The following is a 113,603-nucleotide window of genomic DNA, read 5'->3' as shown; positions in this document are numbered from 1 at the left end:
CGAGATGTAGTCGTACAGGCGCTGCGCGTGCTCCTGGTCGTCCGCATAGGCATCGGCCACGCGGGCGAAGAGGTCCTGATACTTCTCGCCGGGAAGCAGGTAGCGGTCGTCGAGCGTTTCCTTGCCGAAGTCGGTCAGGAGCGCATCGCGCGACGCATCGGTGACGATGGTGAAGCGGCGATCGTGGATCGTCTTGGAATCGACGGCCTTCTTCTTCGTCTTCGGCGCCTCGACCACCAGATCGGCGGCCAAAGTATCGGTCTTGTCCATGGCCACGGCCGAGGCTTCCTTTTTCATCGCCGCTTCGGAGACATGCCCGGCAAGGAGCGACTCCATATCGACTTGCGCGGGATCCGCGTAGCTCACATCCGAATCAGACACGTGTCCGTCGCTTCCATTCCTGAAGTCCACTGGTGCGCCCCCAATGTATCGTCAAAACCTGTCATCGAACCGCCACGGGGGCGATCCAAACTGCTTTCGGCGGCCAAGCGGGCCGGCACCGAGTCGAAGGGCGCTCAAGAACGTCCCATCTATCAGAACCAGCACAAAAAGAGAACGACATTCCCTGCCAGACCACCGGCGCGCCAGTTCGAGAAGTCTGGTCCCAAGTTCCCTGAAGGGCTCCGCACGGGCCTTTCGGCTTATGCGCTGTATCCCTAGGTATTGAGGCCTCTCGATCGGCGCGACACAACCTATAGTGCCCTTTCCAGCGAGAGGTTCAAGAGGGGGGCTGCAAACGGCATCGGTCCGCGCATTCGTCACAGGGCCGTCACCTCCCTGCCGCGACGCGCCGAATTTCCGTTGTCTTCCAGAAGCGCAACCCTTTGAATCGCCCCTCGCCTCCTAAATTTTTCCACATAAATCACCGGTGAGACGAATCGGGCGTGCGACGAACCGAGGCGGTCAAGATCCGGCGCGACGCTTTTCCCCGGCAGACCCATCGGCTTTCGTCGAGATGCGTGCGCCGCTTGACGAGGACCTGCAACCACTGGCCTCCTCGCCGCTTATCAGCGTGAATGCGAAAGCGCTGCGGCGCGAAGGGGAGTCATACAGTACATGTTCAACATCATCGGCGCCATCATCAGCGGCCTCGTCATTGGCGCGCTGGCCCGGTTCTTCTATCCGGGTGCAGTGCCCATGGGTTGGATCGCGACGATCCTGCTGGGCGTCGGCGGCTCGCTGCTGGCGGGGCTGGTGACGAGCCGCGGGCGCGGCGATTTCAGCCGCGCCGGATGCCTGGCCTCGGTGATCGGCGCGATCGTGCTGATCTTCCTCGGGCGGGTGCTGCATATCGGGTAAAGGTACGGCCCACCCCGTCCGGCTAGGCAGCAAGCTGCCAAGCCTACCGGCCCTCCCGCAAGCGGGAGGGCTATTACCTTACCTTGCTCCCCTCCCGCTTGCGGGAGGGGCCGGGGGTGGAACTTTCTTCCTTCTTTACGGAACCAGCACGGTATCCAGCGGCTGCGCATCCGCCGCCGGATAATCCAGCGTGTAGTGCAGCCCCCGGCTCTCGTGTCGCTTGAGAGCGGATTCGACGATCAGTTCCGCACTCTGCAGCAGGTTGCGCAATTCGATCAGGTCGGTCGAGACGCGGAAGTGGCGGTAGTATTCCTCGGTCTCGCCATTGAGCATCTGGATGCGGTGCATGGCGCGCTCCAGCCGCTTGGTGGTGCGCACGATGCCGACGTAGTTCCACATGAAGCGGCGGATCTCGGTCCAGTTCTGCTTGATGACGACTTCCTCGTCGGAATCGGTCACGCGGCTTTCGTCCCAGGCGCGCACTTGCGGCGGCGCCTCGAAGCTGTCCCACTTCGCGAGGATGTCGGCAGCCGCCGCCTCGCCGAAGACGAAGCATTCGAGCAGCGAGTTGGACGCAAGCCGGTTCGCTCCATGCAGCCCGCTCTCGGTGCACTCGCCGGCCGCATAGAGCCCCGGCAGGTCAGTGCGGCCGTCGAGGTCCACGAGGATGCCGCCGCAGGTATAGTGCTGTGCGGGCACGACCGGGATCGGCTCCTTCGTCATGTCGATGCCGAGGCCCATCAGCTTCTCGTAGATGTTCGGGAAGTGCGCCTTCACGAAGTCTTCGGGCTGGTGGCTGATGTCGAGGTGGACGTAATCCAGGCCGAAGCGCTTGATCTCGGAGTCGATGGCGCGCGCCACGACGTCGCGCGGGGCCAGTTCCAGCCGTTCAGGATCGTAGAAGGTCATGAAGCGCTTGCCGGTGCGCGGATTGATCAGGTGCCCGCCCTCGCCGCGCACCGCCTCGGTGATGAGGAAGTTCTTGACCTCAAGATTGTAGAGGCAGGTCGGGTGGAACTGCATCATCTCCATGTTGGAGACGCGCGCGCCCGCGCGCCAGGCCATGGCGATGCCGTCTCCGGTGGCGCCTCGCGGGGCGGTGCTGAACTGGTAGACACGGCCCGCGCCGCCCGTCGCCAGAACCGTGGCACGGGCGGTGAAGGCCTCGACCCGGCCGCTCGCCTCGTTCAGCGCATAGACGCCCCAGACGCGGCCCGAACCGGAATAGCGCTGCTCGTGGCGCCCGGTGATCAGGTCGATGCACGAATAGCCGGGGAGCAGGGTGATGTTGGGGTGCGCCTCGGCGGCCTGCAGCAGCGCCTGCTGCACCGCCCAACCGGTGGCGTCGGCAACGTGGACGATGCGGCGGTGCGAATGGCCGCCCTCACGCGTGAGGTGAAGCGCCTCCCCGTCCGTGTTGAACGGCACGCCCAGTTCGACCAGCCGCTCGATCGCATGGGGTGCCCGCTCAATGACGAACTCCACCGTCTCGCGCCGGTTGAGGCCAGCGCCTGCGACCATGGTGTCGCGGACATGCTCCTCGAAAGTATCGCCGGCATCGAGCACGGCGGCGATGCCGCCCTGCGCCCAGGCCGTCGAACCGCCGGTCAGCGTGCCCTTGGCCAATACCGCGACCTTGACCTTGTCGGCTACCGCTAACGCAGCCGTAAGTCCGGCCGCACCGGAACCGATCACAAGGACGTCGAATGCGCCGGCGGCGCTGGATGGCGTTTCCATGACGCCGCTCCTAGCGCCCGTTGCACGGGGATCGCAATAGTTTGCGCGCGCCGCCACTTGCATGTTGCGGTGCGGTATCGTTCTTATATAAGATAGACCAAGTCATTACAAACACGGTTAACTTACGGCGATTTTGCTTCTTGCCAAGCACGTTGATTAGTCTAGTCAGCTTTCGCTTCTCATTGAGGAACCTATCTCGTGGCGATCTCGATTCCGCTTTGCTTTGCCAATAGGCATGAACCGGTGCGCAACGATGTGAAATGGGATGGCCTCAATTATACCGGCACCTGTAAAAATTGCGGAAAGACTATTCGCCGACAGAAGCACAAGGTCTGGAAACTTGACGACAGCGAAGCAGCCGACAAGTAAGTAAGAATCCTTAGCTTTACGAAATGCCCCTCATCCTCCTGAATATTATTAAGGAAAAAAGGGGATACAGGCCTTTGCTTGGCCCCGGCCGCCTCAATGTAAAATTTTGTTAATCGCGCACGTAAAGGCGCCCCCGGGCGAGGCCCGGGAAATATGAGACAGCTGCATCATATTTGAAAACGGCGACGAGTCGTTTCGCTCGTGCGCCGAGTCGCCGGTTATACTCAGGCTGCCGAACGCACCGCGCTGGTCAGGCTGACGAACACGTCTTCGAGGTCCGCTTCGCGAGTCGTCACGTCGACGATCGCGAAACCTTGCGCCTGCAAGGCCGACATGATCTCGCCCGCATTGGCGCGATCCTTGTCGTACGTGATCTCCAGAACCCGCTCGCCGGTCTTCACGCACTTGATGAAGCCGGGGTGGCTGGGCAGTTCGGTAACGTCGCGGTCCAGCGTCAGGACGATGATCTTCTCACGCGCCATGCCGACCAGTTCGCGGGTCGGCTTGTTGGTGATCAGTTCGCCGTGGTTGATGATCGCGATGCGGTCGCACAGTTCCTCGGCTTCCTCGAGGTAGTGCGTGGTCAGCACGATCGTCGCGCCTTCCTTGTTGAGTTCGCCCACCAGTTCCCAGAGCTGGCGGCGCAGCTCGACATCGACGCCCGCCGTCGGCTCGTCGAGCACCAGCACGGGCGGGCGATGGACCAGCGCCTTGGCGATCAGCAGGCGGCGTTTCATGCCGCCCGACAGCGTGCGGGCATAGGCATCGCGCTTGTCGGCAAGGTGGACCGCGCGCAGCAAGTCTTCCGAGCGGCGCAGCGCTTTGGTGATGCCATAGAGCCCGGCCTGGATCTCCAGCACCTCGAACGGCGTGAAGAACGGGTCGAAGACGATCTCCTGCGGGACGATGCCAATCGCGCGCTTGGCGTTGCGCTGGTCGCGGTCGATGTCGAAGCCCCAGATGTCCACCGAGCCCGAGGTCTTCATGACCATGCCCGCCAGGATGTTGATCAACGTCGACTTGCCCGCACCGTTGGGGCCGAGGAGGCCGAAGATGCCGCCCTCCGGCACATCGAACGAGACCCCCTTCAATGCCAGCTTGCCCTCGCCGCCTCCGGCCGGGGCATAGCGCTTGACGAGGTCACGGATGGCGATTGCGGGCGTGGAAGTGCTCATGGCCGTGCATGTGGGCCATGATCGCCACGACGTAAAGACTGCAGGTGCCGCGTTGACGCTTCCTTGGCGCACGATATGATCCACAATATATCACTACGAGTCGCTAATCGAGCGACCGATACTGGAGAGCGCCCATGGCAACCGAAGCAGCCCCTATCGAGAAGGATTACTTCACCGATCATTCGGTGCTGCTCGATCCCTACGACTACTTCGAGACCATCCGCGCCCACGGCCCCGTCTACCAAATGCAGAGCCGCGACGTGATCGTGGTGACCGGCTTTGCCGAGGCGCTGGAAGTGCTGCTCAACAAGCGCGATTTTTCATCATGGCTGAACCCCGATCCGTTGGTACCGCTGCCTTTCACGGTAGAGGCCGACGACATCTCCGCTCTGCTGGCCGCCACGCCGAGCGGTGAAATGGAACTGATGGTGTCCTACGACGGCGACAAGCACATCGCCGCCCGCTCGCTGCTCAACCCGCTGTTCGTGCCCTCGCGCCTCAAGGCCAACGAGGCGTTCATGCGCGCCTATGCCGACGACATGGTGCGCGAGGCCGTCGCGGCGGGCGGGTGCGAACTGGTGGGCTCCATCGCCACGCCCTTCGTCACCATGGTCATCGCCGACCTGCTGGGCGTCCCCGCGCAGGACCGCGAGGCATTCCGCAAGATCATCGACGATGCCCCCCCGCCCGGCAACATGGATACGCCCGACGCGCAGAGCATCCATCCGCTGATGGTCATGGCCGGCTATTTCGCGCGCTACATCGCCGAACGCCGCGCCCGGCCGCAGGACGACGTCATGACCGAGATGGCCCTGGCAACATACCCGGACGGATCGACGCCCGATGCGATGGAGGTGGTGAAATCGACGATGTTCCTCTTCGCTGCCGGGCAGGACACGAGCGCCAAGCTGATCGGCAATGCCCTGCGCCGCCTGTGCGAGGACCCGCCGATGCAGCAGGCCCTGCGCGATGACCGCACATTGATCGGCCCGTTCCTGGAAGAAGTGCTGCGTCTTGAAGGCTCGACCAAGGCCACTTTCCGCATCGCCGCGCGGGCCACGAAGATCGGCGACATGGACATCCCCGCAGGCAAGCGCGTGGTCGTCTCGCTGTCCGCCGCCAACCGCGACCCGCGCCGCTGGGAAGAACCTGCCGCGTTTCGCCTCGGCCGCCCGAGGATCAAGGAGCACCTCGCCTTCGGCCGCGGGGCGCATACCTGCGCCGGGGCTCCGCTGGCGCGGGCCGAGGTGGCGGTACTGCTCGACCGATTCCTCGAACACACCGCCGCCATCACGCTTGACGAGGCACAGCACGGACCCGCCGGTGCGCGGCGGATGGAATACGAGCCGAGCTACATCATCCGGGGACTCGCCAACCTGCATCTGCGCTTCGAGGCAGCGTAGATGCCCTGCCCCCTGCATCGCGGCGACTTTACCTCGAAACGACGAACAAGGGTCCAATCCGATGCCACCGCAAGCTAGCGCGGCCGTCTCGGCACGGGTGGGCGGTGATAGCTCACGTCGGTACGGTCGCGGCTGGCCTGGCAGGGCTCCTCCGGGGTGTAGGCACTGCCCGGGGGCGGCGCCAGCGCGGCCTTGGGGACGTCGTCTCGCAGAACGCCTCGTCGCCCTGCAGGTCGCAGACGTGATTGAGAATGGCGTGCTGCGTCGTCTCGAACAGCAGCGTGGTGCGGTCCGCCCAGGGGACGAAGTCGCCGGGCGTGCCGACGAAATGGCCGTGATCCTCGATCGCGTCGTCCCAGTAGCAGCCGCGGACAAGCGCATTGTCCAGCCGGTCGAGCCCGCGCGCATAGCGCAGCAGGACCTGATGGATGGCGTGGCGGTCGATCAGTTCCGCAAGGTCCAAGGTGTCAGCTCCCGAACCAGTCGAGCAGCATCGGGGCGAGAAGCGGCCAGCGCTCGAAGCGGCCCCGGCGTCCGGCGATGTCTTCCGGGAAAGTCGAGACGTAGTTCCATTCCTGGTCGCCCCATGGCGGCTTCACGAGACTCGAATCGGGAAGCAGGCGATGGACCCATTCGGACGTCTCGCGGGTGTGGGCCATGTCGCTCCTGCCGGAACGGAAGGTCAGCACGGGCATCGTCAGGGTCGAAAAATCGGCCTCGCTCATGCCCGGCACCGGCGAGGTGTCGGAATAGGCGAAAGCCTTGCCCCAGCGCTGCATCGCGGCGATGTAGGCATCGGCGTCCTGCGCCAGCAGTATGGTGCGCAGCTTCGGGTTTCGGGCAATCTGGTCGGCCCAGCTGGGAAGCTCGACCACCGCCTTCATGCCGCCCTTGCTGGCGGCCGCGATCTGGTCTCCGCAATAGTACCAGGCGAGGCCCGCCAGCCCTACCGGCCCGCCGCTGATCCACCAGATCGCGATCCGGCGCACGTTGGCCGCCATGCGCGCCGCCGCCATCAGGGTGATGCGCGAGCCCGCCGAGCCGCCCGCCAGCGTCACGTCCTCCAGCCCCAGCGCCCCGACCAGCCCGACCAGCGCCTCGGCGTTCATCACCGATTCGCTGGAGGCGGTGAAGGCGATGTCGGACGCGCCGCAGCCGGGCCGGTCCCACAGCAGCACGCGGTAGCCGCCTTGCGCCAGCTTCGCGCCCAGTTCCGGCACGCCCGCCGCGTCGCGCGCGTAGCGGCCGCCCGGCGTCAGTACCAACGGCGGCGCGTCCTCGTCGCCGATCAGCTCGTAATCGAGGGTCAGGCCGTTAACGTCGATCTTCATGCTCTCTCCCGTCGTCGCGGTCTTGCCACCGAAGGATCACGCCATCGCATCCGCGCCCACCGTCGACTGCGGCGCCGTCTCCCAGCGTCCGAGGCCGTAGTCCCCGGCGATCGTGGTACGGTACATCAGCCGCTCCTCCGCGGGATCGTTGCCCGAGACGCAGTGCAGCATCCTGAGGTTGTCCCAGATCACCATGTCGTCCGGCCCCCACTTGTGCTGGTAGGAAAACCGCGTGCCGAGGCGGTTGATCTCCTGGCAGACGTCCTCCAGCAGCGCACCGCCCCCGGACGTCTCGTCACCGACGATGCCCTGCGCCATGTAGGCAGAGACGTGGAGCACCTTCTCGCCCGTGGCGCGGGTCCAGACGGCGGGGTGGATGGCGCGCGGCATCGCGGCGACCTGCTCGGCGAAACCTGCGGGCATCGGCTTGGGCTCGATCATGCGATAGCGGGCGGGACGGCCGAACCGCAGTTCGTCGAACTGGGTTTCCAGGCGATAGGCGATTTCCCGGCCCTCGATCCGCGCCCGCAGGTCCTCGGGGAACGCCGCGTAGAGCGCCACCCCGTCGAGGAAGCCGGTGATGCCGCCCTCCTCCACCCGCTCGACCGAGCGCAGCACGCCCGCGCGGTTGAGTTCGTCGTTATAGCAATGGTCGAAGTGCCAGGGCAGCCAGTGCGAGACCTGCCGTCCGTCCACCTCCACGATGCCCTTGCCGCGCCGGCTGCGGATTTCGATCACGCCGGGCAACCGGTCCGAATCGACGCGCGACACGCCCTTGACCGGGTGCTCCTTGAGCGGGCCGAAACAGCTGGAGATCGCCAGCTGCATCTCGTCGCTCTGCTCCACCGCCTCGAACACGATCATGCCGTGCCGGAAGAACAGCGCGTCGATCTCGTCGCGGACGGCCTTGTCCTGCAGCGCGGCGAGGGTCAGGGCGTCGACGCGGATGCCGAACGGCAGCCCCTCCTGCAGCGGACTGGTAGTGAACGACACGGCCTCTCTCCCGATCTGTTGTCGGGAGGAAGGCTAAATCCTGCGCCCGGTCAGGGCAAAGCGCTCAGACGGTTTTTGCCGCCACGGCCGATGCGCACTTCTCGGTGGTCTGCTTCGAACCGCCGCCAAGGAACGATACGGCAAGGAAACCGGCGATGATCAGTACCACGAAGCCCACCGTCACCTTGCCCAGGTGCTTGTCGATCACCGCCTTGATCGGCGCACCGAACAGGCGGAACAGCACGCCCACGATCATGAAGCTGATCGAGCGCGATATGATCGAGGCGCCCACGAACACCAGCAGGTTCATGCCGATGAATCCCGCCGTGATCGTCAGCAGCTTGAACGGGATCGGCGTCGCGCCCTTCACGATGATGATCTCGGCGCCGTAATCGCGCAAGTAGCACGCTGCCTTGGGGAAGCTCTCCGACAAGTGCAGCGCCCGCAGCAGCGCCTCGCCGAAGGCGGCATAAGCGAAGTGCCCGATCGCATAGCCGAGCAGGCCGCCCACCACCGAGGCGAGCGTGGCGATGGCGGCGAAGCGAATCGCCTTCTTCGGCTCGGCCAGGCACATCAGGCCCAGCAACGGATGCGGCGGCACGGGGAAGAAACTCGCCTCCATGAAGGCGAAGGCGGCCAGCCACCAGCCTGCGTGGCGGTGCGACGCCTTGGCCATGGTCCATTCGTAGAGGCGGCGCAGCATTCAGGATTCCCCCGTTCAGATCGCGCCCTGATTAGTGGCCGCGCTGCACTGCGGCAAGCGTGAAGAAAAAACCAATTTGGTTATTTTAGCTTGACGCAGGCGCATCAAATAGGTACATAACGGGAACACCGAAACGATGCCGAGTCGCCTCCCACGACCGGCCTGCCTCTCCAGTACAGGATCCCGCCATGGTCGAGCCGAAGCAGGCTTCGCCCGGCGCCTTGCCGCGCCGTTCGCGAACCAAGATCAGTGCCGCATTGCAGGAACTGGAAAAGGGCGGGGTCAACCAGCACTGGCGCAAGTATTTCCTCGCCGCGCTGGCCGAAACCTCGAACGTCACCGCTGCGGCCGCCACCGCCGGAGTCCACCCCAGCCGCGCCTACAAGGCCCGCAGGGTGGAGCCGGAATTCGCCCGCAAGTGGCAAACCGCGCTGCTCGAAGGCTACCAGAACCTGGAGCTGGAAGTACTTCACCGCCTGCGCTTCGGCGAGGCCAAGGACGGTACGGTCAAGTTCGACAACCCCAATGCCCTGCGCCTCCTTGGCCTCCACCGCGAGAACGTGGCGCGCGAACGGGCGATGCGCGACAACGAAGACCTCACCGTCGTGCGCGCCGCCATCGATGCCAAGCTGGAACAGTTGCGCCGCCAGGTCGTCGCCCGCCGCGAAGCAGAGATGAAGGACGGCGCAAATGGCTGACCATTCCGCCCCCGACACAGACTGGCTGCGCGACGCGACCGGGGCCGAGATCGAAGGCCATCTCGACGCCCTCGAACCCGAAGAACGCCGCGAATGGAACTGGCACTGGCGCCTCTGGGCACGCCCCGAGCAGCTTGCTCCCATCGGAGACTGGCGCACATGGCTGGTCATGGCCGGGCGTGGTTTCGGCAAGACCCGCTGCGGCGCCGAATGGGCCGCCGCCATCGCCGAGGCCGAACCCACCGCGCGCATCGCCCTCGTCGCCGCCAACCTCGCCGAAGGCCGCGCCGTCATGGTCGAGGGCGAGAGCGGGCTGCTCAATGTCGGCGCGCCGTGGCGGCGACCGGCGTTCGAGCCCTCGCTGCGCCGCCTGACATGGCCCAACGGTGCGCAGGCCATGCTCTACTCCGCCGCCGAACCCGAATCGCTGCGCGGCCCGCAGCACAGCCACGCCTGGTGCGACGAGATCGCCAAATGGGACAACGCCTCCGCCCGCGCGACGAACGCATGGGACAACCTGATGATGGGCCTGCGCCTCGGCACCGACCCGCGCGTGATGGCCACCACCACCCCGCGCGCGGTGCCGTTGGTAACGCGGCTGATGACCGCAGAGCGCGTCGCCGTGACGCAGGGCAGCACCTTCGACAACGCGGCGAATCTGCCGACGCAGTTCCTCGACGCGATGCGCGATACTTATAGCGGCAGCCTCCTCGGCAGGCAGGAACTCGACGGCGAACTCATCGCCGATGTGGAAGGCGCGCTATGGTCGCGCGCCCTTCTGGAAACCTGCCGCGAAGACGCCTCGCCCGAACTGGTGCGTGTGGTCGTGGCCGTCGATCCCCCCGCCTCCGCCGATGGCGACGCCTGCGGCATCGTCGTCGCCGGGCTTGCGGCAGACGGCATCGCCCACGTCCTCGCCGACGCCTCGGTCGAGAAAGCCGGGCCGGAACGCTGGGCACGCACCGTGGCCACCACCGCGCAAGCCTGGAACGCCGACCGCGTCGTCGCCGAAGCCAATCAGGGCGGCGCGATGGTCGCCTCGGTGCTGCGCGCGGCGCAAGTGTCGCTGCCGCTCAAGCTGGTGCACGCCAGCCGGGGCAAGGCCGCGCGGGCGGAACCGGTCGCGGCCTTGTACGAAGCGGGCCGGGTGCGCCACGCCGGGACTTTCGCGGCACTGGAAGACCAGATGTGCGGGCTGCTGGCAGGCGGCGGCTATCAGGGACCGGGGCGCTCTCCTGACCGGGCAGACGCGCTCGTTTGGGCCTTGAGCGAGTTGATGCTCGGGAAAAGCGGGCAGCCGAAAGTGCGAGTTACGTGAGGGAGGCCAGAGCCTCCCCCACTAACGCAGCGATAAAATGATGGGTGAAAATTGAAACTTAGGCTGCGAGCTTACGCATCACGGCCTCAGCTTCGTCCTGCGCAGCCTTAAGGTGGAAATGGCCAAAATTGGACTGAGCAATGCAGTGGTAATCTGCATCGTACACAAACCAATGCCAGTCATTCCACATGTCAGGCAGGAAGAAGATTTTCAGGTCGCGCATACGGCACCTCCAAATTGGATGTGACCTAACGACGCTGAGCTTCGCGCTCCTGACTATCAAATATGTGCCTACGCTTAGCGGTTGCTTTTGCTTTTCTGAGCACTGCGTCCGGCAAAGAAGATCAAATCAGTCCTTAGCTCTGCATCTCTTTTCGCGCACTGATCTGTCTACGGTGGAATCAATTTGGACATTGCGGTCCTCCTTATCGCTGCGTGCCATCATCGTGAACATATGCAGAACTTGCGCAAGTCCAAAGTGATCCAAAACCTGCTCCAACTGGGGATAACTCTATGTCCTTCCTCGAATCGCTCGTCGCCGCTTTCAAGGGCGCAAGTGACCGACCTGTGCTCGCGCGCGGATCGGCATCGCCGTGGTTCTTCAGCCAGAGCGGCGACGGGCGTACCCCCTTCGAATATACGCAGGCCGTCCGCCGTGCCTATCTCGAAAACCCGGTCGCCCAGCGTGCCGTGCGACTTGTCGCCGAGGGTATCGGCGGCGCGCCGCTTAAGCCTACCGATACGGCGCTGGCTGCGCTGGTCAGCGACACCAGCGCCGGGCAGTCGCTGCTGGAGACGCTCGCCTCGCAGCTGCTGCTTCATGGCAATGCCTACGTGCAAGTCATGAAGGACGCGCGCGGCCGTCCGGTCGAACTGTTCGCGCTGCGACCCGAGCGGGTCAGCGTGGTCGCGGGCGAGGACGGCTGGCCTGCCGCCTATGCCTATGAAGTCGCCGGTCGCCGCCTGTCGATCCCGCTGCTGGACGAGGACGCTTCGCCCAACGTGATCCACATCCGCCATTTCCATCCGGGCGACGACCACTACGGCGCCGGGTGCCTGTGCGCGGCGGACGAGGCGGTGGCCACGCACAACGCGGCCTCGGCGTGGAACCGGCAGTTGCTGGAGAACGCAGCGCGGCCTTCCGGGGCTCTGGTCTACGAAGGCCCGGACGGCGCCGCTCTAACGGGTGAGCAGTTCAACCGCCTGAAGGCCGAACTCACCGCCGCCTATGCGGGCATGGCGAACGCCGGGCGGCCGATGCTGCTGGAGGGCGGCCTCAGTTGGCAGGCGATGGCGATGACCCCCGCCGACATGGATTTCGCCACTCTCAAGGCCGCCGCTGCGCGCGACATCGCGCTCGCTTTCGGGGTGCCGCCGATGCTGCTCGGCCTGCCGGGCGACGCGACCTACAACAACTACCGCGAGGCCAACCGCGCCTTGTGGCGGCTCACCCTGCTGCCGCTGGCGTCCAAGATCTTCGCCGCGCTAGGCGAGGGCCTTGCCCCGTGGTTCCCCGATGCGGCGCTCGCGATCGACCTCGACCGCGTGCCCGCGCTGGCCGAGGACCGCGAGCGGCTGTGGTCGCAGGTCAGCGCCGCCGATTTCCTCGACCCGTCCGAGAAGCGCCGCCTTCTGGGTCTTGATGAAGGGAACAAATCATGAACTCAAATGATATGCTGGCCGGTCTGCTCGCACAGGCTGCCTCCGAGGGGAGCGACCTCGTCACCTTGCGCGCGGTGGTCGAGGAAGCGAGCGAACTGGGCGCGCGGCGCATGCTCGCGCGCATCGGCCTGGGCGATGCCTCCGCCCCGCAGGACGTCAGCGAACTGCGCGAACTGCTGCAGGCCTGGCGCGACGCCAAGTCGAGCGCGCGCCGCACGGTGCTCAGCTGGATCATGCGCGGCGCCCTCGCCCTGCTGCTGCTCGGCCTGACCGTGCGGCTGGGTGCGACGGAGCTGCTGCGATGATGCGTTTCGCCGGTTACGCGGCCCTGTTCGGCCAGCCCGACGCCGGGCGCGACACCATCCGCGCGGGCGCTTTCGCCCGCTCGCTGGCCGAACGCCGCGATCCGATCCCGCTCTACTGGCAGCACCGCCCGGACCTCCGCATCGGCTGGGTCGAAACCGCCGCCGAGGATGCGCGCGGCCTGCGCGTGGTCGCGCGCGTAGACAACCCGGACGGCGCGGCGGGCCTCGCCCTCAAGCGCGGCTCGGTCACCGGCTTGTCCTTCGGCTACCGCGCCCGTGCCAGCCGCCGCTCCGATGCGGGCCGCGAACTGCTCGACGTGGAACTGTTCGAGGTGAGCCTCGTCACCCACCCGATGCAGCACGGCGCACGGGTGCACCTCGTTTCCCCGTCGTCCCGGATCTGATCCGGGACCGCTGGCCTAGCCGCGCCCAACCCTCGTCGAGGCGCTTGAAGTGACAGCCACCGCCTAAAGACAGCCACCGGTCCCGGGTCGAGCCCGGGATGACGTCATGGCTCCCCCTTCCCCACCACAGAAAGGTGCCTACCCATGGAATCCATTGCTCCCGTCGAGGCGATCGACGCCTCGTTCGACCTAGTCGCGCGCCAGGATGCCACCGACGCCGCCGTCACGGCCCTTCGCACCGACGTCGACGACGTGAAGGCCCGCCTCGACCGCGTCTCGCGCGCTGCCTCGCGGCCGCTGATCGAGGGCATGGGCGCCGCACCCTCGCTCGAAGTGAAGAGCTTCGTGCAGGGCTACCTGCGCTCGGGCCGCGATACGGAACTCAAGTCGCTCTCCGGCGCGGCCCTGGCCGACGGCGGCTATGCCGTCCCGCGTGAGATCGACGCGCTGATCTCGGCCCGGCTCAAGAACATCAGCCCGATCCGCGCGATCGCGCAGGTCGTGCAGACCAGCACGGCGGGCTACCGCAAGCTCATCACCACCGGCGGCACTGCCTCGGGCTGGGTGAGCGAGACCGCCGCGCGCCCCGAAACCGCGACGCCCAGCTTCGCCGAGATCGCCCCGCCCTCCGGCGAACTCTACGCCAACCCGGCGGCGAGCCAGGCGATGCTCGACGATGCCGCCTTCGACATCCAGTCGTGGCTGGCCGACGAGATCGCGATGGAGTTCGCCCGCGCCGAAGGCGCCGCCTTCGTCAGCGGCACCGGCACCAACCAGCCGCGCGGCTTCCTGACCGGCACCACCAGCGCCTCGGCCGACGGTGCTCGTACGTTCGGCCAGTTGCAGCACATCGTTTCGGGCAATGCGGCGGGCTTCGACACCTCGCCCGAACTGAAGCTGATCGACCTCGTCCACTCGCTCAAGGCGGGGCACCGCCAGGGTGCGAGCTGGGTGATGAACTCCAAGACGCTGGCACAGGTGCGCAAACTGAAGGCGGCGGACGGCTCGTTCCTGTGGCAGCCGGGCCTGATGGAAGGCCAGCCCAACCGCCTGCTCGGCTACCCGGTGGTCGAGGCCGAGGACATGCCCGACATCGCCGCGAACGCGCTGCCGATCGCCTTCGGCAACTTCCGCGCCGGCTACCTCATCGCCGAGCGCACCGCGACCTCGATCCTGCGCGATCCGTTCACCAACAAGCCCTTCGTGCACTTCTACGCGACCAAGCGGATCGGCGGGCAGGTGCTGGATTCCGACGCGATCAAGCTGCTGCGCATCTCAACCTGACGCCCCGCAGGTAGAGCGCCCGCGCCGCCGTTTCCCCTCCCGGCGGCGCGGGTGACATTTGCCCAACCATCGCCCCGACCTCTCTCGCTTTCCTTTCCCCCGTCATTCCCGCGAAGGCGGGAACCCATCTCCTGAGGGTGCCTGTCGAACGGGCATCAGATGGGTCCCCGCCTTCGCGGGGATGACGGGAAAAGGACACGGCGCTCCCTCTCATCGGAGACACCCACCATGCGGGTCATCCTCACCCCGTCCACGCTGCCGCCCCCGGCGCTGGCCGAACTGAAGCAGTGGCTGGGCATCACCACCGCCACCGACGACGCCCCGCTGACCGGGCTGCTCGCCGCCGCGCTGGACACCTGCGAGGCCTTCACCGGCTCCCTGCCGATCGAGGCCGAGTGCGAGGAAGTGCTCTCCACCCGCCCCGAGAGGCACCAGTTCTGGCACACGCTGGCGACGCGCCCGGTCCAGGCCATCGCCTCGGTCGAGACGATCGCGGCGGACGGCACCCGCACCACGCTCGCGCCGGGCAGCTGGGAGGCGGACCTCGACGCCGACGGCACCGGCCGCTTGCGGCTTCCCCTGCCCGGCGCGGAGAGCCGCGTCGCGGTGCGCTTCACCGCCGGTCTCGCGCCCGAGTGGGACGCCCTGCCCGAAGCGCTGCGGCACGGCGTCGTCCGCCTAGCCGCACACCAGCACCGCGAGCGTGACGGCAACGGTGCCGCGCCTCTGCCGCCTGCCTCCGTCGCCGCGCTGTGGCGTCCGTGGCGCCGGATGCGCCTGAAATGACGGGCGCCATGAAGGCCGAGACCGACTTCGACGCCCTCGCGCGGCGGCTGACCGCAAACGCCGCTGCCCTCGCCGTCGCCTGGGCTACCAGCCGCCGTCTCGCTACCCGTCAGAATGATAGCCGCTGGCGCCGCGCGGGCCTTGTCTGGCCGCTGTTCGCGAAAGGATAAGCCATGGAAATCGCCCTTCGCTCTGCCCTGATCGCATGGCTGGCCGCCGACATGGCCCTTGTCGCGAACCTCAACGCCGTGGTCGAGGAAGCCCCCTCGCGCACCGGCCTGCCGTGGCTCGCCATCGCGTCCAGCGCCAGCTCCGACTGGAGCTGCAAGACCGCCCCCGGCCGCGAGGTGCGCGTGGCGCTGGAACTGCACTGCCGGGGCGATGCGCCCGATGCGGCGGCGGACCTCGTCACCGCCATCGAGGCGCGGGTGGACAGCCTGCCGCGCCTGCAGCCGGGCTTCCAGATCGCGACAATCCAGTTCCTGCGCGCCCGCGCCGAACAGCGCGGTGAAAGCCGCCGCGCGATCCTGCTCGAATACAGGTTTCGCCTGCTGGCGCAGTGACGACTGATTTCACGCGCAGGTTGCGACAGGCCCACCCACAACCCCTCCCGCAAGCGGGAGGGGAGACCCGAGGTAAGGCCCTCCCGCTTGCGGGAGGGCCGGGAGGCTTGGCCCGAAGGGCCTAGCCGGACGGGGTAGGCCAACGCGACGCTGCGTGCCCCCTCTCTTTCACCAAAGGAGCCTTACCATGCCCGCCCAGAAAGGCAGCGCCTTCCTCCTCAAGATCTCCAACGGCAGCGTCCCCGCCGCCTACCAGACCGTCGCGGGGCTGCGCACCACTCAGATGTCGGTCACCGGAGACGCCGTCGTCGTCACCTCCAAGGACAGCGGTGGCTGGCGCGAACTGCTTTCCGGCGCGGGCGTGCGCTCGGTCTCGGTGAGCGCGGCGGGGATTTTCCTCGGCAGCGCGGCGGAGGCGCAGGTGCGCGCCAACGCCATGGCCGGCACGCTTGGCGACTACGAACTCAGCTTCGAGGACGGCGAACGGCTGCGCGGCAAATTCCTCGTCCAGCGCCTCGACTACGCGGGCGATTTCAACGGCGAGCGCAACTACACGCTCCAGCTCGAAAGCTCGGGCGAGGTGATCCCGGCATGACGCCCAACCCTCTGCGCGGCGAGGCGGCCATCGCCATCGGCCACGGCGCCTACGTGATGCGGCCCAGCTTCACCGCGCTGGTCGCCGCCGAGGAGGAACTCGGCCCGCTCTTCGCCCTCGTCGAGCGGGCGGGCGCGGGCGAACTTCACCTCGCCGAGATGGCCACGCTGTTCTGGCACTGCCTGCCCGAAGCCGACCGGCCAAGCCGCGAAACGGTGGGCGCGGCGATCGTCGCCCAGGGCCTCGCCGCCTGCGCCGCGCCGCTGCGGGTGCTGCTCGCGCAAGTGCTCAAGGGCAGCGCGTGACATTCGCGGCCGCCGCGCTGGGCCTTTGCGCCACGGCCGCGCGCACGCTGGGGTGGCGGCCCGCCGAGTTCTGGGCCGCCACCCCGGCCGAACTGGCCGCCGCGCTCGGCCTGCTCTCCCCCGGCGCGCCTGCGGGCTTCGACCGGGATACCCTCACCAAGCTGATGGAAAACGATCATGGATGAGATCGACAGCCTCCTCGTCGAGGTTCGTGCCGGCACCGATGGCTTCGCCCGCGACATCGCGCAGATGCGCGGGGCCGTGGACGGCGACCTCGTGTCCGGCTTCACCCGCGCGGGCGACGCTCTGGAAAAGGGCCTGTCCGGCGCGATCCGGAAAGGTGCCCTTGGCTTCGACGACCTCAAGCGCACCGCCGCCTCGACGCTCGACGCCATCGCCGGGCAGGCCGCGCAGACGCTGGCCTCGGCGCTGGTCGGCGGCAGCGGCGCGGGCGGCGGGCTGGACCTCTCCGGCCTGCTGACCGGAGCGCTGGGTCTTCCGGGCCGCGCCACCGGCGGCAATGTCGCGCCCGGACGCGGCTATGTCGTGGGCGAGCGCGGACCGGAGCTGTTCGTGCCGACCTCCGCAGGCCGCGTCGAAACAGGCAGTTCGGCCAGCCGCGACGTGCGCGTGGCGATCAACCTCTCGGCCCCGCGCGGTTCCAGCGCGCCGCAGTCGCTCCAGCGCTCCAGCCGCCAGGTCGCGAGCGCCGTGCGCCGCGCCCTCTCGAACTGAGGAGAGACCTCATGGCATTCTGGCTCGCCAGCAAGCGCGAGGGGCAGGCGAGCGACTGGCTCATGCGCTTCGACCCGCGCTTCTGGACCGTCAACTTCCCCCGCCCGATGGTGGCGACGGTGGTGTCCACCGCCCCCGATGGCTTGCGCGTGGAAGCCTCGTTCCTGCGCAAGGCCGACCTCGGCGGGCTGATCTGGGACAGTGTCGATGCGCTCGACCACCCCCTGCTGGCCTACCGCACCGACCGCGATTACGCGCATACCTCGTTGCGTTTCCGCTGGCGGTCGGGCGGACTGATCCCGCTCGACGCGATCAACGGCCCGACCCTCACCATCGAGGGCCGCGACGAAGCGGGCGCGCCGCATACCTGGTACGTGCGCCTCTGGAACTATGCCGAGGGGACGAGCGAGAACGCAGTCGTCACGCTCGATTTCTCGGCGCTCGACGGCGGCTACGCCCTGCCCGCCGACGCCGACCGCGTCTGGCCCGGCGCGATCGAGCGGATGTTCATCTCCTTCGCCCCGCCCGGCTACGACGGCGCCAGCCCCGACCCACTCCCCGCCGAGACCGAAGGCTGGTTCGAGATGTCCGAAATCGCCACCGACGGCGCCCGCGCCATGCTGGAGATCGGCGACGTGATCCTGCCCGCGAACGGCCTCGCCATGGCGACCGGCTACGACGACCAGGGCGTCCAGACCCCGGCGCGCCTGATCCGTGCCGTGCGCCAGCTCGGCTATCGCGGCTCGGTGGTGCATTATGTCGGCATGAGCCACTATTTCCGGCTCACGGCGAACGGCGGCCAATACCTAGCCGGGCAGTTTAGCGATGCCCTCAATGGTCCAACCCGCAGCTGGCACCGCGCCTTCTTCGCCGAGTGCCTCGCGGCGGGCCTGAGCCCGATGGCCTCACTATCCTACGAACTGCTCGACCAGCACTGCCCGGAAGACTGGAAGCAGCGCGACCTCGACGGCAACCCGGCGCTGACCGGCTGGGAGCCGCCCTCCACCCTGCTCTCGCCCGCGAATTCGCAGGCGATGACGTGGCTGCAGGCAGTCGGTGCCGCCTTCGCCGAACTGCTCGCCGAAGTGGGCGCGCCCGTCCGCTTTCAGGTCGGCGAGCCATGGTGGTGGACCTTCGGCGACGGCCGCATCTGCCTCTACGACGATGCCGCCAAGGCCGCATTCGGCGGGTCGCCCGCCGCTATTCCCGACATGCGCGCACCGCTCTCCCCGGCGCAGACGGCGATGCTCGATCAGGCAGGCGCGGTGCTGGCGCAATCGACCGCCGACCTCGTCGCGGCGGTACGCACGGCGGTCGCGCCCTCGCCGGTAGAGGCGCTGGCGCTCGTCTTCACCCCAACCCTGCTTGCACCCGACATGCCCGAACTGAAGCGCGCCAACCTGCCGACCGGCTGGGCCGCGCCCGCGTTCGACCGGCTGCAGGTGGAAGACTACGACTGGCTCACCGCCGGGGCCGACGCCCACCGCCGCATGGCCCATGCCGAAGTCGACGCCCGCCTCAGCTACCCGCCCCGCGAGCAGGACTATCTCGCAGGCTTCGTCCTCAGACCCGACCAGCACGACCAGTGGCGCCGCATCGACGCCGGGATCGACGAAGCCCTGACCCGCGCGCCCCATGAAGTCGTCGTCTGGGCGCTGCCCCAGGTCGCACGCGACGGATACGTGCGCCTCCCCCCGCCGCCAACCTCAGGAGCAGACCCCATGCAGGCCTTCGACGACGTGCTCTACCCGCTCGCACTCGGCCGCGACGCGACGGTGGTGCCCGAATTCTCCACCAGCGTCTCGGTCACCGCCTCCGGGTTCGAGCGGCGCAATTCGCTGTGGTCCAACGCGCGGCTGCGCTTCGACGTCGGCCCGGGCGTGCGCTCCGAGGCGGAACTGGGCGCACTCATCGCCTTCTTCCGCGCCCGCCGAGGTCCCGCTCGCGGGTTCCGGCTGCGCGATCCCAGCGACTTCAGTTCGAGCGGCATGGTCGCCGCGCCCGGCCCGCTCGACCAGCCGCTCGGCACCGGCGACGGCATCAAGGCCGGGTTCCCGCTCATCAAGCGCTACGGCGAGGGCGAGGACGCGCAAGTCCGCCGCATCACCCGGCCCGATTTCGCAACGGTTCTCGTCTCCATCGACGGGGCGCTGCAGGTCGGCAACTGGACTCTGGCCGAGCACGGCTTCGTCACTTTCGACGAGGCCCCGCCAGTCGGCGCGGACGTCCGCGCGGGCTTCCTGTTCGACGTCCCCGTCCGCTTCGCCGAGGACAGCCTCGAAGTCTCCGGCGCCGCCTTCGCCGCAGGCGAGGCGCCCAGCGTGCCCGTCGTGGAAATCCGGGAGGCGTCATGACCCGCCGCTGGTTCGCCGACGACCTCGAAACCGTCGCCACCTTCTGGCGCATCCTGCGCGGCGACGGGGTGGCGCTGGGGTTCACTTCGCACGACCGCGACCTCTGGTTTGACGGCGTGCTCCACCGGGCCTCGCCCGGCATGGTGCCCAGCGCCATCCGCAAGAGCGCCGACTTCGAGCCCGACAGCGCCGAAGTGCGCGGTTCGCTGACGCACGAGGCGATCGACAGCGCCGACCTCGCCGCCGGACGTTTCGACGGCGCCCAGGTCCGCATCGGCCTCGTCGACTGGGAAACGCTGGAGCGCGAGGTGCTCTACGCCGGGACCATCGGCACGGTCAGCGAAGACGACGGCGCCTTCTCCGCCGAACTCGTCTCGCGCAAGGCCGAGTTGTGGCGCGATCCCACGCCGCGCACCAGCCCCGCCTGCCGCTCCATCTTCTGCGCGCCGGGGTGCAACCTCAATCCGCAAAAGTTCAGCCGCGAAGTGCGCCTGCTCGGCATCGACGCCGCCACCAACGCCGCGCTGTTCGAAGGCGCCCCCGATGCCGCCGATCACGCGGGCGGGCGCTTGCGCTGGATCGACGGGCCTCAGGCCGGAATCCAGATGGACGTGATGGGCGGGGGCGCAAACGGCCTGATCCTCGACGTTCCCCTTGCCGATGCCATGGAGCCCGGCACCCGAGCCCTGCTGCGCGAAGGCTGCGACCACACGCTCGGCACCTGCTCGCAGCGCTTCGGCAATGCCGTCAACTTTCGGGGCGAGCCGTTCCTGCCCGGCAACGATATGCTCACCCGATATCCCGGCCCGGTGCAGTGACGGACGCAGTCACGGGCGCGCGCCTTGCTGCTGCCGCGCTAACGCTGGTGGGTACGCCGTTCCGTCTGCACGGGCGCGAGCCGGGCGTCGGTCTCGACTGCGTCGGCGTCATCGAAGCCGCGTTCGCGCGGTCCGGCCGAGCGGTGCGCCTTGCCAATGGCTACCCGCTGCGCACCCGCATCGTTCCCTCTGTCCGGCTCGACCTCGAAAGGCTGGGGCTGGAGCCGGTAGGGGACACGCTTCTGCCCGGCGACGTGCTGATGCTGCGCCCTTCCACCTGCCAGCTGCACCTAGCCATCGTGATCTGCGGCACCAGCGTGGTCCATGCCCATGCCGGCCTTCGCCGGGTCGTCCATGGTGCATTGCCACCCGATTGGCCTCTCCTGCACCACTGGCGCCTCGCGCCAAATCCAAGGAACTGACATGGCCACGCTCGTCTTCGGAAGTATCGGCACCATGCTGGGCGGCCCCCTCGGAGGGGCGATCGGCTCGCTGGTGGGACGCCAGTTCGACACCGCACTGTTCGGCTCGACCGGCCGCGAGGGCCCCCGCCTCAAGGAACTGGCGCTAACCACCTCGACTTACGGACAAGTCCTGCCCCGTCACTTCGGCCGCATGCGTACGGCAGGCTCCGTCATCTGGGCGACCGACCTTGTCGAACGCAGCGAGGTGCAAGGCACCGGCAAGGGCGGACCATCCGTGACGACTTACGGCTACTCCGCCAACTTCGCGGTCGCCCTCGCCAGTCGGCCGATCCGCGCTCTCGGCCGTATCTGGGCTGACGGCCAGCTGTTACGCGGCGCCGACGGGGAGCTCAAGGCCGCAGGGACCTTGCGCTTCCATAACGGGGCGGGCCGTCAACCGCCGGACCCGCTGATCGCCTCAGCCGAGGGTGCCGAACGCTGCCCCGCCTATCGCGGCCTCGCCTACGTGGTGTTCGAAGACCTCGATCTTTCGGGCTTCTACAACCGCATCCCGTCACTGACCTTCGAGGTCATCGCCGACGACGACTTCTCGTTGCAGGACATCGTCGGCGACGTGATCGACGAGATCGATGCGAACGTCGCTCTCGCCGAAGTCGTCGGCTACACCAGCGAAAGCGCTCCCGCGTCGGACTTGCAGACCTTCGCGCAGATACTTCCGCTCGAAATCGATGCCTCGGGCGAGAATCTCGTCGTCGCGCGCGACCGGCGGCAAACCGCCGCCATCGCCCTTGCCGAGCCTGCCATCACGACTGCAGACGACGATTTCGGCGCGCGGACCGGCTTCACCCGGCACCGTGCCGCGCCCTCCGACAGTCCGCCCGCCATCCTGCGCTATTACGACGTCGAGCGCGACTATCAGGCCAGCCTCCAGCGGGCGACCGGCCGCAGCCTCGCCGGAGAACCGGGCGCCATCGATCTGCCCGCCGCACTCGGAGCCGCTACGGCCCGCACCATGATCGAACGCGCCGCCCGCCGGATCGACTGGACCCGCGACCGCATATCGTGGCGCACCTGCGAACTCGACCCGCGAGTCGCGCCGGGCGCACGGGTCACGCTGCCCGGCATCGCCGGACACTGGCGCATCCAGGCATGGGAGTGGCACGACGGCGGCGTCGAACTTTCGCTGGAGCGCGCCCTTCCACCGGGAGCGACGACGCCGCCCGCACTCGCTTCGGATCCGGGACGTGGCAATCCCGCGCCTGATCTCCCGGCCGGCGAGACCCGCCTCGCCGCGTTCGAACTCCCGTTCGATCCTGCAGCAGGGTCGTCCGACGCGGTGCGCACCGTGGCAGCAGTCTCCGGCACCGAAGCGGGGTGGACCGGCGCGGCACTCTACGCCGACCAAGGTGACGGCGCGCTGCAGCCTCTTGGCCAAAGCGGCCGGACGCGCGCGATCATGGGCACGGCGCTGTCGCGGCTGCCCGGCGCCGATCCGCTGCAGCTCGATCGCGGCACTCAGCTGGAAATCCAACTCGTCGATCCCGCGATGCAACTGGCGAGCATCGACACGCGCCGCCTTGGCGAAGGAGGGAACCTGGCGTTCGTCGGCGAGGAGATCGTGCAGTTCCTGCTGGCGACGTCTCTTGGTCAGGGCCGCTGGCGGCTCGAAGGCCTTCTGCGCGGTCGTGGCGGGACCGAAGCCGCCGTCGCCGCGCACGGGGATGGCGAGGCATTCGTGCTGCCGGGCACCGGGCTTGCCTCCCTGGACGCCGGGCTGCTCGGCTCCTCGCCCTCGCGCAGAGTCCTCGCGCAAGGACGTGGCGACCCGGATCCGGTAACGTCTCCCGTATACCTCGCAGGGATCACGCTGCGCCCGTTGTCGCCGGTCCATGCCCGCCGGGCCATTGCCGCAGACGGCGCCTGGACGTTCACATGGACCCGCCGCGCGCGTGGCGGATGGTCGTGGACGGACGGCATCGATGTACCCCTCGTCGAACAGGCTGAGCGCTACCTCGTGACGCTCGGTCCGCTCGATGCCCCCCTGGCGGCCTGGACGACCGAGGCACCCGAACTTCGCATCGAGCCCGCCGTGCTCGCCCGATACGCCCACAACGCCGACGCGATGTTCCAGGTGCGTCAGCAGGGCACGCACGCGCTCTCGCTGCCCCTGCCGCTAGCCCCTGTTTCCTGACGAACGGCCCTGACCGAAACCCACGGAGATCCGCCATGCCCGAACTGCTGAATTTCACCGATGCCAGCCCTCGCTTCGCCTTGCCGCTACTCCATTCCGGGCAGGCCCATAAGGAAGCCTTCGTCAACGAGGCACTTCTGCTGAGTGATGCATTGATGCACTGCCTGGTGCTCGGCGAAGCGGCGACGCCTCCGGAAAATTCCCTGGAAAACGATGCCTGGATCGTCGCTTCGGGCGCTACCCGCGAATGGTCCGGGCAGGACGGTGCCGTCGCGCTGCGCCGCGGCGGCGGCTGGGCCTTCGTAGCTCCCCGCGACGGGCTGCGCGTCTTCGATGCCTCGCGCGGGGCCGAAATGCTGTTTTTCGGTTTCTGGAGAAAAGGTTCGCTCCCCGTGGAACCACTTGGCGGGACGAGTGTTGATGGGGAGGCTCGGACCGCGATCAACGATCTGATCGCGGCTCTCCAGGCCTTGGGTATTCTGCCCTCGGTTTGACGTGCGCAAGGAAACAGGGGTTGCAGAGGTGTTGCTGATTCTGGATAGTGAGGGCGCAACAACCTCCCAAGCCCCCGCAAACGCGACAAATTTGCAACAGTCGCGCTCAATGTGCGCTTGCACACGTAAAGCCAAGGGGTTAGACACTCTCGCACTCGGTGGCTCCAAATCTCTTTGTAGGGGAAACGTATGAGGAAACTCGTCCTTGGACTGGCGCTGGCTTCGACCGCCTTCGCCACTCCCGCGCTGGCGCGCGACAAGTCGTGGTATCTCGAACTCGACTTCGGTGGCATGATCGTCGAAGACGCTGACACTGTCGTTGACGGTACCAGCACCACGATCGACTTCAAGAAGGGCTTCGACGGCGGCGGCGTGCTCGGTTACGACTTCGGTCCGTTCCGTCTCGAAACCGAAGCCAGCTATCGCCAGGCTGCGATCAAGAACTCCGGCGGCGCTGACGTCAGCAACCTGTCGTTCATGGTCAACGGCCTTCTGGACTTCGGTCCGGACGACGGCCTGCAGGGCTTCGTCGGCGGTGGTGCCGGTGTCGCTCGCGTCCACGCTGACGTGATCGACGATTCGGACACCGGCTTCGCATGGCAGGCAATCGCGGGCATCCGTGCTCCGATCAGCTCGCACTGGGATGTGGGTCTGAAGTATCGCTTCATGAACGTGTCGAACGTCGACCTGGTCGGCCCGGCCGGTGAGAACATCAGCACCCGCTGGCGTTCGCACTCGCTGCTCGGCACCCTGGCGTACAACTTCGGCGAACCGGCTGCTCCGCCGCCGCCCCCGCCGCCCCCGCCGCCGCCCCCGCCGCCGCCTCCTCCGCCCCCGCCGCCGGCTCCGGTCTGCAACAAGGGTCCGTACATCGTGTTCTTCGACTGGGATAAGTCGGACATCACGCCGGAAGCTTCGACCATTCTCGACAGCGCCGTCAGCGCCTACGCGAACTGCGACAGCGTGCCGATCATGCTGGCCGGCTACACCGACCGTTCGGGTACGCCGAAGTACAACATGGGCCTGTCGGAGCGTCGTAACGCTTCGGTCCGTTCGTACCTGACCAGCCACGGCATCCCCGATGGCTCGATCTCGAGCCAGGCGTTCGGTGAAGCCAACCCGCGCGTTCCGACCGCGGACGGCGTGCGCGAGCTGCAGAACCGTCGCGTCGAGATCACTTACGGTCCGGGTTCGGGCATGTAAGCGACCGGCAACGGTACAAGATCGGGGGGTCGGAGCAATCCGGCCCCCTTTTCTTTTGCCCGCGTTACGCGAGCCGCCTTCCAGACACGAAAAAGCCCGGCAAGATCGCTCGTCGGGCTTTCGTTTGTACGGGGCTTGAAGATCAGGCCGCGTAAGGCGTCGGATCGGTGAGCCCGGCTTCCTCGAAGCCACCCTTGCGCAGGCGGCAACTGTCGCACAGACCACAAGCACGCCCGTCCGGCTGGGGGTCGTAGCACGACCAGCTCATGCCGGGATTGAGGCCCAGACGGTCCGTCTCGCGGGCGATGTCGGCCTTGCTCATGAACTGGAGCGGCGCGTGGATGCGCAGCTTCTGCCCCTCATCCCCGGCCTTGGTCGCCAACGTAGCGATGTTCTCGAAAGCCGAGATGAACTCCGGGCGGCAATCCGGGTAGCCCGAGTAGTCCAGCGCGTTGACGCCGATGAAGATGTCGTTGGCGCCGATCGCCTCCGCCCAGGCCAGTGTCAGCGACAGGAACACGAGGTTGCGCGCGGGCACGTAAGTGACCGGAATATCCTCGCCGACGCCGTCCTTGGGCACGGCGATGTCGTCGGTCAGCGCCGAGCCGCCGAAGCGCCGCAGATCGAGCGGCAGCACCACATGACGCTGCGCCCCCACGAAGCTGGCGATCTCGGCCGCCGCGTCCAGTTCGCGCCGGTGCCGCTGGTTGTAGTCGATGGTCAGCGCATTGACCGCGAAGCCGCGTTCACGCGCGATCCCGGCACAGACCATGGAATCGAGGCCGCCGGAAAGCAGCACCACGGCCTGCGGAGCAGCCGAGCCCGGCTGCGGGGTTGTCTCTTCATGCATGACTGCCCCGCTACGCCCCTGACGCCGCGACGACAACGATCAAATGCGCAAGGTCTTCGGCAGACTCAGCTGCGGCAATCGCCCGTGCGGCGCCCTTCGGCGGAAAACGCGAAAGGCAGGCCGTTGACGATGCCCTGGCTGTCGATCTGAACCAGGCCATCGGTCTCACGCCGGATCTGCGTGCGGCCATAGCCCTGTCCGCGACAGGTGTACTGCACGGTGACCTGATCGGCCTTGTCCTCGACCACGACAGTGCTGCACGATGCCCCCGGATGGCGCAGCTGGATCAGCCGACGTCCACTGTCGAGGCAGATGTTGCGCACCGGACCACCGCGCTCGCGCAGTTCCCAGCCACCGTGTGCCAATGCATCGAGCATGCCCAATGACTGCTGCTGCGCGTAAGCCGGCAGTGCTGCCGCTACACAGGCGGCCAGTCCAAACACTGCAAGAGAAGACTTCGAAAACATTCCGTCGCACCCTGAAAACGTCCCGCCGCTCACAACATCGGCAGGGGCGCCCCGGATTTCAAGTCACTCATAGGTGTGGCGAGAGTATGACGCTCGCTTGTGCTACTCAGGCCGGGACGCGCAGAACCTTGGAACAGAACGCGCAATCGACCGGGATGTGCCCATCGTCGTCGCGCATGTCCTCCAGCTGATCCTCGGGGAACTTGGACAGGATCGAGCGATAATGCTCGACGGTGCAACGGCAGCCACGGCTCAGCGGAAGCAAAGGTTCAACCCGTACTTCGCTTTCCTCGTGGAACAGGCGCCACGCCAGTTCCTCCAGCGTCAGCACCGGATCGACCAGTTCGGCGGCCTGCACCGTTCCAGACAGGATCGCGACATGCTCCCAGTCCGGATGGTCTTCCTTGACGTGCAGGCGTTCACGGCCTTCCTCGCCGTCGGGGAAATGCTGCACGAGCATGCCGCCCGCGACGCAGCGCGGCCCGTTCGAGCGGACCGCGATACGGATCAGCGTCGGCAGCTGCTCCGACTGCGCGAAATAGCTCTCGCAGGCATGCGCAAGCGACGCGCCTTCCAGCGGCACGATGCCCTGATAGCGTTCGCCACTGGTCGCAAGGTCGAAGGTGATCGCCAGGAAGCCCTTGCCGAACATCGTCTCGAGCGAGCAGTCCTCCTCCAGCGCCCCGACCATCTCCGGATCGTGGCGCAGATAGCCGCGCAGTTCCCCGTTGCGATAGTCGCAGACCAGCAGGTCCACCGCGCCGCCCTCGGCCTGCGCCTGGAACGTCAGCTGGGCGTTCTCGTCCTTGAGCAGCGAGCCCATCAGCGCGGTCAGCACCAGCGCCTCGGCCAGCACATGCTTGACGACCTTGGGATAGTCATGCGCCGACAGCACCGTCTCCAGCACCGGGCCAAGCCGCACCATGCGCCCGCGCACATGGCGCGCGGGCACGGTGAACGACAGGACTCGGTCGAAGCCGGTATCGTCGCGCAGCAGGTCGTCCTCGATCACAGCTTGCCGAGCGCCCAGAGCAGGACCGACTTCTGACCGTGGATGCGGTTCTCGGCTTCGTCCCACACCGCCGACTGCGGACCATCCATGACCTCGTCGGTCACTTCCTCATTGCGGTGCGCGGGCAAGCAGTGGAGGAAGGTCGCCTTGGGGCGGGCAGCGGCCATCAGCGCGGCATTGACCTGATAGGGCTGCATCGCCGCAACGTGTTGCTCGCCGCCCGGCTGGCCCATCGAGACCCAGGTGTCGGTGACCACGACCTGCGCCCCGGCCACAGCCTCGTGCGGGTCGTTGGTGAGGATGACTTCGCCCCCGGCCTCGCGGCAGCGCGCGATGAAACCGGCGTCCGGCTCGTAGCCCGCCGGGCCGCCGATGCGGATGGTGAACTTCATCAGCCCCGCCGCCTCGATCAGCGAGTTGGCGACGTTGTTGCCGTCACCCAGCCACGCCAGTTGGAGGCCGGGCAGCGCGTGGCCGTGCTCCACAATCGTCAGCAGGTCAGCGACGATCTGGCACGGGTGCGACAGGTCGGTCAGGCCGTTGATGACGGGGACGTCGGCGTAATGCGCCAGTTCCTCGATCTTGGCGTGGTCGTCGGTGCGAATCATGATCGCGTCGACCATGCGGCTGAGAACGCGGGCGGTGTCAGCGATCGATTCGCCGCGACCGATCTGCGTGGAACCTGCCTCCAGGATCAGCGCCGAGCCTCCAAGCTGGCGCATCGCCATGTCGAACGAGACGCGGGTGCGGGTGGAGTTCTTCTCAAAGATCATCGCGAGCGTGTGCCCGGCAAGCGGCGCATCGGCGTCGGCACGGCCCTTGGCACAGCCCGCGCGCGCCGCCTTCCGGTCGATCGCGTCGTTGATCATGGCGGCGAGGGTATCGCCGCCCGCATCGGACAGACTCAGGAAATCCTTCATCACACGCTCGCTTCGATCTTGTAGTCCGCCGCTGCGGCGGAGAGCTTTTCCATGAACTCGTCGATGTGGCTGTCGTCGATGACGAGCGGGGGCAGCACGCGCACCACGTTGTCGCCCGCCGAGACGGTGAGCAGCCCGTGGTTGTCGCGCATGTGCGCCACGAAGGCGCGCGGCTCGACCTTCATCTTGAGGCCGATGAACAGGCCGCGCCCGCGCACCAGTTCGAAGAGGTCGGGATAGTTGCCGATGAACTGCTCAAGGCGAGCCTTGATCCGCTCGCCTTTGGCGCGCACGTCGGCAAGGAAGGCCTCGTCCGGGATCACGTCGAGGATCGCGCCGATCGCCGCCATGGCGAAGGGGTTGCCGCCGTACGTCGAGCCATGCGTGCCCGCGACCATGCCGCGCGCCGCCTTCTCGGTGGCGAGGCAGGCGCCGACCGGGAAGCCGCCGCCGATGCCCTTGGCGGTCGCCATGATGTCCGGCTCGATGCCGTACTGCTCATAGGCGAAGAAAGTCCCGGCGCGGCCGACGCCGCTCTGCACTTCGTCGAGGATCAGCATGAGGTCATGCTCGTCGCACAGCGCACGCAGGCCCTGCAGGAATTCGTCGGTGGCGATGCGGATGCCGCCCTCGCCCTGGATCGGCTCGACCATGAAGCCTGCCGTGTTCGGACCGATCGCGGCCTTCGCAGCCTCCAGATCATTGAATTCGACGTACTTGAAGCCGGGCAGCAAGGGTAGGAAGCCCTTGTGCATCTTCTCCTGGCTGGAAGCGCTGATCGTGGCCATCGTGCGGCCGTGGAAGGCCTGGTTGAAGGTGATCAACTCGTACTTCTGGTCGTTGCCGACCGACTGGTGATAGGCGCGCGCAGTCTTCATCGCGCACTCCACCGCCTCGGCGCCCGAATTGGTGAAGAACACCGTGTCCGCGAACGTCAGATCGACGAGACGCTTCGCCACGGCCTCACCCTGCGGACTGCCATAGAGGTTGGAGACGTGCATCAGCGTCTCGGCCTGCTTCTGGATCGCGCCGACGAGGCCGGGATGCGAATGGCCGAGCGCGTTCACCGCGATGCCGCTGGCGAAGTCGAGGAAACGGCGACCGTCCTCGCTGATGAGATGGCAGTGTTCGCCGCGAACGGGACGCACGCCGCACCGGGGATATACGGGCATCAGCGGGGTAATGGACATGTCGGCATTCCTTGCAGAATCGAGCCCCCAGAACGCGGGTCTTGGCGGGCCTTAGAGAAATCTCGCTTTGAAGATCGCAAACGACAAATGGCGGCCCTACCGGACCGCCATTTGCGCGCGTTTAGATGTTTGCAGCCTCCGGGTCAAACGTCCTTAAGGAGTTCTGGCCGGGAGGAGTGCAGGCAGGATCAACCCTGACGCGGCTGCAGGTTGACCGCCGAGTACTTGCCTCGTCGATCGACCTCGATGTCGAACTCAACCTGATCGCCTTCGTTGAGGCCGGACATGCCCGAGCGCTCGACCGCACTGATGTGCACGAATGCGTCCGGCTGGCCGTCATCACGAGTGATGAAGCCGAAGCCCTTCATGGAGTTGAAGAACTTGACCGTGCCGGTAGCCTTCTCGCCGGTGAGCTGGCGCTGCGGCGCCGGCTCGCGCTTGGCGACGGGGATCACATCGCCAACGACCACGAGGTCGGTTGCCGATACCTTGCCACCGCGATCGACGAGCTGGAATTCGAGCTGCTGGCCTTCGGCCAGACCTTCGAGGCCGGCACGCTCGACCGAGCTGATGTGCACGAACACATCGTCGCCGCCTTCGTCGCGCTGGATGAAGCCGAAGCCCTTGGCTGCGTTGAAGAACTTCACGACGCCCTTGCCCTGGCCGACGACCTGCGCGGGCATACCGCCACCGCCGCCGCCGCCGCGACCACCAAAGCCGCCGCCACCGCCGCCGCCGAAGCCGCCGCCACGGTTGCCACCGCCGAAGCCGCCCCCGCCGCCGCCGAAGCCGCCGCGATCACCGCCGCCGAAGCCGCCACCACCGCTGAAACGGTCGCCGCCACCGAAGCCGCCGCCGCCGAAGCCGCCGCGATCACCGCCGCCGAAGCGATCTCCGCCACCAGCGTAGAACGGATCGAACTCGTCTTCTCCGCCCCGCTTATTGTCGCGTCCCCTTCCGCGACGACCTCTATCAAAACCCATGTCTACTAGCGTACCTTCGCTGCGCCCCAGAAGTATTCGTCAGGCGGGCGGACGATCCACGCCAAACGTCAGGCAAGCGGCCGGGCTAAGGCCCGACCCTCTCCTGCGAACATGACTCTTACACGACTCCAAACGCGATGGCGAACGGAAATGCGAGGTCTTTGCAGCGCTTCGCGACGAATTGGCGGTTTTTAAGCGACGAATGGGCTTGCCTCGGCGCCTCGAAGCGTCTTGAAGGCCGGTTTCCGGCACCGCCCGGCCGCTCGAATACGGGAGAATGCGCAGATGTTCCGCCAGATTACCGAGACCGTCTTCGCCAGCCCGCAGATCGACGTCGCCATGATCGCCGAGGCCAAGGCACTGGGAATCGTACGGATCGTCAACAATCGCCCCGAAGGCGAGAGCGAGGACCAGACCCCCGGCGACGCCATCGCAGCGGCGGCCCGGGAAGCGGGAATCGACTACGTCGCGATTCCCGTGACTCACGCAGGGTTCAGCCAGGCGCAGGTCGATGCAATGGAGCAGGCCCTCGACGTCGAGGGGCCGGTGCTCGCCTATTGCCGCTCGGGCACGCGCTCGACGCTGTTGTGGGCGCTGGCCCGCGCCAAGGCCGGTGACAGCCCGGCGGTGATCGCCTCGAAGGCAGCCGGTGCGGGTTATGACGTCAGCCCGGTGCGCCAGTTGATCGAGATGCTGTCCGCCGGACGATAAGCCGAATACGCCCGCACGGACGGGCCATGATCAGGGCGCTACCAACAACTAGAGCGCGTCGTCACCCTGTTCGCCGGTGCGGATTCGCACGGCGCGGTCGAGGGGAAACACGAAGATCTTGCCATCACCGATCTCGTCGTTGTTGGCGTGCGCACGGATGATCTCGACGATGCGCGGCGCCATCTCGTCGGTCACCGCGATCTCAAGCCGTAGCTTGGGCAACATGCTTGAGGCATATTCGGCGCCGCGATAGACTTCGGTCTGCCCTTTCTGGCGACCGTGCCCGCTGACTTCCGACACCGTCAGGCCGGACACGCCGGAAGCAGCCAGCGCCTCCTTCACTTCGGTGAACTTGAACGGCTTGATGATGGCCGTGACGTACTTCATGCGCGTTCCCCCACTTGCCGCCCCGCAGGCGCAGCATCCCACAAGTCGCATGCATAAAAAAGGGGCCGGAGCGGCTGGCTCCGGCCCTTTGAAGGTTGTGTTCGCAGGAGGAACATCGGTTGGCGACGACGGGAGGGAGGAGAGGAGGAAGTTCCCGCCGCCGCCAAACTGGAGATTCTTAGTTGTAGGCGCGCTCGCCGTGCTCGCCGATGTCGAGGCCGTCGGCTTCGACTTCGGGAGTGACGCGCAGGCCGGTGACTGCCTTGGCGATGAAGATCGCGATCACGGTGCCCACGGTTGCGAGGACCACGGTGGCGAGGACCGCCTCGATCTGGATCACCAGCTGCGGGCCGATGGCGAAGTCCGCCTTGCCGGGGCCGCCGAGCGACGGGGCATAGACGATGCCGGTGCCGATGGCGCCGACGATACCGCCGATGCCGTGGACGCCGAATGCATCGAGCGCGTCGTCATAGCCGAGCATCGGCTTGAGCTTGCTGACCGCGAAGAAGCAGATGATCGAAGCCACAGCGCCCAGGATGATGGCACCAAACGGACCGGAGTTGCCCGCTGCCGGGGTGACCGCGACGAGACCGGCGACGACGCCCGAGCAGAAGCCCAGGGCCGAACCCTTGTGACCCGCCAGACGCTCGGCGAGCATCCAGAACAGACCTGCCGAAGCGGTGGCGACGAAAGTGTTGATCATGGCGAGCGAGGCCGCGCCGTTGGCCGAGAGCGCCGAACCGGCATTGAAGCCGAACCAGCCCACCCACAGCAGGCCGGTGCCGACCATGGTGAGCGTCAGCGAGTGCGGCGGCATCGGCTCGGCCGGGAAGCCCTTGCGCTTGCCGAGGATGATCGCGGCGACCAGCGCCGAGACACCGGCGTTGATGTGGACGACGGTGCCGCCCGCGTAGTCGAGCGCGCCGAGGCCGAAGAAGTAGCCGGTCGGAGCCCAGACCATGTGCGCGATCGGGAAGTACACGATCGTCAGCCAGACGACCGCGAAGACCATGACCGCCGAGAACTTGATACGCTCGACCGTGGAGCCCAGCACCAGCGCGACGGTGATCGCGGCGAAGGTCATCTGGAAGCAGGCGAAGACATACTCGGGAATGGTGCCCGAGACCGAATCGGGGGTGACGCCTGCGAGGAACGCCTTGCCGAAGCCGGCGACGAAGGCATTGCCACCCTCACCGAAGGCCATCGAGTAGCCGTACATGACCCAGATGAGCATGGCGAGCGAGGCCGCGGCGCCGATCTGCGTCATGGTCGAGAGCATGTTCTTCGAGCGGGTCAGACCGCCGTAGAACAGCGCGAGGCCGGGGAGGATCATCAGGAAGACGAGGACGGTGGACGTCATCATCCAGGCGGTGTCGCCCTTGTCGACGGTCGGCACGGCGTCCTGGGCGAAGGCGGCGGTGGAAACGGCTAGCGACGCGAGCGTCGCACCAATTCCGCCGGAAACCTTGGCAAAAATCTTGCGGTTCATCGTGAAAGCTCCCCTCAGAGCGCGGTGTCGCCAGCCTCGCCGGTGCGGATGCGCACGGCCGAAGCAAGGTCCAGGACGAAGATCTTGCCATCACCGATGGCCTCGGTGCTTGCGACCTGCTGGATCGTCTCGACGATCTTGGGTGCCAGATCGTCAGGTGCAGCGACCTCGATCTTCACCTTGGGCAGCATGTTGGTCGAGTACTCGGCGCCGCGGTAGATCTCCGTCTGACCCTTCTGGCGACCGAAGCCCTTCACTTCCGAAACGGTCATGCCGGCGACGCCAATGCCCCCCAGCGCCTCCCGCACTTCGTCCAGCTTGAAGGGCTTGATGATGGCTATGATGAACTTCATGCCTATCCCCTGTTAGCCACCGGCCCCAGCGCCGGCTAACAGGATACTAAGCAAGGGGTGTGCCAATTTACCGATCAGCAAGAATCAGTGCTGATTCAACAGGTGGATAAACCGTAGATCGCGCCGGAAGCACGCAACGTCGCCCGATTCATGGGCAGTTGCCTAAATTTTAGGCAACACAAGCGAGGCACAGACCGGGAGATGGTCGGAGCCTATCGCCGACAACGGGCTGTGATGCACATTGGTTCCCACAACTTCCCACTCGGCGGACACGACGATCCGATCGAGCAGTGCCATCGGCCGCCGGGACGGAAAGCTCCGGCCCGGCGCCAGCACCTGCCAGCCCACGCCGAATTCACGAAGGCATCCGCCGCGCTGCGCCCATTCATTGAGGTCGCCCATCATCACGGTCGGCACGCGCTCGGCGCAGTCGGCGCAGTGGGATAGCACCGAACGAACCTGATGCCGCCGGCGGATGCCCGAGAGATCCAGGTGCATGCCAACTACCCGCAGGCGCCTGCCCTCGATCAGGAGGTCCGCCCGCACGGCCCCGCGCGGCTCCAGCACCGGCAGCGGCACCGGCGCCGCCTCGACGATGTCGATACCTTTGCGCACGAGGATCGCATTGCCATGCCAGCCGAGGCTGTCCGGCTTCATCGACATGGGAACAGCGACGTAATCGGTAGCGGCATGGATCGCCTCGAGCGGCAGCACCGCCATGCGGCGGCCATAGCGGCGATCGACTTCCTGCAGCGCGACGACGTCGGCGTCGATCTCCTTGAGCACGGTCAGGATGCGCTCGGGATCGCGCCGCCGGTCGAGGCCGACAGCCTTGTGGATGTTGTAACTGGCGAACTTGATCTGCAACGAGCGGCTCCGGCGATTGGCCTGTGTAGCAATCCGCCGGAGCGCCGTCAGGTTCCTGCGTGAACCGTTATGGTGCGATCAGGCGCCCCTCAACGTTCCTTGGTCGCGCTGAAAGTCAGCTCGGGATTGCGCTCCTGCTGGTAGCTCACATCCCAGGCCGATCGGGCCATGAACACCGGGTCGCCGTCACGGTCCTTGGCCAGGTTCATCTTGTTGAACTCGCCGAAGTCGCGCAGCGCCTTGTCGTCGCCCTTGAGCCAGCGGGCGGTGTCGAACGGCGAACCTTCCAGTACTGCCTCCACCTTGTACTCGGCTTCCAGGCGGCTGATCAGCACGTCGAGCTGCAGCTGGCCGACGACGCCGACGATCCACTGCGAGCCGATCTCCGGGTAGAACACCTGAATGACGCCTTCTTCGGAAAGGTCATCAAGCGCCTTGCGCAGCTGCTTGGTCTTGGTGGGATCCTTGAGCGCCACGCGGCGCAGGATTTCCGGGGCGAAGTTGGGCAAGCCGACGAAGCGCACGTCGTTCTTCTCGGACAGCGTATCGCCAACGCGCAGGGTGCCGTGGTTGGGAATGCCGATGATGTCGCCAGGCTCGGCATTGTCCGCGATCTCGCGGTCCTGCGCGAAGAACAGGATCGGCGAGTGCACCGCGATCGGCTTGCCGAGGCCCGAGGGCGTCAGCTTCATGCCGCGCTTGAAGGTGCCCGAAACGAGCCGCATGAAAGCGATGCGGTCGCGGTGCATCGGGTCCATGTTGGCCTGCACCTTGAAGATGAAGCCCGTGACTTCCTTGTTGTCCGGTTCGATCGTGCCCTGGTCCGACGGCTGCGGCCGCGGCGGCGGAGCGTGACGCGAGATCGCGTCGATCAGTTCCATGACGCCGAAGTTCTTGAGCGCCGAGCCAAAGTAAACCGGCGTCAGGTCGCCCGCGCGGTAGGCCTCGACATCGAATTCCGGATAGCCGGCCTGCGCGAGTTCCAGCTCCTCGGCGACGGCGTCCGGCAGCGCCGCACCCTTGTCGATCTTGCCGAGAAATTCCTTGGAGGCACCCTCAGGGCGACTGATGCCGCCGCTGGCGAGGTCGAGGATGCCCTCGAACACGCCGCCCATGCCGACCGGCCAGGACATTGGGCACACGTCGAGCGCCAGCATGTCCGCCACTTCGTCGAGCAGATCGAAACAGGCGCGGCCTTCACGATCCACCTTGTTGATGAAGGTGATGATCGGCACCGAGCGCAAGCGGCAGACTTCGAACAGCTTGCGGGTCTGCGGCTCGATGCCCTTGGCGGCATCGATCACCATGATCGCCGAATCGACCGCAGTGAGCGTGCGGTAGGTGTCTTCCGAGAAATCCTCGTGACCCGGCGTATCGAGCAAATTGAAGGTGATCCCGTCCCGCTCGAAAGTCATGACCGAGCTGGTCACGGAAATGCCGCGCTGCTGCTCGATCTTCATCCAGTCCGAGCGCGCCCGCCGCGCTGCACCGCGCGCCTTCACCTGCCCGGCAAGGTGAATCGCGCCGCCTTGCAGCAGCAGCTTCTCGGTCAGCGTGGTCTTGCCCGCGTCAGGATGCGAGATGATCGCGAAGGTACGGCGGGACTGGTGGGGCGAAGTGCTCATCGGCGCGCTATTAGTGGGCTGGGGGCGAGAAGGAAAGTCCCGCCGCCCAGGTGCGTGTCGCGGATCGGGGCGGCGACAGTTGGCCTGCGCGGGCTATGCGCTAAAGGTGGCTACAAAGGTGACCGCAACGTTCGCCCGAACAAGAGAACGACCATGACAGAGCCGACGCCCACCCTGTCGCACCGCTTCGATCCCAGTATCCTGCGTGAATACGACATCCGCGGCATCTTCGGCATGACGCTGTTCGAAACGGACGCCTATGCGCTGGGGCGCAGTTTCGGGGCCATTATGGGAAGAGGGGCCGGCGTCGTGGTCGGACGCGATGGCCGGCTGAGTTCACCCGCGCTCGAACAGGCTCTGGTCGATGGCCTTTCCGATGCGGGCGTGAACGTCATCCGCATCGGTCTTGGGCCGACCCCCATGCTCTATTTCGCTGAAGCCTCAATTCCAGAGGTGGAGGGCGGCATTCAGGTAACTGGCAGCCACAATCCCGCCGATCACAACGGCTTCAAGCTGGTACTTGCGGGGGCGCCGTTCTTTGGTGCCGACATCGTCCGGCTGGGCAGCATGGCTGCAGCCGGCGATCTCCCCGCTGCGGAAAATCGCGGCCACATCGAGGAACGCGACGTTCTTCCGGCTTACGTCACCCGACTGCTCGAGGGGCTGGCCGGTTGCGATGGAAACCATCTTTCTCGGCTTCGGGTCGGCTGGGACGCGGGTAACGGCGCGGCTGGCCCTGCTCTGGAACGTCTGATCTCGCAATTGCCGGGCGAACATCATCTGCTTTTCTCCGAAGTGGACGGGCGGTTCCCCAATCACCACCCGGACCCTACGATCGACGCCAATCTCTCAGACTTGCGCAGGCTGGTCGCGGCGAAGAACCTCGACTTCGGACTAGCTTTCGATGGCGACGCCGACCGAATCGGTGTCGTCGATGGAACGGGTCGGGTGCTGGACGCCGACCGGCTCCTCCTGATCTTCGCGCGTGACCTGTTGGCACGCCGCCCCGGCGCAGGCGTAATCGCGGACGTAAAGGCCTCGCGCACGGTTTTCGAAGGGGTCCGCGCCCTCGGCGGCCGGACCGAGATGGCGCCGGCAGGCCACTCGCACATCAAGGCGAGGATGAAGCGCAGCGGTGCATTGCTGGGAGGCGAGACGAGCGGCCATTTCTTTTTCGCCGATGACTGGTTCGGCTTCGACGACGGCCTCTACGCCGCGCTGCGGTTGATTGCCGCCACAGCCCGGCTGGAATCGAGCGTTGCCGCGCTCCGCGACGCCACGCCCGCGCTGATCAGCACGCCGGAATTGCGCTTCCCGGCCGACGATGCGCGCAAGTTCGCGGTGGTCGAGGAGGTCATGCAGCGGCTTGCGCTGGCAGGTGCCCGGGTCGATGCGATCGATGGCGTCCGCGTCGATACGCCGGACGGCTGGTGGCTCCTGCGCGCATCGAACACGCAGGCCGCACTGACCGCCCGAGCCGAAAGCGATACGCAGGCGGGCCTGCAACGCCTGCTGGACCAGATCGACGGCCAGCTCGCCGCTTCGGGACTGGCCGGAACGGCAAGGGCATAGCCGCTTCGAGCGCCGTGAAACTGCATCCACTGCGGTGCTTTTATCCCGGAGTGCCGATATGCTCCCCTCGATGCGCGCAATGACAACGCCCCCTTCCCCCGTGCCGTCGGAGATCGCGGCATGGTTCGATTCGCGCGGTTGGCAGGTGCGCAGCCACCAGCAGGAGATGCTCGCCGCAGCGGATCGGGGGCACCACGCGCTGCTCGTCGCTGATACCGGTGCGGGCAAGACGCTCTCCGGCTTCCTGCCGACGCTCGCGGCGTTCTGTCCCTCTCGCCTCGGACCCGGAAAATCGCCCGAGGGGCTCCACACACTCTACGTATCGCCACTGAAGGCGCTGGCGACCGACGTGCAGCGCAACCTTCTCACGCCCGTCGAGGAGATGGGCCTGCCGCTTCGCATCGAAACCCGCAGCGGCGACACGCCATCCGACCGCAAGGCCCGGCAGCGCGCGCGGCCGCCACATATCCTCCTGACCACGCCCGAATCGCTTTCGCTGCTGCTATCCTATCCTGAAGCGCCGGAACTGTTCGCCAGCCTCAAACGCGTCGTAATCGACGAGGTCCATGCCTTCGCTACCGGCAAGCGCGGCGACCTGCTGGCATTGTCGCTCTCCCGGCTGCAGGCGCTGGCCCCGGACCTCCAACGCTCGGCGCTCTCGGCAACCCTTGCCGATCCGGACGAATATCGCGGATGGCTGGCCCCCTGGGGCGAGATCGAAAGCGTCGAACTGGTCGTAGGAGAACCCGGTGCTGATCCACTGGTCGAAATCCTGCTCCCACGCGAAGAGCGCATTCCCTGGAGCGGACATGCGGCGACCTGGGCGATCCCCCAACTCATCGAACAGATCAAGGCCCATCGCACCACGCTCGTGTTCACCAACACCCGCTTCCTTGCCGAATATATCTTCCAGGAACTATGGGACGCGAACGAAGGCAACCTGCCGATCGGCATCCACCACGGATCGCTTTCGCGCGAGGCACGGCGCAAGGTCGAGGCGGCGATGGCGGACGGGAAGTTGCGCGCTCTCGTCTGTACCGCCAGCCTCGACCTCGGCATCGACTGGGGCGATATCGACTTGGTGGTGCAGATGGGTGCGCCCAAGGGCTCATCGCGCCTGCTGCAGCGGATCGGGCGCGCCAACCACCGGCTCGACAGCCCCAGCGAGGCAATGCTGGTACCGGGCAACCGCTTCGAATTCCTCGAGGCCTTCGCCGCGCAGGAGGCCGTGCGCGAAGGCCAGCGCGATGGCGACGCCTTCCGCCCCGGCGGCCTCGATGTCCTCGCCCAGCACGTCATGGCGATGGCGTGCGCAGGGCCGTTTCGCGAGGAGGCTCTGCTCGCCGAGGTACGCTCATCACTCAGCTACGCCTGGGTGGACGAGACGATCTTCGCCCGCGTCCTCGAATTCGTCGCGACCGGCGGCTATGCCCTGCGCGCCTACGACCGCTTCCGCCGCATCGTGCGCGACAGGGACGGGACCTGGCGACTGACCCATCCCGAACATGCGGCGCGCCACCGGCTCAATGCAGGGATCATCGTCGATGCCGAGATGCTCGACGTGCGCTTTCGCAACGGGCGTTCGCTGGGCAAGGTGGAAGAAGGTTTCGGCGCCAGTCTTGAGCCGGGCGATACGTTCCGCTTCGCCGGGATGGACCTGGAAGTCGAAGCGCTGAAGGATCTGGAACTCATCGTGCGCGCCGCGAAGCGCTCCGCGACGATACCCAGCTACATGGGCCAGCGCATGCCGATCTCGACGCATCTTGCCGACCGGGTGCGCACGATGCTTGCGGACCGGGCCGGATGGGCGCGGTTCCCGGACGACGTGCGTGAATGGCTGGAAGTTCAGGACTGGCGCTCGCACCTGCCGGCTCCCGGCCAGTTGCTGGTGGAGAGCTTCCCGCATCGGGGCCTCGCCTACACCAGCTATTATACATTCGAGGGCTGGAATGCGAATCAATCGCTCGGCATGCTGATCACCCGGCGCATGGAAGACCAGGGGCTGGGCCCGCTGGGCTTCGTCGCGACCGACTATACGCTGGTGGTCTGGGGGCTTAAGGCGGTGGACGATCCGGCCGCGCTGCTTTCACCCGATATCCTGACTCACGAGTTCGTCGACTGGGTCCAGCAATCCTACTTGCTGCGCCGCGCCTTTCGCGAGGTGGCGGTGATCTCGGGGCTCGTCGAGCGCCAGCAGCCCGGCAAGCGCAAGTCCGGGCGACAAGTCACGTTCTCGACGGATCTGATCTACGACGTGCTGCGCAAGTATGAGCCCGATCACTTGCTGATCGAGGCGGCCTGGGCCGACGCGCGGGCCCGGATGACCGATGTGGCCCGCGTGGCCGACGTGCTCGACCGGGCTGCTCGGGAGATCGACCACGTGATGCTTGACCGGATCAGCCCGCTCTCGGTGCCAGCGCTCTCGATGATCGGCCGGGAAAGCCTGCCGTCCGGTGCGGCCGACGACGACCTGTTGCTGGAGGCCGAGAGTCTGGCATCGGTCGCCATGCGCATCGATCCTGCTGCCGAGGATTGAAGGCAAACAAAAAGGGGCGGATCGCTCCGCCCCTTTGGGTGCCCCTTGCGGGACCAGCCTTTGAACGATCGGCTTACTTGCCGAAAGTCGCGAACTGTTCGTTGCCGACGAAGCCGAACTTCGTGACCTGCGAGGCCTTGATGACCTCGAGAACCTGTGCCGACAGCTCGTAGCTGGCTTCCGGCTCGGGCTGGAACTGAAGTTCCGGCTCGGGGGTCATGCGGGTCGTGGCTTCGAGCGTCTGGACCAGACGCCCCTGATCGATCTGGGTCCCGTTCCACATGACCTTGCTGTCCTGAGTCAGCACGATCTTGTTCTTGACGGGGTCGATCGGAGGCGGAGTGTCCGTCGGAGGGGTCGCGACGGGCAGATCGATATCGATCGAGTGCGTCGCAACCGGGATGGACATGATGAACATGATGAGGAGGCAGAGCATGACGTCGATCAACGGCGTCGTGTTCATCTCCATCATCGGCTCGCCATCAGACTTGCCTGCTGACATTGCCATGAGATGTTACTCCTGTTCCCGCGCGTCAGTTAGGATCGATCGGGTTGGTGATGAAGCCAACCGTCGGATAACCCGAAATCTGGACGTTGTAGATCGCACCGGCGACGCAGCGCCAAGGCGATTCGACGTCACCACGAATGTGGACCTGCGGGATGAGATCCGGGTTTGCCATGAGAGCCTGCGGACCACCTTCGCGCTTCACGATCGCGTCAAGACGCTTGAAGGCCTGGTCGCGCAGTTCCTCGGAAGTCACCGGCGTCACGTTGTTGATGTAGATGCGGCATTCACCGCCGCGGTTCGCACCCTGGAAACCGGGTTCGCCCGCGCTCTTGCCCGAAGCGTCGGTGGTCGAGACGGTAAGGAGGAGATTCTCCACCTTGTCCTTCGACTCCTGCGCTACGATGACGGGAATGCGCAGCTTCTCGATCGTCTGAATCGCGACCGGAACCGCGATCAGGAAGATGATGAGCAGCACCAGCATGACGTCGACGAGCGGCGTCGTGTTGATGTCGGACATCGGTGTCTCTGCACCGCCTCCGCCCGTGGATATCGCCATAGTCTTATCCTAATCCTTGCGTTGCCTGGGGGTCGGCAGCGACTTCTCGCATGCTTCGAGCCGCCGCCTTCTTCTTGACCCCGACGGGGGCGGATCGGGTCAATGAGCCGATCCGCTTCGTTCCCCGTGCTCTTACGGCTTGGCGGGAGCGGCAGCCGGCTTGGCGGGGGCCGGAGCAGCCTTGGCCGCGACAGCGACGGTCGGCTTGATGGCGCCCTTCGAGTTGATGTTCGCGAGAATGTCGTTCGAGAAGCCGGTCAGCAGTTCGGCAATACGCTTGTTGCGCGACTGCAGGTAGTTGTAGGCAAGCACGGCCGGAACGGCGACGAGCAGACCGAGCGCGGTCATGATCAGCGCTTCACCGACCGGACCCGCGACCTTGTCGATCGAGGCCGAACCGGCGAGACCGATCGCGATCAGTGCGCGGTAGATGCCGACGACGGTACCGAACAGACCGATGAACGGCGAGGTCGCACCGACGGTGGCGAGGAAGGGCAGGCCGCCGGAGAGGCGAGCGTTGATGGTCGCTTCCGAACGCGACAGCGAACCGTGCAGCCAGTCGTGGGCTTCAAGCGAGTCGGTCATCTTCGAGTGCTGGTCTTCAGCGGCGATGCCGTCTTCGACGAGCTGGCGCCATGCGCTGTTCTTCTCGAGCTTGGCAGCGCCTTCACGCAGGGTCGGAGCCTTCCAGAAGGTCGTGCGGATCGCGTTGAACTGGCGCAGGATCTTCGACTGCTCGAACCACTTGGTGAACAGGATGTAGAACGAACCGAAGGACATGATGCCCAGGATGATCACGGTCGCGTAAGCGATGAAACCGCCCTGCTGAAGCGCTTCGGCGAAGCCGAACTTGTTCTGCGGCGCGCCCGCGGCGGCAAGGATGTCAACGATAAGCATGCGAGTTACCTCTCAAGAAGAATGCAGGATGTGATCGGAGCGGTCGAATTACCCAATGACCTGAACCGATCCCTTGGAGATTAGTTGAGCTTGTACACGATCGCGGTCGAGTACGACGACGAGATCGGGTTGCCGTCCGCATCGAGCGCCGGGTCGAAGCGCGCGTAGCGCTGCATACCGTCGCAAGCGGCCTCATCCAGATCCGGGCTGCCGCTCGAAGCGGAAACGGAACAGGCCGAAACCTTACCGTCGCCACCGACAGTCACGCGAACACCGACGCGGCCTTCGCGCTCTTCACGAGCAGCGCGGGTCGGATAGTTCGACTGAATGCGGGCGGCCCAGCTGCCCTGGCCCTTCGGCTTGACGCCGCGAGCCTTAGACGGACCGGGCGGCGGCGGCGGCGGAGCCGGCGGCGGCGCTGCGGTCTGGATCACCACCGGCGGAGCCGGGGGCGGAGTGATCACAGTCTGCACCGGCGGCGGAGCCGGGGCGATGTTGATCGGCGGCGGCGGCGCCACGATAGGCGGCGGCGGCGTATCTTCCTTCGGAGGCGGCGGCGGTGGCTCTTCCTCCTTGGGCTTTTCCTCCTTGATATCCACGGTGGTCACCTTGTTGATGACCTTCTTCGCCGCCTCATAGGCCAAGCCGGTGACGAGCGCATAGCCGACGAAGACATGGATCAAGGCGACAATGACAAGAGCAACAACCTTGTTGGTGCTCATCTGCTGGTCAGCGTAAGCCATTCAGACGCATCACTCCATTACCAAGCCCCGGACAAAAATTCCCGGAAGAACATGCCCAAGGGCGCCCATGGACTCCCCCCCGGAAAGAGGGAACCCATGACGAAACTCCAAATTACCCACCCTGACGGCTAACAGTCTGCCCATCCGACGACAATACGAAACGGGAGGCGAACCGAGGAGCTATTGCTATTTTTGCCCCATTTTGCAGGCTTCTTAACGTCGAAGCCCACCCCACGCAACGCCTTATCGGCCCAGCGGGGGTTAACGCGCGATTCATGCCCGGTTAGCTCAAATTGATCCAGTGCAATTTTGAGTTGAGGCCGCTCAAGGGCTATAAGCCATCGCATTTCCACGGAGATTATCGTCCATGCCTTTGATTTCGCGCCCCCTTGCAGCGGCCCTGGCGGGTGCTTACATCGCGCTTGCGCCCCTTGCGGCGAGCGCCCAGGGGCCGCTCGAGACGCCCGGTGAAGTCACTTATGCCGACATCGCCGACCTAGCTGATTCGGCAGGTCTCGTGGTGCAGGCCCAGATCACCAAAATGACCCGCATCGATAATGAACGGGCGCGCGGTCTCACTCCGGGACATGGACGCTTCTATATAGAGGCCCGCACCAGGGCCCTGCTGGTGGGCAAGGCCCCACTCGGCGAATCGGTCACCTACCTCGTCGACCTCCCGCTCGACGCCAAGGGCAAGGCACCCAAGCTGAAGAAGCAGGTCGTGTTCCTGTTCGCACGCGCCGTGCCGGGCCGTCCCGGCGAACTTCAACTCGTCTGGCCGACCGCACAGCAGATTTCCACGCCCGCGCGCGAGACACGGCTCCGTTCGATTCTCCAGGCCCTTGTCGCTCCTGACGCGCCTGCGAAGATCACCGGCGTGCGCGAGATGCTGTTCGTCCCCGGCAATCTCGCAGGTCAGGGGGAGACCCAGATCTTCCTCAACACCCACGATAATTCGGCCGCCTCGATCACGGTGAAGCACGAACAGGGCCAGGCTCCGACATGGGGCGTGTCGTTCTCCGAACTGGTCGCCGACCTCGGCCACCCCCCGGAACCGGACACGCTCGAGTGGTATCGGCTCGCCTGCTTCCTGCCACGTACCCCGCCTGCCGGCGCCAATGTCTCGGGCAGCTTCGCCGAGCAGCAGCAGGCTCTGGCGGACTATCGCATGGTCCTGAGCCAGCTCGGCCCCTGCGCGCGGACACTTAAGTGACACCGCGATCGGCGTTCGTGCTGGAATTTGACGCCCGCCTGCCTTAGTGCGCGCTCCCGAACAAGGAGCTAGCATGGCCGAACCGCTGAATATCGCGCTTGCCGGACTGGGAACCGTCGGCACCGGCGTCGTCCGTCTCATCGAGACCAATGCGGAGCTGATCGCCCGCCGCGCCCGCCGTCCGATCCGCATCGCCGCCGTCAGCGCGCGCGACCGCACCAAGGATCGCGGCGTCGACCTCTCGCGCTACGACTGGGTGGACGACACCGCCGCCCTCGCCGCGCGGGGCGACGTCGACGTGGTGGTGGAAATGGTCGGCGGCTCGGACGGCCCGGCCCTCGCCCTCGCCCGCAACTCGATTGCGGGCGGCAAGAGCCTCGTCACCGCCAACAAGGCGATGATCGCGCATCACGGGCTGGAACTGGCCGCCGCCGCAGAGGCGAAGGGCGTTGCGCTCAAGTTCGAGGCGGCCGTCGCGGGCGGCATCCCGGTCATCAAGGGCCTGTCCGAAGGCGCCGCCGCCAACGCCATCGAGCGCGTCTACGGCATCCTCAACGGCACCTGCAACTACATCCTCTCGACCATGGAGGACACCGGCGCGGACTTCGGCGACGTTCTCGCCGAAGCGCAGCGGCTTGGCTATGCCGAGGCCGATCCGACCTTCGACATCGAGGGCATCGACGCGGCGCACAAGCTGTCGATCCTCGCCGCCATCGCGTTTGGTTCGCAGCTTCGCTTCGACGCGGTGGAGACGATGGGCATCAGCCGTGTCAAGGCCGCCGACATCGAGCAGGCCCGCTCGCTGGGCTACGTCATCCGCCTGCTCGGCATGGCCGGTGTCGATCTTGCGAGCGGCGCCCCTCGCCTTTTCCAGCGCGTGCGTCCGCACCTGGTGCCGATCGACCACCCGCTCGCCCATGTCGACGGGGCGACCAACGCGGTCGTGGCCGAAGGCAACTTCATGGGCCGCCTGCTGTTTCAGGGCGCGGGCGCCGGAGACGGCCCAACCGCCAGCGCGGTCGTCGCCGACATCATCGACATTGCGCGCGGCGAAAAGGGCGCGGCATTCTCGATGCCCGCAGGCGAGCTGGAAGCGATGGAACCGGCGGAATCCGGGCACCGCGTGGGCAGTTCCTACATCCGCTTCACCGTGCCGGACCGTCCGGGCGTGCTGGCCGACATCACCGCCGCCATGCGCGATGCGGGCGTCTCGATCGAGAGCCTGATCCAGAAGGGCGATCCCGATCAGGACGGCGAAGTCATCCTGGCGGTCGTCACGCATCCGGGGCCGGAGAGCGCCGTCACCGAGGCGATGCGCATTCTCGACGGGTCGGACAGCCTGACCGCGAAGCCGCTGGTGATGCAGATCATCGGGGCCTGAGATGGGCCGGGGGACGCCTCTTCGGAGGCATCCGTCCTGTACGTTCTATTCCTGAGCACTCCCGGAGCCGCCACTCCGGGACGCCGCCTTCATGGCGCGCGCAGTTCGCCCTTCGCGATCTTGTCTGCGTCCGAGCCGGCCGGGGCCTCCGGGATCGTCGAAAGATCGATGATGTAGGGCTGCTCGGGCGGGCACGGCGGGATCATGCACAAGCCGCCCATCGTCGCCTTGCCCTTGAAGATGCCGTTGCCCGAAACGTCCGGCGTGCGCGGTCGCCCATCGTTGGCACCCACGCCGGTCGGGTCGTCGTCTCCGGTGGAGGGGACGCGGTACTGGTCCGGCGTCGGCGCACAGACCACGATCTCGCCCTGTTTCATGGTTCGCAGACAGGCGTTGCGCGAAGTATCCTTCGTGATACGACCACCTGTGCCCAGCATCTTTTCGGCGATCGCACGATCTCCTGCAGAAGCGCCGGAAGCGTCTTGAGCAATCGCCGGCGCGGGAGCGATTATTGCGATTGCGAAAGGGAAAATCCAGCTTCTCGACAATTCAAAATCCTCTGTCTAATCGGTGAAAATCTTGCCTCCCTGGATTAATCCGGAGTGAACATGTCCGAAAACACTACCCCCGCAAGTCATGTACTCGATCGCGTTCTGGTCCTCGAAATGGTGCGCGTCACCGAGGCTGCCGCCATCGCCGCGTCCTCCCTCATAGGACGCGGAGACGAGAAGGCAGCCGATCATGCCGCAGTCGAGGCAATGCGCAAGGCCTTTGACGGCCTCTACATCGACGGGACGGTCGTAATCGGCGAGGGGGAGCGCGACGAGGCACCGATGCTCTTCATCGGCGAGAAGGTCGGCGGCGCTCCGGGCAAGGGTCCGAAGATCGACATCGCGCTCGATCCGCTCGAAGGCACCACCATCACCGCCAAGGCCGGGCCGAACTCGCTGGCAGTGCTGGCGGCGGCGGAGGAAGGTGGCCTGCTCAACGCGCCCGACGTCTACATGGAGAAGATCGCGGTCGGCCCCGGCTATCCGGACGGCGTGATCGACCTCGACAAGACCCCGACCCAGAACGTCGAGGCGGTGGCGGCGGCCAAGGGCGTGAAGCCTTCGGACATCATCGTCTGCGTGCTCGACCGCCCCCGCCACGAGGCGCTGATCGCCGAGCTGCGCGAGATCGGCTGCGGTGTCGTGCTGATCGGCGACGGCGACGTGGCGGGCGTCATCGCCGTGACCGACGAGGATACCACGATCGACCTCTACATGGGCTCGGGCGGCGCGCCCGAGGGCGTGCTGGCTGCTGCGGCGCTGCGCTGCGTCGGCGGACAGTTCAACGGCCGCCTGCTGTTCCGCAACGATGACGAGCGCTCGCGGGCGCGCAAGTGGGGCATCAAGGACCTCGACAAGATCTACAAGCTGGAGGAACTGGCCAAGGGCGACTGCATCTTCGCCGCCACCGGGGTCACCAGCGGCTCGCTGCTCGACGGGGTGAAGCGGCGCAAGGGCGGCATCATGACCACCGAAAGCGTCGTCATGCGCGCCAGTTCGGGCACCGTGCGCTGGATCAGGGGCGAGCATCGGATCTGACGCAAGGTGACGCAGGTTTACACGGTTGACACGGTCCAGGGGCAAAAGACGTCACCTTGGGCCGGAAAGTGTCACCTTGCGGGCCTAAGGTGACACATTTTGCGCTGGATGTGTCACCTTGTGCGGGCGAGGTGTCACCTTGCGGTGTAACCTTGTGGCAGAAGGTGAGCGACGGACGGGGCATGAGCGCAATGTACCGGAGCGCGCCATGTGTAGGAAAGCGGACCTTCGAAAAGCGCCCCATTGGGGACCTTGTATATCCTCCCTGTTCCGCAGGAATGGGGAGGGGGACCGCCGACGAAGTCGGTGGTGGAGGGGGAGAAGCCCCTCCGTCAGCCCTGCGGGCTGCCACCTCCACATTCCTGCGGAACAGGGAGGATAAAACGGCTGCTTCCCACCCAGAGTCATCATTCAAACACCATCGTCATCCCAGCGAAGGCTGGGATGACGATCTGATTTCGGATCGACCGCTTCCCATCCAAGCCGCAACCGTGCCTCAAATCGGGCCGATGCGGTGACAATCGGTCGCCGACTATTGCAATCCCGCGACACCCGGCTACAGGGCCGGTCCCAACGACCGACCGCCAGGAACCGTCACGGGGATTCGCAAATGAAGATCATGTCCGGCAACAGCAACCTGCCGCTCGCACGCGCGATCGCAGGGTATCTCGAACTGCCGCTCACCGACGCCGCCGTCCGCCGCTTTGCGGATGAGGAAATCTTCGTGGAAATTCACGAGAACGTCCGCGGCGAGGACGTCTTCGTGGTCCAGCCGACCAGCTACCCCGTCAACGACAACCTGATGGAACTGCTGATCTGCATCGACGCGCTGCGCCGTGCCTCGGCCAAGCGCATCACGGCCGTGGTCCCCTACTTCGGCTACGCCCGCCAGGACCGCAAGCCCGGCCCGCGCACCCCGATCTCGGCCAAGCTGGTCGCCAACCTGCTGACCGAAGCCGGCGCCGACCGCGTGCTCTCGGTCGATCTGCACGCCGGGCAGATCCAGGGCTTCTTCGACATCCCCACCGACAACCTGTTCGCGGCCCCCGTCATGGCAGCGGACATCCAGGCCCGCTACGGCGACCAGTCGCTGATGGTGGTCTCGCCCGACGTCGGCGGTGTGGTCCGTGCCCGCGCGCTCGCCAAGCGCCTCGACAACGCGCCGCTCTCGATCGTCGACAAGCGCCGCGACAAGCCGGGCCAGTCGGAAGTCATGAACATCATCGGTGATGTGAAGGGCCGCGCCTGCATCCTGATCGATGATATTATCGATTCGGGCGGTACCCTGTGCAACGCCGCGCAGGCGCTGATGGACGAAGGCGCCGCCAGCGTCACCGCCTACATCACCCATGGCGTCCTGTCGGGCGCGGCGGTGAGCCGCGTGACCAATTCCGCGCTCAAGGAACTGGTCATCACCGATTCGATCATGCCGACCGAAGCCGCCAAGGCTTCGGACAAGATTCGCATCCTGCCGATCGCCCCGCTGCTTGGCGAGGCGATCCGCCGCATCGCCGACGAAAGCTCGGTGTCCAGTCTGTTCGACTGAGCTGTCGCTAAGAACCACCCCTGCCCCCTCCCGCAAGCGGGAGGGGAATGAGACCGTTTGCTTGCCCTCCCGCTTATCCTGAGCCTGTCGAAGGGGGAGGCCCGGGAGGCTTGGCCCGGAGGGCTTAGCCGGACGGGGTGGGCGACAATTATCTCTACTCCCAGGGCCGCGCCTGGCGCGATTCGAGGGCGAGCGTCAGGATCGGCTGCGGGCGCGTGACGAACTGGCGCGGCGACATGCCGAACAGTTCGGTGAATTCATGGATCAGGTGGCTCTCGTCGTAATAGCGCAGGGCGATCTCATCCCCTTCGCGCGCATCGGCGACGCCGCGCAGGTGGCTCGCCATGTCGAGCGCGCGGGCGCGGCGCAGCACCTGCTTGGGCGGCAGGCCGAAGTCACGGCTGACCACGCGCTCCAGCTTGCGGCGATCGACCCCGCACTCGGCCGCCGCATCACTGACAGAAATGCCCGGATCGCGCAGGCTGATCTCCTCGAACCGCGCGGTCACCGGGTCAGGTGCCGCACCTCCCAGCCTCTCGACCTGCTGGCGAACCAGACCCTCGATCGACTGCAGCCATTCCTCCGGCGTCGCATCAGGCTCCAGCGCCTGCAGGAAGTCGTCCGAGGGCGCCGTCAGAACGTCGGTCGGAACGATCTTGTCGAGAAATTCGCCCACGCGCGCCAGCTTCAGCGCCGTGCCCGTTCCCGGACGGATGATGTAGCCCACGCTTACGAAGCTGCCTGTCACCGAGATCGGCATGCGCCGCGAGTGCGGACCGAAATAGAACGCGCCGCCCTGGGTAGTGATGGGACCATCGACGGTTTCCGCCGTCCAGTCCCCGGCCATTTGCACGCGCACGCAGGCCGTGTCGCTGAACAGTCCGCAGGACACCGTGTAATCCTTGGGCAGATCGACTTTCGTGACATAGAGGCGGCCCAGCCAAGGTGCCAGATCCGGCGCAGGCGCGCGGTTGTAGGACAGGGGTTGCCCGTCACGTGTAATGCCTTGCTGCGGCGCAATCGAGGGATCGACCGCAGGACGGTTCCTGCGTTGCATGGTTACCCTGTTTTAAAGATGCCCTCGAAAAGCGATAATTGCGCAACGGCTTGGGAGCAATGTGAGAAAATCTACAATGGCTGTTAGATTCCTAGTATTTTCTTGCAGGTAATGCCCCCCGGATACCCCTGACCCAAGGAACTTGACCGGATCACCGTTCGGAAGGCAGAGCAGGCGGCATGAAACTCGACCACGACATCGCCCTCGCGCTCCGCCTCGCCGATGCGGCCGGTGAAGCGATTCGCCCTCACTTCCGCACCGGCCTCGCCGCCGACCGCAAGTCCGACGCCTCGCCCGTCACCGTGGCCGACCGGGCGGCAGAAGAAGCCATGCGGCGCATCCTCAAGGCCGAAGTCCCGCGAGACAGCATCATCGGCGAGGAGTTCGGCACCGAGACCGGCACCTCCAACCGGACCTGGGTGCTCGACCCGATCGACGGCACCATCGCGTTCATGGGCGGGCGTGCGACCTTCGGCACGCTGATCGCGCTGCTGGTCGACGGCTGGCCGGTGCTGGGGATCATCGACCAGCCCATCCTGAACGAGCGCTGGGTCGGCGCCAGCGGCCACGCCACCACTTTCAACCGCCGCGAAGTGCGCACCCGCCCCTGCCGCGAACTCTCCGACATGATGCTGGCGACGACAGGCCCGCAGTACTTCGACGACCATCAGGGCGCCCACTTCATGGCGCTGGCGGCCAAGACCGACCACAAGCGCATGATGTTCGGCGGCGACTGCTACAACTACGGCCTGCTGGCGAGCGGCCACATCGACCTCGTCTGCGAGGCGGGGCTCAAGCTGCACGACTGGGCGGCGCTGGTCCCCATCGTCGAGGGCGCGGGCGGCATCATGTGCGACTGGAACGGCGAGCCCCTGAATGCGGACTCCGGCGGCGAAGTGCTGGCGATCGGCGACCCGGCGCGGCTGGAGGACGTGATCGAAGCGATGGCCTGTGACAATCACGGCCATCATCACGACTGACCTTTGAGGCTGTTCTTCTACGGCACGCTGCGCCCCGATGCGGATACGCCGATGGCGCGGTGGATTGCGGCGCGGTCGATCCGGGCCGAACCGGGCGAGATCCCGGGGCGGCTTTACGCGGTCCCGGACACGCGCGGCTGGTATCCGGCGCTGGTGCCGGGTTTGGGGCAAGTGCGCGGGGTACTGTGCGACCTGCGGTTGCGACCGGGCGATCTCGCGCGGCTGGATACCTATGAAGGGCGCGAGTATCGGCGCCTTGCCCTGCCGGTGCGCACGAGCGCAGGGCGGGTCACCGCCCAGGCCTATATATGGCGAAAAGGTCTGCCGGAGGGCCCCACCATCGGCCCGGACTTCCTCGAATGGCTGCACGGCATTCGGGGTGTGGCGTACTCGCCATCCCGGACCTCATGGCGGCAGGGGCTTCGACAAGCTCAGCCCGAGCGGATCTGAGAGAAAACCTGAGATCCCGCTCAGGCTGAGCTTGTCGAAGCCCCCGCGTTAAAACGGGCCGCTTGCCTTTCCTGCATCCAGCCACTAAGGGCGCGTCCTTCAATCGACACGGTCGAGTCTGCCCCTGGGGAGATTCGCGGGTCGGCCTGGCGAAAAGGGCTGCCATGGCCGGCGGGACGTGTCCCGATCAAAGGAGACGAAAATGCCCAAGCTGAAGACCAAGAGCGGCGTGAAGAAGCGCTTCAAGCTCACCGCCACCGGCAAGGTGAAGCACGGCGTAGCCGGCAAGCGCCACCGCCTCATGAGCCATAACGGCAAGTACATCCGCCAGAACCGCGGCACCGAAGTCATTTCCGACGCCGATGCCAAGGTCATCAAGAAGTGGGCGCCCTACGGGCTCAACTGAGGAGTACTGACGAATGAGCCGTATCAAGAGGGGTGTCACCACCCGCGCAAAGCACAAGCGGATTCTGGACCAGGCCAAGGGCTATCGTGGTCGCCGCAAGAACACCATCCGCGTCGCACGCCAGGCCGTCGAAAAGGCCGGCCAGTACGCGTACCGCGACCGCAAGATCAAGAAGCGCACCTTCCGCGCTCTCTGGATCCAGCGCATCAACGCGGCCGTCCGCGCTGAAGGCCTGACCTACTCGCAGTTCATCCATGGCGTGAAGCTCGCCGGGATCGAACTGGACCGCAAGACGATGGCCGACCTCGCCATGAACGAAGGCGGCGTGTTCAGCACCGTCATCGCGCAGGCGAAGGCAGCTCTGCCCGCGGCGGCGTAAGCCACCGACGCGTAAAGCTCCTCAGCTTCATCGCGCGATTTCAAAGGGCGTGGATGGCATGTGCCGTCCGCGCCCTTTTCGCGTGTTGGGATAGCGCACCAGCTGGGTTCCTGCCTGCGCGGGAATGACGACAGGGTGTTAACTGCCGATTGAAGCGATTCCGCTGCATCACTCTTCCCAGTCATTCCCGCGAAGGCGGGAACCCAGCTGGTGGCCCCTCCGATGCGCGAAACCTTCGATCCATGCACGTACCTCCTCGCGTCACATCGCAACGGTACGCTCTATGTCGGAGTCACATCGAATCTGCTTCGTCGCCTCCATCAGCACCGCGAGGGCTTGATCGAAGGGTTCACGAGCGACTACGGCGTGCATCGACTGGTCTGGTTCGAGCGGCACGCGACGATTGAAAGCGCGATCCTGCGCGAGAAGCGGATCAAGACGTGGAACAGGGCGTGGAAACTCGCCCTGATCGAACAGGCCAATCCCGATTGGCGCGACCTTGCGGTGGATTTCGGCTTCGTGCCGCTGCCACCGCCCCGGATCGTCAGGGGATAGGGCATCAGATGGGTTCCCGCCTTCGCGGGAATGACGAGTTTTTGGGGTTTAGTATCGTGCTCGATTTTGATCAGGTGATCTCGGCGATCGAAGGTGCCGAAACGCTCGAGGCTCTCGAAGCGCTGCGCATTCAGTATCTGGGCAAGGCGGGCGAGATCACCGGGCTGATGAAGCGTCTGGGCGGCATGTCGCCCGAGGAGCGGCGCGAGATGGGGCCGCTGTTCAACGGCTACCAGCGCGACGCCAACGCCGCCATCACCGCCCGCAAGGACACCCTCGAAACCGCCGCGCTCGACGCGCGCCTTGCGGCCGAGACGATCGACCTCTCGCTCCCTGCGCCCGCCACCCCGCGCGGCGCGGTCCACCCGGTTTCGCAGGTGATGGACGAGCTGGCCGAAGTCTTCGCCGACCTCGGTTTCGCGGTCGCCACCGGGCCGGAGATCGAGGACGACTGGCACAACTTCACCGCGCTAAACATGCCCGAAAGCCACCCGGCGCGCGCGATGCATGACACCTTTTATTTCCCGGACCGCAACGACGACGGCCGCGAGATGTTGCTGCGCACGCATACCTCGCCGGTGCAGATCCGCTCGATGATCCAGCAGGGCGCGCCCATCCGCATCATCGCGCCGGGCCGCGTCTACCGCTCGGACAGCGACGCCACGCACACGCCGATGTTCCACCAGATCGAGGGCCTCGTCATCGACAAGGGCATCCACCTCGGCCACCTGAAGTGGACGCTGGAAGCCTTCCTCAAGGCGTTCTTCGAGCGCGACGACATCGTCCTGCGCCTGCGCCCCAGCTACTTCCCCTTCACCGAACCCTCGATCGAGGTGGACGTGGGCTATTCCAGCCAAGGCGGACGCCGCGTGGTCGGCGGCTCGGGCGATGCGCCGGGGCATGCCTGGATGGAAGTGCTCGGTTCGGGCATGGTCAACCGCCGCGTGATCGCGGCGGGCGGCATCGACCCTGACGAATGGCAGGGCTTCGCCTTCGGCATCGGCGTCGATCGCCTCGCCATGCTCAAGTACGGGATGGACGACCTGCGCGCCTTCTTCGACGGCGATGTGCGCTGGCTCTCCCACTACGGTTTCTCCGCCCTCGACGTGCCGACCCTTTCGGGCGGCGTCGGTACGCCGGCATAAGGCGGGAAGGATTTAAGACATGAAGTTCTCGCTCTCCTGGCTCAAGACCTACCTGGAAACCGAAGCGTCGATCGAGCAGATCGCCGCCACGCTCAACGCCATCGGCCTCGAAGTCGAAGGCATCGAAGACCCCGCCGCCAAGCTGGAAGGCTTCCGCGTGGCGAAGGTGCTCACGGCTGAAAAGCACCCACAGGCGGACAAGCTGCAGGTCCTGACCGTCGACACCGGTGACAAAGTGCTGACCGTGGTGTGCGGCGCGCCCAATGCGCGCGCAGGGCTGGTCGGCGTGCTCGGCCTGCCGGGCGCGGTGGTGCCGGTGAACGGCATGGCCCTCAAGGTTGCCGCCGTGCGCGGCGTCGAATCGAACGGCATGATGTGCTCCACGCGCGAGCTGGAGCTGGGCGAGGACCACGATGGCATCATCGAACTGCCCGAGGATGCGCCCGTCGGCACGCCCTTCGCGCAGTATCACGGCGCCGATCCGGTCATCGACGTGTCGATCACCCCCAACCGTCCGGACTGCATGGGCGTCTACGGCATCGCCCGCGATCTCGCGGCAGCGGGCCTCGGCACGCTGAAGCCGATCGTCGCGCCCGAGGCCGCAGGCACCTTCCCGTGCCCGGTCGAGGTGCGCACCGATGACGCCGAGGGCTGCCCGGCATTCTACGGCCGCGTCATCAAGGGCGTGAAGAACGGCCCTTCGCCGCAGTGGCTGCAGGATGCGCTCAAGTCCGCGGGCCAGCGCCCGATCTCGGCGCTGGTCGATGCGACCAACTACGTGATGCTCACGTATGGCCGCCCGGCCCACGCCTATGACCTCGCCAAGCTGACCGGCGCCGTCGTCGCCCGCCGCGCGGTGGAGGGCGAGACGGTCGAGGCGCTGAACGAGAAGACCTACACGCTCGACGCCGAGATGACCGTGATCGCCGACGACAGCGGCGTCCACGACATCGCGGGCATCATGGGCGGCCAGCACTCGGGCTGTGGCGATGCCACCACCGACGTCCTGCTCGAAATCGCCTACTTCGATCCCGAGCGTATCGCCAAGACGGGCCGCAAGCTCAACCTCACGTCAGACGCGCGCGGGCGGTTCGAGCGCGGGATCGACCCGCAGTTCCTCGACACCGGCCTTGCGCTGCTGACGAACCTGATCGTCGAGCTGTGCGGCGGCGAAGTGTCCGAGATCGTGCGCGCGGGCGCTGCTCCGGGCACGCCCAAGATCGTCCACTTCGCGCCCTCGCTGGTCGAGAAGCTGGGCGGCGTCACCGTCACGCCCGGCGAACAACAGCGCATCCTCGAAAGCCTCGGCTTCTCGGTGGTGGAGGCTGACGACTGGGCCGTCACGGTTCCCGGCTGGCGTCCTGACGTCGATGGCGCGCCTGACATCGTCGAGGAAGTCGTGCGCATCCACGGCCTAGACAAGGTCGAGAGCGTTCCGCTTCCCCGCGCCGACGGCGTCGCCAAGCCCACCGCCACCCCGGCGCAGGCACTGGAACGGCGCGTGCGCCGCGCCGCTGCGGCGCGCGGGCTTCAGGAAGCCGTCACCTGGTCGTTCCTGCCCGAGCCCGCCGCCGAGGCTTTCGCCGAAGGTCCGCTGTGGGTGCTCGCCAATCCGATCAGCGAGGACATGAAGGCCATGCGCCCCTCGCTGCTGCCGGGCCTGCTGATGGCGGCGAAGCGCAACCTCGATCGCGGCGCGGCCTCGCTGCGCCTGTTCGAGATCGGCCGCCGCTATCTCCGCGGTAACGGCGGGGCGAGCGATGAACGGCTGACGCTGGGCGTCGTCCTCGCGGGCGAGAAAACGCCACGCGGCTGGGCGACCGGCAAGGCTTCGGCCTTCGACGCCTACGATGCCAAGGCCGAAGTGCTGGCCCTTCTGGCCGAGGCTGGGGCCCCGGTCGACAAGCTGCAGGTCATGGGCGAAGCTGGTCCCCAGTTCCACCCCGGCCAGTCGGCCACGCTGCGCCTCGGCCCCAAGACGGTGCTGGCGCGCTTCGGCATGCTGCATCCGAAGACCGCGAAGCAGTTCGACGTCGATGGCCCGGTGGCGGTCGCCGAACTGTTCCTCGACGCCATTCCCGGCAAGAAGGGCACGCCCGGCTTCGCCCGCGTCTCCTACGCGCCCCCGGCGCTGCAGGCGGTGACGCGCGACTATGCGTTCCTCGTGCCCGCAGAGCTGCCCTCGGGCGATCTCGTGCGGCTGGTGCAGGGCGCGGACAAGGCCAACATCGTCGGGGTGCGCCTGTTCGACGACTTCCGCGGGAACGGCGTGCCCGAGGGGCAGAAGTCGCTCGCGCTCGAAGTCACGCTCCAGCCGGTCGAGGCCAGTTACAAGGAAGCCGACCTCAAGGCGATCAGCGAAAAGGTGACCGCCGCCGCCGCCAAGCTGGGCGCGGTGCTGCGGGGGTGATCGTCGCCCCGGACTTGATCCGGGACCGCTGGCGGTCTTTAGGTGAGCGCTGGCCGTGAGCCGCCCCGCCGCAAGGTGGGCCGTTCACGGCCGGCGATCCCGGCTTTCGCCGGGATGACGATAGGGGACTGACGTGGACTTCGTGACCATCTCCTCCGGCGATCTCACCGCCCGGATCAACCCGCTCGGCGCCGAACTCTGGTCGCTGACCGACAGTTTCGGCCGCGAATACATGACCGATGCCGACCCGGCGTTCTGGACCGGCCACGCGCCGCTGCTGTTCCCGATCGTCGGGGCCTTGAACGGCGACACCTACCGACTGGACGGCGAGGAATACGGCCTGCCCCGGCACGGCTTCGCGCGCAAGTCGGTGTTCGAGGTCGTGGAAGCAGGCACCGATCGTGCGCTTTTCCGCGTGACAGACAGTCCTGAAACGCGCGCGGTCTATCCGTTCGCCTTCATGCTGGAGATGGCGTTCCGGCTGGAAGGCACGGCACTGTTCACCGAAGCGCGGGTCATCAACTCCGGCGATGCATCGCTGCCCTTCAGCCTGGGTTTCCACCCCGGCTTCGCCTGGCCGCTGCCCGGCGGCGCCGCCAAGGCCGACCACGTGGTCGCCTTCGAACAGCCCGAGCCGCAGCCGATCCGCCGCATCGACGGCCCCACCGGACTCTTGTTGCCCGAGCCTGTGGCACCGCCGGTCGAAGGCCATATCCTGCCGCTGGACGCCGCGCTGTTCGAGGAGGACGCGGTGATCTGGGACCGCCTCTCCAGCCGCGCGCTCACGTACGGCGCGCCGGGCGGGACGCAGCTCGCCATCGCCTTCCCGGACACGCCGATGCTGGGCATCTGGCAGAAGCCCGGCGCGGCTTACTTGTGCATCGAGCCGTGGCAGGGCCATGCCGACCCCCTTGGCTTTACCGGCGATTTCCGCGAAAAGCCGGGCGTGATCACGCTGGCGCCCGGAGAGGCGCGCAGCTTCCGCATGGACGTCACCGTCCTCTCCGCAGATTGAAGGAATCCCCCATGAAGACCGTGCTCGTAACCGGCGCCACTTCCGGTATCGGCGAAGCCTGCGCGCGCGCTTTCGTGAAGGCCGGATGGCGCGTGATCGGCACCGGCCGCCGCGCCGAGCGGCTTCAGGCGCTGACGGACGAACTGGGTGCCGACCGCTTCCACGCCGCCGTCTTCGACGTGCGTGACGAAACCGCCCGCGACGCCGCGCTCGATGCGCTTCCGGCCGACTTCGCCGCGATCGACTGCCTTGTGAACAACGCGGGTCTCGCGCTGGGCGCGGCGCCCGCACAGGCAGCCGACCTCGCCAACTGGAAGACGATGATCGACACCAACGTCGTCAGCCTGGTCTCGCTCACGCACAAGCTGCTGCCGGGCCTGATCGCGCGCAAGGGCGGGATCGTGATGCTGTCCTCGGTGGCGGCAACATATCCCTACACCGGCGGCAACGTGTACGGCGGCACCAAGGCCTTCGTGCGCCAGTTCGCGCTCGGCCTGCGCTCGGACCTGAGCGGCACCGGCGTGCGCGTGACCTCGATCGAGCCGGGCATGGTCGAGACCGAATTCACCGTGATCCGCAATGGCGGCGACCAGGCCGCGTCCGACACGTTCTACGCAGGCGTCAACCCGATGACCGGCGAGGACATCGCCGAGACCGTGCTGTGGGTCGCCACCCTGCCCGCGCACGTCAACATCAACACGCTGGAACTGATGCCGGTGAACCAGTCGTTCGCGGGCTTCCAGATCGCGCGGGAAAATTAAAGCGTGATCGCCTCGTAATTTTATCGCCGTCATTCCCGCGAAGGCGGGAACCCATCTCCTGACGTGGCAGATTGAACCATCATCAGATGGGTCCCCGCCTTCGCGGGGATGACGAATGGTGTTTCAGCCAAAGACGATGGCATTCTAATCCGCAGGTAGCACCGCCAGCAGCAGGTCGCGCGCGGCATTGGCCTCGTGCACCTGCTCGGAGCTGCCGCCCTTGTCGGGGTGCACCAGCGCGATGCGGCGGCGGTGCGCCTCGACGATCTCGCGCCGGTCGGCGCCCGCGTCCACGCCCAGCAGCGCCCGCGCCTGCGCCGTCTCGAAGGACGGCCCCGCGACCTTGCGCTTCTTTTCCCAGGGCCAGCGGCCGATGAGCATCCGGCAGACGATGCAGCCGAGCGCGACCAGCCAGAGCAGCTTGATCATGGGCCTTCCCGTCAGCTCGCGGCGGCGAAGGCCGTTTCGGACTCCCGCCGTACCGGCACCGGCAGGTTGAGCCCGGCGACCAGCCCGCGCAGTTCCTGCCGCGCGACGAGGTGGCTGGTGCCCAGATCGCCCAGAAAGCCCTTGTCGAGCAGGGTCAGGCCCGAGGGGAACAGCTCGCGGAAGATGACGCGCTCGGACAGGCCCGCCGCGACGCGGAAGCCCGCGCGCTTGGACAGTTCCTGCAACGCCCCGTCGATACGCCGCATATTGCGCGCCTCGACATGCTGGACGCGGTTGCGCACGACGACCCAGTCGAGTTCGCGGCGGCCTTCGTTGATGGTCTTGAGGCCGCGCTTCTTGCGCGCCTCCCACATGACTTCGGCATAGAACGAGAGGCGCTTGACCTTGAAGGTCTCGCTTTCCACCTGCCCCAGAAGGTCGAAGTCGACGAAGCTGTCGTTGAGCGGGGTGACCAGCGTGTCCGCCGTGGTCGCCACGTGGCGGGCGAAGGGATCGTCGCGCCCAGGCGTATCGAAGACGAGGAAGTCGTAGCCCTCCGCGATCTGCTCGGCGAGATCGTCGAGTTCGCCGATGTCGTCGCCATCGTAGACCGCGAAGCGCGCGCCGGGCAGCGCGATCTCGCGCTTGCGCTCGGTCTCGATCCGGTTCTCGAGGTAGCGGTAGAGCGTGCGCTGGCGGTGGTCGAGGTCGATGCAGGCGACATTCGCGCCCTGGTAGGCGAGCGCGATGGCGACATGGACGGCGGTGGTGGACTTGCCGGTGCCGCCCTTCTCGTTGGCGAAGACGATGCGATGCGCTGTCACGTGACCGTTATCCTGCTCGCGGGACCGGTCGCCCGGCCCGACGTTGAAATCATTGCCCCCGCAGGTGCGCCGGGGCTAAGGCCCAAACGCACCTTTCGGTCGCGCCCATCATACCGGAGCAGCCAAGCCCAATGCAAACCGTCCACGCCCTTGATCCACTGCGCAATGCGGTTGCCGAGCTTCGCAAGACCGGTGAGGTCGCGCTCGTGCCCACGATGGGCGCCTTGCATGACGGCCATCTGACGCTCGTGCGCGAGGCGAAAAGCCGGGGCGCCAGCGTCGTCGTATCGATCTTCGTCAACCCGCTCCAGTTCGGTGCGAACGAGGATCTCGACGCCTATCCGCGCCAGCTTGCCCGCGACTCGGCGCTGCTGGAAGCCGAAGGGGTGGACCTGCTCTGGGCACCCACGGTCGAGGCGATGTACCCGGCCGGGTTCGCCTCCAATATCTCGGTTGCGGGCGTCAGCGAGGGCCTGTGCGGCGCGTCGCGGCCCGGCCACTTCGACGGCGTCGCCACCGTGGTGTGCAAGTTGTTCAATCAGGTCATGCCCGACATCGCCCTGTTCGGCGAGAAGGACTGGCAGCAGTTGGCCGTCATCCGCCGGATGGCGCGCGACCTCGACCTCACCCGCCCCGCCGCCGCCGCGATCCTCGGCGTGCCGACCGTGCGCGAGGCGGACGGACTCGCGATGTCCTCGCGCAATGCCTACCTCTCGGCCGAGGATCGCCAGGCGGCCGTCGCGCTGCCGACCGCGATGCGCCGCGCCATCGCTGCGATCGAGGCGGGCGTGGACGTGCCGGAAACCCTCGCCACGCTGCAGGCGGAAATCGTCGCGGGGGGCTTCCGCTCGGTCGATTATGCCGAACTGCGCGATGCGGACGATCTCACCGTGCTGACCACCCGTTCGGACCGGCCGATGCGGCTTATCGTGGCGGCCCGGATCGGCCCGGCCCGGCTTATCGACAACATGGCGGTGAATCCTTCCTGACGTTGTATTTGCGAAAGATTCTCACAGACATCGTCATTTGTTCGTGCAAGAGTGAACGCATAAGGAGTTTGTCGCCCCGGGGATTGGGCAGGCCGCGTGTCCGCGCGGTGCAACAGGGAGCCTTGATTATGAAAACGTTCGTCTGCGCGCTGGCCGCGCTCGCCGCAGTTTCGGCCACCCCCGCCCTCGCCGACCAGTCCTCCGGCCGCAAGCTGCAGGAAAAGGGGACGCAGGAGATTCCCGTCTGCCGCAAGAACCTCGGCACTGTCGCCATCATCGAGCCCGATACCCAGTGGTGGCGCGAACTCAGCCTCGGCAGCCCCGAGGCGATCCTGCGCGTCTTCGTGCAGAAGTCCGGCTGCTTCACCATGGTCAACCGCGGCCGCTCGCTGCAGAACAGCGCCATGGAGCGCGCCCTGGCCGAACAGGGCGAGCTGCAGAAGGGGTCCAACATCGGCAAGGGCCAGATCAAGGCGGCGGACTATTTCCTGCAGCCGGACATCGTCTCGACCAACAACAATTCGGGCGGCGGCGGCCTCGGCGGCGTGCTGGGCGGCGTCGGCGGTTTCTTCGGGCGCGGCGTGGGCGCCATCGCCGGTGGCCTCAACGTCAAGAAGGGCGAGGCGAACGTCACCCTCTCGATCGTGAATTCGCGCACCACCGTGGAAGAGGCGCTGACCGAGGGCTATGCCCGCAAGTCCGATGTCAGCTTCGGCGGTGGCGGCGGCGGCTTCTTCGGCGGCACCTTCGGCGCGGCCGGCGGCGGCGGCTACCAGAACACGCAGATCGGCCAGATCATCGTGCTCGCGTACCTCGATGCCTATACCAAGCTGGTAACGCAGCTCGGCGGCCTTCCGGTCGATCCCTCCGCCGCAGCGCCCAAGGCGAACTGACCGCAGATCGCGGCTTCGCGCCCTTGCGGGGGCATGACAGCCATTGTCAGGCGACCCGCACCCGGCGCTCGTATATGCACGGTACGTCAAGAAAGCTGAGCAACGGCGGGCAGGGAATGACCGCGCGCCGTTGCCGGGGGACCAAGGCTATTAACAACCCGACTTCATTTCGGCGCTTCCACGGCGCCCGTATCCTCTCGCGTGGTTCCGAGCTGTTTCGGGGCCGGGAGAGCCGCCGTCCCAGTCCCCTTAGGCGGCGCCCGGTTCCGTTCAACCCGATGGCGGCCGGCGGATCGTACTGCACCGAGAACCGGGAGGGTTTCTCGCGCGGATACGATCGCTCGGCCGCCATCGGCACCCTTGCGGGGCGCACGGCATGAGCGGCCTGTCCATCCTCTACATCGAGGACGATTCGCGCGCGGCCTCGCAAGTCGAGGAACTGGCCAGTCTTTCCGGCGACTCGCTGACCTGGTGCGCCACCGGTAACGACGGGCTGAAACGCGCGGGCGCCGAGCGCTTCGACGTCATCATCCTCGACCGCATGCTGCCCGATCTCGACGGCATCACCATCCTGTCGCGCCTGCGCGAAAGCGGGGTCGGCACGCCGGTCCTGCTGCTTTCCGCGCTCGGCCGCACCACCGACCGGGCCGAAGGACTGGACGCGGGCGCGGACGACTATCTCGCCAAGCCCTTCGAGGGCGAGGAACTGCTCGCCCGCCTGCGCGCCCTGCACCGCCGCTCCTCGGGCCGCGAGCACTCCGCCGTGATCCTCTACGGCGCCTTCGAATGCCACGTGAAGGCGCGCACCGCCTTTCGCGACAACCGCCACCTTGCGCTCAGCCCCAAGGAATTCGAGCTGTTCCGCTACTTCATGGAGAACGCGGGCGAAGTGCTGACGCGCGAGATGCTGTTGCGGGATGTGTGGAAGATGAACTTCGATCCCCAGACCAACGTGGTGGACGTCAACATCGGCCGCCTGCGCCGCAAGCTCGAGGAAGGCTTCGACAAGCCCGCGCTCGAGACGATCTGGGGCTCCGGCTACAGGCTGCTGGACGGGCGGTGAGCGTGCTCACGCGCCGCCAATTTCCATGAAGCGGCTGGCTTTCATCCGCAATTCGATCTTCGCGCAGATCGTCGTCTGGGCGATCGGGACGGCTGCGGTGATCACCTTCGGGCTGTGGCTGCTGACCAATGCCACGATCGAGCGCTCCAACCGGCAGGCGCTGGAACGGGCGGTCGATGTCGATCTCGCCGGCATGGTCGACATCTACGCCAGCGGCGACCGTGACGAACTGGCCAAACGCATCAAGGACCGCCTCGCTCTCCAGCCGCGCAACGGTGATCCCGCGCATTACCTGCTCGCGGACGCACGCGGCAAGCGCATCGCCGGCGACCTCACCGATTGGCCGGGGCTGCATGCCGGTATCTCCGAGGCCGCCGACATCCGTATCGAAGGCGGGGAACGCGCCTTCGCGCGCGCGACCCAGCTCGGGCCGAACCTCAAGCTGCTGGTCGCGCACGAATATCGCGACCTCTCCATGCTGCTGCGGCAGGTGGCGCTGGTGTTCCTGACCGGCGGCGTGCTCGCGATGCTGGCAGTGGCCCTCGGCGGCTGGACGGCGGCGCACCGGCTCGCCGGAAGGCTCGCGCGCATCAACGCTGCCTTCCGCCAGCCCGACGACGCCGCGCTGGAAGAACTGGCGCGCGGATCGGCCGGGCATGACGAGATCGACGAGCTGGCCGCGCACTCGGGCAACGCCCTCGCCCGTCTCAAGCGCCTCGCCGCCGCCCACCGCGAGACGACCGACCATGTCGCACACGAGATGCGCACACCGCTGATGCACCTCGACAACCGGCTGGTGAAAGCGCTGGCCGCCACGCTCGACGCCGAGACCGCAGCCCGCGTCGCCGACGCCCGGACCGAAATCCGGGGCATCATCCGCATGCTCGAATCGCTGCTCGACATCGCCGCCAGCGAAGCGCGGCGCGGTGATCGCCATGGCCTGGTCCCGGTGGACCTCAGTGTTCTCGCAGCGCGGCTGGGCGAACTCTACGCCGACAGCGCCGAGGAATCCGGGCACCGCCTGATCCTCGACATAGAACCGGACGTCGTCATCGCTGGCGAGGAGATGTCCCTCACGCGGCTCATCACCAACCTGCTCGACAACGCCTTCAAGTTCGTGCCGCGCGGTGGTACGATCCGTCTGACGCTGCGCAGGGGGCCGGTGCTGATCGTCAGCGACGATGGACCGGGTGTCCCCGAGGACCAGCGCGACAGGATTTTCGAGAAGTTCGCCCGCGGCGGCAGTTCGCTCGGCACCGAGGGCGCGGGGCTCGGCCTCGCGCTGTGCCGCGCGATCGCAGAGCGGCACCACCTTGAGATTTCGCTCGCGCCCGGCGAAAGAGGCGCATGCTTCACCGTTGCTCCGGAGTTCAGACGATGAGCCCATTGCTGCGCAACCCTTGGCTGCTCACCGCAGTCGCCGTGCTCGTGGCAGCGCCTGCCCGGGCGCAGGACCAGACGCCCGAAATCGGCGAACGGGTCGCCCTCGCCCTGTCGTCCGCCCAGAGCGCGCAGGGCCGCGCCGACAACGAGGAACTGGCCCGCGCGCTGGGTATCATCGAGCGCTCCGGCGCGCGGCCGCTCGATGGCTGGCAAGGTGTCGACCCGGTGCCGGAGTGGCGCGCACTGGTCCCGAACGGGAAGGCGCCGCTGCGCGGCAGCCCGCTCGGCCCCGGCTATCGCACCGGCAAGGCCCAGCCCGGCACCAGCGACAGCTTCGAGCAGGTGTTCCTCTCGGGCCGGAAGGCCAGCATCGCGCTATCGACGCCGGGCGATACCCCGGTGACCCTGCAAGTGCTCGACGCCGAGCGCCGCCCAGTCTGCACCATCGCCGACGCCCGCCGCGCCTGCCGCTGGATACCGCTGTTCACGCAGCGCTACGTGATCGAGGTGCGCAACGGGGGCAATCGCGCGGCGGAGTATTTCCTGGTGGTGGAGTAGGTTAAGGCCCACCCCCGGCCCCTCCCGCGAGCGGGAGGAGAGCAGGAAAGCGTTCGCCTTCCCGCTTGCGGGAGGGCCGCGAGGCTTGATGAACCGCAGGCGAACCTAGCCGCAGCGGGGTGGGCCAGCGACTATAGCGTAACCCCTCGCTTCCAGATACCGATGGCGCGTTCGTCGTTACTCTCGTTGCGCGCCGGTTCCCCGCTCGCGACGGCGATGATGCGGTCGAGCAGCAGGTCGGCAGCGCCCGCCATGCCCTTTTCCAGCACCAGTCCGGCGTCGAAGTCGATCCAGCCCGGCTTGCGCTCGGCCAATGAATGGTTGGAGGCGATCTTCATCGTCGGCACCGGGCTTCCGAGCGGCGTCCCGCGGCCGGTGGAGAACAGCGTGATCGTCGCCCCCGCTGCCGCCAGCGCGGTGGTGGAGACGGCATCGTTGCCCGGGGCTTCAAGCACCGTCAGTCCAGTCGTGGAAATCCGCTCGCCATAGCCGATCACGTCGCAGACCGGGGCAAGCCCGCCCTTCTGCACCGCGCCCAGGGACTTTTCCTCCAGCGTGGTGATGCCGCCCGCGATGTTGCCGGGGCTGGGGTTCTCGGAAACCGGCTCGCCGTTCTCGATGAAGTAGCGCTTGAAGGAATTGACGAGGCCCGAGAGCTTGTCGAACACCTCTTCACTGGTGGCACGTTCGAGCAGCAGGTTCTCGGCGCCGAAGATTTCGGGAATTTCCGTCAGGATCGCGGCGCCGCCCGCCTCGATCACCGCATCGGCCATCAAACCGATCAGCGGATTGGCAGTCAGTCCGCTCATCGCGTCCGAGCCGCCGCATTTCACGCCCAGCCGCAGCTTCGAGAGCGGCACGTCCTCGCGCCGATCCTCGGCCATCAGGCCCAGCAGTTCGTCGATCAGCGCTTCCCCGGCGGCGAACTCGTCGCTTTCCGACTGGGCGCGCAATACCCGCAAACGGTCGCGGCGGTCTTCCGGGATGCGCTTGAGCAATTCCTCCAGCTGGTTCGATTCGCAGCCGAGACCCAGCAGCAGCACGCCGCCCGCATTGGGGTTGAGCGCCAGCGAGGCGATCACCGCCGCCGTGCCATCGAGGTCCGCCCCCAGCTGCGAACACCCGAACGGATGATTGAACGCATGAACGCCATCGACATTCGCGGGCGACCGCAGGTTGCCCTTCGCCGCCAGCCGCTCGCCCAGGCGGCCGACGCAGCCGACCGTGGGCAGAATCCACAATTCGTTGCGCGTGCCGACGCTGCCGTCCGGCCGCACATAGCCCCGGAAGCTGCGCGAGGACTGCGCCTTGTGCTCCTCGGCCCGCGCGCCGGAGAAGGCATAGGCCTTCTCGCCCGAAAGCGCGGTATGGACATTGTGGACATGGACGTGCTCGCCCACCGCGATGTCGCGCGTGGCGAGGCCGATCGGCGCGCGATAGCGACGAACCGGCGAACCCGCGGCAATCGGCAGGGCGGCGAACTTGTGACCCGCCGGAATCGCATCGCGTAAGTGAATCGCCTGTCCATCCACAACGACCTCCGTGCCCGCCTCGAGCGGCTGCAGGGCGACGGCGACGTGATCCTCGGCGGAAATCCGCATCACGGTTACGGGCTTCGATAGGGTTTCGACCATGGCTCGCCGATACAGCATTGCCAGCGCTGGCACAACTCGGTAATCGAGCCGCAAACGCACTCTCTCCGAGGAGTCCCAAGGATGCCCAAGCTCTCGCTGCACCCCGACCGCCTGCTGCCGGCCGACCCGACGACGCGCGCCATTGCCCGCGAACTCTATGCCGAAATCGCCGGCCTGCCGATCGTCAGCCCGCACGGCCACACCGACCCGGAATGGTTCGCCACCGACGCGGCCTGGACCAACGCGACCGAGCTGCTGCTGGCCCCGGACCACTACCTGTTCCGCATGCTCTATTCGCAGGGCATCGACCTCGACGCGCTGGCCGTCCCCCGCAAGGGCGGTGTTATTCCCGCCACCGACCCGCGCGAGGCGTGGCGCCTGTTCGCGGCCAACTGGAAGCTGTTCCGCGGCACGCCATCCAGCATGTGGCTGCCCCACGTCTTCGGCGAAGTCTTCGGCATCGACGTGGCGCTGGATGAGAGCACCGCCGACTTCTACTACGACACCATCGGCGAGGCCCTCGCCTCCCCCGCATTCCGCCCGCGCGCGCTGTTCGAGCGATTCAACATCGAACTGCTCGCCACCACCGAGGGCGCGGGCGACGACCTGAAGCACCACAAGGCGATTCAGGCATCGGGCTGGCAGGGCAAGGTCGTCACCACCTATCGCCCCGATTCGGTGATCGACCCCGAGCACGACAGCTTCGCGCGCGACATCGTGCGCTTCGCCGACCTGTCCGGCGAGAACGTCGAGAGCTGGACCGGCTACCTCGCCGCGCACCGCAAGCGCCGCGCCGACTTCCGCGCGATGGGCGCGACGGCGACCGACCACGGCTTCGTCACCGCCCGCACCGCCAACCTCTCGACGGTGGAATGCGAGGCGCTGTTCGCCAAGGTCATGGGCGGGAAAGCGGGCGCCGACGAGGCCGAGCTGTTCCGCGCACAGATGCTCACCGAAATGGCGCGCATGAGCGTGGAGGACGGTATGACCATGCAGATCCACCCCGGCTCCACCCGCAACCACAACGCCCGCCTCTTCGCCAGCCACGGCCGCGACAAGGGCGCCGATATTCCGCGCGCCACCGAATATGTCGAGGCGCTGCGCCCGATGCTCGACCTCTTCGGCAACGAGCCGGACCTCAAGGTCATCCTCTTCACCCTGGACGAGACGACCTATGCGCGCGAACTCGCGCCGCTGGCGGGGCACTATCCGTGCCTCAAGCTCGGCCCGGCATGGTGGTTCCACGACAGCCCCGAAGGCATGCGCCGCTTCCGCGAGATGACCACCGAGACGGCAGGCTTCTACAACACCGTGGGCTTCAACGACGACACCCGCGCCTTCCTCTCGATCCCAGCGCGCCACGACGTCGCGCGGCGGATCGACTGCGGCTTCCTCGCCCGCCTCGTCGCCGAGCATCGCATGGAGGACTGGGAGGCTGCCGAACTGGCCCACGAACTGACCGTCGGGCTGGTGCGAAAGGCCTACGGCCTCGAAGCGCCCGCGCGCGAGGTGGAACCGGCATGACCCGTCTATCGCAAAACACCCTTTCCGCGCTCCCCGCAGGCGTGATCCGGCCGCAGTACGACCGCTCCTCCGTGAAGCGCGGGGTCGTCCACTTCGGGCCGGGCGCGTTCCACCGCGCGCATCAGGCCGCCGCCTTCGATACGCTGCTGGCGCAGGACCCGCGCTGGGGACTGACCGGCGTGAGCCTCAATTCGCGCGGCGTGGCCGACGCGCTGAACCCGCAGGACGGGCTCTATACGCTCGCCCTGCTGGACACCGAGGTCGCGTATCGCGTGATCGGCTCCATCGGCGGAATTCTCACGAAAGATGATCCTGCCGCGATCCTCGGCGCGCTGACGCATGCGGCCACCCGCATCGTCAGTTCCACCGTGACCGAAAAGGGCTACTGCCTCGGCGCGGACGGAGCGCTGGACTTCGCGAACCCGGCAATCAAGGCGGACCTCGATGCCTCGCGTTCGGAAGACTGGACGCCGGATTCGTTCACCGGCTGGCTGGTGCGCGGACTGCAGGCACGCCGTCTTGCCGCGCTGCCCGGTGTGACGGTGCTGTGCTGCGACAACCTCACCGACAACGGCCGCAAGCTGGAGGCCGCGACCCTGGCGCTGGCCGAGGCGATCGATCCCGACACCGCCCGCTGGATCGCCGACCACGTCGCTTTCCCGAACGCGATGGTCGATTCGATCACCCCCGCCACCGACGACGCGCTGCGCGCCCGCATCGCGGCGGCCACCGGGCTGGAGGACGCCTGGCCCATCCAGCGCGAGCGTTTCACCCAGTGGGTGATCGAGGATCGCTTCGCAGGCGAACGTCCCGCGCTGGACGTGGCAGGCGTGACATTCGCCAGCGAAGTGCGCCCGTTCGAGAAGGCCAAGCTGCGCCTGCTCAACGGCGCGCATTCGTCGCTCGCCTATATCGGCCTTGGTCGCGGGCTGGAGACGGTCGGCGAGGCCATGGCCGACCGCGAGTTGGCCGCTTTCGCCGAACGGCTGATGCGCGAGGACATCGCGCCGTCGATCGCGCCTCCTGCCGGGCTGGACCTTGGCGGATACATCTCCGACGTGCTGGCCCGCTTCCGCAATCCCGAGATCCGGCACCTGCTGTCGCAGATCGCGTGGGACGGGTCGCAGAAGCTGCCCTATCGCCTGCTCGACACCACCCGCGAGGCGCTGGCGGCCGGGTGTCCGATCGAGCGGCTTGCGCTTCCGATCGCGGCATGGCTGCGCTTCCTGGCTAGCGCGGAGCGGGACGGGCGCACGATCACCGACCCCCTCGCCGCCCCGCTGCTGGAGCGTGCGGGCGACTGGCGCAGCGTTCTGGCGATGCGCGAGGTATTCGGCGATTTGGGTTCGGACGGACGGTTCGTCGGCGCGGTGGAAGCCGGGCTGGCGGCACTGGAGGCCGGACGGCTGGAGCCGGTGGCGGCCTGAGCGCTCCGAGGGGCTTCGACAAGCTCAGCCTGAGCGGAATTGAGAGGTTCTTACACGACCTAAGCTCACCCTGAGCTTGTCGAAGGGTTAGGCGCTACGCAGAAATGCGGCGCCAATCCCGTCGATTCTGCCGGAACCACGCGCAGTTCCACCTCGAACGGCGGTGGCGCCTCGCCGCCCTCGATCCGCGCGATGAGCCGCTCTGCCGCCGCCGCCGCCATGTCGCCGAAGGGCCGCAGCACCGAGGTCAGTGCCGGGCTCAGCATCCGCGTGAGCAGGCTGCCGTCGAAGCCCACCACCGACAGCCCCCCTGGCACCGCGATCCCCCGCACCGCCGCGACCTTGAGCACGCCCGCCGCCATGATGTCGTTCGCCGCGAAGATGCCCGTCGGCCGCTCGGCCCGCGCCAGAAGCTGTTCCGCCCCGGCCACGCCCGAGGCGAAGTCGTAGTCGCCCGGCGCTTCGGCCACGCTGGCCCCGGCGCGCGTCGCCTCTTCGATGAAGCCCGCGCGGCGCTCCATGGCCGAGGCGGTATCGGCGGGACCGTTGACGATGCCCAGCCGCCGGTGCCCCAGATCGAGCAGATGCCGCGCGACTTGCGCGCCCGCCGCGCGCTCCTCGCTGACGATGACGTCGGCAAAGCCCGCGATCGGCACCGAAGACAGCGCCGCGACCGGCACTTGCGCCTCGGCCAGAGCCTCGGCCAATCCCGGCACGCCCGAGACCGGCGGCAGGATCACCAGCCCGTCCACGCGAGACCGCTCGACGAAGCCCAGCACGTCGCGGATCGCCGCTTCGGTTTCCAGCGGGGTCGGGTGGACGATCACCTCGTAGCCGCGCGGCGCGGTCAGGGCGACGACGCCGCGCTGGATGGAATCGAGCACCAGCGCGTTGCGGTCGTTGTGGATCAGCCCGATCAGGAACGAGCGCCGCATCGCCAGCGCCCGCGCCCGCGCGCTCGGCCGGAACCTGAGCGCGGCGATCGCGGCCTCGATCCGCTGGCGGGTCTCAGCATTCACTTTGGGCGACTTGTTGAGCACCCGCGAAACCGTGCGGATCGAGACCCCGGCGGCGGCGGCCACGTCCTCGATGGTGGGATCGCCTTCGCGCGCTCTTGCTGGGGTTTCGTGCATCGCCAGGCTTGTATGGCCGATCGCGCGTTCCTGCAATTTTCATTGACACCGATGCCATAGATGATAGCGCTAGCATAAATCAAAAGCAGAACCGGAGAGAGCCATGAAGTTCGACCGCCGAGAGGCCCTGTTTACAGCGGGTAGGGCCGCAGCGCTGGGCGCAGCAGGCGGCGCGGCATCGCTGACGGCGCTGGCGGGCAGTGCGGGTGCAGTCACGACCGCCGCATCCTCGCCTGCAAAGCCCGCTTCGGTCGGCGCTTCGAAGTACCGGCGGGGCTTCGACGACCAGCGTATCCCGGACCAGGGCAACGGCACGTACCTCAACCCGCTGATGGCGGGCGACCATCCCGACCCGACGATCGTGCGGGACGGGAAGGACTATTACATGACCTTCTCGACCTTCGATTCCTATCCGGGTCTGGTCGTGTGGCACTCCGCCGACCTGATCAACTGGCGGCCCCTTACCGCCGCGCTGACGAAGAACCTCGGCTCGGTCTGGGCGCCGGACATCAGCAAGCACGGCGGCCGGTTCTTCATTTATTTCACCGTCAAGGCCACGCCCAACGCACAGTACGTGGTCTGGGCCGACAAGGCCGAAGGCCCGTGGAGCGAGCCCGTCAGCCTCGGCCTGCCCGACCATATCGACCCCGGCCACGCGGTGGGCGAGGACGGTTCGCGCTGGCTGTTCCTTTCCGGCGGCGACCGCATCCGGCTGGCCGAGGACGGCCTCTCGACCGTCGGCGCGGTGGAGCACGTCTACGATCCCTGGCACTATCCGGACGACTGGGACGTCGAGGGTTTCTCCCCCGAAGGCCCCAAGATCGTGCGGCGCGGCGAATACTTCTACCTCGTCACCGCCGTAGGCGGCACCGCCGGTCCGCCCACCGGACACATGGTGATCGCCGCGCGCTCCAAGTCGATCCACGGCCCCTGGGAGAACTGCCCGCACAATCCGATCGTGCGCACCACCGACTTGTCCGAGGCATGGTGGTCGCGCGGGCACGCCACTTTGTTCGAGGGGCCAAGCGGGGACTGGTGGTCGGTATACCATGGCTACGAGAAGGATTTCTGGACGCTCGGCCGCCAGACCCTGCTCGATCCCGTCAGCTGGACCGCCGACGGCTGGTTCCGCATGGAAGGCGGCGACCTGTCGAAGCCGATCCGCGCGCCCAGGGGCGGCCGCAAGGCTGGTCCGCACGGGATGCCGCTGTCGGACGATTTCTCGGCGCTGGAGATCGGGCGGCGCTGGAACTTCTTCAAGCCCTCGCCGACCGAACGCGACCGCGCGCGGGTGGCGAACAACACTTTGCACCTGACCGCCAGCGGCAAGGCTCCGGTCGATTCCTCGCCGCTGCTGCTGATCGCGGGCGATCAGGCGTACGAGTTCAGTTGCGAGATCGACATCGACCCCGGCGTCACTGCGGGCCTGCTGCTGTTCTACGACCAGCAGCTCTACTGCGGGCTGGGCTTCGACGCGGCCAAATTCGTGACGCACCAGTACGGCATGGAGCGCGGCCGCCCGGCCAACTACCACGGCCGCAAGATGCTGATGCGGGTGCGGAACGATCGCCACATCGTCGCCTTCCACACCAGCGGCGACGGCGGGAAAACGTGGAAGCGCTTCGACCGGGGCATGGAAGTCTCCGGCTATCACCACAATGTGCGCGGCGGCTTCCTGATGCTGCGGCCGGGGCTCTACTCGGCCGGACAGGGCGAGGCGCGCTTCAGCAATTTCAGGTTCAAGGCTTTGTAAGTGATCGTCGTCCCGGACTCGATCCGGGACCGCTGGCCGTGACCAGCCCACACAGCTTCAGGGCGCCCGGCACGGCAGCGCCCGCCTAAAGACAGCCACCGGTCCCGGGTCGAGCCCGGGACGACGACGGCCCCAAAGACGAAAAGGACGAACGGCATGACCTCGCTCGATATGCTCCCTGCCGACTGGAAGGACGGCCTATTCCTCGGCCGCCTCGACTTGGGTGAGGGTCCGACGCCGGTGCTGCTGAGCGGCGGCGCGGCCTACGACATGAGCGGCGCCGCGCCCACCGTCACCGACCTCGTCGATGCAGGCGCCTTCGATCCCGCGCAGGGCAAGGCCCTTGGCGCCGCCGAGGACGTTCTGGCCCGTGCCACCCTGCTCAGCCCGATCGACCTGCAGTGCGTGAAGGCGGCGGGCGTCACTTTTGCCGTCTCGGCGTTGGAGCGCGTGATCGAGGAACGCGCGCGCGGTGATGCCGACAAGGCGCAGGCGGTGCGCGGCGGGCTGGAGGAGCGCATCGGCGGCTCGATCCGCTCGGTCGTGCCCGGCAGCCCGGAGGCAGCGGCGCTGAAGGCGGCGCTGATCGAGGACGGCATGTGGTCGCAGTATCTCGAAGTCGCGATCGGGCCGGATGCGGAAGTCTTCACCAAGTCGCCGGTGCTCTCCACCGTGGGATCGGGCGCTACGATCGGCGTGCGTTCGGATTCGCACTGGAACAACCCCGAGCCGGAGATCGTCATCCTTTCCGACGCGCACGGGAAGGCCGTAGGCGCGACGCTGGGCAACGATGTCAACTTGCGCGATTTCGAAGGCCGCTCGGCGCTGCTGCTGGGCAAGGCGAAGGACAACAACGCCAGCTGCTCGGTCGGCCCGTTCGTGCGCCTGTTCGACCAGGGTTACACCGTGACCGACGTCGAGAACGCGCGAGTACTGCTGCGCATCGAAGGGCCGGAAGGTTTCCTGCTTGAAGGCGAGAGCCGCATGTCGGAGATCAGTCGCCCGCCGCTCGACCTGCTGCGCCAGTGCTTTTCCGAGCACCAGTACCCGGACGGCGTCGTGCTGTTCCTCGGCACCCTGTTCGCGCCGACGCAGGACCGCGACGCGCCCGGACGCGGGTTCACCCACAAGGTCGGCGATGTCGTGACGATCTCCAGCGACCGCCTCGGCACCCTGGTCAACACCGTCGCCACCTCGCGCGATGCGCCTGCCTGGGAAACCGGGATTTCCGCCCTCTACCGCAACCTCGCCGCGCGCGGGCTGATCGGGGCGAAAGCCGACGCGCTTGCCTGATTCTTCGACTTCACCAAGGACTTCCATGTTGACCACCACTCTCCCCTGCCCCACCGCGCAGGTCGCGCGCTTTCCCTCGCTTGCGGGCAAGGGGGTGTTCATCTCGGGCGGCGGCTCCGGGATCGGGGCGGCGCTGGTCGAGGCCTTCGCGCGGCAGGGGGCGAAAGTGTCCTTCGTGGACATCGCCGCCGAACCTTCCGAAGCGCTGGTGGCGAGCCTTGATGGCACGGTGGAGTTCACCCCCCGCTTCGTCGCCGGCGATCTCAAGGACCTCGACTTCGTGCAGGCGCAAGTCGCGGCGGCGCATGACGCGCTCGGCGGCCTCCACGTGCTGGTCAACAACGCGGCCAACGACGACCGCCACGCCATCGCCGACGTCACCCCCGAGTACTGGGACGAGCGCATGGCGGTGAACCTGCGCCACCTGTTCTTTGCCGCGCAGGCCGCCGTGCCCTTCATGGAAGCGGCGGGCGGCGGCGTGATCCTGAACTTCGGGTCGATCAGCTGGCACCTCGCGCTCGACCAGCTCTCGCTCTACCAGACTGCCAAGGCCGCGATCGAGGGCATGACCCGCGCGATGGCCCGCGAACTGGGCGAGCGTAATATCCGTGTCTGCGCGATCGTGCCCGGCAACGTCCAGACGCCACGGCAGGAGAAGTGGTACACCCCCGAGGGCGAGCGCGAGATCCTCGACGCGCAGTGCCTGAAAGCGCGCGTCCAGCCGGCCGACGTGGCGGCGCTGGCGCTGTTCCTCGCCTCCGACGATGGGCGGATGTGTACGGGGCACGAGTATTTCGTCGATGCGGGCTGGCGCTGAGATGACGCCTCAAGTCGCCTGCAGGGTCGGTGCGACGCTGGGCGAGGGTCCGATGTGGGACGCCGCGCGCGGCTGCCTGTGGTTCGTGGACATCAAGGGTCACAAGCTCCATCGCTTCGATCCGGCGGGCGGCGTGCTGGACACCATCGAAGCGCCCGAGGAGCCCGGCTGGGTGATCCCGCTGGCGGGCGCCGCGCTGCTGGTCGGCGCGAAGGCGGGCGTCCACCGTTTCGAGGAGGACGCCTTCGCGCTGCTCCACGCCGTCGAGCCCGACCTGCCCGGCAACCGCCTCAACGACGCCGCCGTCCACCCGGACGGCTCGGTGTGGCTGGGCACCATGGACAATGCCGAGGAGGCGCCGAGCGGTGGCTACTACCGCTTTCACGGCAGCGCGTGCACCGCGCTTTCGCCCCAGCCGATGGTCATCACCAATGGCCCGGCCTTCTCGCCCGATGGCGGGACGGTCTATCTCGTCGATACGCTGGAGCGGGTAATCCTGTCCGCCAGCGTCGGCGCGGACGGGCATCCGGGCGAGGCACGGCTCTTCGCGCGCATTCCGGACGGCATGGGCTATCCCGACGGCCCCGTCGTGGACAGCGCGGGCACCGTCTGGGTCGGCCTGTTCGGCGGCTGGGGTGTGGCCCGCTTTGCTCCCGATGGCACCTTTCTCGGTCGGGTGGAATTCCCGGTCGCCAACGTCACCAAGATCGCATTCGGCGGCCCGGACCTCACCACCGTCTATGCGACGACGGCACGCAAGGGGTTGTCCGCCGACGAACTGGCGGCTCAACCCCACGCCGGAGACCTCTTCACCTTCGCGGTGGATGTTCCCGGCCTCGCGCCGGGATACCCCACGGCCTGACCGGCCCGTAACGACAAGAACAAGCAATGAGGATGCAAGAATGGCGGCGATAGACATGGGAAGCGCGCCAACCGGCGTGGAGTACGGCGGCAAGGTCAACATGGCCTTCGTCGCCATGATCGTGGCGGTGGCGACGATCGGCGGGTTCATGTTCGGCTACGACAGCGGCGTCATCAACGGCACGCAGGACGGGCTGGAAAAGGCGTTCAACCTCTCCAAGCTGGGCACCGGCCTCAACGTCGGCGCGATCCTGGTAGGCTGTGCGATCGGCGCCTTCGTGGCGGGCCGTCTCGCCGACATCTGGGGCCGGCGCAGCGTGATGATGATCGGCGCGGCGCTGTTCGTCGTCAGCGCGCTGGGCGCGGGCGCGGCGACCTCGTCGCTGCTGTTCGTCATCGCCCGCCTGATCGGCGGCATCGGCGTGGGCGCGGCGAGCGTGTTGGCACCGGTGTACATCAGCGAAGTCGCTCCCGCCTCGATCCGCGGACGGCTTTCCAGCCTGCAGCAGATCATGATCATCACCGGCCTTACCGGTGCCTTCGTCGCCAACTGGGCGCTGGCCAGCCATGCCGGTTCCAGCACCGCGCCGCTGTGGCTGGGCCTGCCCGCCTGGCGCTGGATGTTCTGGATGCAGGTGATCCCGGCCGTGATCTACCTCGTCGCCCTGTTCATGATCCCCGAAAGCCCGCGCTTCCTCGTCGCCTGCGGCCGCGAGGCCGAGGCGCAGGCCGTGCTCACCCGCATCTTCGGAGCCGAGACGGCCGCAAAGATGATCGCCGACATCCGTGCCAGCCTCCTCTCGATCGCCGCCGACCACCACCGGCCGAGCTTCGCCGACCTCAAGGACCCCGCGACCGGCCGCCTGCGCAAGCTGGTCTGGGCGGGCATCGGGCTGGCCGTGTTCCAGCAACTCGTCGGCATCAACATCGTGTTCTACTACGGCGCGGTGCTGTGGCAGTCGGTCGGCTTTTCCGAAAGCGACGCGCTGCTGATCAACATCCTGTCGGGTACGCTCTCGATCCTTGCCTGCCTCGTCACCGTGCTGCTGGTCGACCGGCTGGGCCGCAAGCCGCTGCTGCTGGTCGGCTCGGCGGGCATGGCGGTGACGTTGACGACGATGGCGGTGTGCTTCGCCAGCGGCAGCTTCACAGGTGGGCACCTGACGCTGTCGGACCAGACCGGTACTGTGGCCTTGATCGCGGCCAACGCCTATGTCGTGTTCTTCAACCTGAGCTGGGGGCCGGTCATGTGGGTGATGCTGGGCGAGATGTTCCCCAACCAGATTCGCGGCTCGGCGCTGGCGGTCTCGGGCTTCGCGCAGTGGATCGCCAACTTCGGCATTTCGGTCAGCTTCCCGGCGATGGCCGCCGGGCTCGGCCTGCCGCTGACGTACGGGTTCTATGCGCTCAGCGCCTTCCTCTCGTTCTTCTTCGTGCGCGCCATGGTGACCGAGACGCGCGGCCGCACGCTCGAGGAGATGGCGGCTCGATCCAGCTGCGTTCGGGCAGCAGCGAAGCCACGCTGCTGCCGCATCTGTGCGGGTCGATCGGTTCGTTCGCTGTCGGCGGCAAGGACATCCTGCGTCCGACCCCGGCGGACGCCGCGAGCCCGCTGGACGCCGCCTGCTTTCCGCTGGTGCCTTACGCCAACCGCATTGCCGATGGGCGCTTCTCCTTCGCGGGAAAGGACTATGCCCTCCCCCGCAACGTCGCGGGCTTCGAGCATCCGATCCACGGTCTCGGCTGGATCATGCCGTGGATGGTGAGAGATGAGCTGGCGGACCGCGCGGTGCTGGCCTGCCTCCATTCGTCCGACGAGCACTGGCCGTGGGACTGGTCCGCCACGCAGAGTTTCGTGCTGGAAGACGGCGCGCTGCAGGTGACGCTGGAGGTCACCAACCGGTCCGACCGCGCCATGCCCTGTGCGCTGGGCCAACACCCCTACTTCGTGCGCGAACCCGATGCGTGGGTGACGTTCTCCGCCGAGGGCGTGTGGCTCAGCGACGCGCGGATGATCCCGAGCGAGGCTGCGCCTGCGGATACCTTCGGAGACTTCGCGGGCGCTGCGGTGCCCGATCCGGCGGTGCTGACCGACAACTGCTGGTTCGGCTGGCAGGGCGAGGCGCGGCTTGGGAGCGTCAGTGTGACGTCGCCCGAGGCCGGATTCCTGCATCTCTACGCCCCGCCGGGGGAGGACTTCCTCTGCCTTGAGCCTACGACAGCGATGCCCGATGCGTTCGGACGGGTCAGCAGCGGCATGACGGTACTGGAGCCGGGTGAGACACAGGCGTTAACGATGGTGGTGCGGGCCTGATCCGGGTCAATTATTCGCCGTCATTCCCGCGAAGGCGGGAACCCATCTCCTGACGGCTCCTCTTGCACGGGCATCAGTTGGGTCCCTGCCTTCGCGGGGATGACGGGGAGCGTTTCGATCACGCCAAGGCGGGCATCGATAGCGCTTCCGGCAAGGCGCCCCGCCGATGCCAAGGCCGTTCACGACCAGCGGTCCCGGATCAAGTCCGGGACGACGGCTTATCCGAACCCGACCGTCCGCGCCCATGCCCGCCACATCTCGGGCCAGATCTCGACCGGCTTGCCGATGGCGCGGCGCAGGCCGAAACCGTGGCCGCCATTGGCGAAAAAGTGCGCCTCGACCGGCACCTTGCGATCTTTCAGCGCCGCGCGCAGGCGTACGGTGTTCTCCGCCGGAACGACGTCGTCGTCCTCGGCATGAACGAGGAAGTGCGGCGGCGCATCGGCCGGGACTACGCGGTCGGGCGAATGCGCGGCCTCAAGCTCCGGCGTCGGCGCAGGGCCGAGCAGCAGATTACGCGATCCGGGATGCGCGATGGCCGGATCCATGCTCACCACTGGGTAGATCGGCGCAGCGCAGAACGGCTTTGCAGAGAGCTTATCCGCCGCGTCCACGGGCTCGTAGACCTTGGCCGCGAAGCGCGCGCCAAGGTCGGCGCAGAGGTGCCCTCCGGCCGAGAAGCCCATCGCCGCGACCCGCTCGGGATCGATGGCGAAGTACTTCGCGCGGTGGCGGATCAGGCGCATGGCGCGCTGGGCGTCGGCGAGCGGGGTGTCGGGGCCGCTCGACCAGCCCTCGCCCGGCAGGCGGTAGAACAGGACGAAGGCGGTGAAGCCGCGCGCGGTCAGCCAGCGAGCGATCTCGTAGCCTTCCTTGTCGACGACGATCCAGCGGTAACCGCCGCCCGGCGTGATCATCACCGCCGCGCCGTTGGGCCGGTCCGGGCGAAACACCGCCATGCGCGGCCGAGTCACGCCGTAGACCGCTCGGTCGGTGACGAGGGCGTCGGTGGAACGCTCGTCCACCGTCTCGGTCAGCGGTGCCTTGAGGTGCGCAGGCGGCCCCTTGGGCCAGAGGTCGATTGTCTCGGTGGGCTGCGGAAGGCCGGGCGGGAGCGCTTTGGAGGCAGTGGGAGGCGGTGTCTGCGCATTGGCTGGACTTGAGGCCTTTCCAGCCAGCCCAGCAACGGCAAGGGAACCTGCGATCAGGGTTCTGCGATCGAAATCCACACCGGGCTCCCTTGGAAAACAAAAAGGAGCGGGGTCCACGGGCCGGAACCCGCGAACCCCGCGTCAGGGGAGGAGATCAGATCTTCGCGCGCGCGCCGAACAGGATCGTGCGCCCGAAGTGGTTGTTCTCGTAGTTACGGTTCGCGTAGACGTCGTTGAAACGGTAGCGATATTCATCCGTCAGGTTGTTGCCGTCGATCGACAGCTCCAGCCATTCGGTCGCCTTGTAGCGGATCGCCGCATCGACGCTGGTGTACGAACCGTAGCCCTCGAAGATATTGCCGGTGGCGCTGGTGGCGTCCACGAAGGGCCCGCGATAGCTGACCGATCCGCGAATGCTGAACTTGCCGTCGTCGTAGTACAGCGTCGCGTTCCAGGCCTTCTTGGACACGCCCAGCAGGGTCTGGTTGTAGATCGCCGAGACGCCGCTCAGGCCGCAGGCGCCGGTGGTCGCATTGCGGGTGCAGGCCGAAGTCGCGGGGCCGGTGATGGTATAGTCCGCATTGCTCTTGATGAAGGTGGCGTTGCCCTGGAAGCCGGTGTGGCTGAGGATGCCCGGCAGGAAGGTGAAGGGCAGCTGCAGCGCCACTTCCACGCCCTTGAGCGTCGCGCCCTGGCCGTTCACCTGCGTGGAGACGACGTATTCCTGATTGGGATCGTAGTTGATGTAGGCGGGCGTGCTGGCGCCGAGCACCGAGCGATCGAAGCCCAGCTGCGGCAGCGTGGTGACATAGGTGCCTGCAACCGGGAAGCTCTCGATCTTCTTGACGAAGCCCGCCACCGAGAACAACGCTTGTGGAGCGAAGTACCATTCGACCGAGAGGTCGAAGTTGGTCGCGCGGTAGGGCTTGAGTTCGGGGTTGCCGAAGGTGATGCGGTAGTTGAAGCCGTCCACCGAACCACCCGGGTTCAGGTTACCGAGCGATGGCCGGGTGATGACCTTGGCGATGGCACCGCGCAGGATCACGTCATGATGCGGGTAGAACGCGAGGTTCATCGCCGGGAGCCAGTCGTCGTAGCTGCGTTCCACGGTCTTGGCGATGCCAGCGGTATAGCCGGTCGAGACCTGGTTGGTGTGGGCATAGCGCATGCCCGCATTGCCCGCGTATTCGAGGCCGAAGATCTCGCCCTTGACGTCGAACTGCACATAGCCGCCCGAGGTCGTCTCGCGCACCTGGCGGTTGTTGCCGAGATCCTCGACGGCGGTGCGGCCGTAGAGGTTGGTGTATTCGGCCGCCTTGGCGATGTCGGCGACGAGCCACTGGCTGGTCGTGCCGCTCGGCTGGCCCGCATTACCCAGGTTGACGAGCTGCGAGATGTCCGAGGTGACCGGCAACCCGTAGACGCTGGACGAGCAGGTCACGGTGCCGAGGATCAGGTCCCGCGTACCGTTGGCTCCGCAAGCTGCCGTGTCGCGCTGGAACAGCTGGGTGCGGAAGTCGTAGCGACGCCACACCGCGCCCGCCTTCACCGTGAAGCCGTCGGTCAGGTCCCACTCTGTGCGCAGCTGCGCGGTCTTGAACCTGTTCTTCACGTAAGAGGGACGGTCGCGGATCTCCGCCAGCTGGAAGTTCGCCGGGTTCGCCACGTCGAGGCCATAGCTCAGCACCGGCGACTTCATGTCCGAGTAGTCGTAGCTGAAACCGTTGGCGTTGCGGTTGTCGTAGGCAAAGGTCGTCTCGACCGGGATGTCGGCGTTCGACTGCGACATGCCGCCCAGTGCGGTGAAGCGGAAGCGGTCGCCGATCTCCTGGTCCCAGGTCGCACCAACCTGCCAGAACTCGGTTTCCGACTTGCGCAGGTAGCTTTCGGTGCGAACGTAGGCGTTGTTGAAGGTCGCGCTGACCATGTTGCCCTTGTCGTCGTAGACCGGGTCCACAACGTCGAAGCGGCGTTCATTCGAACGGGCGAGCACTTCGAGCCACTGCTCGGCGCGGGTTTCCTTGAACGAGGAATAGAGCCCGTCGATCGAAAACTTGGTCTTGTCGCTGGGTTCGAACTGGATGGAGCCGGTCAGGCCGAGGCGCTTGCGATCATGCTCGACGACGCCGTAGCGCGGGATGCGCGGGTGGAACGAGAGCGAAGCCTCGTCGCACGCGGCCGAGGGGCGATAGCTGCCGCCGCTGCTCACCGGATTGCCGCCGGTCGCGCCGGGGACCGAGTAGAAGCACGGGTTGCCGTCCACCGAATTGAAGTAGGCCTGCGCCCAGCGCACCGAGTTGTTGCCGCTCTCGATCGTGTCGGTGTGCGAGTAGGCGGCCGAGAGGTTGACGCCGAAGGTGCCCGCATCATTGCGCCACGACAGCAGCCCGGCCATCCGCGGGCCGACGTTCTTCGACAGGTCGTTGTACGAACCCTGGACGTTGAGAACGGCGGTCAGGCCCTTCTTGCCGGCCAGCGGATTGCCGGTGTTGAGGTCCACGACCGCGCCCAGCGAGCCTTCGTCGAGGCTGGCTTCGGCGGTCTTGTGGACGACGAGGCTGCTGAACAGTTCCGAGGCGAAGACGTTGAAGTCGAACGCGCGGTCGCGGTTGGCCGAGGCGCCGTCCGAGCTGGTGGCGATCGTCTCCAGACCGTTGACGCGCACGCGGGTGAACTGCGCGCCGAGACCGCGCACGGTGATCGCGCGGCCCTCGCCGCCGTCCTTCTGGATCGAGATGCCGGGGATGCGCTGCAGCGACTCGGCAAGGTTCTGGTCGGGGAACTTGGCCATGTCCTCGGCCACGACCGCATCGACCGCCGAGATCGATTCGCGCTTCACGTTGAGCGCAGCCTGCAGCGACTGGCGGAAGCCGGTGACGATGATGTCGCCCGCAGTCGCGGTCTCGTCCGCAGGAGCTGCGGTATCCGCCGCGTCCTGCGGCGCGGGCGCCGCGTCCTGCGCCATCGCAGCCGACGACACGAGAGCGCTGCCCGCGCACAGGGCAGCCTTCAAAAGCGAAATTCCGGTAACATGCTGGCGCATGACAACATCCCCTCACGACCCTTGCGGGTCAAAAATGATACCGGTGTCAGAAGGAAGCGCGGCTAACGCGCGCATTGTTCCGGCACCTCTACTCCCGCCCCTTTCGGAGCACCTCGGGCGACCTCCAAAATCGCCCCACCCGTTCCGAAGATCATCCTTGCGATCCTTGGTAACCGGTGTCATCAATATGTGACGCAGGGAGAACGCCCTGTCAATACTCGGAGTCAACAAGCTCCGCCAATGGGAGATCGACAGTGAAAATCCGCAGGCTCGCGAGCCAGATTGTCCTTCCGATTCTGATGGTTGCTTCCACCCCGGCGCTGCTGCACGCAGCCCCGCTAGAGCCCACCCGCGGCGGCGAAGGCGGCCGCATCATCCGCGTCACGACTCTCGCGAAGGACGGTCCCGGATCGCTGAAGGCCGCGGTCGAGGCGAAGGGCAAGCGCATCATCGTCTTCGAGGTCGGCGGGGTCATCGACCTTCAGCGCACGATCCTGAACATCGACGAGCCTTTCCTGACGATCGCCGGGCAGACCGCGCCTTCGCCGGGCATCACGATCGTGCGCGGCGGCATCGATCTCAAGGGCCACGACGTCAAGATCAGCCACATCCGCGTGATGACCGGGGTGGACGGGCAGGCAAAGCTCTCGGGCTGGGAGGCGGACGCCTTCTCCACCGTCGCCGCGCACAACGTGATCGTCGAGCACTGCAGCTTCTTCTGGGCGATCGACGAGAACATGTCGACCTCCGGCCCCCGTTTCAACGGCAAGACCGTCAAGGAATGGCGCGCTGCCACCAGCCATGACGTGCTGTTCCGCGAGAACCTCGCGGCCGAAGGCCTCGCCGACGCCAGCCATCCCAAGGGCGAGCACTCCAAGGGCACGCTGATCCACGACAACGCCACCGGCATCACGCTCTACCGCAACGTCTACGCGCACAACATGGAGCGCTCGCCGCTGGTGAAGGGCGGCGCGCAAGTGCTGATGGTCAACAACATGATCTTCGACCCCGGCCACCGCGCGGTGCACTACAACCTGATGAACCTGGAGTGGGCCGGCCACGACTACGTCACCGGCGAGATCACCGCCGTGGGCAACGTCATGCGCGCGGGCAATTCGACCGCGCCCGGCCTGCCGTTCCTGACGCTGGGCGGCGACGGCGATCTTGCGTGGTATTCCAAGGACAACATCAACGTCGATCGCTGGGGCAACCCGGCGCCGATGTTCGGCCGCTACGGCGTGACCAAGGCGAAGCTGATCGAGAAGGATTCGCCGATGGCCAGCCTGGGCGGCCTCGACGTCATGCCTGCCAAGGACCTGGAAACCAGCCTGCTCGCCTCGGTCGGCGCGCGTCCGTGGGACCGTGCGCCCGATGATATCCGCGTGCTGTTCTTCGTCGCCGAGGGACGCGGCGAGATCATCGACGACGAGAAGGTCGTCGGCGGCTACCCGCACCCCAGCCCGACCGCCGCGCCCTTCGTGGACAAGGACTGGAACCTCAAGACCATGGAGCCGAAATCCGGCGTCTATCCGGGCCAGAAGGGCGGCGCGCAGGAGAAACTCTCCGCCCGCGACGAAGCCATGCGCGAGAACGCGAAGTGATCGGGGCGGCGCTCCTGCTGCTGGCGGCGGCTCCGGCGATGGCCGTCATCGACGAGCGCGACACCGTGCGCGAGGAAGCTCCTCCGCACGGCGCCATCGGCATGAGCACCGCCTACCGCATTTCCGACGCAGCGCCCGCGCCGCGCACGATGGAATTCCGCCGCCGCGTCCTCCACAAGGGCGCGGCGATCGGCGAGCATCCCATTGCGCACGATGAGGTTTACTACGTGCTCTCGGGCGAGGGCGAAGTCGTCTCCGACGGCAAGCGCGCGCAGCTCACGCCGGGAATGACCGCCTATCTCTACGACGGCGCCGTGGTCGGCATCTGGCAGCGGGGCGAGGAACCGCTTTCGCTGGTAATCGCCTATCCCAACCCGCCCGCCGCCAAGTAGGTTTCGGCACGACGAATTCTGCAAATTCCTCCCCGACACAAGCTCGGGGAGGAATTTGCTTCACACCCCCGGCTGGACGTAGGGCGCCCTCGCCCACAATTCGCGCTGCCAGCGGCGCGGATCGTTCTCCACGCGCACGGTATCGCCGAACACCATCGTCTCGCGCGCGGGCAGGCGGTACGGCGACCACTGCGCCAGTTCCGGTCGCCCGGTCTTGGCCAGACCGGTAAAGGCGCGCATCATCGCCCCGCTCAGCCTGCGAGCCGCGTCGTCGGTGCCCGAATAGCTGCCCGGCGCGTCCAGCGTGCCGAAGACATAGGGAATGTCGTCCGTATGCGCCGCACCGCGCAAGGGGTCGGTCGGTGAGGGACGGTCGAGCTGGTACACCCACGTCGATCCCGCCCCGGCCGCCGCCCGCGCATCGGCCTCGATCACTTGCCCCGGCCATGACCGGCCCGCCGTGGTGGCTGCGTAATAGACTTGCTCGGGCGTCCAGCCGGGTTCATGGGCGCGGTACTGCTCGACGACCCAGACGGGGTCGAGGTCGATCTTGATCTCGGGCACCATGCGCGCGGCAAGGTTCTCCCACGAGAGCCCCTGCAGCTTGGGTCCCCGCGGATCGAGGAAGGCGCGCGTCTCCTCGCGCACGTTGCCAAGGATCATCGGCACGCCCAGCGACTGCGGCGCGGCATCGGGCCAGAACGGATGCCGCGGCAGGTTGGTCATGTCGAGCACCGGGCCAAAGTAGACCCCGCCGCCCATGATGGGATCAGTGGCGGCAAGACCCTCGACCAGCCGTTCGATCTGCATCGTTCGCAGGCCCTCGACGTCGCCAGGGGCGAGCTTCAGCGCCGCCATAAACGCCTGCGTGCGCGCCCAGGCATGGGCCGGGCCGCTGGCCTGCACCTGCTGCCCGCTCATCGTCGCGGCGGCGTGGAACAGGCCCTTCGCGGCGGGCATCGCCATGAGCGTCGCGATCTTGGCGCCGCCGCCCGACTGCCCGAAGACCATGACCCGCGCCGGATCGCCGCCGATCTTTGCGATGTGCTCGCGCACCCATTGCAGTGCAAGGATCAGATCGAGCTGGCCGAGATTGCCGCTATCGGCATAACGCGCACCGAAGGGCTTGAGCCAGGCATAGCCCAGCGCGTTGAGCCGGTGGTTGACGGTGACGACCACGACATCGCCGTCGGCGGCCAGCTTCGCACCGTGGGTCAGCGGATCGGTGACCGAGCCAGTGGTGTAGGCGCCGCCGTGGAAATAGACCATGACCGCCCGCTTCGCGCGTGGGTCCGCCTCGGGCGTCCAGACGTTGAGGAACAGGCAGTCCTCGGACTGCGGCTCGCCCGCCATGGCGCGTTGCGGGCAGATGGGGCCGAACTTCGCGGCGGTGATCGCAGGGCCTTCGAGCGGCTCGGCGACCGGACGGGCAAAGCGCTCGGCGCGGCCGTAGCGGATGCCCTTGAAGGCATGGACGCCGCTTTCCGGGACGGCGATGTAGCGACCGATTCGGGGCGTCTTCGCGCTGCGGGCGAGAGAGGGGAGCGGCGCCGTGGCGGCGAGCACTGCCGCCGATTTCACGAGGGTTCGACGCGAAAGGTCGGTCATGTTGCTCTCCCAAGCTGAAGTGCGTGCCGCTCACCCACCCCGCTGCGACTAGGCAGCAAGCTGCCAAGTCTCGCTCCCCTCCCGCTTGCGGGAGGGGCTGGGGGTGGGCCTTCTTTTCTTAGCGCCTGACGTCCCCGCCCGAAGCCGAGAAGGCTTCCAGCTCCTCCGGGCCGACGAGGCACATGTCGCCCGGCACGGTGTGCTTGAGCACGGTATAGGCCAGCCCCGCCTGCGCGGTTGCGACGAGATCCGCGCCCTGCAGCCACTTGTGCAACACGCCCGCCGCAAAGGCGTCGCCGGTGCCGATGCGGTCGACGATGCCGGTGACATCGACCTCGCTCGTCTGGTGCGCCGCGTCTCGCGCATCGAGGCGTGCGGCGATGCGGTGGTGGCCGGAATTGACCACGTGACGTGCGGTCGAGGCGATCAGCTGCAGTTTCGGGAATGCCTCGAAGGCGGCCAGCGCGGCCTCGCGCCGACGGTCGGAGCCATCGCCGGAGAACGCCTTGCCCAGCAGCAGCGAGATATCCCGGTGGTTGCCGATCATGACCGTCGCCGACTGCATCAGGTCGGTCAGGATGGCGCGCGGATCGCTGTCCCAAGCATCCCACAGCAGTGCGCGGTAATTGCCGTCGAAACAGACAGGCACGCCGGCGCTGTTGGCCGCGGCGACGGCGGCTTGCGCAAGCGCGACGCCTCCGGGGCCGAGCGCCGGCGTGATGCCCGACAGGTGGAGCAGTCGGGCGCCCTCGAGCGCGGAGGCGAAGTCGAACTGGTCCGCCCTGGAGGTTGCGAACACGGAACCCGCGCGATCGTAGGTGATCGACGAGGGCCTCAGGCCTGCTCCGCTTTCGAGGAAGTAGAGGCCCATGCGGCCGGTATCGCGCCCGACGTGGGCGGTATCGATCCCGGCGGCATTCAGGGCCGCGCGCGCCTTGTCGCCCAGCGGACTGGACGGCAGGCGCGTCAGCATCTTCACGTCATGGCCCAGCGAGGCGAGCCCCGCCGCGACGTTCGCCTCGGCCCCGCCGACGACCATGTCCAGCGCATCGCACTGCACCGTCAGCCGCGCACCCGGCGTCGCGAAGCGAAGCAGGACTTCGCCGAAAGTGACGACGTGGCCAGAAGCGCTATTGGTCATCAGCGCGCCAGCCAGCCGCCGTCGACGGCGAGGACCTGCCCCGTCACGTAGTCTGATGCCTGCGAGGCGAGGAACACGGCGGCGCCCGCAATGTCCTCGGGACGGCCCCAGCGGCCGGTCGGGATGCGCTCGAGGATCTGGCGGTTGCGCGTCTCGTCGGCGGAAAGCGCAGCGGTGTTGTTCGTGGTGATGTAGCCCGGCGCGATCGCGTTGACCTGCACACCCTTGGGCGCAAGCTCATTGGCCATCGCCTTGGTGACGCCGGAAACGCCCGACTTCGCCGCCGCATAGCTCGGCACGCGGATGCCGCCCTGGAAGGTCAACAGCGAGGCGATGTTGACGATCTTGCCGCCGGTTCCCCGCTCGACCATGCCCTTCGCGGCCGCCTGGCTGAGGAAGAACAGGGTCTTGAGGTTGGTGTCGATCACCGCGTCCCAGTCCTCCTCGGAGAACTGCAGCAGGTCGTCGCGGCGGATGATGCCGGCGTTGTTGACGAGGATGTCGACCTTGCCGAGACCCGCCACCGCTTCGTCGATCACGCGCTGGACCGGCTCGATGCTCGACAGGTCGGCCTTGATGTTCACCGCCTTGCGGCCCGTCGCGGCGATCAGCGCCAGCGTTTCGGTCGGCTCCGAGCGGCCTGCCACGGCGACGTCGGCGCCCGCCTCTGCCAGCGCGACGGCGATGGCCTGGCCGATGCCGGTGTTGGCGCCGGTGACGAGCGCGGTCTTGCCCGTCAGGTCGAAGGAAATTGCCATGATACCATCTCGCCACTGCGGACGCCGTCACGCGATACCAGCGTGCGGCGCCCCTGATTATTCGTCGTTGCCTTCGGTGCGGGGCCAGCTCCTACTGGAGCTGGCAGATGTCCAGCACGTTCATGTCGGTGTAGTCGAGGTTCTCGCCGCCCATCGCCCAGATGAACGCATACTTCTTGGTGCCCGAACCCATGTGGATCGACCACGGCGGGCTGATGACGGCCTCTTCGTTGGCGATGACGATGTGACGCATCTGGTCCGGCTCGCCCATGTAGTGGAAGATGCGGTCGTTCTCTTCGGGCAGCTCGAAGTACAGGTAGATTTCCGAGCGGCGGTCGTGGAGGTGCGGCGGCATCGTGTTCCACACCGAGCCTTCTTCCAGCACGGTCAGGCCGAGCAGCAGCTGCGCGCTCTCGCACACGCCGGGGATCACGAGCTGGTAGATCGTGCGCTGGTTCGAGTTGGCGAGGTCGCCGCGCGCCAGCGGGTTGGCCTGATCGAGCGTGATATGCTTGATCGGCAGCGCCTTGTGAGCGGGAACCGAGGCGATGTAGAAGCGCGCGCCCTCACCCTCGAAAATCACCTCGTTCGTGCCCATGGGGACGTAGAGGCATTCCTTGTTCTTCATCTCGAAGCGCTGGCCGTCGACGGTGATCGCGCCCGGTCCGCCGATGTTGGTGATGCCGGCCTCGCGGCGCTCGAAGAAGGACTTGCCCTCCGCGCTCTTGGGGACGGTCTGCAGCGGCAGGGCAAGCGGCTCAGCGCCCGGAACCGCGCCGCCGATGATGAAGCGCTCGTTGTGCGAGTAGTTGAGGTTGACCTCGCCGGCCTTGAACATGCCGGTGACCAGGTAACGGTCGCGCAGTTCTTCGTTGGAGACACACTCCATCATGTCCGGATGGGTGGCGTGGTACGTCTTGCAGAACACTGTGAACTCTCCCGTTCAGGTCTTGGCGACTTTCGTATCCGCTTTAGGTAACCGGTGTCAACGAGGTTTAAAAGACGCTTCAAAACTCGTCATCCCAGCGAAGGCTGGGACCGCTGGCTGTCTTTAGGCGCGCGTTTGCTGCTGAGGCTTCGACAAGCTCAGCCTGAGCGGGATTTAAAGACCTGCTCTCAATCTGCTCAGGCTGTGCTTGTCGAAGCCCCAGCAGGCATGCGCTGCGAAGGTGGGCATTCAAGGCCAGCGGTCCCAGCCTTCGCTGGGATGACGATCGGCCTATGACCGATGGGGCACCGCCGAAGCCCGCCGGATCAGATCCGATAGGAAGAACGAAGGCTCCGACGCCGCCGAGGCCGGGCGAATCAGCTTCGCCGCCGCCGTGCTCGCCATCGTGCGGATCGGCCAGCGCACCGTCGTCAGCGGCGGCCAGATGTGCGCGGCAGTGGCGGTATCGTCGAAGCCGATGATCGACATGTCTTCGGGCACGTTCAGCCCCCGCTCGCGCGCGGCGTGGAGGATGCCCGCTGCCATCTCGTCATTGCTGGAGAACACGGCGGTGGGCGGTTCGGCGGCCGACAGCAGCTTCTCGCCCGCCGCCTTGCCCGATTCGAAGCGATAGGTGCCGCGCGCCGCGATCGCCGGGTCGAGCGTCAGGCCCGCTGCCGCGAGGCCGTCGAGGAAGCCTTGTTCACGCTCATTGGCGGAGCGGAAGCCCTCCGGCCCTGCAACGAAGCCGATTCGCGTGTGGCCCAGTTCCACGAGCCACGCGACTGCCTCGCTCACCGCCTGCCGGTCGTTCGAGGCGACGAGATGTTCGTCGTCGTCGAGCCGCGCCGAGCCCATGCGCACCAGCGTGCAGCCGAGATCGCGGCACAGTTCGGCGAGGTCGTCGCGCTCCGACAGCGGCGGCAGCAGCATGACGCCGTAGAGGCGCTGCTGCTCGATGAAGCGGCGGATATCGTCGGCCAGCGTCGGCGAATGGCGGTTCACCGGATGGACGACGAGCGCGAACTCGGTGTCGCGAATGGTGTCGAGGATGCCCTCCTGCACCCCCAGCACCATCTGCGCGTTGGGGTTGTCGTGAATCAGGCCGATCAGGAAATTGCGCCCCATCGCCAGCGCTCGGGCCTGAAGGTTCGGAACGAAACCCAGTTCGGCGATCACCGCCTCCACCTTCTTTCGCGTCGCCTCGCCCAGCAGCGGCGACTTGTTGATGACACGGCTCACCGTCTTCTTGGACACGCCGGAAATGCGCGCAACGTCGTTGATCGTGGGTTTCTGGCCTTCTGCCATGCGGCGTCCTTATGGTCTTGCGTCGGCGCGTTGGTCGATGGGCCGAATTTTTCCGGCTTGCCTTCAAGCGGGACGAAAGGCAAGATGACACCGGTTACCATTCCATCGCCTGTGCATTTGCATAGGATGGAAAGATGCCGGAACGCTCGCAGGGCGTACCGGCGGGTGACCAATCCGACAGAGCGGACACTCTGTACAGACGGGTCAGGATGGGCGTTTGGATGACACCGGTGTCGCCGGTAATCCAGCGCCGAACTGGCCGAAGCACGGTATTCTTGGGTGTGGGGATTGTTTTGACAGACACGGCAAAGGCAGTCGCCGAAGCATTCGTGACGGCGCGGCGCGAGAAGCGCGCATTGGATTCCTATCCCGGACAAGCCCCCACCGACCTCGGCGGCGGCTATGCGATCCAGGATTTCGCCCTCGCCTTCGACGGGCGCGAGGTCGCCGGCTGGAAGGTCGGCAAGATCAACCCGCCGCTTGACGGACAACTGGGCGCGAACCGTCTGGCCGGGCCGATCTTCACCGACAGCGTGGTGACGGTGGCAGCGGGCGAATCGCCCGAGATGCCCGTCTTCGCCGACGGTTTCGCGGCGGGCGAGGCTGAGTTCCTGCTTCACGTCGCGGCGGGCTGGGACGGCACGGTGCCGCAGGACGATGCGGCCACCCGCGCGGTCCTCGACGCGGTGCACATCGGCATCGAGGTCGCCAGTTCGCCTTACCCGCGCATCAACGCGGACGGGCCGCCGGTGACCGTCTCCGACTACGGCAACAATTACGGCATGGTCATCGGGCCGGTGCTCGAAGGCTGGGAGACGATCGACTTCAACGCGATCACCGTCCGCCTCGACATCGACGGCGAGACGGCGGGCGAGGCCACCACGGCGACAATGCTCGACGGGCCACTGGGCGCGGTGCGCTTCCTGCTCGGCAACCTTGTCGCGCGCGGGATCGACTGCAGCGGCGGCACCTGGGTCTCGACCGGCGCTGTCACCGGGGTTCACGAGGTCGTGCCCGGCCAGCAGGTACTGGCGACTTTCGCGGGCCACGGTACGGTAGCCTGCGGCATCGTCGCGGCAAAACCCGCCTGACAGAACCAATTAGAGCGGCACACGAACAAGACGGTCGCAAGGGAGTAGGGAAATGGATGCAGGAACCGGCGGTACGGTAGGCCAGACGGCAAAAGTCGGGCGCTATCGCTGGGTCGTGGTGGCGCTGCTGTTCGCGGCAACGGCCATCAACTACGTCGACCGCCAGATGATCGGCGTGCTCAAACCCACGCTTTCGGCGGAGTTCCACTGGTCCGAGTCCGACTTCGCGGGGATCGTGTTCTGGTTCCAGCTGGCCTACGCGGTCGGCTACCTGTCGTTCGGCAAGATCGTCGACACGCTCGGCGCGCGCCTCGGCTACACCGTCGCCATCGTCATCTGGACGGTGAGCCACATGGCGCACGGTTTCGCCACCGGGCTGACCTCGTTCGCGATGGCGCGCTTCGGCCTCGGCGTCGGCGAATCGGGCAACTTCCCCGCCGGTATCCGCGCCGTGACCGACTGGTTCCCCCAGAAGGAGCGCGCCTTCGCGATCGGCGTGTTCAACGCGGGCGCCAACGTCGGCGCGATCGTCACCCCGCTGCTCGTGCCGCTGCTGGTGCTGTGGTTCGACTGGCGCATGGCGTTCTTCGTCACCGGCCTGTTCGGCATCATCTGGCTCGCCGTGTGGTGGGCCGTCTACCGCCACCCGGACGAGCATCCGCGCGTCACCGCGGCCGAACTCGCCTACATCAAGCAGGACCCCGCCGACCCGGTCGAGAAGATCGGCTGGAGCCGCCTGCTGGTGGTCAAGGAGACCTGGGCCTATGCTCTGGGCAAGTTCCTGATCGACCCGATCTGGTGGTTCTTCCTGTTCTGGCTGCCCGGCTACCTGTTCGAGCGCTACGACCTCGACCTCAAGACCTTCGGCCTGCCGCTCGCCGCGATCTACCTGATCTCGGACGTAGGCAGCATCGCGGGCGGCTGGATGTCATCGAAGCTCATCAAGGCAGGCCGTACCCCCAACTTCTCGCGCAAGGCGACCATGCTGCTCTCGGCGCTGTGCGTGCTGCCGATCTGGTTCGTGCAGGGCGTCGACAACGTGTGGGTCGCGGTGCTGGTGATCGGACTTGCCACGGCGGCGCACCAGGCGTTCTCGGCCAACCTCTACACCCTGCCCTCCGACGTGTTCCCGCGCGGCGCGGTGGGCTCGGTGGTCGGCATCGGCGGCACCGTGGGCGCCTTCGGCGGCATGGGCATGGCGCTGTTCGCGGGCTACATCCTCGACGCCACGCATAGCTACGAGGTGCTCTTCGCGATCTGCGCGAGCGCCTACCTGATTGCGCTGCTGGCGGTCCACGTCCTCAGCCCGCGTCTGGCGCAGGCGCGGGTCTGACGATGGAGATCGACCGCAGGGCTCTGTTCGCCGGAGCCCTCGCGGCTTCGGTGATCCGTACGATACCGGCGGGGGCGGCAACGCCCCCGCCGCGTCCGTTTCATGAAACCGGCGAGGTCATCGACCTCTGGCCCGGCACGCCGCCGGGAGCCCCTTCCCCGCTGCCGGTGGAGATCGCGACCGAGCGCTCCGCCAACTCCGCCCAGCCCGACCGCGTGATCGCGGGGATCGCCCGGCCGCGCATCACTGCTTTCCGCCCGAAGTATCCCAACGGCGCGGCGCTGCTGGTAATCCCCGGCGGCGGCTACCGCGAGGAATCATTCGACAAGGGCGGCATCCAGGTCGCGCAGTGGCTGACCGAGCACGGCTACACGGCCTTCGTGCTGACGTACCGCCTGCCCGGCGAGGGCTGGCAGGACCGCTCCAACACCCCCCTCGCCGATGCCCAGCGCGCCATGCGGCTGATTCGCGCGAAGGCGGCCGCCTACGGCATCGCGCCGGAGCGGGTGGCGGTGATGGGATCGTCAGCGGGCGGCCACTTGTGCGCCGATCTCGCCAGCCGCTTCGCATTTCCCGCCTACGCGCCGGTGGACGCGGCGGACAGGCTCTCCGCCCGGCCGTTCTGCGCCGCGCCGCTCTACCCGGTGGTGAGCATGGACCGCGCCATCGCCCATGCCGGATCGCGCGAGAAGCTGCTCGGCCCGAACCCGACGCCCGCGCTCGAGGCGGCGCATTCGGTGGATCGCAACGTGACGCCCGAAAGCCCGCCGCACTTCATCGTCCATGCCGAGGACGATGCCACCGTACCGGTCGAGAACTCGCTGCGGCTGCGCGCGGCGCTGAGAAAGGCGGGGGTGAGCGTGGACCTGCACCTCTTCGCCGAGGGCGGGCACGGGTTCAACTTGTGGAACATCGCCGGCAAGCCGGTGGCCGCATGGCCGGGCCTCTGGCTCGACTGGGCGAGCCGCGTGGGGCTCGGCTGACGTCGTCCCGGGCTCGACCCGGGACCGCTGGCCGTGACCGGCCCACCTTTCGTGGGAACGCCCTGCGCGCGAGCACGCGCCTGAAACGAGGTCGTATTTGGCTGAACATTTATTAGTCATCCCCGCGGAGGCGGGGACCCATCTGATGACGGTTCAACTTGCCACGTCAGGAGATGGGTTCCCGCCTTCGCGGGAATGACAATGATACCGTCAAAGTTGATCACCCCCTCGGGGCGCGCTGCTTGCGAAGCAAGGTGGGCTGGTCACGGCCAGCGGTCCCGGATCAAGTCCGGGACGACGGACACAAAAAACAGGGATGAACCGGCTCCCGGAGGGGTGGGAGCAAGTTCATCCCTGCGTCACGGCGCGGGCGTTTGGAGCCACCCGCGCCTTGGGTGAGTACCGTCAGGCCGTCTCGCGCAGCGAAGCCTGGGCCTTCTCGACGAGCGCGGCGAGCATCGCCTGCTCTTCTGCGGAGAGGTCGGTCAGCGGCGAGCGGACCGGACCCGCCGGGCGGCCGATCACGTTCATGCCCGCCTTGACGATCGACACCGCATAGCCGGTCCCGCGATTGCGGATGGCGATATAGGGCAGCACGAAGTCGGTCAGGCCCGCCAGGATCGCCGCCTTGTCGCGCGCGCGGACCGACTTGTAGAAAGCCAGCGCCCACTCCGGCATGAAGTTGAAGATCGCCGAGGAGTACGTCGTCACGCCCATTTCCAGATAGGCGGGGGCGAAGGTCTCGGCCGTGGGCAGGCCGCCGATGTAGGTCAGGCGGTCACCCAGCTTGGCGTAGATGCGCATCATCAGTTCGACGTCGCCGACGCCGTCCTTGTAGCCGATGAGATTGGGGTTGCGCTCGGCAAGACCGGCCAGCGTGTCCTCGGTGACGATCGCGTTGTCGCGGTTGTAGACGATGACACCCAGCGAAGTCGCCTTGCACACCGCCTCGATGTGGGCGGCAAGGCCCTCCTGAGTCGAGTTGACGAGGTAGGGCGGCAGCAACAGCAACCCGTTGGCGCCGGCCTTCTCTACGTTCTGCGCCATTTCCACCGCGATCGCGGTGCCGTAGCCGCAGCCCGAGAGCACGGGCACCTTGCCCGCCGCTTCCTCGACCGCCGCCTTGACGATTCCCGGGACTTCAGCCGGGGTGAGCGAGAAGAACTCGCCGGTGCCGCCCGCCGCGAACAGGCCGGCCACGTCGTAGTCCGACAGCCAGCCGAGATGGTCGCGATAGGCCGCCTCGTCGAACTTCAGGTCGGCGTCGAAATGCGTGACCGGAAACGAGAGGAGACCCCCGCCGATACGGGCGGCCAAATCCTGAGGCGACATCGCTTAATGCTCCAATTGATCCTGTAGAGCCTTTGCTACCTGCGCGGGGCGGCCGCGCCCATCGCTGGGACTGGATCGATTTATGTCGCAGCGGCATCGATCAGCGCCCATCGATGCATCGCGCGCTTTTCCTCCGGCCTCATGCGCGGTAGGCATGGACGATGTTCGAACTCACGCACTTGCGCTGCTTCGTCGTCCTCGCCGAGGAACTGCACTTCGGCCGCGCCGCCGAGCGGCTGCACATGACCCAGTCGCCGCTCAGCCGCCAGATCCAGGTGCTCGAACGCATCCTCGGCGTCGAGCTGTTCAACCGCACCAGCCGCCGGGTGACGCTGACGCTGGCGGGCGAGACCTTCCTTCACGAAGCGCGGCGCATCGTGCGCCTGTCCGAAAGCGCGGCGCTGGCGGCGCGGCGGGTGTGGAAGGGGGAGACCGGGCGCATCTCGATCGGCTTTACGGCGGTCTCGGGCTATGTCCTGCTGCCGCGCATCGTCAAGCGCGCGGCGGTGGAACTGCCGGGGCTGGAACTGCAGCTGCACGAACTGGTCTCGGGCGATCAGTTCGAGGCGCTGCATACCGGCATGATCGACCTCGCGCTGGTGCGCCCGCCGGTGGACAAGGTGCAGTTCGATTCGGCGCCGCTGCTGCTGGAAAGCCTGCTCGTCGCGCTGCACGAGGACGATCCGCGCGCGGGGCAGGAGCGTTTCGCGCCGGGGGATTTCGACGGGCAGGACCTCGTCATGTACGCCCAGCGGGGGGCGGGGTATTTCAACCTGTTGCTGTCCAGCCTGTTCGAGCGGGCCGGGGCAGCGCCCAGCTACGTGCAGTACGTGACGCAGATCCACTCACTGCTGGGGCTGGTCGGCGCGGGGCTCGCGCCGGGGATCGTGCCAGAGGCGGCGGCGGGGCTCCATCCGCGCGGGGTGGTGTTCCGGCCCTTCGAGAGCGAGCCCGCCGCGCCGGTCGAACTGCATCTGGCGTGGCGGCGGGAGAGCGAGAACCCGGCGCTGCCGGCGTTCAGGGAACTGTGTCTGAAGGCGATGGCGGAATGACGCGATAGTAATGACGTCGTCCCGGACCTGATCCGGGACCGGTGGCTGTCTTTAGGCGAGAGCGTGCTGCGCGCGCAGCAAGGTGGGCCGTTCATGGCCAGCGGTCCCGGATCAAGTCCGGGACGACGATTACATCTGCGGCCACGCCAGTGTCGGCGGCTGGCTGAACCGGTTCATCTCCAGCACAACCCTTGCGCCCGCGCCCGGCTCCAGCCTGAGCGCCACGTCGCGATCGCCCACCGGCATGCGCCTGTCGCCGATCCGCACCGCCTCGATGCGATGCTCGCCATAGCCGCCGCCGCGGATCACCAGCCGCCGCGCCAGCGCGGGGTTGAGGTTCACCAGCGAGAGCGTCGTCGTCCCGGCATCCATCTTCTCTACCAGTGCCGCCACGTCTTCGGGCAGACCCGGACGCTTGCGGTCGGCGTCGAAGTGCCGCAACCGCGCGAAGAGCAGCGTGCCGCCCTGGTTGGGAGAGGTCTTCGACCACGGCGGCCGCGCGACGTGGATCGCGCCCATGGTCTGGTGCAGCAGCGCCGTCACCGAGACCGGGTTACGCTCGATCGGGTTGTCGGCAAGGCGAGTGGCGGCAGTCGTCCTGTCCTCGTGGACGCGGACCATCTGGGTGCGCACGCGCTCCATGTCGTCCAGCAGCGACTGTTCGGCCCAGCCGTCCTGCTTGCCGTCGAGGAACTGCGTCCACGGCGTCTGCTCCATCGCCGCGCGGTCGGCCTCGGCTTGCGACAAGTACCAGATCTCGCCGGTATTGAAGCGGTAGGGGCCGGGCTTGAAGCTGTACCACCCCTGCGCACCGTGCATCGTGGGTGCGGAGAGCACCCCGTCGATCTTGCGCGACTGTGCGTTGATCGCCGCGTTCTGGTCGCGCCAGACTTGCAGGTAGCGGTCGTCGCCGGTCGCCATATAGGCATTCATGAAGCCCATGATCGCGCGCGGGATGCGGTTGCGGTCCTCGCGCTTGCCGGTGACGGGGTTGATCGGGCTGAACCCCCAGCCGTAGGTGCCGCCCCACCAGTGACCGCCCGCGCCGCCGCCGACCTTGCCGTCCGGCCCGATATTGCTGGGCAGGATGCCGCCGTTGGCCTTTGCCCGCGCCGCCCATGCCTCGACATACTCCAGCATCCAGTCGCGGAAGCGCGCTTCGCCGGTCAGCATCCAGGCGTTGAAGCCCAGCGCGGTCGAGTGCAGGTTCAGCGGGTTGTCGCCGACCGTCTCGGTATATTCGCGGTAGTGCTCCAGCGTGTCCTTGTAGCTCGATTCGCCGTGGACCATCTCGAACGGCGCGGTGTCGAAGGGGTCGCCCGCCCAGTCGAGCATCGTCGCCGGGCGCATCAGCGGGCCGATGCTGCCGTTGAACATCGAACGGATGAGCCTCAGCTTCGGATCGTAGTTGCGCGCGATGGGATCGCGGCCGGTGTAGAAATCGGCGAAGCGGCGGGCGCGCTCGATCAGCTTGCGGTCGTCCGGGTTGCACAGGCCGAGCTGGTTGAAGGTGGTCAGGCCCTCGCTGATGTGCTGCCAGTCCATCTGCGGCGGGAATTCGCGCACGTACATGCCGTTCCGGCCCATCAGCACGTCTTTGGTGCGGGCGCGGGAGTATTGCGCGAAGTGGGCTTCCTGCACCTTTTGTGCGAGGTCGAGCAGGCCCGCCTCGCCGCCGATGAGGTAGAGGTAGGGCCAGTCGTTGATCGCCTCGATGGCGTCGTCGGGGCCGTCGTTGGCGCCCCAGCGCAGGAACGCCTCGATCTCGTGCTTCGCGTTGAAGTAGCGGTCGTGGAAGGCGCGGGCGGCGTCGCCCTGCATGGCGATGAGGTGGCGCTGGAGCACCGCCCAGCGCGGCGCGGCCATCGGCGTGTCGATGGCGATCTCGGCCGATCCGGCGCGGGCTATGGCCGGAACCAGCATCAGCGCGCCGGTGGTCAGCAGTACGGTACGACGGTCGAAATTCATGCGGCAAGCTCCAGTCGCTCGAGCTTCTGCACGACGACGAAATAGGCAACGATGGTCAAGAGGCAATGCGCGCCGACGAAGACGAGCGCGGTGTCGAACGATCCCGCCTGCGCGACGAGGATGCCCACGACGATGGGCGTGACGATCCCGGCGGCATTGCCGAAGGTGTTGAACACGCCGCCCGCCAGCCCCGCCAGCTTGCGCGGCGCCACGTCGGACATCACCGCCCAGCCGAGCGAGGCGACGCCCTTGCCGAAGAACGCGACCGACATCAGCAGCACCACGCCGACCTGGCTTTCCACTTTGGCGGCGACCATGATGAGGCTGGCCAGCAGCATCCCCGCCAGCAGCGGCGCCTTGCGCGCCATCGTGATCGAGCCGGTGCGCGCCAGCAGCATGTCCGACATCACGCCGCCCGCCACGCCGCCGACGAAGCCGCACAGCGCGGGCAGCGCGGCGACGAACCCGGCCTCCATGATGTTGAAGCCGCGATCCTTGACCAGATAGATCGGGAACCACGTCACGAAGAAATAGGTCAGCACGTTGATGCAGTACTGGCCGAGGTAGACGCCGATCATCATGCGGCTGGTCAACAGCTGGCGCACGTTGCTCCAGGTGAAGGTCGGCTCGGCGGCCTTGTCCTTGCGGCCTTCCGGTTCGACCAGGCCGCCGCCTTCGCGGATCAGTTCGATTTCGGCGGCGTTGGCCCACTTGTGGCGGGTCGGCTCGCGGATGAAGGCGGCGAAGGCGCACATCGCCATCAGGCCCAGCGCGCCCATCACGAAGAACACCGCGCGCCAGCCGAATTCATGGACCACCCAGCCCATCAGCGGCGCGAAGGCCACCAGCGAGAAATACTGCGCCGAATTGAAGATCGCCGAGGCCGTCCCGCGTTCCCGCGCCGGGAACCATGCGGCGACGATGCGCGCATTGCCGGGGAACGAGGGCGCCTCGCACAGACCCACGAGGAAGCGCAGCAGGAACAGCTGCGTCACCACCGTCGCGCCGAGGATGAAGCCCGCGAAGCCCTGCAGCACCGTGAAGAACGACCATGTCCCGATCGCGGCGATGTAGATCGGCCGCGTCCCGAACCGGTCGAGCAGCGCGCCGCCGGGGATCTGCGCCAGCGAATAGGCCCAGGCGAAGGCGGAGAGGATGAACCCGGTCTGCACCGCATCGAGCCCCAGCTCCGCCGAGGCCGAAGCCCCCGCGATCGAGAAGGTCGAACGGTCCGCGTAGTTCAGCGAGGTGATGACGAAGATCAGCGCGATGATGAGAAAACGCACCTTCGTCGGGCGCGTACCCGTCGGGGTGGCCGCTTCTATCGAACCTGACAAATCCATCTCTCCATCGCCCCACATCCGCCGCACTGGTTTGCGGCTTTTTCCGTGCCTTCAGACTTACGCGCGCGGCGTCCACTCCATCCATGCCGCTGTGCAGCTTGATCGATGTGCGCTGCGCATCGTCGCCGTCGCTTCGTCATTGCGAGCGTAGCGAAGCAATCCAGTGCGGGGTGGAATTGCCCTGGATTGCTTCGCTACGCTCGCAATGACGGGACGGAGGTTCGGCATTCGACAATCCCGCTTTCTTCCCCAAACCGATGCACCGACTGCATCGATCAAGCCCCTTTTCGCGCACGAAGCAATGAAGCGCCGGGCGTATCAATCTGCGTGTTGTTCGTAGTCTCTGACACCGGTATCAAGCTCGACCATAAAAGGGAGGCTGGGCCGGTCAAGGCGAGGACGGGAAAGTCCCGCGTCGCCGGTCTACAAATGGGGAGGAAATCAGGGTGCGCAGTTCCGCAATTCTTCGTCGTCGCCTGGTGCGCGGTGCGTCCGCGACCGTTCTGGCCGTCGCCTGCATCTCGCCGGCCTATGCGCAGGACGCGCAGACCTCCGAGATCGACGGCGCGACGCCCGCCGACATCATCGTAACCGGCTTCCGCAACTCGGTGCAGACCGCGCAGGCGGAAAAGCGCCAGTCCACCGCCGCAGTGGACGTGATCAAGGCCGAGGACGTCGCCAAGTTCCCCGACAACAACCTGGCGGAATCGCTCCAGCGCATTCCCGGCGTCGCTATCAGCCGCGAAGGCGGTGAGGGCCGCGCGATCTCGGTGCGCGGCCTTGGCCCCGAATATACCCGCGTGCGCATCAACGGCATGGAAGCCGTGGCGACCACCGGCGGTTCGGACGCAGGCGGCGGCGTCAACCGCGGCCGCGGCTTCGACTTCAACATCTTCGCCTCGGAACTGTTCAACTCGCTGACCGTGCGCAAGACCGCCTCGGCCTCGGTCGAGGAAGGCTCGCTCGGCGCCACGGTGGACCTGCAGGCCGCCCGCCCGCTGGACTTCAAGGACAACTTCGTCGTCGCCGGGTCCGCCCGCGCAGGCTACAACGATCTGTCGAAGGCCTGGGACCCGCGCCTTGCGGGCCTCGTCAGCTGGCAGAACGATTCGGGCACGTTCGGCGTCCTCGCCTCGGCCGCGTACTCCACCCGCACCATCGAGGAGGAAGGCCACTCGACCGTGCGCTGGAGCCCGGCGGGCGTGAACGGCGGCTTCAACGCGGCCTCCACCCTGCCCGGATACACCGCCGCCCAGATCAATCAGGCCCCCGCCGCCGACGGTTCGAACTGGGGCGACCTGATCTATCACCCGCGCATTCCCCGCTACGACAGCTGGAAGAACGACATCAAGCGCCTGGGCCTCACCGGCGCCGTCCAGTGGAAGCCCTCGGATCGCACCGAAATCGTCGTCGAGGGGCTCTATGCGAAGTCCAAGACGCAGCGCTGGGAAAACTACATCGAGGCGCTCTCGTTCAGCCGCTCGGGCGCTTCGGGCAAGTCGCAGACCATCATCCGCGACGGCGTGGTCGATGACAACAACTCGCTGGTCTACGGCGTGTTCGACGACGTCGACATGCGCATCGAATCGCGCCACGACCGCTTCAGCACCACCTTCTACCAGTACAACACCGTGGTGAAGCAGGAACTGAGCGATACCTTCCGCCTCAACGGCTATGCGGGCTACTCCAAGTCCAAGTTCGACAGCCCCGAGCAGACCACCGTGGTCCTCGACCGCGCCAACTCGGACGGGTTCTCGTGGGACTACCGCGACAACAGCCGCGCGCCGACCATCAACTGGGGCTTCGATCCCAGCGATCCGGCCAGCTGGTCGTTCACCAACGGCACCTCGGACATCCGCATCCGCAGGAACGAGGTCACCAACGACTACCTCTCGACCAAGCTGGGCGCGGAGTGGGACGTGGCCGACGGCTTCAAGCTGTCGTTCGGCGGCGAATACCGCCGCTTCCGTTACGAGACTTTCGAGAGCCGCCGCTTCGTCGCCGAAACCTCCTCTGGCACGCTGACGCCCGCGCAGGTCGCGGCGCTGACCAAGCCGTTAAACGGCAAGACCGGCGATCCGAACTATTCGGGCTACGTGATCCCCGACCTGCAGGGCTTCGTCGATACGCTCAATATCTATTGCAACTGCGTGACCAACATCAACGGCCGCGACGTGGACTTCCGCGTCAACGGACGTGACGTGGCGGGTACGAACCCCAACGCGACGGCGGCCAGCAACACCGGCTCGATCAAGGAAGTCGACAAGGCGGCGTGGTTCCAGATCGATTTCGAGCGCGAGATCGGCGGCATCATGTTCCGGGGCGATGCGGGCGTGCGCTACGTGAAGACCGGCCAGACCTCGTTCGGGTATGGTCTCTCCAGCGGCGTCGCCACCCCGATCACCGTCAAGCGCAGCTACGAGAACTGGCTGCCCTCGATGAACCTCGTGGCAGAGATCACCCCCGACTTCCTGCTGCGCTTCGGCGCCGCGCAGGTGATCACCCGTCCGGGCCTCGGCGCGCTGTCGCCCGGCGGCAACCTGATCCTGCAGCAGGCGAACCAGGTCTTCAACCAGGGCAACCCCTACCTGAACCCGACCGAGGCGTTCAACCTCGACTTCTCGGCCGAGTGGTACTTCGCACCGGGCTCGCTGCTGGGCATCAGCCTGTTCCAGAAGGATATCGGCTCGCTTTCGGGCACGCAGATCTCGACGCTGGTGCCGTTCGACCAGCTGGGCTTCCCGCTCAACCTCGCGACCGACCAGGGCCTGCCCGCAAACGTGCCGGTGACCGTGCGCCGCACGATCAACGGCGACGGCGGCAAGCTCAAGGGCTTCGAGCTGAACTACCAGCACCAGCTGGACTTCCTGCCGGGCTTCCTCAGCAACCTCGGCATCCTGGCGAACTACACTTACGTCAAGGCGGACCTCAAGTACCCCGGCCCCGGCGGCATCGGCACCGTGGTCGGCCCGCTGACCAACCTGTCCAAGCACACCGCCAACGGCACCCTGTTCTACGAGGACAAGCTGCTCTCCCTGCGCGGCTCGGTGTCCTACCGTTCGGGCTACGTCGAAGCGTTCGGCGGCGGCGCGCGCGATCAGAGCACGCAGGAAGGCGTCAACAGCGCAATCAACGTCGATGCCTCGATCGGCGTCAACCTGACCGACAAGATCACCCTCACCATCGAGGGCAACAACCTGACGAACGAGGTCAAGGACATGTACATCGGCGATGCCGACCGCGTCGTCCTCAACCACAGCTTCGGCCGCCAGTTCTACTTCGGCGTCCGCTTCAAGTACTGACGACCTGTCCCGGCCCCCGCTTAACCGCGAGGGCCGGGATTTTTTCGGTCCAAAATTGATAGCGCTATCCAAACCGGGAGAGATGACGTGACCAAGGGCTTCGAACTGAGCCGCCGCGCGGTGGTTGCCGGCAGCCTCGCGCTGCTGGGCACGCGCCCCTCGCTCGGCCTTGCCGCCGAGCCTTTGAAGCGCACACCCTTCCCGGTCGAGGACGACAACGGCCGTCCGATCGCGCCTCCCCCGCCCGGCTACTACGACGTCGCCACGCGCAGCGGTCCCGGCCTTCCGGTCACTCCCGAAACCGAGCGCGGCGGCTGGGTCACCAGCGAGGCGGCGGTGGACCGCAAGGGCGTGCGCTTCAAAGGCCCCGGCGCGCCGCCGAAGAACGCGCTGCCGTGGAACGATTCCGACTCCGGCCGCGTCGTCACGCAGGGCCTGATCCCGCCGGTGAAGCCGCTGATCCACGTCCACTTGCGCGACACCATCGTATGCCTCGGCGGTGACGGCTTCTACTACATGACCGGCTCCACCGGCGACGACATCTGGAAGGCCAACGACGGCGTCGAACTCTGGCGCTCGGCCGACCTCGAGCAGTGGGACTACCTCGGCCTCGTCTGGAGCATCGAGAAGGACGGCGGCTGGGAAAAGCAGTGGACCGTGCGCAAGGGCGACTACTTCCGCGCGATCTGGGCGCCGGAGATCCACTACATCAACGGCAACTACTACATCTGCCATTCGATCAGCCGTTCCGGCATCGCGATCCTGCGCAGCACCTCCGGCAAGGCGACCGGCCCCTACGTCCACGCCTTCTCGCCCGACAAGCCGCTGCGCAACGGCATCGACGCCACCCTGTTCGGTGACGACGACGGCGCGGTCTACCTGACGTACGGCGGCGCCTTCGAGATGGTGCGCCTGAAGCCCGACCTGTCCGGCTACGACGGCGAGTGGACGCCGATCACGCTGGAAACCCCTGACCCCGACCCGCTGCACCACAACAAGAAGTGCGTTCACCGCGGCTTCAAGGACATCGGCTTCGAGGGCGCGACGATGTTCAAGCATGACGGCAAATACTACCTCGGCGCCGTCGACCGCTTCCACCCCAACCGCTATTCCTTCGCGCTGGCGACCTCGGACACGCCTTTCGGCCCGTACCGCGACCGCTACGAGAGCGTGCCGTGCGGCGGCGGCGGCAACATCTTCAAGGACAAGGAAGGCCGCTGGTGGTGCACCATCTTCGGCAACGACGACGAGGCGCCGTTCCGCGAAAAGCCCGGCATCGTGCCGGCGCGCATGGACGAGAAGGGCCATCTGGTGCCGGACTTCACGCCGCGCACGTAATTCCTGGGCGCGCGATCATCGCAAACTCTACGACGGTCATTCCCGGGAAGGCGGGAACCCATCTCCTGACATTTCGTGTTGCACCGGCATCAAATGGGTCCCCGCCTTCGCGGGGATGACCAGGAGTGTTTCAATTAGACGAAGCGCCCCTCCGCCACCCCGCTCAGCCTGAGCGGGGGGAGAGTAATGACCGCCCGACGCTTACTGCACCGAAGGATGCGGGTCCATTTCCAGCCGCGCGCCCGGCAGCGCGGTGTCCGGCGTAACCCCGCCCTGCTCCAGCACGTGGCGCAGATAGCGCGCATAGTCCGACTTGCCGAGCCGCGAGATCGCCCGCTCCAGTCCCGCTTCGCTGATGAAGCCCCGGCGATAGGCGACTTCCTCGGGGCTGGCGATCTTGGTGCTCTGCCGCTTTTCGAGGATGCGCACGAATTCAGCTGCGTCCATCAGGCTGTCGGGCGTCCCGGTATCAAGCCAGGCGTAGCCGCGCCCCATCATCTCCACCGACAGCTGGCCGCGTTCCAGATAGGCGCGGTTGACGTCGGTGATCTCCAGTTCGCCGCGCGGCGAGGGTGCGAGGTTGGCGGCGATGTCCACCACTTGCGCATCGTAGAAGTAGAGCCCGGTCACCGCCCAGTTGGAACGCGGCAGGCTGGGCTTCTCCTCGATCGAGACGGCGCGCGCCCGGTTGTCGAACTCGACCACGCCGTAACGCTCGGGGTCCTGCACATGATAGGCGAAGACGCTCGCCCCGCGCTGGCGCTCGCCGGCGCGGGCGAGGAGGTCGGGCAGGCCATGGCCGTGGAAGATGTTGTCGCCCAGGATCAGCGCCGAGGGCTGCCCGCCCACGAAATCCGCACCGATCACGTAAGCCTGCGCCAGCCCGTCAGGGCGCGGCTGGACCGCGTATTCCAGTTCCAGTCCCCATTGCGACCCATCGCCCAGCAGTTCGCGGAAGGCGGGCAGGTCGCGCGGGGTGGAGATGATCAGGATCTGCCGGATGCCCGCCAGCATCAGCGTGCTCAACGGGTAGTAGATCATCGGCTTGTCGTAGACCGGCATGAGCTGCTTCGAGGTCGACAGCGTCATCGGATAGAGGCGCGTTCCGCTGCCCCCGGCGAGAATGATGCCTTTCATGAGCAGGCTCCTGCGAACTGATTAAGGGAGTGATGCCGGGCGACCAGCCGCTGCACGATAGGGCGCAGGGAGGTCCGCCACGGCGGCAAGGTGAGGCCGTGCACCGCCGCGATGCGCGCGCAGTCGAGGCGGGAGTCCGCCGGGCGACGCGCCACGGTGGGATAGGCGCTGGTCGGGATGGCGCGGACCTGTGCCCATGGCCCGCCCATTTCGTGCGAGAGGTCGAACACCGCCTCGGCAAGCTGCGCCCATGAGGCGTCGCCCTGCCCGGTCAGGTGGAACACGCCGCGCAGGCACGGATCGGGGTCCGCCAGCAGGTTGCGCGCGACCGCGATCACACCCTCGGCGATGTCGAGTGCGCTGGTCGGGTTGCCGAACTGGTCGGCGACGACGCTGACCTCCTCCCGCTCTCGTGCCAGTCTCAGCATGGTCTTGACGAAGTTGCCGCCGAACGGGCTGTAGACCCAGGCCGTGCGCAAGACCGCGCTGTCGGCGCCATGTGCGGCCAGCACCGCGCGCTCGCCTGCGAGCTTGGTGGCGCCGTAGACCCCGGCCGGATCGGTCGGCGCATCCTCTGTGTGCGGCCCCCCCGCATCGGCGGCGAAGACGTAGTCGGTGGACAAATGCACCAGCGGCACGCCGAGATCGCGCGCGGCAAGCGCGATCGCCTCCGCCCCGTGCTCGTTGACCGCCTGCGCCTTGCGGCGATCGGTCTCGGCCGCATCGACGGCGGTGTAGGCGGCGGCGGAGACGATGGCGTCGGGGCGCACGGCGGCCAGCGCATCGCGTACGCTCTCGGGCCTGAGCAGATCCAGCACCGGACGTCCGACCGGCAGGACCTCGACCCCGAACGCCGCGCCCCGCTCCATGAGCGCGCGCACGACCTGCCCTCCGGTGCCGGTGACCGCCAGTCTCACGCGGCGACCTCCTGCATCAGCCCGAGGCGCTCGCCTTCGTACCGGGCGCGCAGCGGGCGCCACCACCATTCGTTATCGATGTACCACCGGACGGTGCGGCTGATCCCGGTCTCGAAGGTTTCCTGCGCCTGCCAGCCGAGTTCGCTCTCCAGCTTGCTCGCGTCGATGGCGTAGCGGGCGTCGTGGCCGGGACGGTCCTCGACGAATTCGATCAGGCGTTCGCGCGGCACCGGACCCGGCGCCATCGCATCGAGGATCATGCAGATGCGGCGCACCACGTCGATGTTGCGGCGCTCGTTGCGGCCCCCGACATTGTAGGTCTCGCCCAGCCGCCCGCGCGAGGCGATGCACTCCAGCGCGCGCGCGTGATCGTCGACATAGAGCCAGTCGCGCACATTCTCGCCCCGGCCGTAGACCGGCAGGCGGCGCCCCTCCAGCGCGTTGAGGATGGTCAGCGGGATCAGCTTCTCGGGGAAGTGATAAGGGCCATAGTTGTTCGAGCAGTTCGAGACGACCACCGGCAAGCCGTACGTGCGATACCAGGCTTTGACGAGGTGATCCGACGCCGCCTTCGAGGCCGAATAAGGCGAGCTGGGATCGTAGGGCGTGGTCTCCTCGAACAATCCCTCGTCACCGAGCGAGCCGTAGACCTCGTCGGTCGAGACATGGAGGAAACGAAAGCGGTCGCGCTCGGTCGCGGGCAGGCGCTGCCAGTAGTCGCGCGCGACTTCGAGCAGGGTAAAGGTGCCCACGACGTTGGTGGCGATGAAGTCCCCCGCGCCGGTGATCGAGCGGTCGACGTGGCTTTCGGCGGCAAGGTGCATCACCCGGTCGGGGCGGAACTGCGCGAAGGCTTCGGCCATCGCCGCGCGGTCGCAGATGTCGGCGCGCACGAAGCGGTAGTTCTCGCGCCCGGCCACGCAGTTCAGCGAGGCGAGGTTGCCCGCATACGTCAGCTTGTCGAGGTTGAGGACGGTGTCCCCGCGCGTCTGTACCAGATGGCGCACCAGCGCCGAGCCGATGAAACCCGCCCCGCCGGTCACCATCACGCGCATGCGGCAAGTTCCTCGAAGAAGAAGTGCGCGGGCCGCTCGCACAGCAACGGCTGCGCGCGGTCCTTGGGCGAGAGGCTGGCGGGATTGGCCAGATCGGGCCAGGCGATCGCCAGAGCCGGGTCGTTCCAGCGCATGCCGAGGTCGCATTCGGCGCAGTAGTAGTCGGTCACCTTGTAGGCGACGACGGTGTCGGGCAGCAGCGTGCAGAACCCGTGCGCGAAGCCGGGCGGTATCCACAGCTGGGTGCCGTTGTCGGGCGTCAGCGTCTCGGCGATCCAGTGGCCGTATGTGGGAGAGCCGGCGCGGATGTCCACCGCCACGTCCATGATCGCGCCCGCGGTGCAGCGCACCAGCTTGCCCTGTGCATGCGGCGGGCGCTGGTAGTGCAGGCCCCGCACGGTGCCGACGGCAAGGCTGCAGGACTCGTTGTCCTGCACGAAGGCCGCATCGCCGCAGTGCCGGGCGAACAGGTCGTGCCGGAAGGTTTCGGCGAACCAGCCGCGCGTGTCGGCGATCCGGCTGGGCACGAAGGCGCAGGGACCGGAAATCTCATAGGTCTTGACGATCATGGTCGAGGCTCCCGCTCCCCCGGCCGGGCGAGAAAGCCCGGATGCGCGTATCCGCGTAGCCGCAACGATCGGCAGGCCCCGCTAGGGACAAGAAGCCAGATTTGCCGGGCAGCCGCCATTCGGCGATGACCGCCCCGAGTATTCTATTCCGACTTCGCCTTTATGACTTTTACGCAATCCGTAAGAGGCACGATTACGTGTCTTCCAATAGAAGTGCCGCTCAGTCGCGTATCTTGCGCCCGGAACATCGGTCCGCAGTAATCGTTCCCCATCGACTTACCGCAATGCTGCAACGCCGCAGCAACAATCCTTACCCATCCGAGCACTGATTTTTACGGCATTGTCAAACTATTAATCATCATCCATGGTGCCTGACACGCATGGGGGCGAAAATGCGAAGAGGGGCATACGAACCGACATGCCGGCATCCATTTCCATTGCGATCACGAATTCGATCATCCGCGAAGGTCTAAGGCGCATATTCACGGATGCGGACTTCGAGGTGTCGGAATCGGTTTCCGCTCTCGAAGAACTGAACCTTGGTCTTTCCGAAGAAGAGGTTCAGCACATCCTCGTCGTCGAGCGCGAATTGCTGCAGGATAATTGCACCGCCATCGTCGGAACCATGCAGCACGACCATCCCGAAATGCGGATCATCGTGCTTACCGGCGCTTTCGATTTCGACGAGATGGTCGCGCTCTATGCGGCCGGAGCCTATGCCTATTTTCCCGACAACGTGCCTTATCTTTCACTGGTCGCGATCCTGCAGATGGTCTCGAACGGGCAGAAGGTGGCGCCGCCGGAGGTGATCGACTTCCTCGTCAGCCTGCCGGCAGCCACACGGCACGCCGCCCCCGCCCCGGCGATCGAGGCGTTCGGGTTCCGCGACCGGGAACTGCGCGTCCTGGAGCATCTTGCACTCGGCCAGCCCAACAAGGCGATATCGCGCGAGATGGGCATCAACGAAGCTGCGGTGAAAGCGGCGGTTAAGGCCATCCTGCGCAAGCTCGGGGTGGAAAACCGTACCCAGGCCGCAGTAATGGCACGCGAGTTAATTAACAGGCCTTCCAGCCTCGTCGGTCAGGAGGCCGTGGAGGGAAACGTCGATATTCCTCAGACGAGCCATCCCCCGCAGCCGAGTCTGTTCGATCATGGCTCGACCTCTTCCGATTCAAGCACTAGGCGCTTCTCCGGGTCGATCCAGACCGACAGGATGATTGCGCGCAAGAGCAGAGACACTTTGTTACAATAGGTGATCCGGAGTCATCTATCTGCTTTTGTTATATTCATGTGTTCCGGATGGGCCGCTTATACTGAATTTTCAGAGTCCCATTATAGTACTGATAAGTGCCTCAAGAGGATGACGAGCTAGGTATATTCCCCCAAAATATTGCGTGACTCTCCGTTAGAGCGATGCGACATTGGGTTCATGGGGTTAACTGACCCCATTAGAGTCTACGGGGGTTTATATGTATCGAATTGAAGGAACCGAGAACGTCCAGCTGACTTCACGCGAACTGGACGTACTTCAGTTTGTGGCCATGGGTCGTTCGGCGAAGGAAACCGCGATCGAACTGAACATCGCGCCCTGCACGGTCGAACGCCACGTCGAGAACGTGCGGCTCAAGACGCGCACTCGCAACCGCGCCCACATGATCGCCTACGTCATCCGCGAAGGACTGCTTCAGTCGCAGGCTAACTGAGTACAGAGAAAAGCAAGAATGTCGGTTAGTATTTGGGAACTAACACTGGCCTCGCATGGCCCAAGACATCAGCAAACCGCCCTTCGGGTCGACAACATCGCTTTCTACGACTTCTCCATCGACAAGCACGTTCCTCGGGCCGCAGCCCACACCGCACTCGAACGATGACGGGGCAATTGAAAGACCCTTTCCGAGTGCCTTAGAACAGGCTTCCTTCCTGACCCAGACCGTCAGGAATGCATGGTCGGAAAACGCATCCGGCCTTTCATTCAACTGCATTAATTCGCGATCGGTATAATACATCGCAGCCAGTCCGGCCGCGTCGTCGACAGAGCGCACCCGCTCCATGTCGATCCCGATCTCCACGTGCCGCGCGAAAGCGACGAGCGCGACCTCTCCGCTGTAGCTCATGTTGCACTGCACATGCGGCACATCACGAAGATGCGGCTTGCCGAAATCGTTCACGCCATAGCGCTGCCGCGATGCCGCAATGCCGAACTCGGCCTCGATCAGCAGGCGCAGCGCGCCATGCGCCGTCAGGTAGCGCCGCGCGAGGGCACAAATCCTGAACCGATCTGCGCGCGCGCGTTCCTCGTCACTCAGGGGCGCGGAAACGTCGCCCGCGTTGTCCGGATCCGCCCGCACCAGCCAAAGCGGAAACGGCGCCGCGATCCGCTCACCGATGATGCCGTGCCGGGCGAGTGTCGCGACGAGATCCTCTCCCATGGCCTCAACGCCGTTGGGGCGCGAGCATCCCGAACCAGAGAAAGTCGCTGAGCAGCCGCGGCGGATCCTCACGCGGCTTGCGGCGCAGCTGCTGCTTGACGAGGTAGAAGCAATGCCCCGCGATCCAGGCGAGATCGGCCGCCAGCGCATAAGCCCAGCCATGGTTCTTGCGGAAATAGCGCCGCCGCGATGCGAACCAGTAACCCGGGACCCGCCGCGCATGAGCGTCCTCGCCGGTGACGCCGGTGCTTTGCCCGGCGACGTGCAGCACCGTCGGACGCGGCGCATACCAGCACTGCCACCCGCGCGTTTTCGCCTCGCGGCAGAAGTCGGTCTCCTCGTAGTAGAGGAAATAGTCCTCGTCGAAGCGAAGCCCTTGCTGCAGCGCCTCGCGGCGCACGGCCATGCTGGCGCCGGAGACCCAGTCGATCTGCTCGGCGCGCCCGTCCATCCGCCGGGCCGTCCTGTGCCTCGCCAGCAGGCGCGAGGCCGGCCCCCAGCGCAAGGCCCGCTCCAGTTCGCCGAGTACGGTAGGGAAGCGGAAGGCGTAAGGCCACGGCGCGCCATCGGCGAGCAGCAGCGCCGTACCCACGACGCCCGCGCGCGGCGTTGCCGCCATGAAGGCGGCCAGTGCATTGGCCGCGCCGGGCATCACGCGCGTATCGGGATTGAGCAGCCAGACCGCGCGGGCCTCGCCGTCGCGAAGGGCGTGCTCGATGCCGAGGTTGCATCCCGTCCCGAACCCGCCGTTGGTCGGCGAACGCACCAGCGTAGCCCAGTCCCAGCCTTCCCGCACGATCGCGGCTTCGAGCGATTCGGCCGAGCCATCACGCGAATCGTTGTCCACCACGATCACCCGCAGTCCCGCGCCGGAGCGCCGCTCGACATCGAGGCTGGCGAGACATTCCGTCACCAGCGCCGCCGTGCGGTAGTTGACGATGACGACGGCGATCGGGAAGTCGAGCCCCCGGCGAACTGCGCGCCCGCTCATTCCGCCGCCTCCTCGAAGAAGTCGAACCGCTCTTCCTGCATCACCGCGGCGCGGCTCCACGGCCCGTGCTCGGACACGGCATCGTCGAGCGCGTTCTGGAACAGCGGGGCGAGCGTGGCGACGTGCGGCTCCTGCAGGTTCGACATGTGGCCGCCGGGAATGTCGAGGATCACGATGTCCTCGCGCACCCGCTTGCCCCAGCCCAGCGCAAAGTCCCGGTAGATCGCGCGGTAAGGGGTATCGTCGGCAAGGTCGGTGTCGTTGGACGCCTTGAACAGCGCCACGCTGGTCGATTGCAGGATGCCGATCGGCCGATGTTCCTTGTGTGCGGCTTCATAGAGCCTGAGGAACGGGATCGCCGGAGCATCCGCTTCCATCGCCGCGTCACCGGCATCGGCAGCGCGCAGGGCATCGACGGTTCGTCGATCCTCGGCCCTCCGCATCCGCGACTCGATCTCCCAGCGAGCGAGGTTCCAGGCGCGGCGGCAGAGGTCGGGCAGCATCTGCAGCGGATTGCCGGACTTCAACACACCGAGCACGCGGCCAAGGCGGGCGCGGCTCTCGCCGAAGCGGTGCTTGCGCGCCTCGACGTCGGCGGCGTCGATCACGCCGACGAAGGCCACCTGCTCGCCCATCGCCTGAAGTTGCTGCGCCATCTCGAAGGCGATCACGCCCCCGGCGCAGAGCCCGGCGAGGAGGTACGGGCCTTGCGGCTGAACGCTGCGCACCTTGCCGATGTAGTACGTCGCCATCTCGTCGATGCGGGTGTGGGCATAGTTGCCGTCCGCCTTGCGCAGCGGCTCGATCCCCAGCACCGGCCGCGCGCCATCCAGTCGCAGCGCCAGGCCGCGATAGAGCAGCGTCTCGCCGAGCCCGTCGTGGATCAGGAACAGCGGCGTGGCCGGGCCGCCCTTACGGATGGTGACGATGCCCTGACCCAGACCAAGACCCGGTGCATCCGCCTCGGCGGCGGCGGGCATATCGGGCGCGCGGCTGTCCGGGTCGATCACGGCGGCAAGCCCCGCGACGGTCGGCTGGCCGAGCATCGCCGCGAGCGGCAGGGTGCGGCCGGTCTTCTTGCGCAGTCGGTTGGTGAACTGCACCGCCAGCAGCGAATGGCCGCCAAGATCGAAGAAGTTGTCGTGCCGCCCGACCGCCTCCATGCCCAGCAGGTCGCACCACAAGTCGGCGATGACCTGTTCGGCCGGGGTCGCGGGCAGATCCGCCGGATCGCCCCCGGCAGCCTCGCGGCGTGCGGCGCGCGGCGGGCTGCGCAGGCGCGCGAGCACCGGCGCAAGGTCGTAGGGCGAGATCACCGTATGCGGGCGGCACCGGCCCGAGAGCAGGCGCGCGATCACTTCGGTGCCCTCTTCGGGCAGGATGCCCTCGGAGCTTGCCGCGATCTCGCCGGTGGCGGCCTTCGCGGCGCGCGGCGGCGTCGCGGAGGCGCGGGCGAGCAGCGCCGCGTCGCCCATGTGCATCATCGTGAATTCGCGCACTTCGGCGACGACGAGGCCGTCGGCGTCGGTGATCGTCACGTTGAACACCGCCGTCTGGCCATCGGAAGAGACGAGCCGGATGTGGCTCCACGCGAGCGCGGGCAGCGGGGCGTGGAGCAGGAAGCGGCGATAGGTGAACGGCGCGTAGAAATCACGGCTCCGGTCGCGCCCGGGAATCAGCGTCTGTGCGCCCGCCGTCGCGAAGTCGAGTAGCGCCGGGTGCAGGCCCATCGCCACGGCCTCGGCGGCGTAGGGCGCGGGGAGTTCCAGCTGGAGCAGCGCCTCGCCGTGAGGGGACGCAAGCGCCTGCACGAGCGTATCCCAGCGGGGGCCGAAGTTCATCATCCGCTGGTCGGCGCCGCCGCAGATCGCGGGGCTGCAGCGCTCGGCGATGGCGCCGAGGTCGAGCGTGGAGCGCAGCGGCGTCAGCGTGTGCGGGCGCACCACGCCGTGTGCGTGCTCGGTCCATTCGCCGCCCTGTTCGGGGCGGCCGAGGATGGTGACCTTCCACCCGCTCGCGCCCCGCCGACGGACATGGACCCGCAGCGCGCGCGCCTCTCCATCCGGCACCGCGAAGGGCTTGAGGAAGGTGAAGTCGGACAGTTCCAGCGCGCCCTGGTGGACCAGCGCAACTGCTGCCCGAGACATCTCCAGGAAAGATGTCCCGGGCAACAGCGCACCGGCATCAACGACTCGGTGCTCGTCGAGCACCCAATGCCGCACGGGGGTTAGGATGCCGGTGACCACAAACTCATCGTCGGAAATGGTGCAGAGCCGTTCGAGGAAGGGATGCTCGATCGCCTTCCCTGCCCCGAGGTCGTCGGGCAGCGCGCCCATCCCTCCTTCAGGCGCTCCGCCCTCGCGCCCGCCGAGCGCGGCGGCCATGCCGACTTCGGCCCACTGGCTCCAGCCGACCGACTGCACCCGCGTGCGCGCATCGCTGCGCCGCGATTGCGCATAGGCGTCGAGGAAGGCATTGGCGGCGGCATAGTCCACCTGCCCCGGCAGCCCCGCGAAGGCGCTGACCGAGGAGAACAGCAGCAGGAAGCCCGGCGCCTGACCCTTGAGCGCCTCCTCCAGCGCCAGGGTGCCCGCGATCTTGGGTCGCAGCACGGCGTCCACCGCCTTGCGGCTGCGGGTCTCGATCAGCCCGTCGTCGAGCGCGCCGGCGGCATGGAACACGCCGTCGATCGGGCCGAAGCGGGAAACCGCCTTGCGCACGCCCTTCGCCAGCGCCTTCGCATCGGCGACGTCGGCGACGATCAGTTCCACGTCCGCCCCCGCCGCTTCGAGCGCGAGCAGCTTGCGCACCTTGTCCTCGACGCCCAGCGGCAGGTCGCCGCTTGCGAGGCGCTGCGCCCACTCCCCGCGCGGCGGTAAGGCGCTGCGCCCGACGAGAGCGAGGCGCGCCTTGTATCCGCGCGCAAGGTGGTCGGCGATGGACAGGCCCAGCCCGCCCAGCCCGCCGGTGACGAGATAGACACCGCCCTCGCGCAGCCATGTCGGCTGTCCCTCGGCCAGCGGCTCGCGCGCGTTGCGGTAGGCGAGCGTCCAGCGCTCGCCCGCGCGCAAGGCGACGTCACCGGAAGCACGGGGGCCGGAAACCTCGGCGATCACCGCGTCGGCAAGGTCGGCGGCGTTCACGGCGGCAAGATCGATGTCGATCGCGCGCACCTCGAGTGCCGGATACTCGGCCGAGACGGTGCGCGCGGCGCCGATCGCCGTGGCCTTGAGCGGCATGAGGTCCGCATCGCCCGCCACGCGCTGCGCCTTGTCGGTGACGAGCGCGACGACCACCGGCCCCTCGTCCACTTGCGCGGCGAGTTCGGGCACCATCGCGATCAGCGCATGCAGCCCCCGGTCGAGGATCGCCGCATCCCGGCGCCTCGGCGCGGCTACCCCGCCCGCCAGCCAGCAATGATAGACCTGACGCGGCATCCGCCCGTCTCGGCCCAGCCGGACGAACAGCCGCGCCCAGTCCTCGCGCATGTCGGGCCGCAGCGCGAAGGCGCCTGCAGCACTGGCGGAAAAGCGCGTCGCCGCGTGGACGGTTACGGTCTCCACCCCCGCCTTGCGCAGACGCGCGGCAAGGCTGGCGCCGAACCCGTCGTCATCGCAGAGCACCAGAGCCGGACCACCTGCAGCCCCGCCCACGGCTTCTCCCGCCACCAGATCCTCGCGGCTCCACACCGGCTCGTAGCCCCAGTCGCCCAGCGCGAGGCGGGTATCGGCATCGCCCCCGGAGGCCGCCGTGTGCAGGCTCGCACCCGGCTCGATCCAGTGCCGTTCGCGCTCAAAGCGATAAGTCGGCAGCGGCACGCGCAGGCGGCGCTCGTCACCCCACCATGCGGTCCAGTCGATCTCGACGCCCAGCGCCCAGAGTTCGCCGAGCGCTTCGAGCAACCGCTGGTCGTCGGCAACGTCCTCGCCCGCATGGCGCATCGAGGCGACCACCGGCTGGCTGGCCTTGCGCGCCGGATGCTGGCGGGCGAGGCTGGTCATGGCGCGGCCGGGGCCGACTTCCAGAAGCACCTGGTCCGCCTCGCCCAGCAGGCATTCGAGGCCGTCGGTATAGCGCACCGGCTCACGCAAGTGCCGCACCCAGTATTCGGGATCGGTCGCCTCCGCCGCGCTCACCCAGCGCCCGGTCAGGTTCGAGGCGAAGGGGATCTGCGGCGCGCGCAGCGTGATCGTCTTCAGCAGGGCGCGGAATTCAGGCAGGATCGGGTCGAGCAT

General features: G+C 66.9%; 106 protein-coding genes and 1 pseudogene (2 of these 107 only partly in view). 61 read left to right on the top strand and 46 right to left on the bottom strand.

Annotation, left to right across the window (positions count from 1 at the left end):
• Positions 1–336, bottom strand: partial view of a ribonucleoside-diphosphate reductase subunit alpha gene (locus BES08_RS15630; protein WP_236727469.1) — the start only. It extends 1,623 nt beyond the left edge of the window; the window shows 336 of its 1,959 coding nt (coding positions 1–336); its start codon is at positions 334–336; its stop codon lies off the left edge, out of view.
• A gap of 720 nt (positions 337–1,056) precedes the next feature.
• Here BES08_RS15630 and BES08_RS15625 point away from each other — a divergent pair.
• The gene (locus tag BES08_RS15625) at positions 1,057–1,299 is read left to right on the top strand and encodes a GlsB/YeaQ/YmgE family stress response membrane protein (protein ID WP_008831211.1); all 243 of its coding nucleotides are present in this window, start codon (positions 1,057–1,059) and stop codon (positions 1,297–1,299) included.
• 135 nt (positions 1,300–1,434) lie between these two features.
• On the opposite strand, the gene nadB is transcribed toward BES08_RS15625, so the two are convergent.
• Positions 1,435–3,036, bottom strand: coding sequence for an L-aspartate oxidase (nadB, locus tag BES08_RS15620; RefSeq protein ID WP_069708854.1), 1,602 nt, complete (start codon positions 3,034–3,036; stop codon positions 1,435–1,437).
• 198 nt (positions 3,037–3,234) lie between these two features.
• Here nadB and BES08_RS32960 point away from each other — a divergent pair, with 198 nt between their 5' ends.
• On the top strand, positions 3,235–3,405 hold the full coding sequence (locus BES08_RS32960; RefSeq protein ID WP_155986451.1) for a hypothetical protein: 171 nt from the start codon (positions 3,235–3,237) through the stop codon (positions 3,403–3,405).
• Between the two features lie 224 nt (positions 3,406–3,629).
• Here the strand turns inward: BES08_RS32960 and BES08_RS15615 are convergent, their stop codons facing one another.
• Positions 3,630–4,580: an ABC transporter ATP-binding protein gene (locus tag BES08_RS15615; protein ID WP_008831209.1), complete on the bottom strand. Its 951-nt coding sequence runs from the start codon at positions 4,578–4,580 to the stop codon at positions 3,630–3,632.
• A gap of 134 nt (positions 4,581–4,714) precedes the next feature.
• Between BES08_RS15615 and BES08_RS15610 the strand changes: the two genes are divergently transcribed.
• Positions 4,715–5,983 carry a cytochrome P450 gene (locus BES08_RS15610; protein ID WP_069708853.1) on the top strand — a complete coding sequence of 423 codons (1,269 nt, stop codon included), beginning with the start codon at positions 4,715–4,717 and terminating at the stop codon, positions 5,981–5,983.
• 112 nt (positions 5,984–6,095) lie between these two features.
• Here BES08_RS15610 and BES08_RS15605 read toward each other — a convergent pair whose 3' ends face one another.
• The 4 genes from BES08_RS15605 to BES08_RS15590 form a co-directional block, all read right to left on the bottom strand.
• On the bottom strand, positions 6,096–6,446 hold the full coding sequence (locus BES08_RS15605) for a nuclear transport factor 2 family protein (protein ID WP_069708852.1): 351 nt from the start codon (positions 6,444–6,446) through the stop codon (positions 6,096–6,098).
• Positions 6,447–6,450: 4 nt separating this feature from the next.
• Positions 6,451–7,314 carry an alpha/beta fold hydrolase gene (locus BES08_RS15600; RefSeq protein WP_069708851.1) on the bottom strand — a complete coding sequence of 288 codons (864 nt, stop codon included), beginning with the start codon at positions 7,312–7,314 and terminating at the stop codon, positions 6,451–6,453.
• Positions 7,315–7,350: 36 nt separating this feature from the next.
• Positions 7,351–8,307 (bottom strand): TauD/TfdA dioxygenase family protein, encoded by a 957-nt coding sequence (locus BES08_RS15595; protein ID WP_069708850.1) that lies wholly within the window; start codon positions 8,305–8,307, stop codon positions 7,351–7,353.
• A 64-nt stretch (positions 8,308–8,371) separates the two neighbouring features.
• Positions 8,372–9,010, bottom strand: a complete 639-nt coding sequence (locus BES08_RS15590) for a YqaA family protein (RefSeq protein ID WP_069708849.1) — start codon at positions 9,008–9,010, stop codon at positions 8,372–8,374.
• A gap of 188 nt (positions 9,011–9,198) precedes the next feature.
• On the opposite strand from BES08_RS15590, the gene BES08_RS15585 reads away from it, so the two are divergent.
• Positions 9,199–9,708 (top strand): hypothetical protein, encoded by a 510-nt coding sequence (locus tag BES08_RS15585; RefSeq protein ID WP_036529475.1) that lies wholly within the window; start codon positions 9,199–9,201, stop codon positions 9,706–9,708.
• Complete coding sequence (locus BES08_RS15580) at positions 9,701–11,026, top strand: DNA-packaging protein (protein ID WP_069708848.1); 1,326 nt, start codon at positions 9,701–9,703, stop codon at positions 11,024–11,026. Before BES08_RS15585 ends, BES08_RS15580 begins: the two co-directional genes overlap by 8 nt.
• A 58-nt stretch (positions 11,027–11,084) precedes the next feature.
• On the opposite strand, the gene BES08_RS32955 is transcribed toward BES08_RS15580, so the two are convergent.
• Positions 11,085–11,249, bottom strand: coding sequence for a hypothetical protein (locus tag BES08_RS32955; protein WP_156799881.1), 165 nt, complete (start codon positions 11,247–11,249; stop codon positions 11,085–11,087).
• Between the two features lie 290 nt (positions 11,250–11,539).
• Here BES08_RS32955 and BES08_RS15575 point away from each other — a divergent pair, with 290 nt between their 5' ends.
• The 17 genes from BES08_RS15575 (at position 11,540) to BES08_RS15500 (ending at position 25,150) form a co-directional block, all read left to right on the top strand.
• Entirely contained in the window at positions 11,540–12,688 is a 1,149-nt protein-coding gene (locus BES08_RS15575) for a phage portal protein (protein ID WP_069708847.1), read from the top strand.
• Positions 12,685–12,993, top strand: coding sequence for a DUF6127 family protein (locus tag BES08_RS15570; protein WP_008829048.1), 309 nt, complete (start codon positions 12,685–12,687; stop codon positions 12,991–12,993). The genes BES08_RS15575 and BES08_RS15570 overlap by 4 nt, the downstream gene beginning before the upstream one ends.
• Positions 12,993–13,397, top strand: coding sequence for an HK97 family phage prohead protease (locus tag BES08_RS15565; RefSeq protein WP_069709296.1), 405 nt, complete (start codon positions 12,993–12,995; stop codon positions 13,395–13,397). The genes BES08_RS15570 and BES08_RS15565 overlap by 1 nt, the downstream gene beginning before the upstream one ends.
• Positions 13,398–13,541: 144 nt before the next feature.
• Entirely contained in the window at positions 13,542–14,681 is a 1,140-nt protein-coding gene (locus BES08_RS15560) for a phage major capsid protein (protein ID WP_069708846.1), read from the top strand.
• Between the two features lie 228 nt (positions 14,682–14,909).
• Positions 14,910–15,467: a head-tail connector protein gene (locus BES08_RS15555; protein WP_069708845.1), complete on the top strand. Its 558-nt coding sequence runs from the start codon at positions 14,910–14,912 to the stop codon at positions 15,465–15,467.
• The gene (locus BES08_RS32950; RefSeq protein WP_156799880.1) at positions 15,464–15,637 is read left to right on the top strand and encodes a hypothetical protein; all 174 of its coding nucleotides are present in this window, start codon (positions 15,464–15,466) and stop codon (positions 15,635–15,637) included. The genes BES08_RS15555 and BES08_RS32950 overlap by 4 nt, the downstream gene beginning before the upstream one ends.
• A gap of 3 nt (positions 15,638–15,640) precedes the next feature.
• Positions 15,641–16,030: a DUF3168 domain-containing protein gene (locus tag BES08_RS15550; protein WP_069708844.1), complete on the top strand. Its 390-nt coding sequence runs from the start codon at positions 15,641–15,643 to the stop codon at positions 16,028–16,030.
• A 187-nt stretch (positions 16,031–16,217) separates the two neighbouring features.
• Positions 16,218–16,625: a phage major tail protein, TP901-1 family gene (locus BES08_RS15545; RefSeq protein WP_008829053.1), complete on the top strand. Its 408-nt coding sequence runs from the start codon at positions 16,218–16,220 to the stop codon at positions 16,623–16,625.
• A complete protein-coding gene (locus BES08_RS15540; RefSeq protein WP_069708843.1) occupies positions 16,622–16,930 on the top strand; it encodes a gene transfer agent family protein in 309 nt (102 codons plus the stop codon). The genes BES08_RS15545 and BES08_RS15540 overlap by 4 nt, the downstream gene beginning before the upstream one ends.
• Complete coding sequence (locus BES08_RS15535; RefSeq protein ID WP_069708842.1) at positions 16,927–17,115, top strand: phage tail assembly chaperone; 189 nt, start codon at positions 16,927–16,929, stop codon at positions 17,113–17,115. The genes BES08_RS15540 and BES08_RS15535 overlap by 4 nt, the downstream gene beginning before the upstream one ends.
• A complete protein-coding gene (locus tag BES08_RS15530; protein WP_083274701.1) occupies positions 17,108–17,665 on the top strand; it encodes a tail tape measure protein in 558 nt (185 codons plus the stop codon). Before BES08_RS15535 ends, BES08_RS15530 begins: the two co-directional genes overlap by 8 nt.
• Positions 17,666–17,676: 11 nt before the next feature.
• The gene (locus tag BES08_RS15525) at positions 17,677–20,019 is read left to right on the top strand and encodes a DUF2460 domain-containing protein (protein WP_069708840.1); all 2,343 of its coding nucleotides are present in this window, start codon (positions 17,677–17,679) and stop codon (positions 20,017–20,019) included.
• A complete protein-coding gene (locus tag BES08_RS15520; RefSeq protein ID WP_069708839.1) occupies positions 20,016–20,837 on the top strand; it encodes a phage/gene transfer agent baseplate hub protein in 822 nt (273 codons plus the stop codon). Before BES08_RS15525 ends, BES08_RS15520 begins: the two co-directional genes overlap by 4 nt.
• Positions 20,834–21,259: a hypothetical protein gene (locus BES08_RS15515; RefSeq protein WP_069708838.1), complete on the top strand. Its 426-nt coding sequence runs from the start codon at positions 20,834–20,836 to the stop codon at positions 21,257–21,259. The genes BES08_RS15520 and BES08_RS15515 overlap by 4 nt, the downstream gene beginning before the upstream one ends.
• Position 21,260: 1 nt before the next feature.
• Complete coding sequence (locus tag BES08_RS15510) at positions 21,261–23,453, top strand: phage tail protein (protein WP_069708837.1); 2,193 nt, start codon at positions 21,261–21,263, stop codon at positions 23,451–23,453.
• 35 nt (positions 23,454–23,488) lie between these two features.
• Complete coding sequence (locus BES08_RS15505; protein ID WP_008829061.1) at positions 23,489–23,947, top strand: DUF2793 domain-containing protein; 459 nt, start codon at positions 23,489–23,491, stop codon at positions 23,945–23,947.
• A gap of 189 nt (positions 23,948–24,136) precedes the next feature.
• On the top strand, positions 24,137–25,150 hold the full coding sequence (locus BES08_RS15500) for an OmpA family protein (protein ID WP_008829062.1): 1,014 nt from the start codon (positions 24,137–24,139) through the stop codon (positions 25,148–25,150).
• 142 nt (positions 25,151–25,292) lie between these two features.
• Here BES08_RS15500 and queC read toward each other — a convergent pair whose 3' ends face one another.
• From queC to BES08_RS34590, 6 genes are all read right to left on the bottom strand, one after another.
• A complete protein-coding gene (queC, locus tag BES08_RS15495) occupies positions 25,293–26,000 on the bottom strand; it encodes a 7-cyano-7-deazaguanine synthase QueC (RefSeq protein ID WP_069708836.1) in 708 nt (235 codons plus the stop codon).
• Positions 26,001–26,065: 65 nt separating this feature from the next.
• Positions 26,066–26,467, bottom strand: coding sequence for a DUF3617 domain-containing protein (locus BES08_RS15490; protein ID WP_069708835.1), 402 nt, complete (start codon positions 26,465–26,467; stop codon positions 26,066–26,068).
• Positions 26,468–26,573: 106 nt separating this feature from the next.
• Entirely contained in the window at positions 26,574–27,479 is a 906-nt protein-coding gene (hslO, locus tag BES08_RS15485) for an Hsp33 family molecular chaperone HslO (RefSeq protein ID WP_051587186.1), read from the bottom strand.
• On the bottom strand, positions 27,476–28,399 hold the full coding sequence (gene argF / locus BES08_RS15480; RefSeq protein ID WP_420873458.1) for an ornithine carbamoyltransferase: 924 nt from the start codon (positions 28,397–28,399) through the stop codon (positions 27,476–27,478). Before argF ends, hslO begins: the two co-directional genes overlap by 4 nt.
• Positions 28,399–29,589, bottom strand: a complete 1,191-nt coding sequence (locus BES08_RS15475; RefSeq protein WP_036529922.1) for an aspartate aminotransferase family protein — start codon at positions 29,587–29,589, stop codon at positions 28,399–28,401. Before BES08_RS15475 ends, argF begins: the two co-directional genes overlap by 1 nt.
• Before the next feature lie 188 nt (positions 29,590–29,777).
• On the bottom strand, positions 29,778–30,572 hold the full coding sequence (locus tag BES08_RS34590; RefSeq protein ID WP_069708833.1) for a cold-shock protein: 795 nt from the start codon (positions 30,570–30,572) through the stop codon (positions 29,778–29,780).
• 285 nt (positions 30,573–30,857) lie between these two features.
• Here BES08_RS34590 and BES08_RS15465 point away from each other — a divergent pair, with 285 nt between their 5' ends.
• A complete protein-coding gene (locus tag BES08_RS15465) occupies positions 30,858–31,283 on the top strand; it encodes a protein tyrosine phosphatase family protein (RefSeq protein WP_008832050.1) in 426 nt (141 codons plus the stop codon).
• Positions 31,284–31,331: 48 nt separating this feature from the next.
• On the opposite strand, the gene BES08_RS15460 is transcribed toward BES08_RS15465, so the two are convergent.
• The 5 genes from BES08_RS15460 to BES08_RS15440 form a co-directional block, all read right to left on the bottom strand.
• Complete coding sequence (locus BES08_RS15460) at positions 31,332–31,670, bottom strand: P-II family nitrogen regulator (RefSeq protein WP_069708832.1); 339 nt, start codon at positions 31,668–31,670, stop codon at positions 31,332–31,334.
• 178 nt (positions 31,671–31,848) lie between these two features.
• Positions 31,849–33,159 (bottom strand): ammonium transporter, encoded by a 1,311-nt coding sequence (locus BES08_RS15455; protein ID WP_008832048.1) that lies wholly within the window; start codon positions 33,157–33,159, stop codon positions 31,849–31,851.
• Between the two features lie 14 nt (positions 33,160–33,173).
• On the bottom strand, positions 33,174–33,512 hold the full coding sequence (locus BES08_RS15450; protein ID WP_008832047.1) for a P-II family nitrogen regulator: 339 nt from the start codon (positions 33,510–33,512) through the stop codon (positions 33,174–33,176).
• A 162-nt stretch (positions 33,513–33,674) separates the two neighbouring features.
• Positions 33,675–34,379, bottom strand: coding sequence for an endonuclease/exonuclease/phosphatase family protein (locus BES08_RS15445; protein WP_036529918.1), 705 nt, complete (start codon positions 34,377–34,379; stop codon positions 33,675–33,677).
• An 89-nt stretch (positions 34,380–34,468) separates the two neighbouring features.
• A complete protein-coding gene (locus BES08_RS15440; RefSeq protein WP_008829628.1) occupies positions 34,469–36,004 on the bottom strand; it encodes a peptide chain release factor 3 in 1,536 nt (511 codons plus the stop codon).
• A 153-nt stretch (positions 36,005–36,157) separates the two neighbouring features.
• Between BES08_RS15440 and pgmG the strand changes: the two genes are divergently transcribed.
• On the top strand, positions 36,158–37,576 hold the full coding sequence (gene pgmG, locus BES08_RS15435; protein WP_231958054.1) for a phosphoglucomutase/phosphomannomutase PgmG: 1,419 nt from the start codon (positions 36,158–36,160) through the stop codon (positions 37,574–37,576).
• A gap of 79 nt (positions 37,577–37,655) precedes the next feature.
• Entirely contained in the window at positions 37,656–40,112 is a 2,457-nt protein-coding gene (locus tag BES08_RS15430) for a ligase-associated DNA damage response DEXH box helicase (protein ID WP_069709294.1), read from the top strand.
• A gap of 73 nt (positions 40,113–40,185) precedes the next feature.
• Here the strand turns inward: BES08_RS15430 and BES08_RS15425 are convergent, their stop codons facing one another.
• The 4 genes from BES08_RS15425 to BES08_RS15410 all read right to left on the bottom strand — a co-directional run bounded on the left by BES08_RS15425 (position 40,186) and on the right by BES08_RS15410 (position 42,816).
• On the bottom strand, positions 40,186–40,620 hold the full coding sequence (locus tag BES08_RS15425) for an ExbD/TolR family protein (protein ID WP_008829625.1): 435 nt from the start codon (positions 40,618–40,620) through the stop codon (positions 40,186–40,188).
• A 25-nt stretch (positions 40,621–40,645) separates the two neighbouring features.
• Positions 40,646–41,176, bottom strand: coding sequence for an ExbD/TolR family protein (locus tag BES08_RS15420; RefSeq protein ID WP_008829624.1), 531 nt, complete (start codon positions 41,174–41,176; stop codon positions 40,646–40,648).
• Positions 41,177–41,308: 132 nt separating this feature from the next.
• Complete coding sequence (locus BES08_RS15415) at positions 41,309–42,073, bottom strand: MotA/TolQ/ExbB proton channel family protein (protein WP_008829623.1); 765 nt, start codon at positions 42,071–42,073, stop codon at positions 41,309–41,311.
• An 80-nt stretch (positions 42,074–42,153) separates the two neighbouring features.
• On the bottom strand, positions 42,154–42,816 hold the full coding sequence (locus tag BES08_RS15410) for a TonB family protein (protein ID WP_008829622.1): 663 nt from the start codon (positions 42,814–42,816) through the stop codon (positions 42,154–42,156).
• A 367-nt stretch (positions 42,817–43,183) separates the two neighbouring features.
• Here BES08_RS15410 and BES08_RS15405 point away from each other — a divergent pair, with 367 nt between their 5' ends.
• Both BES08_RS15405 and BES08_RS15400 read left to right on the top strand, forming a co-directional pair.
• On the top strand, positions 43,184–44,029 hold the full coding sequence (locus BES08_RS15405) for a hypothetical protein (RefSeq protein ID WP_069708831.1): 846 nt from the start codon (positions 43,184–43,186) through the stop codon (positions 44,027–44,029).
• A gap of 73 nt (positions 44,030–44,102) precedes the next feature.
• Positions 44,103–45,410 carry a homoserine dehydrogenase gene (locus BES08_RS15400; RefSeq protein WP_069708830.1) on the top strand — a complete coding sequence of 436 codons (1,308 nt, stop codon included), beginning with the start codon at positions 44,103–44,105 and terminating at the stop codon, positions 45,408–45,410.
• A gap of 89 nt (positions 45,411–45,499) precedes the next feature.
• On the opposite strand, the gene BES08_RS15395 is transcribed toward BES08_RS15400, so the two are convergent.
• Entirely contained in the window at positions 45,500–45,787 is a 288-nt protein-coding gene (locus tag BES08_RS15395) for a hypothetical protein (RefSeq protein WP_231958052.1), read from the bottom strand.
• A 231-nt stretch (positions 45,788–46,018) separates the two neighbouring features.
• Here BES08_RS15395 and glpX point away from each other — a divergent pair, with 231 nt between their 5' ends.
• Both glpX and BES08_RS15385 read left to right on the top strand, forming a co-directional pair.
• Complete coding sequence (glpX, locus tag BES08_RS15390; protein WP_008829618.1) at positions 46,019–46,999, top strand: class II fructose-bisphosphatase; 981 nt, start codon at positions 46,019–46,021, stop codon at positions 46,997–46,999.
• A 610-nt stretch (positions 47,000–47,609) separates the two neighbouring features.
• Positions 47,610–48,545 carry a ribose-phosphate pyrophosphokinase gene (locus tag BES08_RS15385; protein ID WP_008829617.1) on the top strand — a complete coding sequence of 312 codons (936 nt, stop codon included), beginning with the start codon at positions 47,610–47,612 and terminating at the stop codon, positions 48,543–48,545.
• A 154-nt stretch (positions 48,546–48,699) separates the two neighbouring features.
• Here the strand turns inward: BES08_RS15385 and BES08_RS15380 are convergent, their stop codons facing one another.
• Positions 48,700–49,602 (bottom strand): helix-turn-helix domain-containing protein, encoded by a 903-nt coding sequence (locus tag BES08_RS15380; protein ID WP_069708829.1) that lies wholly within the window; start codon positions 49,600–49,602, stop codon positions 48,700–48,702.
• A gap of 179 nt (positions 49,603–49,781) precedes the next feature.
• Between BES08_RS15380 and BES08_RS15375 the strand changes: the two genes are divergently transcribed.
• From BES08_RS15375 to BES08_RS15335, 9 genes are all read left to right on the top strand, one after another.
• Complete coding sequence (locus BES08_RS15375) at positions 49,782–50,582, top strand: inositol monophosphatase family protein (protein WP_008829615.1); 801 nt, start codon at positions 49,782–49,784, stop codon at positions 50,580–50,582.
• 3 nt (positions 50,583–50,585) lie between these two features.
• Complete coding sequence (locus BES08_RS15370; protein WP_069708828.1) at positions 50,586–51,032, top strand: gamma-glutamylcyclotransferase family protein; 447 nt, start codon at positions 50,586–50,588, stop codon at positions 51,030–51,032.
• Between the two features lie 202 nt (positions 51,033–51,234).
• Positions 51,235–51,438: a 50S ribosomal protein L35 gene (gene rpmI / locus BES08_RS15365; protein ID WP_008829613.1), complete on the top strand. Its 204-nt coding sequence runs from the start codon at positions 51,235–51,237 to the stop codon at positions 51,436–51,438.
• Positions 51,439–51,451: 13 nt separating this feature from the next.
• Positions 51,452–51,817: a 50S ribosomal protein L20 gene (gene rplT / locus BES08_RS15360; protein WP_008829612.1), complete on the top strand. Its 366-nt coding sequence runs from the start codon at positions 51,452–51,454 to the stop codon at positions 51,815–51,817.
• Positions 51,818–52,039: 222 nt separating this feature from the next.
• A complete protein-coding gene (locus BES08_RS15355) occupies positions 52,040–52,372 on the top strand; it encodes a GIY-YIG nuclease family protein (RefSeq protein WP_036529909.1) in 333 nt (110 codons plus the stop codon).
• Between the two features lie 56 nt (positions 52,373–52,428).
• Positions 52,429–53,517 carry a phenylalanine--tRNA ligase subunit alpha gene (gene pheS / locus BES08_RS15350; protein ID WP_037518961.1) on the top strand — a complete coding sequence of 363 codons (1,089 nt, stop codon included), beginning with the start codon at positions 52,429–52,431 and terminating at the stop codon, positions 53,515–53,517.
• A gap of 19 nt (positions 53,518–53,536) precedes the next feature.
• Positions 53,537–55,927 carry a phenylalanine--tRNA ligase subunit beta gene (gene pheT, locus BES08_RS15345; RefSeq protein WP_069708827.1) on the top strand — a complete coding sequence of 797 codons (2,391 nt, stop codon included), beginning with the start codon at positions 53,537–53,539 and terminating at the stop codon, positions 55,925–55,927.
• Between the two features lie 133 nt (positions 55,928–56,060).
• Positions 56,061–56,942 (top strand): aldose 1-epimerase family protein, encoded by an 882-nt coding sequence (locus BES08_RS15340; RefSeq protein WP_036529904.1) that lies wholly within the window; start codon positions 56,061–56,063, stop codon positions 56,940–56,942.
• An 11-nt stretch (positions 56,943–56,953) separates the two neighbouring features.
• Positions 56,954–57,703: an SDR family NAD(P)-dependent oxidoreductase gene (locus BES08_RS15335; RefSeq protein ID WP_069708826.1), complete on the top strand. Its 750-nt coding sequence runs from the start codon at positions 56,954–56,956 to the stop codon at positions 57,701–57,703.
• Positions 57,704–57,847: 144 nt separating this feature from the next.
• Here BES08_RS15335 and BES08_RS15330 read toward each other — a convergent pair whose 3' ends face one another.
• Positions 57,848–58,132 (bottom strand): J domain-containing protein, encoded by a 285-nt coding sequence (locus tag BES08_RS15330; protein ID WP_036529901.1) that lies wholly within the window; start codon positions 58,130–58,132, stop codon positions 57,848–57,850.
• Between the two features lie 11 nt (positions 58,133–58,143).
• Positions 58,144–58,956, bottom strand: a complete 813-nt coding sequence (locus BES08_RS15325) for a division plane positioning ATPase MipZ (protein ID WP_008829605.1) — start codon at positions 58,954–58,956, stop codon at positions 58,144–58,146.
• Between the two features lie 131 nt (positions 58,957–59,087).
• Between BES08_RS15325 and panC the strand changes: the two genes are divergently transcribed.
• From panC to BES08_RS15300, 5 genes are all read left to right on the top strand, one after another.
• The gene (gene panC / locus BES08_RS15320; RefSeq protein ID WP_069708825.1) at positions 59,088–59,945 is read left to right on the top strand and encodes a pantoate--beta-alanine ligase; all 858 of its coding nucleotides are present in this window, start codon (positions 59,088–59,090) and stop codon (positions 59,943–59,945) included.
• 128 nt (positions 59,946–60,073) lie between these two features.
• Complete coding sequence (locus tag BES08_RS15315; RefSeq protein ID WP_008829603.1) at positions 60,074–60,838, top strand: CsgG/HfaB family protein; 765 nt, start codon at positions 60,074–60,076, stop codon at positions 60,836–60,838.
• Between the two features lie 376 nt (positions 60,839–61,214).
• Positions 61,215–61,901 (top strand): response regulator transcription factor, encoded by a 687-nt coding sequence (locus tag BES08_RS15310; protein WP_008829602.1) that lies wholly within the window; start codon positions 61,215–61,217, stop codon positions 61,899–61,901.
• 25 nt (positions 61,902–61,926) lie between these two features.
• Positions 61,927–63,282, top strand: coding sequence for a sensor histidine kinase (locus BES08_RS15305; protein WP_069708824.1), 1,356 nt, complete (start codon positions 61,927–61,929; stop codon positions 63,280–63,282).
• The gene (locus tag BES08_RS15300) at positions 63,279–63,842 is read left to right on the top strand and encodes a hypothetical protein (protein WP_036529898.1); all 564 of its coding nucleotides are present in this window, start codon (positions 63,279–63,281) and stop codon (positions 63,840–63,842) included. The genes BES08_RS15305 and BES08_RS15300 overlap by 4 nt, the downstream gene beginning before the upstream one ends.
• Positions 63,843–63,973: 131 nt before the next feature.
• Here the strand turns inward: BES08_RS15300 and BES08_RS15295 are convergent, their stop codons facing one another.
• Complete coding sequence (locus BES08_RS15295) at positions 63,974–65,476, bottom strand: UxaA family hydrolase (RefSeq protein WP_069709293.1); 1,503 nt, start codon at positions 65,474–65,476, stop codon at positions 63,974–63,976.
• Between the two features lie 81 nt (positions 65,477–65,557).
• Between BES08_RS15295 and uxaC the strand changes: the two genes are divergently transcribed.
• Both uxaC and BES08_RS15285 read left to right on the top strand, forming a co-directional pair.
• Positions 65,558–67,000, top strand: coding sequence for a glucuronate isomerase (gene uxaC / locus BES08_RS15290; protein ID WP_069708823.1), 1,443 nt, complete (start codon positions 65,558–65,560; stop codon positions 66,998–67,000).
• The gene (locus BES08_RS15285) at positions 66,997–68,427 is read left to right on the top strand and encodes a mannitol dehydrogenase family protein (RefSeq protein ID WP_069708822.1); all 1,431 of its coding nucleotides are present in this window, start codon (positions 66,997–66,999) and stop codon (positions 68,425–68,427) included. Before uxaC ends, BES08_RS15285 begins: the two co-directional genes overlap by 4 nt.
• Positions 68,428–68,492: 65 nt before the next feature.
• Here the strand turns inward: BES08_RS15285 and BES08_RS15280 are convergent, their stop codons facing one another.
• Positions 68,493–69,560 carry a LacI family DNA-binding transcriptional regulator gene (locus tag BES08_RS15280; protein ID WP_069709292.1) on the bottom strand — a complete coding sequence of 356 codons (1,068 nt, stop codon included), beginning with the start codon at positions 69,558–69,560 and terminating at the stop codon, positions 68,493–68,495.
• A gap of 103 nt (positions 69,561–69,663) precedes the next feature.
• Here BES08_RS15280 and BES08_RS15275 point away from each other — a divergent pair, with 103 nt between their 5' ends.
• From BES08_RS15275 to BES08_RS15250, 6 genes and pseudogenes are all read left to right on the top strand, one after another.
• Complete coding sequence (locus BES08_RS15275) at positions 69,664–71,313, top strand: family 43 glycosylhydrolase (RefSeq protein WP_083274699.1); 1,650 nt, start codon at positions 69,664–69,666, stop codon at positions 71,311–71,313.
• A gap of 156 nt (positions 71,314–71,469) precedes the next feature.
• Positions 71,470–72,606, top strand: coding sequence for a fumarylacetoacetate hydrolase family protein (locus tag BES08_RS15270; protein WP_069708821.1), 1,137 nt, complete (start codon positions 71,470–71,472; stop codon positions 72,604–72,606).
• A 25-nt stretch (positions 72,607–72,631) separates the two neighbouring features.
• A complete protein-coding gene (xylB, locus tag BES08_RS15265; RefSeq protein WP_069708820.1) occupies positions 72,632–73,423 on the top strand; it encodes a D-xylose 1-dehydrogenase in 792 nt (263 codons plus the stop codon).
• Positions 73,407–74,285: an SMP-30/gluconolactonase/LRE family protein gene (locus BES08_RS15260; protein WP_069708819.1), complete on the top strand. Its 879-nt coding sequence runs from the start codon at positions 73,407–73,409 to the stop codon at positions 74,283–74,285. Before xylB ends, BES08_RS15260 begins: the two co-directional genes overlap by 17 nt.
• Positions 74,286–74,340: 55 nt before the next feature.
• Positions 74,341–75,765: pseudogene (locus BES08_RS15255) on the top strand (sugar porter family MFS transporter); the annotation flags it as partial.
• Positions 75,766–75,773: 8 nt separating this feature from the next.
• Positions 75,774–76,598: an aldose 1-epimerase gene (locus BES08_RS15250; RefSeq protein WP_083274765.1), complete on the top strand. Its 825-nt coding sequence runs from the start codon at positions 75,774–75,776 to the stop codon at positions 76,596–76,598.
• Between the two features lie 218 nt (positions 76,599–76,816).
• Here the strand turns inward: BES08_RS15250 and BES08_RS15245 are convergent, their stop codons facing one another.
• Both BES08_RS15245 and BES08_RS15240 read right to left on the bottom strand, forming a co-directional pair.
• Complete coding sequence (locus BES08_RS15245; protein ID WP_069708818.1) at positions 76,817–77,827, bottom strand: alpha/beta hydrolase; 1,011 nt, start codon at positions 77,825–77,827, stop codon at positions 76,817–76,819.
• Between the two features lie 76 nt (positions 77,828–77,903).
• Positions 77,904–80,792, bottom strand: a complete 2,889-nt coding sequence (locus BES08_RS15240; RefSeq protein ID WP_069708817.1) for a TonB-dependent receptor — start codon at positions 80,790–80,792, stop codon at positions 77,904–77,906.
• A gap of 254 nt (positions 80,793–81,046) precedes the next feature.
• Here BES08_RS15240 and BES08_RS15235 point away from each other — a divergent pair, with 254 nt between their 5' ends.
• Positions 81,047–82,393, top strand: a complete 1,347-nt coding sequence (locus BES08_RS15235; RefSeq protein ID WP_069708816.1) for a pectate lyase family protein — start codon at positions 81,047–81,049, stop codon at positions 82,391–82,393.
• A 38-nt stretch (positions 82,394–82,431) separates the two neighbouring features.
• Positions 82,432–82,785, top strand: coding sequence for a cupin domain-containing protein (locus BES08_RS15230; protein ID WP_036530740.1), 354 nt, complete (start codon positions 82,432–82,434; stop codon positions 82,783–82,785).
• Positions 82,786–82,845: 60 nt separating this feature from the next.
• Here BES08_RS15230 and BES08_RS15225 read toward each other — a convergent pair whose 3' ends face one another.
• The 5 genes from BES08_RS15225 to BES08_RS15205 form a co-directional block, all read right to left on the bottom strand.
• A complete protein-coding gene (locus BES08_RS15225) occupies positions 82,846–84,393 on the bottom strand; it encodes a carboxylesterase/lipase family protein (protein ID WP_069708815.1) in 1,548 nt (515 codons plus the stop codon).
• A 118-nt stretch (positions 84,394–84,511) separates the two neighbouring features.
• Entirely contained in the window at positions 84,512–85,534 is a 1,023-nt protein-coding gene (locus BES08_RS15220; RefSeq protein ID WP_069708814.1) for a sugar kinase, read from the bottom strand.
• A complete protein-coding gene (gene kduD, locus BES08_RS15215; protein WP_069708813.1) occupies positions 85,534–86,292 on the bottom strand; it encodes a 2-dehydro-3-deoxy-D-gluconate 5-dehydrogenase KduD in 759 nt (252 codons plus the stop codon). Before kduD ends, BES08_RS15220 begins: the two co-directional genes overlap by 1 nt.
• Positions 86,293–86,383: 91 nt before the next feature.
• The gene (kduI, locus tag BES08_RS15210; RefSeq protein ID WP_008831744.1) at positions 86,384–87,220 is read right to left on the bottom strand and encodes a 5-dehydro-4-deoxy-D-glucuronate isomerase; all 837 of its coding nucleotides are present in this window, start codon (positions 87,218–87,220) and stop codon (positions 86,384–86,386) included.
• Between the two features lie 291 nt (positions 87,221–87,511).
• Positions 87,512–88,528, bottom strand: coding sequence for a LacI family DNA-binding transcriptional regulator (locus BES08_RS15205; protein ID WP_069708812.1), 1,017 nt, complete (start codon positions 88,526–88,528; stop codon positions 87,512–87,514).
• 293 nt (positions 88,529–88,821) lie between these two features.
• Between BES08_RS15205 and BES08_RS15200 the strand changes: the two genes are divergently transcribed.
• The 3 genes from BES08_RS15200 to BES08_RS15190 are packed head-to-tail and all read left to right on the top strand — an operon-like array spanning position 88,822 to position 91,935.
• Positions 88,822–89,619, top strand: coding sequence for a 2-keto-4-pentenoate hydratase (locus tag BES08_RS15200; RefSeq protein ID WP_008831742.1), 798 nt, complete (start codon positions 88,822–88,824; stop codon positions 89,617–89,619).
• Positions 89,620–89,671: 52 nt separating this feature from the next.
• The gene (locus tag BES08_RS15195) at positions 89,672–90,952 is read left to right on the top strand and encodes an MFS transporter (protein WP_069708811.1); all 1,281 of its coding nucleotides are present in this window, start codon (positions 89,672–89,674) and stop codon (positions 90,950–90,952) included.
• A 2-nt stretch (positions 90,953–90,954) separates the two neighbouring features.
• Positions 90,955–91,935, top strand: coding sequence for an alpha/beta hydrolase (locus BES08_RS15190; protein WP_069708810.1), 981 nt, complete (start codon positions 90,955–90,957; stop codon positions 91,933–91,935).
• Between the two features lie 405 nt (positions 91,936–92,340).
• On the opposite strand, the gene kdgD is transcribed toward BES08_RS15190, so the two are convergent.
• On the bottom strand, positions 92,341–93,267 hold the full coding sequence (kdgD, locus tag BES08_RS15185) for a 5-dehydro-4-deoxyglucarate dehydratase (RefSeq protein WP_008830133.1): 927 nt from the start codon (positions 93,265–93,267) through the stop codon (positions 92,341–92,343).
• A 161-nt stretch (positions 93,268–93,428) separates the two neighbouring features.
• On the opposite strand from kdgD, the gene BES08_RS15180 reads away from it, so the two are divergent.
• The gene (locus BES08_RS15180) at positions 93,429–94,319 is read left to right on the top strand and encodes a LysR family transcriptional regulator (protein WP_008830134.1); all 891 of its coding nucleotides are present in this window, start codon (positions 93,429–93,431) and stop codon (positions 94,317–94,319) included.
• Between the two features lie 129 nt (positions 94,320–94,448).
• Here BES08_RS15180 and BES08_RS15175 read toward each other — a convergent pair whose 3' ends face one another.
• Entirely contained in the window at positions 94,449–96,287 is a 1,839-nt protein-coding gene (locus tag BES08_RS15175) for a DUF8034 domain-containing protein (protein WP_069708809.1), read from the bottom strand.
• Positions 96,284–97,630 carry an MFS transporter gene (locus BES08_RS15170; RefSeq protein WP_069708808.1) on the bottom strand — a complete coding sequence of 449 codons (1,347 nt, stop codon included), beginning with the start codon at positions 97,628–97,630 and terminating at the stop codon, positions 96,284–96,286. Before BES08_RS15170 ends, BES08_RS15175 begins: the two co-directional genes overlap by 4 nt.
• A 446-nt stretch (positions 97,631–98,076) precedes the next feature.
• Here BES08_RS15170 and BES08_RS15165 point away from each other — a divergent pair, with 446 nt between their 5' ends.
• On the top strand, positions 98,077–100,932 hold the full coding sequence (locus BES08_RS15165) for a TonB-dependent receptor (RefSeq protein ID WP_069708807.1): 2,856 nt from the start codon (positions 98,077–98,079) through the stop codon (positions 100,930–100,932).
• A gap of 87 nt (positions 100,933–101,019) precedes the next feature.
• The gene (locus BES08_RS15160; RefSeq protein WP_069708806.1) at positions 101,020–102,270 is read left to right on the top strand and encodes a family 43 glycosylhydrolase; all 1,251 of its coding nucleotides are present in this window, start codon (positions 101,020–101,022) and stop codon (positions 102,268–102,270) included.
• Positions 102,271–102,471: 201 nt separating this feature from the next.
• On the opposite strand, the gene rfbA is transcribed toward BES08_RS15160, so the two are convergent.
• The 4 genes from rfbA to rfbC are packed head-to-tail and all read right to left on the bottom strand — an operon-like array spanning position 102,472 to position 105,948.
• Entirely contained in the window at positions 102,472–103,407 is a 936-nt protein-coding gene (gene rfbA, locus BES08_RS15155; protein WP_069708805.1) for a glucose-1-phosphate thymidylyltransferase RfbA, read from the bottom strand.
• A complete protein-coding gene (gene rfbD / locus BES08_RS15150) occupies positions 103,404–104,324 on the bottom strand; it encodes a dTDP-4-dehydrorhamnose reductase (protein WP_069708804.1) in 921 nt (306 codons plus the stop codon). Before rfbD ends, rfbA begins: the two co-directional genes overlap by 4 nt.
• Positions 104,321–105,379: a dTDP-glucose 4,6-dehydratase gene (rfbB, locus tag BES08_RS15145; protein WP_069708803.1), complete on the bottom strand. Its 1,059-nt coding sequence runs from the start codon at positions 105,377–105,379 to the stop codon at positions 104,321–104,323. Before rfbB ends, rfbD begins: the two co-directional genes overlap by 4 nt.
• The gene (gene rfbC / locus BES08_RS15140) at positions 105,370–105,948 is read right to left on the bottom strand and encodes a dTDP-4-dehydrorhamnose 3,5-epimerase (RefSeq protein WP_069708802.1); all 579 of its coding nucleotides are present in this window, start codon (positions 105,946–105,948) and stop codon (positions 105,370–105,372) included. The genes rfbB and rfbC overlap by 10 nt, the downstream gene beginning before the upstream one ends.
• Before the next feature lie 418 nt (positions 105,949–106,366).
• Here rfbC and BES08_RS15135 point away from each other — a divergent pair, with 418 nt between their 5' ends.
• Both BES08_RS15135 and BES08_RS15130 read left to right on the top strand, forming a co-directional pair.
• Positions 106,367–107,200 (top strand): response regulator transcription factor, encoded by an 834-nt coding sequence (locus BES08_RS15135; protein ID WP_069709289.1) that lies wholly within the window; start codon positions 106,367–106,369, stop codon positions 107,198–107,200.
• Between the two features lie 217 nt (positions 107,201–107,417).
• Positions 107,418–107,651, top strand: coding sequence for a response regulator transcription factor (locus tag BES08_RS15130; RefSeq protein WP_008830144.1), 234 nt, complete (start codon positions 107,418–107,420; stop codon positions 107,649–107,651).
• A gap of 39 nt (positions 107,652–107,690) precedes the next feature.
• On the opposite strand, the gene BES08_RS15125 is transcribed toward BES08_RS15130, so the two are convergent.
• The 3 genes in view from BES08_RS15125 to BES08_RS15115 are tightly spaced (at most 4 nt apart) and all read right to left on the bottom strand, a layout consistent with a single transcriptional unit that may run on beyond the window.
• A complete protein-coding gene (locus BES08_RS15125; RefSeq protein ID WP_069708801.1) occupies positions 107,691–108,377 on the bottom strand; it encodes a 4'-phosphopantetheinyl transferase family protein in 687 nt (228 codons plus the stop codon).
• Between the two features lie 4 nt (positions 108,378–108,381).
• Positions 108,382–109,368, bottom strand: a complete 987-nt coding sequence (locus BES08_RS15120) for a glycosyltransferase family 2 protein (protein ID WP_008830146.1) — start codon at positions 109,366–109,368, stop codon at positions 108,382–108,384.
• A protein-coding gene (locus BES08_RS15115) for a type I polyketide synthase (RefSeq protein WP_069708800.1) crosses the window boundary here: on the bottom strand, positions 109,365–113,603 show its 3' portion. 2,373 nt of this gene lie beyond the right edge of the window; only the last 4,239 of its 6,612 coding nucleotides appear in the window; its start codon lies off the right edge, out of view; it ends in the stop codon at positions 109,365–109,367. Before BES08_RS15115 ends, BES08_RS15120 begins: the two co-directional genes overlap by 4 nt.

This window comes from Novosphingobium resinovorum, assembly GCF_001742225.1.
In the GTDB taxonomy this organism is placed as follows: Bacteria; Pseudomonadota; Alphaproteobacteria; order Sphingomonadales; family Sphingomonadaceae; genus Novosphingobium; species Novosphingobium resinovorum_A.
The sequence above is the reverse complement of the archived record's forward strand: the minus strand, read 5'-3'. Positions and strand labels throughout refer to the sequence as shown.

Excerpts from the sequence above, each read along its gene's own strand:
- BES08_RS15625 (WP_008831211.1), top strand. The coding sequence starts at position 1,057 with ATGTTCAACATCATCGGCGCCATCATCAGCGGCCTCGTCATTGGCGCG.
- BES08_RS15285 (WP_069708822.1), top strand. The coding sequence starts at position 66,997 with ATGACCCGTCTATCGCAAAACACCCTTTCCGCGCTCCCCGCAGGCGTG.
- BES08_RS15400 (WP_069708830.1), top strand. The coding sequence starts at position 44,103 with ATGGCCGAACCGCTGAATATCGCGCTTGCCGGACTGGGAACCGTCGGC.
- BES08_RS15395 (WP_231958052.1), bottom strand. The coding sequence starts at position 45,787 with ATGAAACAGGGCGAGATCGTGGTCTGTGCGCCGACGCCGGACCAGTAC.
- uxaC (WP_069708823.1), top strand. The coding sequence starts at position 65,558 with ATGCCCAAGCTCTCGCTGCACCCCGACCGCCTGCTGCCGGCCGACCCG.
- BES08_RS15310 (WP_008829602.1), top strand. The coding sequence starts at position 61,215 with ATGAGCGGCCTGTCCATCCTCTACATCGAGGACGATTCGCGCGCGGCC.
- BES08_RS15300 (WP_036529898.1), top strand. The coding sequence starts at position 63,279 with ATGAGCCCATTGCTGCGCAACCCTTGGCTGCTCACCGCAGTCGCCGTG.
- BES08_RS15600 (WP_069708851.1), bottom strand. The coding sequence starts at position 7,314 with ATGAAGATCGACGTTAACGGCCTGACCCTCGATTACGAGCTGATCGGC.
- pgmG (WP_231958054.1), top strand. The coding sequence starts at position 36,158 with ATGACAGAGCCGACGCCCACCCTGTCGCACCGCTTCGATCCCAGTATC.
- BES08_RS15195 (WP_069708811.1), top strand. The coding sequence starts at position 89,672 with ATGGATGCAGGAACCGGCGGTACGGTAGGCCAGACGGCAAAAGTCGGG.
- BES08_RS15530 (WP_083274701.1), top strand. The coding sequence starts at position 17,108 with ATGGATGAGATCGACAGCCTCCTCGTCGAGGTTCGTGCCGGCACCGAT.
- BES08_RS15505 (WP_008829061.1), top strand. The coding sequence starts at position 23,489 with ATGCCCGAACTGCTGAATTTCACCGATGCCAGCCCTCGCTTCGCCTTG.
- BES08_RS15180 (WP_008830134.1), top strand. The coding sequence starts at position 93,429 with ATGTTCGAACTCACGCACTTGCGCTGCTTCGTCGTCCTCGCCGAGGAA.
- BES08_RS15555 (WP_069708845.1), top strand. The coding sequence starts at position 14,910 with ATGCGGGTCATCCTCACCCCGTCCACGCTGCCGCCCCCGGCGCTGGCC.
- BES08_RS15520 (WP_069708839.1), top strand. The coding sequence starts at position 20,016 with ATGACCCGCCGCTGGTTCGCCGACGACCTCGAAACCGTCGCCACCTTC.
- BES08_RS15575 (WP_069708847.1), top strand. The coding sequence starts at position 11,540 with ATGTCCTTCCTCGAATCGCTCGTCGCCGCTTTCAAGGGCGCAAGTGAC.
- BES08_RS15305 (WP_069708824.1), top strand. The coding sequence starts at position 61,927 with ATGAAGCGGCTGGCTTTCATCCGCAATTCGATCTTCGCGCAGATCGTC.
- rfbC (WP_069708802.1), bottom strand. The coding sequence starts at position 105,948 with ATGATCGTCAAGACCTATGAGATTTCCGGTCCCTGCGCCTTCGTGCCC.
- rfbA (WP_069708805.1), bottom strand. The coding sequence starts at position 103,407 with ATGAAAGGCATCATTCTCGCCGGGGGCAGCGGAACGCGCCTCTATCCG.
- xylB (WP_069708820.1), top strand. The coding sequence starts at position 72,632 with ATGTTGACCACCACTCTCCCCTGCCCCACCGCGCAGGTCGCGCGCTTT.
- BES08_RS15170 (WP_069708808.1), bottom strand. The coding sequence starts at position 97,630 with ATGGATTTGTCAGGTTCGATAGAAGCGGCCACCCCGACGGGTACGCGC.
- rplT (WP_008829612.1), top strand. The coding sequence starts at position 51,452 with ATGAGCCGTATCAAGAGGGGTGTCACCACCCGCGCAAAGCACAAGCGG.
- BES08_RS15525 (WP_069708840.1), top strand. The coding sequence starts at position 17,677 with ATGGCATTCTGGCTCGCCAGCAAGCGCGAGGGGCAGGCGAGCGACTGG.
- BES08_RS15585 (WP_036529475.1), top strand. The coding sequence starts at position 9,199 with ATGGTCGAGCCGAAGCAGGCTTCGCCCGGCGCCTTGCCGCGCCGTTCG.
- BES08_RS15205 (WP_069708812.1), bottom strand. The coding sequence starts at position 88,528 with ATGGCAGAAGGCCAGAAACCCACGATCAACGACGTTGCGCGCATTTCC.
- BES08_RS34590 (WP_069708833.1), bottom strand. The coding sequence starts at position 30,572 with ATGGGTTTTGATAGAGGTCGTCGCGGAAGGGGACGCGACAATAAGCGG.
- BES08_RS15560 (WP_069708846.1), top strand. The coding sequence starts at position 13,542 with ATGGAATCCATTGCTCCCGTCGAGGCGATCGACGCCTCGTTCGACCTA.
- glpX (WP_008829618.1), top strand. The coding sequence starts at position 46,019 with ATGTCCGAAAACACTACCCCCGCAAGTCATGTACTCGATCGCGTTCTG.
- panC (WP_069708825.1), top strand. The coding sequence starts at position 59,088 with ATGCAAACCGTCCACGCCCTTGATCCACTGCGCAATGCGGTTGCCGAG.
- BES08_RS32950 (WP_156799880.1), top strand. The coding sequence starts at position 15,464 with ATGACGGGCGCCATGAAGGCCGAGACCGACTTCGACGCCCTCGCGCGG.
- BES08_RS15545 (WP_008829053.1), top strand. The coding sequence starts at position 16,218 with ATGCCCGCCCAGAAAGGCAGCGCCTTCCTCCTCAAGATCTCCAACGGC.
- BES08_RS15280 (WP_069709292.1), bottom strand. The coding sequence starts at position 69,560 with ATGCACGAAACCCCAGCAAGAGCGCGCGAAGGCGATCCCACCATCGAG.
- kdgD (WP_008830133.1), bottom strand. The coding sequence starts at position 93,267 with ATGTCGCCTCAGGATTTGGCCGCCCGTATCGGCGGGGGTCTCCTCTCG.
- BES08_RS15275 (WP_083274699.1), top strand. The coding sequence starts at position 69,664 with ATGAAGTTCGACCGCCGAGAGGCCCTGTTTACAGCGGGTAGGGCCGCA.
- BES08_RS15460 (WP_069708832.1), bottom strand. The coding sequence starts at position 31,670 with ATGAAGTACGTCACGGCCATCATCAAGCCGTTCAAGTTCACCGAAGTG.
- BES08_RS15260 (WP_069708819.1), top strand. The coding sequence starts at position 73,407 with ATGCGGGCTGGCGCTGAGATGACGCCTCAAGTCGCCTGCAGGGTCGGT.
- BES08_RS15190 (WP_069708810.1), top strand. The coding sequence starts at position 90,955 with ATGGAGATCGACCGCAGGGCTCTGTTCGCCGGAGCCCTCGCGGCTTCG.
- BES08_RS15270 (WP_069708821.1), top strand. The coding sequence starts at position 71,470 with ATGACCTCGCTCGATATGCTCCCTGCCGACTGGAAGGACGGCCTATTC.
- BES08_RS15450 (WP_008832047.1), bottom strand. The coding sequence starts at position 33,512 with ATGAAGTTCATCATAGCCATCATCAAGCCCTTCAAGCTGGACGAAGTG.
- BES08_RS15580 (WP_069708848.1), top strand. The coding sequence starts at position 9,701 with ATGGCTGACCATTCCGCCCCCGACACAGACTGGCTGCGCGACGCGACC.
- BES08_RS15380 (WP_069708829.1), bottom strand. The coding sequence starts at position 49,602 with ATGCAACGCAGGAACCGTCCTGCGGTCGATCCCTCGATTGCGCCGCAG.
- BES08_RS15385 (WP_008829617.1), top strand. The coding sequence starts at position 47,610 with ATGAAGATCATGTCCGGCAACAGCAACCTGCCGCTCGCACGCGCGATC.
- pheT (WP_069708827.1), top strand. The coding sequence starts at position 53,537 with ATGAAGTTCTCGCTCTCCTGGCTCAAGACCTACCTGGAAACCGAAGCG.
- BES08_RS15550 (WP_069708844.1), top strand. The coding sequence starts at position 15,641 with ATGGAAATCGCCCTTCGCTCTGCCCTGATCGCATGGCTGGCCGCCGAC.
- BES08_RS15225 (WP_069708815.1), bottom strand. The coding sequence starts at position 84,393 with ATGACCGACCTTTCGCGTCGAACCCTCGTGAAATCGGCGGCAGTGCTC.
- BES08_RS15510 (WP_069708837.1), top strand. The coding sequence starts at position 21,261 with ATGGCCACGCTCGTCTTCGGAAGTATCGGCACCATGCTGGGCGGCCCC.
- kduD (WP_069708813.1), bottom strand. The coding sequence starts at position 86,292 with ATGGCAATTTCCTTCGACCTGACGGGCAAGACCGCGCTCGTCACCGGC.
- BES08_RS15540 (WP_069708843.1), top strand. The coding sequence starts at position 16,622 with ATGACGCCCAACCCTCTGCGCGGCGAGGCGGCCATCGCCATCGGCCAC.
- BES08_RS15125 (WP_069708801.1), bottom strand. The coding sequence starts at position 108,377 with ATGGGAGAGGATCTCGTCGCGACACTCGCCCGGCACGGCATCATCGGT.
- BES08_RS15335 (WP_069708826.1), top strand. The coding sequence starts at position 56,954 with ATGAAGACCGTGCTCGTAACCGGCGCCACTTCCGGTATCGGCGAAGCC.
- argF (WP_420873458.1), bottom strand. The coding sequence starts at position 28,399 with ATGAAGGATTTCCTGAGTCTGTCCGATGCGGGCGGCGATACCCTCGCC.
- BES08_RS15425 (WP_008829625.1), bottom strand. The coding sequence starts at position 40,620 with ATGGCAATGTCAGCAGGCAAGTCTGATGGCGAGCCGATGATGGAGATG.
- BES08_RS15490 (WP_069708835.1), bottom strand. The coding sequence starts at position 26,467 with ATGTTTTCGAAGTCTTCTCTTGCAGTGTTTGGACTGGCCGCCTGTGTA.
- BES08_RS15240 (WP_069708817.1), bottom strand. The coding sequence starts at position 80,792 with ATGCGCCAGCATGTTACCGGAATTTCGCTTTTGAAGGCTGCCCTGTGC.
- BES08_RS15330 (WP_036529901.1), bottom strand. The coding sequence starts at position 58,132 with ATGATCAAGCTGCTCTGGCTGGTCGCGCTCGGCTGCATCGTCTGCCGG.
- BES08_RS15220 (WP_069708814.1), bottom strand. The coding sequence starts at position 85,534 with ATGACCAATAGCGCTTCTGGCCACGTCGTCACTTTCGGCGAAGTCCTG.
- BES08_RS15465 (WP_008832050.1), top strand. The coding sequence starts at position 30,858 with ATGTTCCGCCAGATTACCGAGACCGTCTTCGCCAGCCCGCAGATCGAC.
- BES08_RS15405 (WP_069708831.1), top strand. The coding sequence starts at position 43,184 with ATGCCTTTGATTTCGCGCCCCCTTGCAGCGGCCCTGGCGGGTGCTTAC.
- BES08_RS15355 (WP_036529909.1), top strand. The coding sequence starts at position 52,040 with ATGCGCGAAACCTTCGATCCATGCACGTACCTCCTCGCGTCACATCGC.
- nadB (WP_069708854.1), bottom strand. The coding sequence starts at position 3,036 with ATGGAAACGCCATCCAGCGCCGCCGGCGCATTCGACGTCCTTGTGATC.
- BES08_RS15230 (WP_036530740.1), top strand. The coding sequence starts at position 82,432 with ATGGCCGTCATCGACGAGCGCGACACCGTGCGCGAGGAAGCTCCTCCG.
- BES08_RS15415 (WP_008829623.1), bottom strand. The coding sequence starts at position 42,073 with ATGCTTATCGTTGACATCCTTGCCGCCGCGGGCGCGCCGCAGAACAAG.
- rpmI (WP_008829613.1), top strand. The coding sequence starts at position 51,235 with ATGCCCAAGCTGAAGACCAAGAGCGGCGTGAAGAAGCGCTTCAAGCTC.
- BES08_RS15315 (WP_008829603.1), top strand. The coding sequence starts at position 60,074 with ATGAAAACGTTCGTCTGCGCGCTGGCCGCGCTCGCCGCAGTTTCGGCC.
- BES08_RS15590 (WP_069708849.1), bottom strand. The coding sequence starts at position 9,010 with ATGCTGCGCCGCCTCTACGAATGGACCATGGCCAAGGCGTCGCACCGC.
- BES08_RS15455 (WP_008832048.1), bottom strand. The coding sequence starts at position 33,159 with ATGAACCGCAAGATTTTTGCCAAGGTTTCCGGCGGAATTGGTGCGACG.
- BES08_RS15130 (WP_008830144.1), top strand. The coding sequence starts at position 107,418 with ATGTATCGAATTGAAGGAACCGAGAACGTCCAGCTGACTTCACGCGAA.
- BES08_RS15610 (WP_069708853.1), top strand. The coding sequence starts at position 4,715 with ATGGCAACCGAAGCAGCCCCTATCGAGAAGGATTACTTCACCGATCAT.
- BES08_RS15135 (WP_069709289.1), top strand. The coding sequence starts at position 106,367 with ATGCCGGCATCCATTTCCATTGCGATCACGAATTCGATCATCCGCGAA.
- rfbB (WP_069708803.1), bottom strand. The coding sequence starts at position 105,379 with ATGCGCGTGATGGTGACCGGCGGGGCGGGTTTCATCGGCTCGGCGCTG.
- BES08_RS15295 (WP_069709293.1), bottom strand. The coding sequence starts at position 65,476 with ATGGTCGAAACCCTATCGAAGCCCGTAACCGTGATGCGGATTTCCGCC.
- BES08_RS32955 (WP_156799881.1), bottom strand. The coding sequence starts at position 11,249 with ATGCGCGACCTGAAAATCTTCTTCCTGCCTGACATGTGGAATGACTGG.
- BES08_RS15565 (WP_069709296.1), top strand. The coding sequence starts at position 12,993 with ATGCGTTTCGCCGGTTACGCGGCCCTGTTCGGCCAGCCCGACGCCGGG.
- BES08_RS15420 (WP_008829624.1), bottom strand. The coding sequence starts at position 41,176 with ATGGCGATATCCACGGGCGGAGGCGGTGCAGAGACACCGATGTCCGAC.
- BES08_RS15410 (WP_008829622.1), bottom strand. The coding sequence starts at position 42,816 with ATGGCTTACGCTGACCAGCAGATGAGCACCAACAAGGTTGTTGCTCTT.
- BES08_RS15440 (WP_008829628.1), bottom strand. The coding sequence starts at position 36,004 with ATGAGCACTTCGCCCCACCAGTCCCGCCGTACCTTCGCGATCATCTCG.
- BES08_RS15375 (WP_008829615.1), top strand. The coding sequence starts at position 49,782 with ATGAAACTCGACCACGACATCGCCCTCGCGCTCCGCCTCGCCGATGCG.
- BES08_RS15570 (WP_008829048.1), top strand. The coding sequence starts at position 12,685 with ATGAACTCAAATGATATGCTGGCCGGTCTGCTCGCACAGGCTGCCTCC.
- BES08_RS15120 (WP_008830146.1), bottom strand. The coding sequence starts at position 109,368 with ATGAGCGGGCGCGCAGTTCGCCGGGGGCTCGACTTCCCGATCGCCGTC.
- queC (WP_069708836.1), bottom strand. The coding sequence starts at position 26,000 with ATGCATGAAGAGACAACCCCGCAGCCGGGCTCGGCTGCTCCGCAGGCC.
- BES08_RS15430 (WP_069709294.1), top strand. The coding sequence starts at position 37,656 with ATGACAACGCCCCCTTCCCCCGTGCCGTCGGAGATCGCGGCATGGTTC.
- BES08_RS15615 (WP_008831209.1), bottom strand. The coding sequence starts at position 4,580 with ATGAGCACTTCCACGCCCGCAATCGCCATCCGTGACCTCGTCAAGCGC.
- BES08_RS15175 (WP_069708809.1), bottom strand. The coding sequence starts at position 96,287 with ATGAATTTCGACCGTCGTACCGTACTGCTGACCACCGGCGCGCTGATG.
- BES08_RS15475 (WP_036529922.1), bottom strand. The coding sequence starts at position 29,589 with ATGTCCATTACCCCGCTGATGCCCGTATATCCCCGGTGCGGCGTGCGT.
- BES08_RS15500 (WP_008829062.1), top strand. The coding sequence starts at position 24,137 with ATGAGGAAACTCGTCCTTGGACTGGCGCTGGCTTCGACCGCCTTCGCC.